The 114,396-nt window shown below is 67.1% G+C and carries 96 protein-coding genes and 1 pseudogene (1 of these 97 running past the window's edge); 43 read left to right on the plus strand and 54 right to left on the minus strand.

The genetic code is table 11. The features are described from left to right. The 8 genes in view from AC5P57_RS18830 to AC5P57_RS18865 are tightly spaced (at most 21 nt apart) and all read left to right on the plus strand, a layout consistent with a single transcriptional unit that may run on beyond the window. Positions 1–318, plus strand: the 3' portion of a protein-coding gene (locus AC5P57_RS18830) for a TldD/PmbA family protein (RefSeq protein ID WP_099552766.1). The gene continues 1,317 nt to the left of window position 1, outside the view; only the last 318 of its 1,635 coding nucleotides appear in the window; the start codon falls outside the window, past its left edge; the stop codon is at positions 316–318. Positions 319–339: 21 nt separating this feature from the next. Next, on the plus strand, positions 340–1,674 hold the full coding sequence (locus AC5P57_RS18835; protein WP_099552767.1) for a TldD/PmbA family protein: 1,335 nt from the start codon (positions 340–342) through the stop codon (positions 1,672–1,674). Further along, on the plus strand, positions 1,674–2,381 hold the full coding sequence (locus AC5P57_RS18840) for a DUF4159 domain-containing protein (RefSeq protein WP_262235873.1): 708 nt from the start codon (positions 1,674–1,676) through the stop codon (positions 2,379–2,381). Before AC5P57_RS18835 ends, AC5P57_RS18840 begins: the two co-directional genes overlap by 1 nt. Positions 2,382–2,397: 16 nt before the next feature. Further along, on the plus strand, positions 2,398–3,381 hold the full coding sequence (locus AC5P57_RS18845; protein ID WP_262235874.1) for an AAA family ATPase: 984 nt from the start codon (positions 2,398–2,400) through the stop codon (positions 3,379–3,381). A gap of 7 nt (positions 3,382–3,388) precedes the next feature. Further along, on the plus strand, positions 3,389–4,285 hold the full coding sequence (locus AC5P57_RS18850; protein WP_262235875.1) for a DUF58 domain-containing protein: 897 nt from the start codon (positions 3,389–3,391) through the stop codon (positions 4,283–4,285). After that, the gene (locus AC5P57_RS18855; RefSeq protein ID WP_099552771.1) at positions 4,282–5,403 is read left to right on the plus strand and encodes a BatA domain-containing protein; all 1,122 of its coding nucleotides are present in this window, start codon (positions 4,282–4,284) and stop codon (positions 5,401–5,403) included. Before AC5P57_RS18850 ends, AC5P57_RS18855 begins: the two co-directional genes overlap by 4 nt. Next, positions 5,400–7,574: a DUF4175 domain-containing protein gene (locus AC5P57_RS18860; RefSeq protein ID WP_262235876.1), complete on the plus strand. Its 2,175-nt coding sequence runs from the start codon at positions 5,400–5,402 to the stop codon at positions 7,572–7,574. The genes AC5P57_RS18855 and AC5P57_RS18860 overlap by 4 nt, the downstream gene beginning before the upstream one ends. Then, positions 7,571–9,379 (plus strand): amino acid adenylation domain-containing protein, encoded by a 1,809-nt coding sequence (locus tag AC5P57_RS18865; RefSeq protein ID WP_262235878.1) that lies wholly within the window; start codon positions 7,571–7,573, stop codon positions 9,377–9,379. The genes AC5P57_RS18860 and AC5P57_RS18865 overlap by 4 nt, the downstream gene beginning before the upstream one ends. 111 nt (positions 9,380–9,490) lie before the next feature. Here AC5P57_RS18865 and AC5P57_RS18870 read toward each other — a convergent pair whose 3' ends face one another. Together AC5P57_RS18870 and AC5P57_RS18875 are read right to left on the minus strand one after the other, a co-directional pair. Continuing rightward, complete coding sequence (locus tag AC5P57_RS18870) at positions 9,491–10,165, minus strand: hypothetical protein (RefSeq protein WP_142807974.1); 675 nt, start codon at positions 10,163–10,165, stop codon at positions 9,491–9,493. 40 nt (positions 10,166–10,205) lie between these two features. Next, positions 10,206–10,724 (minus strand): hypothetical protein, encoded by a 519-nt coding sequence (locus AC5P57_RS18875; protein ID WP_099552775.1) that lies wholly within the window; start codon positions 10,722–10,724, stop codon positions 10,206–10,208. Positions 10,725–10,944: 220 nt separating this feature from the next. Between AC5P57_RS18875 and AC5P57_RS18880 the strand changes: the two genes are divergently transcribed. The 3 genes from AC5P57_RS18880 to AC5P57_RS18890 all read left to right on the plus strand — a co-directional run bounded on the left by AC5P57_RS18880 (position 10,945) and on the right by AC5P57_RS18890 (position 14,828). Then, a complete protein-coding gene (locus tag AC5P57_RS18880; protein ID WP_262235880.1) occupies positions 10,945–13,434 on the plus strand; it encodes a DEAD/DEAH box helicase in 2,490 nt (829 codons plus the stop codon). After that, positions 13,431–14,447, plus strand: coding sequence for a ribonuclease H-like domain-containing protein (locus AC5P57_RS18885; RefSeq protein ID WP_099552777.1), 1,017 nt, complete (start codon positions 13,431–13,433; stop codon positions 14,445–14,447). The genes AC5P57_RS18880 and AC5P57_RS18885 overlap by 4 nt, the downstream gene beginning before the upstream one ends. A gap of 66 nt (positions 14,448–14,513) precedes the next feature. Beyond that, a complete protein-coding gene (locus tag AC5P57_RS18890; protein WP_099552778.1) occupies positions 14,514–14,828 on the plus strand; it encodes an I78 family peptidase inhibitor in 315 nt (104 codons plus the stop codon). Positions 14,829–14,895: 67 nt separating this feature from the next. On the opposite strand, the gene AC5P57_RS18895 is transcribed toward AC5P57_RS18890, so the two are convergent. From AC5P57_RS18895 to AC5P57_RS18915, 5 genes are all read right to left on the minus strand, one after another. Then, positions 14,896–16,884: a M56 family metallopeptidase gene (locus AC5P57_RS18895; protein WP_262235881.1), complete on the minus strand. Its 1,989-nt coding sequence runs from the start codon at positions 16,882–16,884 to the stop codon at positions 14,896–14,898. 3 nt (positions 16,885–16,887) lie between these two features. Next, a complete protein-coding gene (locus AC5P57_RS18900) occupies positions 16,888–17,274 on the minus strand; it encodes a BlaI/MecI/CopY family transcriptional regulator (RefSeq protein ID WP_099552780.1) in 387 nt (128 codons plus the stop codon). A 108-nt stretch (positions 17,275–17,382) separates the two neighbouring features. Next, complete coding sequence (locus tag AC5P57_RS18905; RefSeq protein ID WP_099552803.1) at positions 17,383–19,638, minus strand: TonB-dependent receptor; 2,256 nt, start codon at positions 19,636–19,638, stop codon at positions 17,383–17,385. Positions 19,639–19,655: 17 nt separating this feature from the next. Further along, a complete protein-coding gene (locus AC5P57_RS18910) occupies positions 19,656–20,876 on the minus strand; it encodes an MFS transporter (RefSeq protein ID WP_262235883.1) in 1,221 nt (406 codons plus the stop codon). Continuing rightward, positions 20,866–21,258 carry a hypothetical protein gene (locus AC5P57_RS18915; RefSeq protein WP_262235884.1) on the minus strand — a complete coding sequence of 131 codons (393 nt, stop codon included), beginning with the start codon at positions 21,256–21,258 and terminating at the stop codon, positions 20,866–20,868. The genes AC5P57_RS18910 and AC5P57_RS18915 overlap by 11 nt, the downstream gene beginning before the upstream one ends. A gap of 130 nt (positions 21,259–21,388) precedes the next feature. Here AC5P57_RS18915 and AC5P57_RS18920 point away from each other — a divergent pair, with 130 nt between their 5' ends. Further along, positions 21,389–22,336: a helix-turn-helix transcriptional regulator gene (locus AC5P57_RS18920; RefSeq protein WP_262235886.1), complete on the plus strand. Its 948-nt coding sequence runs from the start codon at positions 21,389–21,391 to the stop codon at positions 22,334–22,336. Between the two features lie 141 nt (positions 22,337–22,477). Beyond that, positions 22,478–23,629, plus strand: a complete 1,152-nt coding sequence (locus tag AC5P57_RS18925) for a serine hydrolase domain-containing protein (protein ID WP_099552805.1) — start codon at positions 22,478–22,480, stop codon at positions 23,627–23,629. Here the strand turns inward: AC5P57_RS18925 and AC5P57_RS18930 are convergent. The 3 genes from AC5P57_RS18930 to AC5P57_RS18940 all read right to left on the minus strand — a co-directional run bounded on the left by AC5P57_RS18930 (position 23,564) and on the right by AC5P57_RS18940 (position 27,013). Then, the gene (locus AC5P57_RS18930; RefSeq protein WP_239503810.1) at positions 23,564–24,346 is read right to left on the minus strand and encodes a hypothetical protein; all 783 of its coding nucleotides are present in this window, start codon (positions 24,344–24,346) and stop codon (positions 23,564–23,566) included. The two genes, AC5P57_RS18925 and AC5P57_RS18930, sit on opposite strands and share 66 nt — an antisense overlap. Positions 24,347–24,367: 21 nt before the next feature. After that, the gene (locus AC5P57_RS18935; protein WP_262235887.1) at positions 24,368–25,783 is read right to left on the minus strand and encodes an XVIPCD domain-containing protein; all 1,416 of its coding nucleotides are present in this window, start codon (positions 25,781–25,783) and stop codon (positions 24,368–24,370) included. 123 nt (positions 25,784–25,906) lie between these two features. Beyond that, positions 25,907–27,013: an SDR family oxidoreductase gene (locus AC5P57_RS18940; RefSeq protein WP_262235889.1), complete on the minus strand. Its 1,107-nt coding sequence runs from the start codon at positions 27,011–27,013 to the stop codon at positions 25,907–25,909. Positions 27,014–27,229: 216 nt separating this feature from the next. Between AC5P57_RS18940 and AC5P57_RS18945 the strand changes: the two genes are divergently transcribed. Next, positions 27,230–27,538 (plus strand): putative periplasmic lipoprotein, encoded by a 309-nt coding sequence (locus AC5P57_RS18945; RefSeq protein ID WP_099552786.1) that lies wholly within the window; start codon positions 27,230–27,232, stop codon positions 27,536–27,538. On the opposite strand, the gene AC5P57_RS18950 is transcribed toward AC5P57_RS18945, so the two are convergent. Then, positions 27,516–28,571 (minus strand): DNA topoisomerase IB, encoded by a 1,056-nt coding sequence (locus tag AC5P57_RS18950; RefSeq protein ID WP_099552787.1) that lies wholly within the window; start codon positions 28,569–28,571, stop codon positions 27,516–27,518. The two genes, AC5P57_RS18945 and AC5P57_RS18950, sit on opposite strands and share 23 nt — an antisense overlap. A 112-nt stretch (positions 28,572–28,683) precedes the next feature. On the opposite strand from AC5P57_RS18950, the gene AC5P57_RS18955 reads away from it, so the two are divergent. The 3 genes from AC5P57_RS18955 to AC5P57_RS18965 all read left to right on the plus strand — a co-directional run bounded on the left by AC5P57_RS18955 (position 28,684) and on the right by AC5P57_RS18965 (position 35,234). Beyond that, positions 28,684–29,073 (plus strand): I78 family peptidase inhibitor, encoded by a 390-nt coding sequence (locus AC5P57_RS18955; protein ID WP_099552806.1) that lies wholly within the window; start codon positions 28,684–28,686, stop codon positions 29,071–29,073. Between the two features lie 175 nt (positions 29,074–29,248). After that, a complete protein-coding gene (gene gltB / locus AC5P57_RS18960; protein ID WP_262235892.1) occupies positions 29,249–33,703 on the plus strand; it encodes a glutamate synthase large subunit in 4,455 nt (1,484 codons plus the stop codon). Between the two features lie 85 nt (positions 33,704–33,788). Beyond that, a complete protein-coding gene (locus tag AC5P57_RS18965; RefSeq protein ID WP_262235893.1) occupies positions 33,789–35,234 on the plus strand; it encodes an FAD-dependent oxidoreductase in 1,446 nt (481 codons plus the stop codon). On the opposite strand, the gene AC5P57_RS18970 is transcribed toward AC5P57_RS18965, so the two are convergent. Then, the gene (locus tag AC5P57_RS18970) at positions 35,220–37,628 is read right to left on the minus strand and encodes an ATP-binding protein (RefSeq protein ID WP_262235948.1); all 2,409 of its coding nucleotides are present in this window, start codon (positions 37,626–37,628) and stop codon (positions 35,220–35,222) included. The genes AC5P57_RS18965 and AC5P57_RS18970 overlap by 15 nt on opposite strands. A 168-nt stretch (positions 37,629–37,796) precedes the next feature. On the opposite strand from AC5P57_RS18970, the gene AC5P57_RS18975 reads away from it, so the two are divergent. Next, positions 37,797–38,666: a methylglyoxal synthase gene (locus tag AC5P57_RS18975; RefSeq protein WP_099552790.1), complete on the plus strand. Its 870-nt coding sequence runs from the start codon at positions 37,797–37,799 to the stop codon at positions 38,664–38,666. Positions 38,667–38,939: 273 nt separating this feature from the next. Here AC5P57_RS18975 and AC5P57_RS18980 read toward each other — a convergent pair whose 3' ends face one another. Genes AC5P57_RS18980 through ttcA form a run of 3 tightly spaced genes read right to left on the minus strand, consistent with a single transcriptional unit; the run spans position 38,940 to position 41,641 of the window. After that, complete coding sequence (locus AC5P57_RS18980) at positions 38,940–39,719, minus strand: M48 family metallopeptidase (protein ID WP_099552791.1); 780 nt, start codon at positions 39,717–39,719, stop codon at positions 38,940–38,942. A 59-nt stretch (positions 39,720–39,778) separates the two neighbouring features. Further along, a complete protein-coding gene (locus tag AC5P57_RS18985; RefSeq protein WP_005411825.1) occupies positions 39,779–40,684 on the minus strand; it encodes a recombination-associated protein RdgC in 906 nt (301 codons plus the stop codon). A 36-nt stretch (positions 40,685–40,720) separates the two neighbouring features. Further along, positions 40,721–41,641: a tRNA 2-thiocytidine(32) synthetase TtcA gene (ttcA, locus tag AC5P57_RS18990; protein ID WP_185959204.1), complete on the minus strand. Its 921-nt coding sequence runs from the start codon at positions 41,639–41,641 to the stop codon at positions 40,721–40,723. A gap of 91 nt (positions 41,642–41,732) precedes the next feature. Here ttcA and AC5P57_RS18995 point away from each other — a divergent pair, with 91 nt between their 5' ends. After that, positions 41,733–41,936: a YdcH family protein gene (locus AC5P57_RS18995; protein ID WP_049430910.1), complete on the plus strand. Its 204-nt coding sequence runs from the start codon at positions 41,733–41,735 to the stop codon at positions 41,934–41,936. Between the two features lie 88 nt (positions 41,937–42,024). Here the strand turns inward: AC5P57_RS18995 and plsB are convergent, their stop codons facing one another. The 4 genes from plsB to AC5P57_RS19015 all read right to left on the minus strand — a co-directional run bounded on the left by plsB (position 42,025) and on the right by AC5P57_RS19015 (position 47,685). Continuing rightward, the gene (plsB, locus tag AC5P57_RS19000; RefSeq protein ID WP_099552793.1) at positions 42,025–44,661 is read right to left on the minus strand and encodes a glycerol-3-phosphate 1-O-acyltransferase PlsB; all 2,637 of its coding nucleotides are present in this window, start codon (positions 44,659–44,661) and stop codon (positions 42,025–42,027) included. Next, positions 44,661–45,614 carry a hypothetical protein gene (locus AC5P57_RS19005; RefSeq protein WP_495219754.1) on the minus strand — a complete coding sequence of 318 codons (954 nt, stop codon included), beginning with the start codon at positions 45,612–45,614 and terminating at the stop codon, positions 44,661–44,663. Before AC5P57_RS19005 ends, plsB begins: the two co-directional genes overlap by 1 nt. A 425-nt stretch (positions 45,615–46,039) precedes the next feature. Further along, entirely contained in the window at positions 46,040–46,765 is a 726-nt protein-coding gene (gene pyrF, locus AC5P57_RS19010) for an orotidine-5'-phosphate decarboxylase (protein ID WP_262235897.1), read from the minus strand. Beyond that, positions 46,762–47,685, minus strand: a complete 924-nt coding sequence (locus AC5P57_RS19015) for a 5'-nucleotidase, lipoprotein e(P4) family (protein WP_071228640.1) — start codon at positions 47,683–47,685, stop codon at positions 46,762–46,764. The genes pyrF and AC5P57_RS19015 overlap by 4 nt, the downstream gene beginning before the upstream one ends. 101 nt (positions 47,686–47,786) lie before the next feature. On the opposite strand from AC5P57_RS19015, the gene AC5P57_RS19020 reads away from it, so the two are divergent. Beyond that, positions 47,787–48,440: a YceH family protein gene (locus AC5P57_RS19020; RefSeq protein ID WP_262235898.1), complete on the plus strand. Its 654-nt coding sequence runs from the start codon at positions 47,787–47,789 to the stop codon at positions 48,438–48,440. Between the two features lie 88 nt (positions 48,441–48,528). On the opposite strand, the gene AC5P57_RS19025 is transcribed toward AC5P57_RS19020, so the two are convergent. After that, the gene (locus AC5P57_RS19025) at positions 48,529–49,053 is read right to left on the minus strand and encodes a GNAT family N-acetyltransferase (RefSeq protein WP_262235899.1); all 525 of its coding nucleotides are present in this window, start codon (positions 49,051–49,053) and stop codon (positions 48,529–48,531) included. Positions 49,054–49,321: 268 nt separating this feature from the next. Further along, on the minus strand, positions 49,322–51,298 hold the full coding sequence (locus AC5P57_RS19030) for a UvrD-helicase domain-containing protein (protein WP_099552798.1): 1,977 nt from the start codon (positions 51,296–51,298) through the stop codon (positions 49,322–49,324). A gap of 99 nt (positions 51,299–51,397) precedes the next feature. Here AC5P57_RS19030 and AC5P57_RS19035 point away from each other — a divergent pair, with 99 nt between their 5' ends. The 3 genes from AC5P57_RS19035 to AC5P57_RS19045 are packed head-to-tail and all read left to right on the plus strand — an operon-like array spanning position 51,398 to position 53,524. Then, positions 51,398–52,126: an SEL1-like repeat protein gene (locus AC5P57_RS19035; protein WP_099552799.1), complete on the plus strand. Its 729-nt coding sequence runs from the start codon at positions 51,398–51,400 to the stop codon at positions 52,124–52,126. A gap of 39 nt (positions 52,127–52,165) precedes the next feature. Further along, positions 52,166–52,894 carry an SEL1-like repeat protein gene (locus tag AC5P57_RS19040; RefSeq protein WP_099552800.1) on the plus strand — a complete coding sequence of 243 codons (729 nt, stop codon included), beginning with the start codon at positions 52,166–52,168 and terminating at the stop codon, positions 52,892–52,894. A 9-nt stretch (positions 52,895–52,903) separates the two neighbouring features. Further along, on the plus strand, positions 52,904–53,524 hold the full coding sequence (locus AC5P57_RS19045; protein ID WP_099552801.1) for a thymidine kinase: 621 nt from the start codon (positions 52,904–52,906) through the stop codon (positions 53,522–53,524). 534 nt (positions 53,525–54,058) lie between these two features. Here the strand turns inward: AC5P57_RS19045 and AC5P57_RS19050 are convergent. From AC5P57_RS19050 to AC5P57_RS19065, 4 genes are all read right to left on the minus strand, one after another. Beyond that, positions 54,059–55,663, minus strand: a complete 1,605-nt coding sequence (locus AC5P57_RS19050) for an OpgD/OpgG family glucan biosynthesis protein (RefSeq protein WP_099552620.1) — start codon at positions 55,661–55,663, stop codon at positions 54,059–54,061. Between the two features lie 105 nt (positions 55,664–55,768). Then, positions 55,769–56,581 (minus strand): bifunctional DNA-formamidopyrimidine glycosylase/DNA-(apurinic or apyrimidinic site) lyase, encoded by an 813-nt coding sequence (gene mutM / locus AC5P57_RS19055; RefSeq protein WP_262235902.1) that lies wholly within the window; start codon positions 56,579–56,581, stop codon positions 55,769–55,771. 42 nt (positions 56,582–56,623) lie between these two features. Then, positions 56,624–56,956, minus strand: coding sequence for an EF-hand domain-containing protein (locus tag AC5P57_RS19060; RefSeq protein WP_262235903.1), 333 nt, complete (start codon positions 56,954–56,956; stop codon positions 56,624–56,626). Beyond that, positions 56,953–58,155, minus strand: a complete 1,203-nt coding sequence (locus tag AC5P57_RS19065) for a DesA family fatty acid desaturase (protein WP_262235904.1) — start codon at positions 58,153–58,155, stop codon at positions 56,953–56,955. Before AC5P57_RS19065 ends, AC5P57_RS19060 begins: the two co-directional genes overlap by 4 nt. Before the next feature lie 151 nt (positions 58,156–58,306). Here AC5P57_RS19065 and AC5P57_RS19070 point away from each other — a divergent pair, with 151 nt between their 5' ends. Continuing rightward, complete coding sequence (locus tag AC5P57_RS19070; protein ID WP_099552624.1) at positions 58,307–59,128, plus strand: ABC transporter ATP-binding protein; 822 nt, start codon at positions 58,307–58,309, stop codon at positions 59,126–59,128. 128 nt (positions 59,129–59,256) lie between these two features. On the opposite strand, the gene AC5P57_RS19075 is transcribed toward AC5P57_RS19070, so the two are convergent. Both AC5P57_RS19075 and AC5P57_RS19080 read right to left on the minus strand, forming a co-directional pair. Then, entirely contained in the window at positions 59,257–60,459 is a 1,203-nt protein-coding gene (locus tag AC5P57_RS19075) for a DUF4785 family protein (RefSeq protein ID WP_262235906.1), read from the minus strand. 11 nt (positions 60,460–60,470) lie between these two features. Then, on the minus strand, positions 60,471–61,349 hold the full coding sequence (locus AC5P57_RS19080; RefSeq protein ID WP_262235907.1) for a lipase family protein: 879 nt from the start codon (positions 61,347–61,349) through the stop codon (positions 60,471–60,473). Positions 61,350–61,610: 261 nt separating this feature from the next. Between AC5P57_RS19080 and AC5P57_RS19085 the strand changes: the two genes are divergently transcribed. Continuing rightward, entirely contained in the window at positions 61,611–62,450 is an 840-nt protein-coding gene (locus AC5P57_RS19085; RefSeq protein ID WP_262235908.1) for an acid phosphatase, read from the plus strand. Positions 62,451–62,562: 112 nt separating this feature from the next. On the opposite strand, the gene AC5P57_RS19090 is transcribed toward AC5P57_RS19085, so the two are convergent. After that, complete coding sequence (locus tag AC5P57_RS19090; protein ID WP_099552628.1) at positions 62,563–64,833, minus strand: TonB-dependent receptor; 2,271 nt, start codon at positions 64,831–64,833, stop codon at positions 62,563–62,565. Positions 64,834–64,991: 158 nt separating this feature from the next. On the opposite strand from AC5P57_RS19090, the gene AC5P57_RS19095 reads away from it, so the two are divergent. Together AC5P57_RS19095 and AC5P57_RS19100 are read left to right on the plus strand one after the other, a co-directional pair. Continuing rightward, positions 64,992–66,005 (plus strand): TIGR00266 family protein, encoded by a 1,014-nt coding sequence (locus AC5P57_RS19095; protein ID WP_262235909.1) that lies wholly within the window; start codon positions 64,992–64,994, stop codon positions 66,003–66,005. Between the two features lie 179 nt (positions 66,006–66,184). Beyond that, on the plus strand, positions 66,185–67,177 hold the full coding sequence (locus tag AC5P57_RS19100) for a patatin-like phospholipase family protein (RefSeq protein WP_099604037.1): 993 nt from the start codon (positions 66,185–66,187) through the stop codon (positions 67,175–67,177). Positions 67,178–67,223: 46 nt separating this feature from the next. Here AC5P57_RS19100 and AC5P57_RS19105 read toward each other — a convergent pair whose 3' ends face one another. Then, on the minus strand, positions 67,224–67,967 hold the full coding sequence (locus tag AC5P57_RS19105) for a hypothetical protein (protein ID WP_099554107.1): 744 nt from the start codon (positions 67,965–67,967) through the stop codon (positions 67,224–67,226). 147 nt (positions 67,968–68,114) lie between these two features. Further along, a complete protein-coding gene (locus AC5P57_RS19110) occupies positions 68,115–68,600 on the minus strand; it encodes an Lrp/AsnC family transcriptional regulator (protein WP_046985032.1) in 486 nt (161 codons plus the stop codon). A gap of 125 nt (positions 68,601–68,725) precedes the next feature. Here AC5P57_RS19110 and phhA point away from each other — a divergent pair, with 125 nt between their 5' ends. Continuing rightward, positions 68,726–69,619: a phenylalanine 4-monooxygenase gene (gene phhA, locus AC5P57_RS19115; protein WP_180851860.1), complete on the plus strand. Its 894-nt coding sequence runs from the start codon at positions 68,726–68,728 to the stop codon at positions 69,617–69,619. A gap of 103 nt (positions 69,620–69,722) precedes the next feature. Here phhA and AC5P57_RS19120 read toward each other — a convergent pair whose 3' ends face one another. Continuing rightward, positions 69,723–70,778 carry a LacI family DNA-binding transcriptional regulator gene (locus tag AC5P57_RS19120; protein WP_099554112.1) on the minus strand — a complete coding sequence of 352 codons (1,056 nt, stop codon included), beginning with the start codon at positions 70,776–70,778 and terminating at the stop codon, positions 69,723–69,725. A 238-nt stretch (positions 70,779–71,016) separates the two neighbouring features. Here AC5P57_RS19120 and AC5P57_RS19125 point away from each other — a divergent pair, with 238 nt between their 5' ends. From AC5P57_RS19125 to AC5P57_RS19140, 4 genes are all read left to right on the plus strand, one after another. After that, positions 71,017–71,607, plus strand: a complete 591-nt coding sequence (locus AC5P57_RS19125) for a cysteine dioxygenase family protein (RefSeq protein WP_495219755.1) — start codon at positions 71,017–71,019, stop codon at positions 71,605–71,607. A 113-nt stretch (positions 71,608–71,720) separates the two neighbouring features. Further along, the gene (eda, locus tag AC5P57_RS19130) at positions 71,721–72,359 is read left to right on the plus strand and encodes a bifunctional 4-hydroxy-2-oxoglutarate aldolase/2-dehydro-3-deoxy-phosphogluconate aldolase (protein WP_262235911.1); all 639 of its coding nucleotides are present in this window, start codon (positions 71,721–71,723) and stop codon (positions 72,357–72,359) included. 96 nt (positions 72,360–72,455) lie between these two features. Continuing rightward, entirely contained in the window at positions 72,456–73,484 is a 1,029-nt protein-coding gene (gene adhP / locus AC5P57_RS19135) for an alcohol dehydrogenase AdhP (protein ID WP_099554118.1), read from the plus strand. 127 nt (positions 73,485–73,611) lie between these two features. Beyond that, entirely contained in the window at positions 73,612–74,004 is a 393-nt protein-coding gene (locus AC5P57_RS19140; RefSeq protein WP_262235913.1) for a hypothetical protein, read from the plus strand. A 71-nt stretch (positions 74,005–74,075) separates the two neighbouring features. Here the strand turns inward: AC5P57_RS19140 and ligD are convergent, their stop codons facing one another. The 3 genes from ligD to AC5P57_RS19155 form a co-directional block, all read right to left on the minus strand. After that, complete coding sequence (gene ligD / locus AC5P57_RS19145) at positions 74,076–76,562, minus strand: DNA ligase D (protein WP_262235914.1); 2,487 nt, start codon at positions 76,560–76,562, stop codon at positions 74,076–74,078. Between the two features lie 3 nt (positions 76,563–76,565). After that, the gene (ku, locus tag AC5P57_RS19150) at positions 76,566–77,486 is read right to left on the minus strand and encodes a non-homologous end joining protein Ku (protein WP_262235915.1); all 921 of its coding nucleotides are present in this window, start codon (positions 77,484–77,486) and stop codon (positions 76,566–76,568) included. A 164-nt stretch (positions 77,487–77,650) separates the two neighbouring features. After that, the gene (locus tag AC5P57_RS19155) at positions 77,651–78,049 is read right to left on the minus strand and encodes a hypothetical protein (protein ID WP_004132921.1); all 399 of its coding nucleotides are present in this window, start codon (positions 78,047–78,049) and stop codon (positions 77,651–77,653) included. A gap of 145 nt (positions 78,050–78,194) precedes the next feature. Between AC5P57_RS19155 and AC5P57_RS19160 the strand changes: the two genes are divergently transcribed. Further along, positions 78,195–78,539, plus strand: a complete 345-nt coding sequence (locus AC5P57_RS19160; RefSeq protein WP_099554126.1) for a hypothetical protein — start codon at positions 78,195–78,197, stop codon at positions 78,537–78,539. 42 nt (positions 78,540–78,581) lie between these two features. On the opposite strand, the gene AC5P57_RS19165 is transcribed toward AC5P57_RS19160, so the two are convergent. After that, the gene (locus AC5P57_RS19165) at positions 78,582–80,672 is read right to left on the minus strand and encodes a TonB-dependent receptor family protein (RefSeq protein ID WP_099554128.1); all 2,091 of its coding nucleotides are present in this window, start codon (positions 80,670–80,672) and stop codon (positions 78,582–78,584) included. A gap of 171 nt (positions 80,673–80,843) precedes the next feature. Here AC5P57_RS19165 and AC5P57_RS19170 point away from each other — a divergent pair, with 171 nt between their 5' ends. The 3 genes from AC5P57_RS19170 (at position 80,844) to AC5P57_RS19180 (ending at position 84,224) form a co-directional block, all read left to right on the plus strand. Beyond that, positions 80,844–82,046 (plus strand): amino acid aminotransferase, encoded by a 1,203-nt coding sequence (locus AC5P57_RS19170; protein ID WP_099554130.1) that lies wholly within the window; start codon positions 80,844–80,846, stop codon positions 82,044–82,046. A gap of 345 nt (positions 82,047–82,391) precedes the next feature. Next, on the plus strand, positions 82,392–83,408 hold the full coding sequence (locus AC5P57_RS19175) for a class 1 fructose-bisphosphatase (protein WP_014035428.1): 1,017 nt from the start codon (positions 82,392–82,394) through the stop codon (positions 83,406–83,408). A 108-nt stretch (positions 83,409–83,516) separates the two neighbouring features. Continuing rightward, a complete protein-coding gene (locus AC5P57_RS19180; RefSeq protein WP_099554132.1) occupies positions 83,517–84,224 on the plus strand; it encodes a 2OG-Fe(II) oxygenase in 708 nt (235 codons plus the stop codon). A 57-nt stretch (positions 84,225–84,281) separates the two neighbouring features. On the opposite strand, the gene AC5P57_RS19185 is transcribed toward AC5P57_RS19180, so the two are convergent. The 15 genes and pseudogenes from AC5P57_RS19185 to dnaA all read right to left on the minus strand — a co-directional run bounded on the left by AC5P57_RS19185 (position 84,282) and on the right by dnaA (position 101,152). Next, positions 84,282–85,373 carry a PA0069 family radical SAM protein gene (locus AC5P57_RS19185; protein WP_099603970.1) on the minus strand — a complete coding sequence of 364 codons (1,092 nt, stop codon included), beginning with the start codon at positions 85,371–85,373 and terminating at the stop codon, positions 84,282–84,284. 50 nt (positions 85,374–85,423) lie between these two features. Continuing rightward, positions 85,424–86,161, minus strand: a pseudogene (locus AC5P57_RS19190) (pyridoxine 5'-phosphate synthase); the annotation flags it as partial. A gap of 9 nt (positions 86,162–86,170) precedes the next feature. Next, positions 86,171–86,440 (minus strand): hypothetical protein, encoded by a 270-nt coding sequence (locus tag AC5P57_RS19195; protein WP_099554138.1) that lies wholly within the window; start codon positions 86,438–86,440, stop codon positions 86,171–86,173. Between the two features lie 40 nt (positions 86,441–86,480). Further along, positions 86,481–87,941 carry a cardiolipin synthase gene (gene cls, locus AC5P57_RS19200; protein WP_099554202.1) on the minus strand — a complete coding sequence of 487 codons (1,461 nt, stop codon included), beginning with the start codon at positions 87,939–87,941 and terminating at the stop codon, positions 86,481–86,483. A 158-nt stretch (positions 87,942–88,099) separates the two neighbouring features. Then, entirely contained in the window at positions 88,100–88,513 is a 414-nt protein-coding gene (locus AC5P57_RS19205) for an ExbD/TolR family protein (RefSeq protein ID WP_004132666.1), read from the minus strand. 3 nt (positions 88,514–88,516) lie between these two features. Continuing rightward, a complete protein-coding gene (locus AC5P57_RS19210; protein ID WP_012509603.1) occupies positions 88,517–88,942 on the minus strand; it encodes an ExbD/TolR family protein in 426 nt (141 codons plus the stop codon). A 57-nt stretch (positions 88,943–88,999) separates the two neighbouring features. After that, a complete protein-coding gene (gene exbB / locus AC5P57_RS19215; RefSeq protein ID WP_004132614.1) occupies positions 89,000–89,761 on the minus strand; it encodes a TonB-system energizer ExbB in 762 nt (253 codons plus the stop codon). Positions 89,762–89,855: 94 nt separating this feature from the next. Beyond that, complete coding sequence (locus AC5P57_RS19220; protein WP_495219759.1) at positions 89,856–90,530, minus strand: energy transducer TonB; 675 nt, start codon at positions 90,528–90,530, stop codon at positions 89,856–89,858. Positions 90,531–90,673: 143 nt separating this feature from the next. Then, the gene (locus AC5P57_RS19225) at positions 90,674–91,861 is read right to left on the minus strand and encodes a tetratricopeptide repeat protein (protein WP_099554142.1); all 1,188 of its coding nucleotides are present in this window, start codon (positions 91,859–91,861) and stop codon (positions 90,674–90,676) included. Positions 91,862–91,993: 132 nt separating this feature from the next. Next, positions 91,994–92,800, minus strand: coding sequence for a M48 family metallopeptidase (locus AC5P57_RS19230; protein WP_010487422.1), 807 nt, complete (start codon positions 92,798–92,800; stop codon positions 91,994–91,996). 71 nt (positions 92,801–92,871) lie between these two features. Continuing rightward, positions 92,872–93,717: a CPBP family intramembrane glutamic endopeptidase gene (locus AC5P57_RS19235; protein WP_262235918.1), complete on the minus strand. Its 846-nt coding sequence runs from the start codon at positions 93,715–93,717 to the stop codon at positions 92,872–92,874. A 67-nt stretch (positions 93,718–93,784) separates the two neighbouring features. After that, the gene (gene gyrB / locus AC5P57_RS19240; RefSeq protein WP_262235919.1) at positions 93,785–96,244 is read right to left on the minus strand and encodes a DNA topoisomerase (ATP-hydrolyzing) subunit B; all 2,460 of its coding nucleotides are present in this window, start codon (positions 96,242–96,244) and stop codon (positions 93,785–93,787) included. Between the two features lie 112 nt (positions 96,245–96,356). Beyond that, positions 96,357–97,451 (minus strand): DNA replication/repair protein RecF, encoded by a 1,095-nt coding sequence (gene recF / locus AC5P57_RS19245; RefSeq protein WP_262235920.1) that lies wholly within the window; start codon positions 97,449–97,451, stop codon positions 96,357–96,359. A 993-nt stretch (positions 97,452–98,444) separates the two neighbouring features. After that, complete coding sequence (gene dnaN, locus AC5P57_RS19250; protein WP_005411731.1) at positions 98,445–99,545, minus strand: DNA polymerase III subunit beta; 1,101 nt, start codon at positions 99,543–99,545, stop codon at positions 98,445–98,447. Between the two features lie 275 nt (positions 99,546–99,820). Beyond that, a complete protein-coding gene (gene dnaA / locus AC5P57_RS19255; RefSeq protein WP_005411730.1) occupies positions 99,821–101,152 on the minus strand; it encodes a chromosomal replication initiator protein DnaA in 1,332 nt (443 codons plus the stop codon). Positions 101,153–101,407: 255 nt separating this feature from the next. Between dnaA and rpmH the strand changes: the two genes are divergently transcribed. The 6 genes from rpmH (at position 101,408) to AC5P57_RS19285 (ending at position 109,293) form a co-directional block, all read left to right on the plus strand. After that, a complete protein-coding gene (rpmH, locus tag AC5P57_RS19260) occupies positions 101,408–101,548 on the plus strand; it encodes a 50S ribosomal protein L34 (RefSeq protein WP_005411729.1) in 141 nt (46 codons plus the stop codon). 5 nt (positions 101,549–101,553) lie between these two features. After that, on the plus strand, positions 101,554–102,048 hold the full coding sequence (gene rnpA, locus AC5P57_RS19265) for a ribonuclease P protein component (RefSeq protein ID WP_012481687.1): 495 nt from the start codon (positions 101,554–101,556) through the stop codon (positions 102,046–102,048). Then, positions 102,048–103,763 carry a membrane protein insertase YidC gene (gene yidC, locus AC5P57_RS19270; RefSeq protein WP_099554150.1) on the plus strand — a complete coding sequence of 572 codons (1,716 nt, stop codon included), beginning with the start codon at positions 102,048–102,050 and terminating at the stop codon, positions 103,761–103,763. The genes rnpA and yidC overlap by 1 nt, the downstream gene beginning before the upstream one ends. A gap of 95 nt (positions 103,764–103,858) precedes the next feature. Beyond that, a complete protein-coding gene (locus tag AC5P57_RS19275) occupies positions 103,859–106,531 on the plus strand; it encodes a polysaccharide deacetylase family protein (RefSeq protein ID WP_099554152.1) in 2,673 nt (890 codons plus the stop codon). A gap of 3 nt (positions 106,532–106,534) precedes the next feature. Then, positions 106,535–107,884: a tRNA uridine-5-carboxymethylaminomethyl(34) synthesis GTPase MnmE gene (gene mnmE / locus AC5P57_RS19280; protein WP_142808021.1), complete on the plus strand. Its 1,350-nt coding sequence runs from the start codon at positions 106,535–106,537 to the stop codon at positions 107,882–107,884. Between the two features lie 293 nt (positions 107,885–108,177). Then, positions 108,178–109,293: a glycerophosphodiester phosphodiesterase gene (locus AC5P57_RS19285; protein ID WP_099554156.1), complete on the plus strand. Its 1,116-nt coding sequence runs from the start codon at positions 108,178–108,180 to the stop codon at positions 109,291–109,293. Between the two features lie 157 nt (positions 109,294–109,450). Here the strand turns inward: AC5P57_RS19285 and AC5P57_RS19290 are convergent, their stop codons facing one another. Together AC5P57_RS19290 and AC5P57_RS19295 are read right to left on the minus strand one after the other, a co-directional pair. Next, positions 109,451–110,221: a rhomboid family intramembrane serine protease gene (locus tag AC5P57_RS19290; protein ID WP_099554158.1), complete on the minus strand. Its 771-nt coding sequence runs from the start codon at positions 110,219–110,221 to the stop codon at positions 109,451–109,453. Positions 110,222–110,326: 105 nt separating this feature from the next. Continuing rightward, positions 110,327–111,289, minus strand: a complete 963-nt coding sequence (locus tag AC5P57_RS19295) for a TerC family protein (protein ID WP_010487446.1) — start codon at positions 111,287–111,289, stop codon at positions 110,327–110,329. Positions 111,290–111,638: 349 nt separating this feature from the next. Here AC5P57_RS19295 and AC5P57_RS19300 point away from each other — a divergent pair, with 349 nt between their 5' ends. Continuing rightward, on the plus strand, positions 111,639–112,808 hold the full coding sequence (locus AC5P57_RS19300) for a class I SAM-dependent rRNA methyltransferase (RefSeq protein WP_010487449.1): 1,170 nt from the start codon (positions 111,639–111,641) through the stop codon (positions 112,806–112,808). Positions 112,809–112,848: 40 nt separating this feature from the next. Here the strand turns inward: AC5P57_RS19300 and AC5P57_RS19305 are convergent, their stop codons facing one another. Together AC5P57_RS19305 and AC5P57_RS19310 are read right to left on the minus strand one after the other, a co-directional pair. Continuing rightward, entirely contained in the window at positions 112,849–113,727 is an 879-nt protein-coding gene (locus AC5P57_RS19305; RefSeq protein ID WP_262235923.1) for a hypothetical protein, read from the minus strand. Further along, entirely contained in the window at positions 113,724–114,332 is a 609-nt protein-coding gene (locus tag AC5P57_RS19310; protein ID WP_495219756.1) for a protein klaA, read from the minus strand. Before AC5P57_RS19310 ends, AC5P57_RS19305 begins: the two co-directional genes overlap by 4 nt. Between the last annotated feature and the right edge of the window lie 64 nt (positions 114,333–114,396).

Raw genomic sequence — 114,396 nt, forward strand, 5'->3', positions numbered from 1 at the left:
AACGGCATCTACATCATCGGTGATGGTTCGTTCTCGATCGACCAGCAGCGCTACAACGCGCAGTTCGGCGGCCAGCTGTTCTACGAGATCAAGAACGGCCAGATCACCCGCATGCTGGAAGACGTGGCCTACCAGATCCGCACGCCGGAGTTCTGGAACGCCTGCACCGCCGTGGCCGACGAGCGCGACTACCGCCTGGGCGGTTCGTTCTTCGACGGCAAGGGCCAGCCGGGGCAGGTCTCGGCGGTCTCGCACGGCTCGTCCACCGCGCGCTTCAACGGCATCAACGTCATCAACACCGCACGCAGCCTCGGCTGATCGGTCAGGAGCCCTTACACCATGAGTATCTTCACCGAAGCCCAGGCCAAGGCCATCCTCGACAAGGTCATCGCCCTGTCCAAGGCCGATGAGTGCACCGCCGTGCTGGCTGGCGCGATCAGCGGCAACATCCGTTTCGCGCTGAACAATGTCTCCACCAGCGGCATCGTCGACAACACCGAACTGGCGGTCACCGTCGCCTTCGGCAAGCGCGTGGGCACCGCCTCGATCAACGAGTTCGACGATGCCGCGCTGGAGCGCGTGGTACGCCGCGCCGAAGACCTGGCCCGCCTGGCCCCGGAGAACCCGGAGTTCATGCCGGCCATCGGCAAGCAGAGCTACCGCGCCAGCCCGACCTTCAGCGAATCCACCGCCGCGATCGATCCGGCCTTCCGTGCCAAGGTCGCCGCCGATTCGATCGCCCCGTGCCGTGGCCACGGCCTGATCGCCGCCGGCTTCCTCGAGGACGGCCAGGGCTTCCAGGCCACCGCCAACAGCAACGGCAACTTCGCCTACCAGCGCACCACCAACTTCGATTACACCTGCACCGTGCGCACTGAAGATGGCCGTGGTTCGGGCTGGGTCGGCCGCAACCTGAAGGACGCGGCGGACTTCAAGGCGGACCAGGACATCCGCATCGCCATGCGCAAGGCCACTGAATCGGCCGAAGCCAAGGCGCTGGAGCCGGGCAAGTACACGGTGATCCTGGAGCCGGCTGCGGCGGCGGGCCTGATCAGCTTCATGATGAACTTCTTCAGCGCACGCTCGGCCGATGAAGGCCGCAGCTTCCTGTCCAAGAAGGGCGGCGGCAACAAGCTGGGCGAGCAGGTCTACGACCCGCGCGTGACCATGATCGCCGACCCGTGGCATCCGGATGCACCGGTGCTGCCGTGGGACAACGAGGGCCTGCCGCGCGAGCGCATCGCCATCATCGAGAACGGCAAGATCGCCAACCTGGACTACTCGCGCTTCTGGGCACAGAAGCAGGGCAAGACCGCCAAGGCCTCGCCGGGCAACCTGCTGATGAGCGGTGGCGACAAGAGCACCGCCGAGCTGGTGCGCGGCACCCAGAAGGGCATCCTGGTCACCCGCACCTGGTATATCCGCATGGTCGATCCGCAGACCGTGCTGCTGACCGGCCTGACCCGCGACGGCACCTTCTACATCGAGAACGGCCAGATCAAGCATCCGGTGAAGAACTTCCGCTTCAACGAGTCGCCGGTGATCATGCTCAACAACATCGAAGAACTGGGCAAGCCGGTGCGCGTGGCCGGTGATGAATCCAGCTACGTGATGATGATCCCGCCGATGAAGCTGCGCGATTTCACCTTCACCTCGCTGTCCGACGCTGTCTGATGGATCGCCGGGCCTGCCTGCGCTGGTTGGCCGCTGCCGCTTCGGCGGCGGCACTGCCGGCCTGGGCGCAGGCAAGCCCGCGCAGTTCGCGTTACGACTTCTGGTTCACCCGCCTGCAGTACGACTCCGGTGACTGGGACGTGGACGCGCGCATGCCGTCCAACCTGATCACCTCGCTGATCGACTACACCTCGCTGCGCGTGGATCCGCAGGAGCACGTGGTGGCGCTGGCCGACCCGCGCATGCTGGAGGCGCCTTTCTGCTACCTGGCCGGGCATACGCTGGTGGAGTTCAACGCCGCCGAACGGCAGAACTTCGTGCGCTACGTGCGCAATGGCGGCTTCGTCTTCGTCGACGACTGCAACCATGACATCGACGGCCTGTTCGCCACCTCGTTCGAGGCGCAGATGGGCCGCCTGTTCGGCCCGAAGGCATTGCAGAAGCTGCCCAACAGCCACGCGCTGTACCGCAGCTTCTTCCGCTTCCCGGATGGCCCGCCCGCCACCAGCTTCGAACTCAACGGCTGGGGCGACGACCTGGTGCACGACTACCTGAAGGGCATCGAGGTCGGTGGCCGCCTGGGCCTGCTCTACAGCAACAAGGACTATGGCTGCGAGTGGGACTACGACTGGCGCAACAAGCGTTTCCTGGCCGAAGACAACACCCGCTTCGGCGTCAACATCGTGATGTACGCGTTGAACAATTGATAGGACCTGCACGCCCATGACCGCCCCCGACCTCGATTCCCTGCTGCCGCGCCTGCACGATCTGCGCGCTGCGCTCGCACGCGCCGTGGTGGGCCAGAACACCGTGGTCGAACAGCTGCTGATCGGCCTGCTGGCCGGCGGCCACTGCCTGCTGGAAGGGGCGCCGGGCCTCGGCAAGACCCTGCTGGTGCGCTCACTCGGCCAGGCGCTGGAGCTGCAGTTCCGGCGCGTGCAGTTCACCCCGGACCTGATGCCCAGCGACATCCTCGGCACCGAGCTGCTGGAGGAAGACCACGGCACCGGCCATCGCCATTTCCGTTTCCAGCAAGGCCCGATCTTCACCAACCTGCTGCTGGCCGACGAACTCAACCGTACCCCGCCCAAGACCCAGGCCGCACTGCTGGAAGCCATGCAGGAGCGCACGGTCAGCTACGCCGGCATCACCTATGCGCTGCCCGCGCCGTTCTTCGTGCTGGCCACGCAGAACCCGATCGAGCAGGCCGGCACCTACCCGCTGCCGGAAGCACAGCTGGACCGCTTCCTGCTGCACGTTCTGGTGGATTACCCGAGCGAAGACGAAGAGCGGCAGATCCTGGAACAGACCACCGGCGGTGCCACCGACGCGGTGCCGAAGGTGATGGATGCCGAGTCCGTGATCGCTCTGCAGGCCGCGGTGCGCCAGGTGCATGTCAGCCCGGATGTACTGGCTTGGATCACCCGCCTGGTGCGTGCCAGCCGGCCCGGTGATGGCGCACCCGCAGCGATCAACCAGTGGGTGAAGTGGGGTGCCGGCCCGCGTGCGGGTCAGTCGCTGGTGCTCGCCTCGAAAGCACGTGCGCTGCTGCAGGGCCGCTTCGCCGCCACCCGCGAGGATGTGCAGGCACTGGCCGCGCCGGTGATGCGCCATCGCCTGCTGCTGTCGTTCGCCGCCGAGGCCGAGCAGAAGCGTGCCGACGACGTGGTCGCCGCCCTGCTGCAGGCCGTGCCGTTCCCGGGTTGATCCACGCGTGAACGCCGGTACCCCGCTGACCTTGCCACCGGAACTGCGTGCGCGCCTGCGCCTGCTGCGGTTGCGGCCGCGCCTGGCCAGCGGTGCCAGTGGCATCGGCCAGCACGCCAGCCGCAGCCGCGGTGCCGGTCTCGAATTCGCCCAGTACCGTGCCTACGAGCCCGGGGACGAACTGCGCCAGATCGACTGGAAGCTGTACGCCCGCTCGGACCGCTTCTTCGTGCGCGAGTCCGAACGCGAAAGCCCGATCACGGTCTGGCTGCTGCTCGACGCCACCGCTTCGGCCAACCAGGCGGATCGCGCGGCACCGCCGCGCACACGTCTGGACCATATGCGCGGCGTGGCCGCCTGCGTGGTTGAGCTGGCCCTGCAGCAGGGTGACCGTTTCGGCCTGCTGGCGATCAATGGCGATGGCCTGCAGCTGGTCCCCGCGGCGAACGGCGCACGCCAGCGTGATCGCGTGCATCTGCAACTGCATTCCTTGCAGGCGCGCGGCGCCTGGCCTGCGGCCGATCGCCTTCGGCCGCTGTGGGAGCGCGTGCGCCCGGGCGACCTGTTGCTGGCGATCGGCGACGGCTTCGACGATGCCGGCATCGTGCTGCTGGAACAACTGGCCAGCGCACACCGCGAAGTGGCACTGCTGCAGATCCTGACCGCCGACGAGCGCGACTTCCCGTTCGACGCCGGCCATCGCTTCCGCGACCCGGAAACCGGCGAGGAACTGTTGGGCGACGGCGCGGCGATCCGCGCCGACTACCTGCAGCGCTTCGCTGATGCACGCAGCGCATTGCATGCGCGCCTGCAGGCCAGCGGCATCGCCAGTGCCACCGGCTGGCTCGACCAGCCTCTGGACCAGGCGCTGCAGGCGCTGTTCGGCCGTGGGGGCGGTGCATGACCCTGCTGTTCCCGCTCGGCCTCGCCGCGCTCGCCGCAGGGCTGCTGCCGCTGCTGATCCACCTCGCCCGCCGCCATCCGTATACGCCACTGGATTTCGCCGCGCTGCGCTGGCTGCGTGCACAGATCCGGCCGCGCCAACGCATCCGCTTCGATGACTGGCCGTTGCTGCTGGTGCGCCTGTTGCTGCTGGCTGCATTGGCCTTGCTGTTGGCACGACCTGCGCTGACCGGCCCCGCTCCCGCCCCCGATGCGTGGACGGTGGTGGCCCCTGGGCTGGACGCCGCTGCACTGCGTGGTTCCGCTGCGGACCGCACCTGGCACTGGCTGGCACCCGGCTTCCCCGCCATCGACCAAGCACCGCCTGCGTCCAGCGCGTCCCTGCCCAGCCTGCTGCGCGAACTGGACGCGCAGCTGCCCGCGGGCACCGCGTTGGCCGTGCACGTTCCCGATCCCCTGCCCGGCCTGGATGGCGCCCGCCTGCAGCTGTCGCGCGAGGTGCGATGGCACACGCAGCCGATGCCGGTCACCCCGCCGCAGATTGCAGCGGCACTGCCGCGGCTACGCGTACACGGCGAGGCATCCGCCACTGCTCAGCACTGGTTGAACGCACTGCAGCGCGCGTGGGGCGTGCAGGCACTGCCCTCGCCCTTGGCGGGGGATGCCCTGCCCGAACGCGGCGAGATCGGCGTGTGGAGCCGCAGCGATGCACTGCCAGCAAACTGGCAGGCGTGGTTGCGCGACGGCGGTCGTATCGTAACCGCCGGCAAGCCTGCTGCCAGCGCCCGCATCCTGCTGCGCGACGCCGAGGGCGCACCGCTGCTGTGGCAGCAACGCATCGGCCACGGCTCTCTGCTGGCGCTGCCGGGCGACTGGAATGCCGCCAGCAACGCTGCGCTGCGCGATCCGCGCCTGCCACGTGCCCTGCTGCTGGCGTTGCAGCCGCCCACGGCCCCGCGCCTGGGCGACGCACGTGACCACGCACCGCGCCGGGCCGTATTGCCTGCTGCAACACCGCCGCTGCGTGAGCCGACACCTTGGCTGTTGCTGGCCATCGTGCTGCTGTTCGCGCTGGAACGCTGGATGGCCAGCAGTGCCCAGCGCAGGGTGGGCGCATGAACACCCTGCAGCACGCCTGGCAACGCGCACGCCGTCGCCGTGCGCTCATCACCCTGCTGCTGGGCCTGCCATGGGCACTGGCTGCGGCGGTGCTGGCCCTGCGTCTGGCAGGCTTCGATATCGCCTGCGTCGTCGGTACGGTCAGCCTGCTCGTGTGTGCGGCCTTCGCCACCGCGCATGCCCGCCAGCTGGACCGGCAATGGCTGCAGCGCCAGCTCGATGGCAGCGGTGCCAGCGAGGACAGTGCCGACCTGCTGTTCGCCGATGCCGCCACGCTCAATCCGCTGCAGCAGCGCCAGCGTGCGCATGTGCTGGCCACGCTGGAACGCGCGATGCCGGAGCTGCGTCCGCGCTGGCCGCGCGGGGCATTGGCGCTGTGCTGGATCGCAGGCCTGGCCATTGTTGTGCTGACACTCGGCTGGCCGCGTTCGAACCCCGGTTCCGCGCCTGCCCACACGTCGGCACCTGGCAGCACGGCTGCCGCAGGCCCGCTGCGCCTGCAGTCCACCCGCCTGCGCATCGACGCGCCGGCCTATACCGGCCAGGCCACGCTTACCCGGAATGCACTGGACGCCAAGGTCGCCGCCGACAGCCGGCTGTCCTGGTCCCTGCGCTTCGACCGCGCCCCGGACAAGGCATGGCTGCAGTTCCACGATGGTCGCCGGTTGCCACTGAGCGAGCACGAAGGACAGTGGCAGGCGCAGGATGTGGCACGCACGCCAGTGCTGTACCGCGTGGTGAGCGAACCGGCACTGGCAGAGACCCGCCTGCATCGGCTGGATGTGGTGGCCGACCGTGCACCCAGCGTGCGCGTACTGGAGCCCACGGCCAGCCTGGTGCTGGGCACGCCGGGGCAACGGCAGTGGGCGCTGCGCTTCGAGGCCAGCGACGATTACGGTGTCGCGGCGCAGGCAACGCTGTCGATCACCACCACCCAGGGCAGCGGTGAGAACATCACCTTCGTGAAGCGCAGCGTCACGCTTGCCGGCAGCGGCGAAGCCACCGCGCGGCGCTTCGCCCACACCCTTGATCTGGCTGCGCTGGGCGCGCAGCCCGGCAACGATGTGATCGCCCAGCTGGAGGTACGCGACAACCATGCACCCACGCCGCAGACCGGGCGCAGCAGCAGCGTGATCCTGCGCCTGCCCAGCGCCGAAGTCGCGCTCGGTGCAGAGCTGGAAGGCCGAATCAGGAAAACCCTGCCTGCGTACTTCCGCAGCCAGCGGCAGATCATCATCGATGCCGAAGCGCTGATCCGCCAGCGACGCAGCCTGGCCGCCGAGGACTTCGTGAAGCGCAGCGATGCGATCGGTGTCGACCAGCGCATCCTGCGCCTGCGCTACGGCCAGTTCCTGGGCGAGGAAAGCGAAGGTGCGCCGAAGCCGCCGCCGACCAGCGACCTGCCCACCAGCGATACGCCGGCCGCAGACGATCACGACAGCGATCACGATCACGATCACGACCATGGCGCCGATGGTGGGGCGCACGACGCGCATGGCCATGATCACGGCGGCAAGGCGGACAACCGCGATACGCCGCCGGTATTCGGCAGCGACACCGACGTGCTCTCCGAATACGGACACACCCATGACCACGCCGAAGCGGCCACCCTGCTCGATCCGCAGACCCGCGCCACGTTGAAGGCCGCGCTGGACCAGATGTGGTCGGCCGAAGGCGAGCTGCGCCAGGGCCGTCCGGAACAGGCATTGCCCTTCGCCTACAAGGCGTTGGGCTTCATCAAGCAGGTACAGCAGGCCGAACGCATCTATCTGGCCCGGGTTGGGCCGGAGCTGCCGCCGATCGATGAAGGCCGTCGCCTCGGCGGTGATCGCGCCGGGCTGGCCAGTCGTGAACTGCCGTTGGCTGCGCGCACTCCGCCAGATCCGGCCATCGTTGAAGCCTGGCAACGCCTCGGTGATGACAACGGCGCACCGGATCTCGATGCGCTCGCGGCCTGGCAGCAACGCAACGCGGCCTACCTGCCCGATGCACTGGATCTGGCCGCGGCCATCGAGCAGCTGCGCATCGAGCCCGACTGCGGCGACTGTCGTCAGCGCCTGCGCGCGCAGCTGTGGCGGGCGCTGCAGCGTCCACTGCCGCAGGCGATGCGGCGCAGTGCGGCCGATGCGATGGGCCAGCGCTACCTCGATGCGCTGGAGGCGCAGCCATGAACGCCTCCAGCCTGAACCTGTGGATTGCGCTGGCACTCGCTGTGGTCGTGGTCATCGCCAGCGTGCGCCAGTTGCGTGGAAGCACCGCGCACCCGGGCCGCCGGTGGAGCGTGATCGCACTGCAGATCGTCGTCGCCACGCTGCTGTATTTCTGCCTGGTGCCACCCACCCGCCAGCAACCCGCAGGCGGGCTGGTCGTGCTCGGAATCGATGCCGGCAAGGCCGGCGCACTTCCGGCCAGCGAAGGCCCGCTGTTGCTGTTGCCGGAAGCTGCCGATGTGCCCGGCGCACAGCGCGTTCCCGACCTGGCCACCGCGCTGCGCCAACACCCGGCCTCCACGCTCACGCTCGTTGGCGCCGGACTGGTCGCACGCGATCGCGACGCGGCGTTGCCGGGCGACGTGCGTTGGCAGGCAGCACCCGCACCGCGCGGCTGGGTCGCGCTGCAGCCACCGGCCGACGTCGCTCCCGGCGGACGCTTCGAGGTACAGGCGCAGGCGCGTGGCGCGGCAAAGGCGAAGGCCGAGCTGCTGGACCCGGCCGACAGCGTGGTCGATCGCATGGACGTTGCCGACGACGGTCGCGTCCAGCTCACCGGCATCGCCCGTGCCGAAGGCCGCAGCGTGTTCCGGCTGCGCCTGCTCGACACCGAAGGCCATGTGGTGGATACCGTACCGGTGCCGCAGCAGACCTTGCCGGCAACGCCCTTGCGCCTGTTGGTGCGTGCCAGCGCACCCGGCCCGGAACTGAAGTACCTGCGCCGCTGGGCCGCCGATGCCGGCCTCCGCATGCAGGTGCAGGCCGATACCGGGGCCGGGCTCAGCGTGGGCGATGGCGTGGTCTCGATCGATGCTGCAACGCTGGCGCGCAGCGACCTGCTGCTGCTGGACGAACGCAGCGTGGCGGCCCTGAGTGCAGGCCAGCTGGCCGTCGTGCGCCATGCGCTGCGCGAGGGTCTGGGTGTACTGGTACGAAGTGCCGGGGCACCTTCGGCCAGTGCGCGCCAGCGCCTGCTCGATCTTGGCCTGCCAGTGCAGGGCGATGGCAGCAGCCACACCCTCGCACTTCCCGGTGATGGCGAAAGCGCGATCCTCGCCGCACGGCGTGGCCCGCTTGCCGCCGGCACACTGCCAACCGGCTACGGCGAAGAAGCCGACCGCAGCTCGCACAGCGCTGCGCTGCCTTCGCTGGAAGCACTGGCGTTGCAGGCACCGGGCAGCAACGCACTGCTGCACGATCGGGGCGGCAAGGCCGTCGGCGGCTGGCGCGCGGCCGGCAAGGGGCGCGTCGGCCTGCTGCCACTCACCGACAGCTGGCGCTGGGTGCTGGCCGGTCGCGATGATCGCCACGGCGAACTGTGGAGCAGTGTGGTGGCCACCCTGGCACGCGCACAGGGCAGCGGTGATGCACTGTGGTCACCGCAGCCGATCAGCTGGGCAGGCGAACGGCAGATGCTGTGCGGCGTGCAGGCGCCGCTGCAGGTCTTCAACAAGCGCGGCGACGATATACCCCTGATCATCGATGGCGCGACGTCGGCACTGCGCTGCGCCGGCTGGTGGCCCCGTGAGGCAGGCTGGCAGCGCCTGCAGCATGGCGACAGCGTTGTCTGGCGCTATGTGTTCGACCCGAAGGATGCACCGACGCTGCATCGGCAGGTGATGATCGATGCGACCACGCAGGCGTTGGCTGCCAGCACGCCGCCGGATGCGTCAGTGACGCAACCCGTGGCGGGCTCACGCTGGCCGTGGTGGTTGGCGTTCGTGTTGTGCGCATCGCTGCTGTGGTGGCTGGAACGGCGGCGGTAACTTCGGGGTCGGATCCCTTTCGCCCGCAAAAGGGCTCTGGCCCCGCCGATGGGTCCGCGAACCGCATCCACGCATGGCGTGGATCTACTGACCGGTTGCCTTTCGACGGGGTCAGCGCGTGCCCGCGCGCAGGTACACGCCATTGAAGCGCACGTTCATGCCTCCGCACTCGCTGTTGTCGGCCACGATCAGCACCTCACCCAGCGAATGCACGCGCACCTTGCAGGTGTCCTCGACGAACTCGACATCGGCACCACGCGGCGCGGCGCGCGCTTCCACCTGGCCCATGTTCGGCCCGTAGGGACGCTGCTCCGGCGTGGGGTTGGCAGAGGGCCAGTAGGCGTCACCCTCCACATGCAGTTGCCCGCCCTGCACGGTGATGCGCAGGCCGTTGTCGCCGTCCTTCCAGTCGCCCGCCCAGTCCTGCAGCGTTGGCACGGCCACCGGCAACGGCTGCAGCTTGCTGCGGTCGACCCAACCGGCGCTGCCACCCACCTTGTTCGGGAAGAACGCGCAGCGGTAGCGGCCAAGGTCGCGACCGGTCACCACGGTATCGCCGTTGACCACATAGCTGCGCTGGCGGCAGGCCGGTTCGCCCTTGGCCGGGCAACCGTCCATGTCGCCGAGCAGATACAGGCGCTGTGCATCGACCACCCGCGCCAGCGCGAACTGGCTCTGTTCGGAGGGGAACGCGCCATTGCGGCACGCGCCATCACCGGCGATGCCGGCAGCGAAGGCGGACGCAGGCAGCAATGCAGCCAGCAGGCAGAACGAACGCAGGAACATGGCAGCGCTACCGGTTGAGGAACCGGCAGGATATACCGGCCTACTTCACCGGCGGCGCGCCGCAGCCTTCCTGCTCCTGGCAGAACTGCAACGCGCGCCGCTGCTGCTCGGCGCTCAGCTCCGGCGGTGGCCGTGCAATGGCGGACTGGATCTGGTCGGGGCCGCCGGTGAGCTTGTTCAGACCCCGGCCCGCCGCCAGCACGCCCTTGACCACGCCCATCATGATGTAGCCGCCGCCCATGCTGACCTGCTCCGGCGATGGCGGTTCGCTCCAGTCGCGGCTGAAGCGGTTGTCGCCGAACTTCACCGGATTCTTGAAGCGGTACAGATCCAGCGGCTCGTCTTCCGGCTTGAGCGCACGCACTTCGCCGAGGGTGGTGACGTTGTCCTGCGGCAAGGCGGTGGAAATCGGCGCGGTGGCTGCTGTCGGGGCATCAGCAGGGGGAACGGGTGCAGGATCGGGCACCGCCACCGGCGCGGCCTGCTGTGCCTGTGCGATGCCCGCCAGCAGCATGCTGGCCAGGAGTGCTCCCTGCGTTCCACGTCGTGCCACAGCCATCCACCCTGTTGGTTGCGTCCAGCGCCCAAGGATACGGATGCCGGCTTCAGATTTCGTTGCCGCACCGGCGGCTGTTCAGCCCAGGGAGATGCGACGATGCGGCGATGCCATGGGACACGGGCACTGAACGGTTCACGCCCTCCGTGTGCGGTGTCTCACATCCTGAGACGTGAGTGTGGTGCCATGTGACTCCTCGCAATCCGTCCCGGCTCCATCTTCCATGGCTTACGAACTCGCCAAGCGCACCGCCGATGCCGAGCAGAAGCTCGCCACCCGCGATGGCCTGCCCGCCCGCGACGGCGCCCTGCTCAGTGCACGCCTGCAGCGCCGCTACCAGGACCGCATCACCGGCAGCTTCGCCATTCCCGGCCGCGAGGGCCGCTACGCCGCCATTCCCGACACGGTGCCACCGGCACTGGCCGCAGCACTGAAGGCGCGTGGCATCGAGCAGCTCTACAGCCACCAGGCCGAAGCGTGGGAGGCCAGCCAGCGCGGCGAGCACGTGGCCATCGTCACCCCCACCGCCAGCGGCAAGTCGCTGTGCTACACCCTGCCGGTGGTCAGCGCCGCGATGCAGGACAAGGCCAAGGCGCTGTACCTGTTCCCGACCAAGGCGCTGGCCCAGGACCAGGTGGCCGAGCTGCTGGAACTCAACCGTGCCGGCGACCTGGGCGTAAAGGCCTTCACCTTCGATGGCGACACCCCCGGCGATGCGCGGCAGGCGATCCGCCTGCACGGCGACATCGTGGTGTCCAACCCGGACATGCTGCACCAGGCCATCCTGCCGCATCACACCAAGTGGGCGCAGTTCTTCGAGAACCTGCGCTACATCGTCATCGACGAGGTACACACCTACCGCGGCGTGTTCGGCAGCCACGTCACCAACGTGCTGCGCCGGCTCAAGCGCATCTGCGCGTTCTACGGCGTGCAACCGCAGTTCATCCTGTGCTCGGCCACCATCGGCAATCCGCAGGCGCATGCCGAGGCGTTGATCGAGGCACCGGTCACCGCCATCACCGAATCCGGCGCGCCCAGCGGGCCGAAACAAGTGCTGCTGTGGAACCCGCCGGTGATCAACCCGGACCTGGGTCTGCGCGCCTCGGCACGCTCGCAGAGCAACCGCATCGCGCGCATCGCGATCAAGTCCGGGCTGAAGACACTTGTGTTCGCGCAGACACGCTTGATGGTGGAAGTGCTGACCAAGTACCTGAAGGACATCTTCGACCACGACCCGCGCAAGCCGCCCCGCATCCGCGCCTACCGCGGTGGCTACCTGCCCACCGAACGCCGCGAGACCGAACGTGCGATGCGCGCCGGCAACATCGACGGCATCGTCAGCACCTCGGCGCTGGAGCTGGGCGTGGATATCGGCAGCCTCGACGTGGTCATCCTCAATGGCTACCCCGGCAGCGTCGCTGCCACCTGGCAGCGCTTCGGCCGCGCCGGTCGCCGCCAGCAGCCCGCGCTGGGGGTGATGGTGGCCAGCTCGCAGCCGCTGGACCAGTACGTGGTACGCCATCCGGATTTCTTCGCCGAGGCCTCGCCCGAACACGCGCGCATCGCGCCGGAGCAGCCGCTGATTCTGTTCGACCACATCCGCTGCGCGGCCTTCGAGCTGCCGTTCCGGGTCGGCGATGGCTTCGGCCCGATCGATCCGGAAGTGTTTTTGGAAGCGCTGGCCGAAACCGAAGTCATCCACCGCGAGGGCGAGCGCTGGGAATGGATCGCCGACAGCTACCCGGCCAACGCGGTCAGCCTGCGTGCGGTGGCCGATGGCAACTTCGTGGTGGTCGACCGCAGCGATGGCCGCCAGCAGATCATCGCCGAGGTCGACTATTCCGCGGCCGCGCTCACGTTGTACGAAGGCGCGATCCACATGGTGCAGTCCACGCCCTACCAGGTGGAAACGCTGGACTGGGAAGGCCGCAAGGCCTACGTCACGCGCACCCACGTGGATTACTACACCGACAGCATCGACTTTACCAAGCTCAAGGTGCTGGACCGCTTCGATGGCGGCGTGGCCGGGCGTGGCGATTCGCACCATGGCGAAGTGCACGTGGTACGCCGCGTGGCGGGCTACAAGAAGATCCGCTACTACACGCACGAGAACATCGGCTACGGCCCGGTGAACCTGCCCGACCAGGAACTGCACACCACTGCGGTGTGGTGGCAGCTGCCGCAGGCGCTGCTGCTTCGCGCGTTCGCCAGCAAGCAGGATGCGCTGGATGGATTCCTCGGCGCGGCGTACGCGCTGCACATCGTCGCCACCGTGGCGGTGATGGCCGATGCACGCGACCTGCAGAAGTCGGTGGGCAACGGCGATGGCTCCTGGTTCGCGATCGCCGACCAGAGCGGCCGTGGCCAGCTGCGCGGCAGCGAGGGCGATCCCGGTGTGGTGGAGCTGCTGCAGGAGTTCGTGCCCACCGTGTACCTGTACGACAACTTCCCCGGTGGCGTCGGCCTCAGCGAGCCGCTGTGGCAACGCCAGGCCGAGCTGGTGCAGCGCGCGCGCGAACTGGTGCAGCGCTGCGACTGCAAGGCCGGCTGCCCGGCCTGCGTGGGCCCCGTACTGGCCGCTCAGGAAGAAGATGAGACTTCGCCGCGTGCGCTGGCGCTGCGCGTGCTCGACCTGTTCGATGCCGACGCCTGCCAGCATGTGCCCGACGTGGTGGTGACCACGCGCGATCCGATGGAGCTGCTGGCCCTGTGAGCCTGAGCCTGGACAAGCTGCGCCTGCTGCGCAGGCAGGCCGGCGACCCGAAGGCGAGTACACCGGCCGCGCCGGACGTGCCTCCTGCACCTCCGGCACCCGTGGCCGCCAACGATGCGCGGCAACCACCGGCCGAGCGTTCGGTGTTCGCCTGGGTCGAACAGGAAATCCGCCACAAGCCGACCGGCGCTGCGGCCTCCACACCGGCGACGCTGCGGCGGCCGGAAGTAGGCAGCCTGCATCGCCTGCTCGGCCTGCGTTCGCGCGGTGGAGCCGCGCCGGCACGCGCCAGTGCACAGGATCGCCAGCTGCCCGGTGAGGAAATCGAGCCGGGCCTGTTCCTGATCGAATCGCTGCAGCCGCAACCGATCCCCACCGCCCCGCTGTCGCTGGCCTTCGCCAAGCGCGAGGACCAGCACGTGGCCGCACGCGATCTGCTGTTCTTCGATACCGAGACCACCGGCCTGGCCGGCGGCACCGGCACCCGTGCCTTCATGATCGGCGCGGCCGACTGGCACGTGTGTCCGCAACGTGGTGAAGGCCTGCGCATCCGCCAGCTGCTGATGTCGACGATGGCCGCCGAGGACGCGATGCTGGCCACCTTCGCCCGCTGGCTGCAGCCCTCCACCGTGTTCTGCAGTTACAACGGCCGCAGCTACGATGCGCCGCTGCTGAAGGCCCGCTACCGGCTGGCACGCCAGCGTTGCCCGATCAGCGCACTGGATCACGTCGACCTGCTCTATCCGACCCGCCGCCGCTATCGCGGCACGTGGGAGAACTGCAAGCTGTCCACCATCGAACGCCAGCTGCTGCGCGTGGTGCGCGAGGACGATCTGCCCGGTTCTGAAGCACCGGGCGCTTGGCTGCGCTTCCTGCGCGGGGGCGATGCGGTGAACCTGCGCCGGGTGGCCGACCACAACCACCAGGATGTGGTAACCCTGGCCCTGCTGCTGCAGCGGTTGGTGCACGAGGAACAGCGCGAGCGCGAGACGCTGGCGCTGGTCGGGCAGTAGGCGTTGACGCGGCCTGACGGTGGCAGCGGCGACACTGCCGCCACCATCCACGCCTGGAGCCCGACGATGCGCCTCAATCCCCTGGTCCTGCTCGCCATCCTGCCACTGGCTGCCTGCAGCCATGCCGGCAGCAGTACCGCGCATGAGACCACGCCGCCACCGGCGGCCGATGGCCCGCATGAGTGCCAGCCCGACAAGCTTGAAGCATTCACCGGCAAGACCGCCGACGAAGCCACGGTGAAGCAGCTGGTCAGCGCCAGCGGCGCACGCGGTGCACGGGTGGTCAAGCCCGGCATGGCGGTGACCATGGACTTCCGCCAGGATCGCGTGACCGTGCAGGTGGATGCGCAGAACCGTATCGAGCGCGCCAGCTGCGGTTGATCGCCCCAGGGTAGTGCCGGCCGCTGGCCGGCACCCCACATTGCCGGCCCGCGGCCGGCACTACCGATCAGAGGCGCTCGGCCTTGCCACTGGCCAGTGCGCGCGCGATCACCTGCTGTGCCTGCTGCGATGCCTGCGCATGCACACGCGCCTGGCGCTCGCCCAACGCGGCCTGCTGGCTGCCCAGTGCCGCCTGACGGCTGGCCAGTTCAGACTGCTGGCTGGCCAGGCGCTGCATGTCACGGGTGCGGCCGGATTGCGCGGCCTCGCTGCGGGCTTCCTGCATCGCACGACGTGCCTCGGCGGCAGCCTCGCGTGCAGCCTCTCGCGCAACGGCCACATCGTGGGTCGCACCGCGCGCCGCCTTCGCTGCTTCTGCGGCGGCCTCACGGTTGATGTCGTGGGCGGCCATCGCATTGCGTGCTGCCTCGGCGGCGGCAAGTGCGATGCGGCGCGCCTCTTCACCCTGCAGACGCCCCATCTCACCCATCTGCTTGCCGAGGTCGCTCTGCTGGCGGCCCAGCGCACTCTGCTGGCGGCCCAGTTCGCTCTGCTGGCGACCGAGGTCCGCCGCACCGGCATAGGCGCGCTGCAGCGACTGGATCAACATCGGGTCGCGCACCACGTAACGCTTGTCACCCTGACGGAACCACAGTGCGGGGCCCTTGCCGAGCTGCCTGCGGGCCACCGTCACGTCGTCCATGCCTCCGTTGGCGAAGGTCGAGTCACCATCGACCAGCACGAAGGCCTCCCGGGGCGACTTGCCCAGATCGAGGCGACCGTAGGTCGTGATGGAGGTCGTGGTGGTCGTGCCGTCATGGTCCTCATCCATGCCAGCGGCATCGTCGACGTAGGCCACGTCGGCATCGTCAGGACCGGACGGTTCTTCCATATCGGCTGGTTCGGCGGGCGGTGCGGGAGCCACCGGCACGGCCGGAACGCGCGCGGCCGAGGGCGGTGCGGGCGGTGCTTCCGGGGCCTTCGGCGGCGGCGGCACCACGGCCTTCGGGGCGGCCGGTGGTGCGGGCGGAGCCGGCGGCACTGGCGCTGCGACCAGTCGCATCGGCGCCACGCCCACCACCACCACCACAGCGGTCAGCGCCATCGCCAGGATGCGCGGGCAGGACCGGTGCGACTGCAGCGAGAGCAGGCGACGCTTGAGACTGGTGGTGCTCGGTGCGGCGCTGGCCACGCCCAGATGCGGCTGCGGGGCCACGCCCAGCTGCAGCAACAGGCGGCCATAGGCCTGGCGGCTGGCGCCGTGCTGGCCGACCACCGCCGCATCCACGGCTTCCTCGCGGGCCTGGGCGTATTCGCGCACCGACAGGCGCAACAGCGGGTGGAAGAAGAACAGGTGCTGGGCCAGTGCGGGCAGCAGGCCCCATTGCAGGTCACGCCGCTGCAGGTGCTGCAGTTCGTGGGTCAGTGCCAGGTCCAGCGCGTCACCCTGCAGGGCATTGTCGCCGGCCGGCAGCAGCAGCACCGGGCGGAACGGCCCGACCAGCTGCGGCGAGTCCACCTGCGTGCTCATCCAAAGCCGCGGTGCAGGGCGCACGCCGTGCGCATCGGAGGCCAGCTGCAGGGCCTGCACCAGCGCCTCGTCCTCGCAGGGATAGGCGGCGGCCAGCAGCGCGCGGCAACGGCGCCACTCACCGAAGGTTCGCACAGCCATCAGCAGCACGCCGGACGCCCACAGCGCGGCCAGTGCAACGGCCCACCACGCCACCGACGGCACGTCCGCTGCAGGCATCGGCATCGTCGCCAGCAGCTGCGCCGAGGCCTCCGGCGCCAGCGGATAGACCAGATCGGCGGCAACGTCGGTGGCGGTCATCGCCACGGCCTGGGGGGCCGGCAGCCAGGCCAACTGCAACGGCTGGCTCCAGAACAGGCCGAGCACGGCCTGCAGCGACACCAGCCACCACAGGCGGCAGCGGGTAGCCGCCGACAGCGACGGCAGCGCGCGGCACAGGCCGTATACCAGGGCCACCAGCAGCACGGTCTGCAGGCTGGTCCAGCCCAGCCGTTCCAACATCGGGATCAGCATCGTGGTGTCCATGGCTCAGCCCTCGTGGCGACGCGATTGGAGTTGGGCGACCAGCGCTTCCAGCTCGGCCAGCTCGTTGTCGCTGACCTGCTGGCGCTGCGACAGGTAGGCCACGAACGGCGACACCGAGCCCTGCAGGGTGTTGTCGACGAACTGGGCCACGGCACCCTGCAGCACGCTCTGCGGGCCACGGGTGGCCTGGTAGCGGTAGACGCCGTCCTGCTGCTGGCGCTGAAGATACCCCTTCGCCCGCAGCCGCTCCATCATCGTCAGCACGGTGGAACGGGCCAGGCCACGGGCCTCCCCGTAGCCATTGGCGACTTCGCCGACGCTGGCCGGCGCATGTTCATCGATGTACTGCAGCAGGGCCAGCTCCTGGTCCCCGATCGTCTTGCCACGCATGACACCACTCCCTTGACTACACGTGTCGCCACTGTCTGCGTGACGACAACTGTAGTCAACCCCCCGGAAGTCATGGGCCGACGAACGGTAGGGCGGTGGTCGCCTCCCTCAGTACTCCACCCGGTACCCGATCGAGAAGGTCCGCCCCGCCGCCGGCAGGCTGGACATCTTTCCGTAGGTCGCCTCGGCCTGCTGGCCATAGACCGTGCGGTAGTCACGATCGGCCAGGTTGTAGACGCCCACGCTGAAACGACCTCCGGCCAGCGGTACTTCGCCGATCAGGTCGAACACCGCATAGCCGTGGATCTTCGCGGCCGGGGTTGCGCGGATGCTCGGGCTGATCGCAGCAGCCGGTGCATCACGCCAGGCGCGATCGGTCCCACCGACGACCTGCCCCTGCAGTCGCAGCAGGCTGTCGTTGGCGAAGCGCCACTGCCCGTGCACACCCGCCTTCAAGGGTGAAACGCGGAACGCATTGAGCTCACGCCAGCGTCCGGCAGCGTCGCGGTACTGGCCACGGGTGCTGGCAAGGCTGGCGCCCAGCTCCAGCGGTGCGGTCGGCGTGTAACGCAGGTTGGCCTCCACGCCCCACACCCGCTCGTCGGTGTCGGCCACCGACACGCTGTAGTCGCGGTTGAACTGCACGGTCTTGTCCGAGCGGTTGTAGAACGCGGTCACTGCGCTCTGCAGCAATGCATCACTGCGGCGCCAGCCCAGCTCGTAGCTGTCGACCTTGATCGGGCCAATATTGCGGCTGTCGATGACGAAGCTTGCCGGTACATCGCGCAGCATGCGCTGGGTGTCGGGCAGGCTGAAGCCCTGCGAGACGTTGGCGAACAGCTGTTGCGATGCATCCAGCCGGTACACCACGCCGGCATTGAACAGGGTCTGCGAGTGGCGCACGCGGCCACCCTGCAGCAAGCGCGGCTGGTACCCGGCAACGGCATCGGCGGTGATCGCTTCGGTGTAGGGAAGCGAGTCTTCTACGCGGTTGCGCAGGATCTGGTGGCGCACGCCGGCCTGCACGCTGAAGCGCTCACCCAGCGAATGATCGGCCTGCAGGAACAGGCCGGTGGTATCCACGCGCACGTCCGGCCCCATCGCGTACTGCGCGGTGGGCTGGTAGTCGAGACCATTGCTGGCGATGAAGCGGTTGATGTCATACATCTGCCCGCGCTGGCGATCCTGCTCGCGTTCATGGTCCACGCCATACGACAGCTGCAGGCTGCGGCCACCGACCTGGAAATCCTTGTGCAGCGCGCTGCGCAGGCCCCAGACATCAATGTCGGTGTTGGACTGCATCGCCACATAGGCGAAGCCACCACGCAGCGCCGGGTGCACCAGGGTCGACACCGACGGGAACCAGCGCCCCTGCTCGTTGCGGTAATAGGCTTCCACGCTCAGTTCCTGCCCACCCGGCAGGTCGCGGTTGCGATACTGCACATTCACTCCCTGGTGCCGGGTCCGCGGCTGCGCCTCCAGCTGCAGGCCGGGCAGCGCCTGGTGGCTGGGCGTGAATGCAGGGTTGAACAGCGCGGCCAGGCGCGGGCCATAGTCAGGGCCGTGATCACTGTCCTGCTGATCGTCGAACCAGCGTACGCCGACGCTCAACCGCTGGCTGTCCGTCGGGGTCCAGTCCAAGCGCGCATTGAGTTCGCGGGTCTCGGTGTCCTGCCGATCGGTCTGCGCGATCTCCGGGCCGATGCGACGGCCATGCGCATCCAGCGATGCGCCCTGCCGGCCATAGGCGAAGCCGAACGCGCCACTGAACTGATCGCCGCGCACGGTCATGGTCTGCGCGGCGTTCCAGGCCAGCGTGTCACTGGACAGATGCGAGGGACTGCGCAGGCCGAACTGGCTGGCCAGCTGCACCGGCTGCTCGCCGGGCTGCAGGGTGATGATGTTGATGATGCCGCCACTGGCACCGGCGCCATACAGCGCGGTGGCGCCGGAGATCACCTCGATGCGCTCGATCATGGTCGGCGAGATGCTGTTGAGCTGGCGCGACCCATCGCGTGCGCCGGTCAACGGCACGCCATCGATCATCACCTGCACGCTGCGGCCACGCATGGTCATGCCGTAGTTGCTGGTGGTACCGCTGGCCGGCGCCAGCGACGGCACCAGCTGGCCGAGGATGTCGGCGGTGCTGCGCCCGGCGGTGATCTGCTGGGCAATCTGTTCGTGCTCGATGGCATACACGGTACCGGCGATCTCAGCCACGCTGCGTGCACCTCGCACGGCGGTGACACTCACCGCATCCAGTTGCCGGGTGCCGGACGTAGCAGACGCATTCTGCGCCGCCAGCTGGCCACTGATGGCCATCGCCAGCACAGCCAGCGGAAGGGTTGCTGCGGTATGCCGCATGGTGTCCTCGTTGCGTATCAGGGGGAGTTCGTGGGTGCTGCGAAGCGGCGCATCAGCGGCCGGCACAACAGCAGTCCAAGCGCCGAAACCGTGGCCAGCGCGATGTAGTAGGTGGGGTAGCCCATGCCCTTGGCGAGGAAGCCGGACAATGCGCCGCCGATGAAATTGACCAGCAGCTCGAAGCACACCAGCAGGGTGAAGTCGGTGCCGGCCTGCGCACGCGAGCTGACCCGCATGAACAAGGCATACAGGCTGGTCATCGCCACATAGCGCAGCGCCAGAAGAGCGATCACCAGCGCGCCCAGGCCAAGCCGCGAGGTCGCAAGCGCGCCGCTGTACAGCATCAATGCCAGCAGCACGTACAGCGCCGTGCGCCACCAGCCGGCATGCATCAACAGCTGCTCGGCCCGGTGCTGCTTTAGCAGCCAGGCGGCGCCCACGGCTGCCAGCATGCCGGTGCCGGCACCGCCCACCGAGATCAGCAACCCGATCTCGGTCAGGCTGAACTGCTGGTCGACCAGCAGCGGGTTGATCATCGCCATGGCCGGCGCTTCCACCAACCGGTAAAGCACGATCAGCAGCAGCGCCCAGCGCAGTTCGCGACGGCGCAGCGCGCGCAGGATGCTCGGCCGCGGCGCGTCGGGCCTGGCCGGCGTTTCATTGATCTGCTGCACTGCCAGCAGGGTCAGTGCGCTCATCGCGGCCAGGCTCAGCAGGGCCACGGTCCAGCCGCGGGTTTCATACAGCCACAGCACGCCGGCGCCACCAATCATGCTGCCCAGGGCCACGCCCACGCTCTGCGCCATGCTGCCCAACCGGTGCTCGGCCGGCGCCAGCGCCTCCACGGTGTAACCGTCGATGGCGATGTCCTGGGTGGCGGCAATGCTCGAGATCCACATGCCGACCAGCACGAACACGACCAGGCCATGATCCAGGCCAGTGAACGCCAGCACCAGGATGCCGGCCAGCAGCAACAGTTGCGTCAGCCACAGCCAGCTGCGGCGGCGGCCGAGGGCGGGCAGGTGCCAACGGTCCACCAGCGGTGCCCACAGGAACTTCAGCGCCCACGGCAGGTACAGCAGCGACAGCATGCCGATCCAGCGCAGGTCCACGCCCTGGCTGCGCAGGATGGCGGGCACCGCCACGTTGTAGAAATACAGGGGCAGCGCATGCGCCATGTACAGCGCGACAATCACCCCCAGGCCGAATGGCGAAGCGGCGGCGCGCTCAGTGCGCATCGGCCTGCTCCAGGTGCTCGCCAATCCAGCGCATGCCCGCGCCGGCATCGGTGGTGACGAAGTAAGGCACGGCCCAGGCCGCGTGCAGCGCCGGGGTGTCCAGCCGCTGCCGCTCGGCGGCATCGCTGGCGATGCGTACCAGGCCCCGGCAGTACTGCCGGAAGGCGGCCTTGTACTGCTTGTACCAGACCGCCTGCAGGGCACGGTAATCGTCGCAGAAGGTGGCACCGGGCGCGGTGCTGGCAATGAAGTAGAAGGGACGGTGGGCCTCGATCAGCGCCTGCACGCGGTCCAGCCAGTACCGGATCTGGTCCGCATCCACCGCGCCATGGAAGACGGCACGCAGCACCGCCGCCTCGTTGATCACCAGACCCATTGCCATCGACCTTCTTGCTGAACAGGGGAAAGGGGCAGTGGCCCAGCCCCGCAAATGAGAATAATTTGCAATACGATTGCAAGTTTAGGCGCGACGAAAGAAAATTTAGGCACGACAGCATTCGTGGGTGCCTTGCATGCAGGTCTATTCCTGCGCCGAACTGATGAGCGCCGCCCACGCGCTGGGCGGCCGGGTCGACTTTGAATCGGGCCTTCCCGATGCGCTGCCGGTGCTGGCCGGCTGGCAGAAGGTGCAGTCGATGGACAGCGGCCTGGTGCTCTATCTCAGCCGCAGCCAGGACATGGTCGGCGGCCGCAGCCAGAACTGCCTGCCTGCGGGGCTCACCGCCAGTTTCCTGCTGCAGGGACAGGCCGAAGTGGTCATCGCCAACCAGCGCCTGCAGATGGACAGCCGCCGGGCCGGGAGCCCGGCGATGCTGGTCCACCTTCGCGAGGAGGAAGCGTTCCAGCGCCACTGGCAGGCGGGTCGTGAGGAAACCAAGGTCAGCCTGCACCTCAGCCGGGACTGGCTGTCGCGCCAGCTCGATGGCATTGCCTCGGCCGGTCTCAGCCGCCTGCGGCTGAGCCACGCGCGCAACCAGGCGTGGCAGCCGCCTGCGCCGCTGCTGCGGCGAGCTGCTGCGTTGTTCGGGACGGAAGCGGCGGAGCCGCCTCTGCTGGCCAGCCTGCAGCGCGAGAGTTTTGCGCTGGAGGTCGCAGCCAGCGTTGTCCGTTCCGTGGTCGCCGAGCGCGACGCACCTGGCCCCAGCACGCATCTGCGGCGTTGCGTGGACCAGTTGCAGCAGTGGCTGCAGAGCGGCGAGGCCGATGGCCTGACCATCAACCAGATGGCGCGCAGGCTGGGGACCAACGCCGTCGACCTGCAAAGCACCTTCCAGCAGCTGCACGGCAGCAGCATCGCGGCCTGGCTGCGTGCACTGCGCCTGCAACGGGCACACGATGCGCTGCTGCAGCGGCGGATATCGGTGGACGTGGCGGCCAGCCTTGCCGGGTACGCCCATACCAGCAGCTTCAGTGCCGCGTTCAAGCGGCAGTTCGGACGGTCGCCCTCCCGCATCCGCTAGCCGCGTGCACGCCCTGCGTGCCAGCCCTGAACCTGACCGCGCGACGCAGGTTCCGCTTAAACCTTTTCCGCGCCCACTGCATCCGATCCTCGACGCCCGCCGGAATTCCGCATGTTCCGCCCAACGCTTCGAGTCGTGCTCATGCTCATCAGCGCCCTGCCGTTCGCCGCCCTGTCCTTGCCCGCCCCGCCCTTGCCGGCCGTGTCCGCCAGCCAGGACCAGGCCAACGACCAGACCCGCCGCCTGATCCGGCAGATCATGCGCGATGAGCGCATTCCCGGGCTGCAGATCGCAGTGGTCAAGGACGGCCAGATCGTGTTGTCCGAAGCCTACGGGCTGGCCAACGTAGAAAACGGCGTGCTCGCCTCGCGTGACACCCGCTTCCCGCTCAACTCCGCCACCAAGGCTTTTACCGGGGTGGCCATCGCACAACTGGCAGAACAGGGGCGATTGGATCTGGACGCGCCGGCCTCGCGCTACCTGGATGATCTTCCTGCTGCATGGAAGGACGTGGGCCTGCGCCAGCTGCTGGCCCACACCTCCGGCCTTCCGGACATCCTCGATGCGAAGGGACTGCTGGGTGGTGGTTCCGAAGCGCAGGCATGGACGGAGGTAACTGCGCGACCAGTCGAAGCCGCACCCGGGCAGCGCTTTGCCTACAACCAGACCAACTACGTGCTGCTGGCGCGGATCATCGCGCGGCAATCAGGCATGCCCTACGAGCGGTTCCTCGCCACCGCCCAGTTCAGCAGTGCACGCATGGCGCGCACCACCTTCGGTGACAGCTACGACCTGATTCCGGATGCCGCGACGATGTACAGCCTGGCGCCGCGCGCGACCGATGCGGCCGACACGCCACCACGTCTGTCGCACTGGTTCTACGACATACCGCCCTCACTGTGGGCCGGCGGCGGCATCCTCACCACCGCCGACGACACCGCACGCTGGCTGGTCGCGTTGACCGAAGGCCGCCTGCTGGGTGACGCCGCACGTGCACGCATGTGGTCGGCCGAGCGCCTGGCCGACGGCCGCGCTGGTCCGTGGGCGGGCGGCTGGCCAGTGCTGCAGGCAGCGCCCGACCTGCAGGTGGCCGGCATCGGCGGCGCGCGCTCGGCGTTCGTGGTCTATCCCGGGCGCGGCGTGGCGGTGGTGGTGCTGACCAACCTGGTCGGCGCCAATCCGCAGCGCTTCATTCCACGTATCGCCGACTTCCATGCCAGTGCTGCCTCAGCGGCCGATGACAAAGCGGTCGCCCGTGCATGGCAGCAACGGTCCATCGTTGCACGGCCATAGCGCTGCAGGGAGGGTCTGCGTCACCTCGAAATGATCCTGGTTCCAGCGCAGGAATCCGGCGTGCACGGCGTTGCCATGGTCGAAGGTGCGTGCATCCTCGCCCAGCGGCTGTTCTGGATCAGCTTCGAGCACCCAGCGCAGCACCGGCACCTTGTCCAGCTGCCCGGTGAAAGCAAACAGTTCACCCGCGCCCTTGTCCTGGTAGGCCGCCAATGCCGTGGCATCCGGCAGGCTGGCCTGCGCCAGCAGTGCGTCGGTGACGTCCTGCAGCGGTCCGGTTCCCTCAGCGATATAGGCACGCATGCCGGTGGTGATGGCCGGGCAGCCCTTCAACTGCACCAGATAGCCGGTTTTCCCGCCACCGCCGGAGAACGAGCGCAACCAGTAGCGGAAGCGCGGTCCACTCTGGTCGGTCACCATGACGTCGGCCCCGCCCTGCTGCCCTGGAATCGAAACCACCAGCGCGTCGTGCGCGCCGGCGACGTCGCACTTCAACTGCTGCAGTACTCGAAGGGCGGGCTCGGGCAGCGCGCCGTGACGGCCTCCGGCATGCGCGCTGCCGGATGCTTCCGGCAACCCGGGCAGGCCACGATCGGGCGAAGAAGGTTGCGCGGTTGGCGCCGCTGCGGGCGTGGCAACTGGGGCTGCAGCGGTGCGCTCCCCCGCGGGCGCACAGGCGCTGCAGGCCAGCAGCAACACCAACGGCAGACCGGACATCAATGGTAAACGGACCATCGATCAGCGCCCTCCCATTGCCGGCGCTTCCTGCTGCTGTGCAGCCGCAGGCGCCGGTGCCCCCTGTTCGCGCGCTTGCTGCTGCAGCTGGCGCAGGCTGGTTTCCACCGCAGTCTCGCGCACCTCGGCCGCATTGACACCTGCGCGCACTGCCGCGGGATCGCCCGGACTGCCCTGCACCAGGAAAAGTGTCTCGCCCGCAGCGCGGCCACCACTGGGATTGCTGGCCACGATCTGGTCGACCCGGGTGATGCCTGCGGCCTTCGCTTCGCGCAGCATCACCAGACTGTATTCATCGGCGTGCTCGGCGTAGCGTCCGCCCAAGGCCTGCAGGTGCGTGCTGATCTGCTGCTGCAGGGCATGGTCGCGATGCTGCGGCTGCCGGGGATCGTCATTGGCCGCGAGCGGCGCGTCCTGTCCCAGCTCGCGCGACTGGCCCGGCGCAACCGAGGTCAGGACATACTGCCAACGGTTCTGCCCAGAGGTGCCGCGTACCGTCGCCACGAAGTCGTCGTACTCGCCGCCGCCGATGGTCTGGCAGCCCGCCGAATCGGTGTTGGACCGGCTGCCACGATGGATCTTGAAGGTGTCGTTGAGGTCCTGCACGCCCTGGGTATCGCGGGCATCGAACCAGCCATCACCATTGCTGTCGCGCTCCACCCGGCCAGCGCCGGCGGTGATGGCCGCCTGCGAAGGGCGCAACGCGAACTCATCGGGATGGCCGTTGCGCGGATGGGTGGTCGCGCGCATCTCGGTGGTGCCTTCGCCCAACCGTCCAAGATCCTTGACCCGGTCGCCGTTGACGTCCTCGCCCTCGGTCTTGGTGCGCGGTGCCACGTTGCCGAAGCCGGGGCTGCGTGGCGTGGTCTTGGCGTGACCGTCGTACTGGGCCGTCGGCTCTGTCGTGGCCTGGTTGAACTCGCGTACATGGCCGTGGCCCTGCGCATCCTTCCACAGCACCACGATGCGGTCGTCGTAGACACCACGCCCGCGCGCCTCGATGGTGCGGTTCTCATCACGCAACCCCAGCACCACGCGATCCTGGGTGGCCATCGCATCGTTCGCCGCAGCGTTGCCGCGCTGGGCCACGATGCTGCCATACACGTCGTACTGCTGGGCCTGGCTCAGGCCCGCGGTCTCTGCTGCATCGGGCATGCGCGGAGGGCGCGTCGCCTCACCCAGGCGCTCCAGCATCGGGTTGACCGTGGCCGCATCCGCAGCGGATACGCCACCGCTCCGTCGCAGCGCCTCAAGCTCGGTGGCACCCCGTGCCGCGATGTAGCGATCCAGCGATTCCTGCACCACCGCACTCTGGCCGTTGTGAAGGGCCTCCAGGCGCGCGGCCGCGCCACGGGCGTCGTTCTGCCGCAACAGGGCGACGACTTCATCGGCCGCTGCGTTGATATCCATCTCCGGCATGATCTTTCCTTGAACGTGATCGGTGTGGGCGTCCAGCCTACCCCACCACACCGGCGCAGCCCTTGACACACGCCACACACCTGCGCGAAGCCCCATTCAGCAGATCCCACGCAACAGGGTTGTTCAGCCTCGCGGCCCACCCATCACCGGCAGGATCACCCCGCTGATGTAGCTGGCACAGACCGGCGAGGCCAGGAATACGTAGGCCGGCGACAGTTCTTCGGGTTGTGCGGGCCGGCCCATGTCACTGTCCTTGCCGAATTCAGCGACGTCCTGCGCCGCCTTGTCGGCGGGGTTCAACGGCGTCCACACCGGCCCAGGCGCCACGCAGTTGACGCGGATTCCGCGCGGCAGCAGCTGGCTGGCCAGCGACTTGGTGAACGCATGGATCGCGCCCTTGGTGGCCGAGTAATCGATCAGCGCCTTGCTGCCGAAGATTCCCGTTTCCGAACCGGTGTTGATGATGCTGGCGCCCTCGCCAAGATGCGGCAGCACCGCGCGCGCCATCTGGATGTAACCACCGATGTTGGTCTGCAGTGTTTCCTGCAGGTGCGCGTCTTCAAGGTCTTCCAGCCGCTCGCAATGCAGCTGGAACGCGGCGTTGTTGACCAGGATGTCGATGCCGCCGAACGCCTTGGCTACCTGCTTGACCGCCTTGTTGCAGAAGCGCGGATCACGCACATCACCGGCGATCACCACGCAGCGGCCGCCTTCGCGCTCCACGTGCTGGCGGGTGATGTCCGCGTCCTCGGCCTCGTCCAGGTGCAGTACCGCCACATCCGCGCCTTCGCGTGCGAACAGCACCGCCACCGCACGGCCGATGCCGGAATCGCCGCCAGTGATGATCGCGCGCATGCCCTGCAGCTTGCCGCTGCCGGTGTAATCGGGTGCGAGGAAACGCGGCGCCAGCTCCAGTTCGTGTTCATGCCCGGGCTTGGCCAGCTGCTGCGCTGGCATCGCCTCCGGCTGACGGCGTGCGCCTGCCTGGGTCGCAGTCTTCCTTGTGGCCTTCTTTGCCGCGCGCACATCCTTGGCCTTTTCCTGGTCCTGCAGGCGCCGCTGCCGGGCGGCGACGCGCGCTGCCCGTGGATCGCTGGCGGCCGCCTGGCGCGTTGCGGTCTTCACCACCCGTGGGCGAGCGGGGTCGGCAGCGGTCTTCGTCGCAGTGCTGCCTTTGCGCACCTTGGGCGAGGCTTTGCGGCGGACGGGGGTTTTCCTGGTGGTGGCCATGCAGGTCTCCTCGGAGTGGAAGGGGGTTGCCGGCCAGCGGCCGGCACTACCGGGCGCATGCGCCGCAGTACCGGGGGCGGCATCCGCCGCGCCTGCAGTGTCTCTGCCTATGCTGTTGGTGGCAGTGAGCGCATCGTGTCCACGATGTGCACGGTATTCATTCCGCCACCACGTGCGGCGTCGCACGCTGCACGCAACCACACAAGGAACGCCTCCATGAAACATGCCATCGCCACCGCCGCCGTCTGCTTTGCCCTCGCCGCCTGCAGCAGCACGCCGATGGCCCAGGTGCAGCCGATCGACGGCGTGATTTCCGGCCAGTGCCACAGCGACATGGTGCGCGGCGCACTCGGCCTGGCCGCTTCGGACGCCACCGTGGCGCGGGCACGCGTGGACAGCGACAGCCTGCACGTGCGGGTGCTGCGCCACGACGGCCCGCGGGTGCCACCGGCCCACGAAGGCGGCGACCGCCTGACCATCGAGAAGGGCCGCACCAACAACATCACCGCGATCTACTGCGGCTGAGCCTGCGCGCCCTGCGCAGCACGCGCAGGGTGGCCTGTTCCCACTGGCGCGGCCCGCGCAGGCCGGCCAGCTTGGCCAGTTCGCCGCGCTCCCAGCCGGCGAACACGCACGGGTCGATGTAGGCCTTGCGGCATACCGCAGGCGTGTTGCCCAGCAGCGCTGCCACCTCGCACACCACCGCACGCTGTGCCTGCGCCAGCGCGCGCTGGCTGGCCGGTTCCGGCAGCTCGGTGGCGGCAAACGCCTGCACCGCCGCCACGGTGCCGCCCCAGGTGCGGAAATCCTTGGCGGTGAAGTCCTCGCCCATCACCTCGCGCAGGTAGTCGTTCACCGCCCCCGAATCCACCGGCTGCGGTGCGCCGTCGTCATCGCGGTACTGGAACAGCGCCTGCCCCGGCAGCTGCTGCAGGCGGCGTACCAGCAGCCCCAGCCTGCGATCGCCCACGGTCACTTCCTGCAGCTGCCCGGACTTGCCGCGGAAGCGCATGCGCACCCGGCCGCCGCGCAGCAGTTCCAGATGGCGGTTGCGCAGTGTGGTCAGACCGAACGAACGGTTCTGCTGCGCATAGGTTTCATTGCCGACCCGCACCAGCGTGTCGGCCAGCAGCGCGACCACCATGGCCAGCACCTTCTCTTTCGGGAAGCCGGGCCGCTTGAGATCGCGCGACAACCGCCGCCGCAGTGCAGGCAGGGCCTCACCAAAGGCAATGATGCGGTCGAACTTGCCGGCGTCGCGCTCCTTGGCCCAGTCGGCGTGGTAGCGGTACTGCTTGCGTCCGCGCGCATCGCGGCCGGTCGCCTGCAGGTGGCCATTGGCATGGGCGCAGATCCACACCGCGGTGTAGGCCGGCGGAATCGCCAGCGCACGGATGCGTTGCAGAGTGGTGGCATCGCGCAGCGCGTGGCCATCGGCATCGCGGTAGCTGAAGCCCTTTCCAGCGCGGCGGCGGCTGATGCCGGGCTGGGTGTCATCGACATAGCGCAGGCCCGCAGCGCGCGCGGCCTGTTGTTCCGGAGTGGCGGGTGTTGGCATGTCCGCCAGTGTCACCGGTGCGGCGCAGCGATCCTGTCGATAACACAAGACAAACACGTGAGGGTCGGTTCGCCGCTATGCTCGGGCTTTCACAACCCCTTCCGGAGTCATGATGTCGTTTCCGATTCGCGCCCGTTCGCTCTCCGTCCTGTTGCTGCCGGCCGTGCTGGCCCTGACCGCCTGCCAGGCACCGGCGCTGGATGAACAGGATTCGGCCACGGCCCATGCCCAGCAGGCCGCCGAGGCCGCCAAGGCACCGGCCGACGACGCCGGCAAGGCCACCGAGGCACCGCCGGTCGGCACCTGCGATGCCAGCCAGGTGCAGAGCCTGGTCGGCCAGGCGTACACCGATGCCCTTGGCAAGCAGGCCCAGGAAGATGCCGGCGCCAGCCAGGTGCGCGTGCTCAAGCCCAATGATGTGGCCACGATGGAGTTCCTCGGCGACCGCCTGAACATCGAAGTGGACGACAAGGGCGCAGTCAGCGGCGCGCGCTGCGGCTGAGTCCGGCCCCGCGCCGGCACTGGGTTGCCGGCGCGTTCTGTTGCACCTGCAACCGTGTATTGCGGCGCTGCAGCAACCTGTGATCTAGTCGAGGCATCCGGTGGCCTCACGATGCGCTCCAGGGATTGGGCGGGCTTGAGTGTCCCCGTTCAATTCATCCCGCATCGAGGTAGAGATGGCCCCCCGCAACCGCCAAGGGCTTTACGACCCGCGCTCCGAGCGCGATGCCTGTGGATTTGGCATGGTCGCCCAGCTCGACGATCAACCATCACGCCTGTTGGTTGATACCGCCATCGCCGCGCTTTCGCGCATGACCCACCGTGGTGGCGTCGCCGCCGATGGCCTGACCGGTGATGGCTGCGGCCTGCTGCTGCGCCGCCCCGATGCGTTCCTGAAACTGCTGGCCAGCGAAGCCGACATCGCGGTCTCCGCGCGCTTCGCCGCCGGCCTGGTGTTCCTGCCGCACGGGGCCGACGCGGCGCAGGCCTGCCGCGCACAACTGCAGGCGCAGGTGGAAGCGGTGGGCTGCAAGGTTGCCGGCTGGCGCGAGGTACCGACCGACGACAGCGTCTGCGGCCAGCTGGCGCGCGATACCCTGCCGCGTATCGAACAGGTATTCGTCGATGCAGGCGTCGGCCAGGATGATGCCGGCTTCGCGCTGGCGCTGTTCCTGGCCCGTCGCCGCAGCGAACAGCAGCTGCGCGACCACGCCGACTTCTACGTCACCACCCTCACCCCGGATGCGATCAGCTACAAGGGCATGGTGCTGCCGGACAAGCTCAGCCGCTTCTTCCCGGACCTGCAACGCCGCGAACTGGCCTCCAGCGCCATCGTGTTCCATCAGCGCTTCTCCACCAACACGCTGCCGCGCTGGCCGCTGGCGCACCCGTTCCGCATGCTCGCCCACAACGGCGAGATCAACACCATCGAAGGCAACCGTCGCTGGGCGCAGGCGCGCAGCAAGGTGTGGAAGACGCCGCGCTTCGATATCGGTGAATTCGACCCGGTCATCTCCATGCACGGTTCGGATTCGCAGAGCCTGGACAACATGCTGGAGCTGATGGTCGCCGGTGGCATGGAGCTGATCCAGGCGCTGCGCATCCTGGTGCCGCCGGCTACGCAATCACTGGAATTCAAGGACCCGGACCTGGCGGCGTTCTACGAGTTCCACGGCCTGAACAGCGAGCCGTGGGATGGCCCGGCCGGCATCGTCGCCTGCGACAGCCGTTATGCGGTGTGTACGCTGGACCGCAACGGCCTGCGCCCGGCGCGCTGGATGCTGACCGCCGACCGCCACTTCCTGGTCGCCTCCGAAGCGGGCGTGTGGGAAGTGCCGACCGAGCGTGTGGTGCGCAAGGGCAAGCTGGGCCCGGGCGAGATGGTGGCCATCGACCTCAAGCGTGGCGACCTGCTCGACTCCGACGCGGTGGACCGCATCAACCGTGGCCGCGCACCGTACAAGCAGTGGCTGCAGCAGGGCGTGACCTACCTGCAGACCGAACTGATCGACCCGTCGCTGGTGGAAGAACCCTTCGACGAGGGCACCCTGCGCAGCTACCACAAGCTGTACCAGCTCAGCAGCGAGGAAGTGGAGCAGGTGCTGCGGCCGCTGGCCGAGACCGAGCAGGAAGCCACCGGCTCGATGGGCGATGACACGCCGATGGCGGTGCTGAGCCAGCGCAGCCGCCCGCTGTACGACTATTTCCGCCAGGCGTTCGCGCAGGTCACCAACCCGCCCATCGACCCACTGCGCGAAGACTGCGCGATGTCCCTGTCCACCCAGCTCGGCAGGGAGACCAACATCTTCCATGCCGGCCCGGAGACGGTGAACCACGTCATCCTCAATTCGCCGGTGCTCAGCCAGCGCAAGCTGCGCCAGCTGCTGAAGATGGACCAGTACGTGCAGGCCAACCGCCTGCTCGACCTGTCCTACAGTGAGGACGAGGGCCTGCGTGCCGGCATCGAGCGCATCTGTGCCGAGGCCGAACAGGCCGCGCGCGAGGGCATGGTGATGCTGCTGCTGTCCGACCGCTACCCGGTGGCCGGGCGGCCGATGGTGCATGCCCTGCTGGCCACCAGCGCCATCCACCACCACCTCTCCCACCTGGGCCTGCGCTGCGACGTCAACCTGATCGTCGAGACCGGCACCGCGCGCGATCCGCACCACATGGCCTGCCTGCTCGGCTTCGGCGCCACTGCGGTGTACCCGTACCTGGCCTACCAGACCCTGTTCGACCTGGGCCGCCGTGGCATCCTCAAGCTCAGCAAGGGTGGCGAGCAGTCGCAGATCGGCCGCCGCTACCGCAAGGGCGTCTACAAGGGCCTGTCGAAGATCATCTCGAAGATGGGCATCTGTACCGTGGCCAGCTACCGCGGTGCGCAGCTGTTCGAGATCATCGGCCTGGAACCGGAAGTGGTCGATCTGTGCTTCCCGGATACCGCCTCGCGCATCGGTGGCGCCGGCTTCGCGCGTCTGGATGCCGACGCACGCGAACTGTGCGCGCAGGCGTGGGACGCGCAGCAGGACGTGGACGTGGGCGGCCTGCTGAAGTACGTGCACGGCGGCGAGTACCACATGTACAACCCGGACGTGGTGACCACCCTGCAGCGCGCCGCGCGCAGCGCTGACCCGCGTGCGTGGCAGCAGTACTGCGATGCGGTGCATGCACGGCCGCCGTCGGCACTGCGCGACCTGCTCGAACTGGTGCCGGCGGCCACGCCGGTACCGCTGGACGAGGTGGCCCCGGCCAGCGAACTGTTCCCGCGCTTCGATACCGCCGCCATCAGCCTCGGCGCACTGTCGCCGGAGGCGCATGAAGCGCTGGCCATCGCCATGAACCGCCTCGGCGGCCGCAGCAATTCCGGCGAAGGTGGCGAAGACCCGGCACGCTATGGCACCGCAAAGCGCAGCAAGATCAAGCAGGTGGCCTCGGGCCGCTTCGGCGTCACCGCCGAATATCTGGTCAATGCCGAGGTGCTGCAGATCAAGGTCGCGCAGGGCGCCAAGCCCGGCGAGGGCGGCCAGCTGCCCGGGCACAAGGTCAACGAACTGATCGCACGCCTGCGCTACGCGCGCCCGGGCATCGGCCTGATCTCGCCGCCCCCGCACCACGACATCTATTCGATCGAAGACCTGGCGCAGCTGATCTACGACCTCAAGCAGGTCAACCCGACCGCACTGGTGTCGGTGAAGCTGGTCAGCCATGCCGGCGTGGGCACGATTGCCGCCGGCGTGGTCAAGGCCGGTGCGGACCTGATCACCATTTCCGGCCATGACGGCGGTACCGGCGCCTCGCCGGTCAGCTCGATCCGCTATGCCGGCGTGCCGTGGGAACTGGGCGTGGCAGAAGCGCACCAGGCACTGCTGGCCAACGACCTGCGCGGGCGCACCCTGCTGCAGACCGATGGCGGCCTGAAGACCGGCCTGGACGTGGTCAAGGCGGCGCTGCTGGGCGCGGACAGCTTCGGCTTCGGCACCGCGCCGATGATCGTGCTGGGCTGCAAGTACCTGCGCATCTGCCACCTCAACAACTGCGCCACCGGCGTGGCCACCCAGGACGAGCGCCTGCGCGAGAACCACTTCACCGGCCAGCCCGAGCGCGTGGAGAACTTCTTCCGCCTGCTGGCCGAGGAAGTGCGTGGCTGGCTGTCCTACCTGGGCGCACGTTCGCTGGAAGAAATTGTCGGCCGCACCGACCTGCTGCGGCAGATCGAAGCCGCGCCGCGCGACGGCGTGCGCGTGGACCTGTCGCGCCTGCTGGCCGACAGCCGCTACGAGGGCAGCCACTGCGCGGCGCAGCGCCTGTACGAATCGCCGGACAGCCTGGCCACGCAGATGGACGGCCTGCTGGCCGCAGCCATCGAGCACAAGCAGGGCGGCGAACACCGCTTCCTGATCCACAACACCGACCGCAGCATCGGCACCCGCCTGGCCGGTGCTGTGGCGCGTGCGCACGGCAACCAGGGCATGGCCGAGGCGCCGCTGGAACTGCGCTTCCGCGGCAGCGCCGGGCAGAGCTTTGGTGCCTTCAACGTCGGCGGCCTGCACCTGGAAGTGGAAGGCGAAGCCAATGACTACGTCGGCAAGGGCATGGCCGGCGGCCGCCTGGTGGTGCGTCCGCCGCGTGGCGCGCGCTTCGAGGCCCGCAGCACCGCCATCATCGGCAACACCTGCCTGTACGGCGCCACCGGGGGCGAGCTGTTTGCCGCCGGCCGCGCGGGCGAGCGCTTCGCGGTGCGCAATTCCGGCGCGCTGGCGGTGGTGGAAGGTGCCGGCGATCACTGCTGCGAGTACATGACCGACGGCGTGGTGCTGGTGCTGGGCAAGGTCGGCCTGAACTTCGGCGCCGGCTTCACCGGTGGCCTGGCCTACGTGCTGGACGTCGACCGCGACTTCGTCGACCGCTACAACCACGAGCTGATCGACATCCACCGCGTATCGGCCGAGGGGTTCGAGAACTACCGCCAGCACCTGCACCGCCTGATCGGCCGCCATCGCGAGCTGACCGGCAGCATCTGGGCGCAACAGATTCTCGACGAGTTCCGCGACTACATCGGCAAGTTCTGGCTGGTCAAACCGAAGGCCGCCAGCATCGAGTCGCTGACCGAAACCCTGCGACGCGCTGCGTAACGGTAGTGCCGGCCGCTGGCCGGCATCCCAGGATCACGTAGTGCCGGCCGCTGGCCGGCAACCGCAAAACACCACAGAGCCCGCCATGAGCCGCAAGCACGCTTTCCAGTTCCTCGACCTGCCCCGCACCATGCCGCAGCGCATTCCGGTCGAACTGCGCACCTCCGGCGACTGGGGTGAGCTGTACGGAAAATTCGGCAAGGAAGACGCGCAGTACCAGGCCGGCCGCTGCCTGGACTGCGGCAACCCCTACTGCAGCTGGAAGTGCCCGGTGCACAACGCCATTCCGCAGTGGCTGCAGCTGGTGCAGGAGAACCGCATCCACGAGGCGGCCACGCTGTGCCACAGCACCAACCCGCTGCCGGAAGTGTGCGGCCGGGTCTGCCCGCAGGACCGGCTGTGCGAAGGCAGCTGCACGCTGGAGGAATTCGGCGCGGTCACCATCGGCGCGGTCGAGAAGTACATCGTTGACACCGCACTGGCCACAGGCTGGCGCCCGGACCTGGGCGCGGTGCAGCCGACCGGCCACAGCGTGGCGGTGATCGGTGCCGGCCCGGCCGGCCTGGCCTGTGCCGACCGCCTGGCGCGCGCCGGCATTGCCGCGGTGGTCTACGACCGCTACGAGCAGATCGGCGGCCTGCTGCAGTTCGGCATTCCCAGCTTCAAGCTGGACAAGGACGTGATCCACCGCCGCCGCGAAGTGCTTGAGGGCATGGGTGTGCAGTTCCGCCTCGGTGTGGAGATCGGCCGCGACCTCAGCGTGCAGCAGCTGCTGGATGCCCATGATGCGGTGTTCGTCGGCACCGGCGCCTACCGCTACACCGATGGCGGCCTCGACGGCCAGGACCTGAAGGGCGTGCTGCCTGCGCTGCCGTTCCTGGTGCAGAACAGCCGCATCGTCGGTGGTGATGATCCGAAGGGCCGGCCGATTGCCGGCTGGGAGGACACCATCGCCCTGCCCGACCTCAACGGCAAGCGCGTGGTCGTGCTCGGCGGTGGCGATACCGGCATGGACTGCGTGCGCAGCGCCGTGCGCCTGGGTGCGGCCAAGGTGACCTGCGCCTACCGCCGCGACGAGGCCAACATGCCCGGCAGCGCGCGCGAAGTCGCCAATGCGCGCGAGGAAGGTGTGCGCTTCCTGTTCAACCGCCAGCCGCTGTCGATCGAAGCCGGTGCCGATGACGAAGTGATCGGTGTGACCGTGGTCGAGACCCGCCTGGGCGAGCCGGATGCCAACGGCCGCCAGAATGCGGTGCCGATCGACGGCAGTGAATCGCTGCTGGAGGCGGACGTGGTGATCATCGCCTTCGGCTTCTCTCCGACCGTGCCGGCCTGGCTGGCCGATCACGGCGTTGAAGGCCAGTCCAACGGCCGCATCGTGGCTGGAGGCAAGGACCGCCTGCCGTTCCAGACCGCGCACCCACGTCTGTTTGCCGGTGGCGACGCAGTGCGTGGCGCCGACCTGGTGGTGACTGCCGTGGCCGAAGGCCGCGACGCCGCCGCCAGCATCATCCGCCTACTGGCGCATTGATTCCGGCACCAGCAGCACGGCCAGCAAGCCACGCAGTTCCTGCGCCTCTACCGGCTTGGCCAGGAAATGATCGATGCCCGCTTCGCGGCAGGCCTCGCGGGTGCGGTCCAGCACGCTGGCCGTGAGCGCGATGATCGGGACCTGCGCGCGAACCGCACAGGCGTCGGCACGGATGGCCCGTGCCAAGGCGAAGCCATCCATGTGCGGCATGTGGCAGTCGGTGATGACCAGATCGAACGCCCGCGCCTGCCAGGCCTCGAAGGCCTGGCGACCATCGGCGCAGGCGTGCACCTGCAGGCCCAGATCGTGCAGCCGCTGCTCCAGCAGATGCAGGTTGGTGGGATGATCTTCAGCCACCAGCACCCGGGCCGGCGACAGTGGCCGCGCCGCCTCTGCCGGAAGCGGAAACGCCTCCGCAGTCAACTCACAGGCGTCCAGATCCAGTTCCAGCCACACGGTGGTGCCCTTGCCTGGCGTGCTGCGCAGGCAAAGTTCTGCTTCCATCGATGCGGCCAGTTCACGGCAGATCGCCAGGCCCAGGCCGCTGCCGCCGAAACGGCGCGTTGTCGATGCCTCGGCCTGCGTGTAGGCAGCGAACACCGCCTGTTGCCGTTCCGGACTGATGCCCACACCGCTGTCACTTACCTGCAGGCGAAGGCGTTGGCCGCCATCGCGCTGCTGCAGTACCTGCACCTGCAGGTCCACGCCGCCATGCTCGGTGAACTTGAGCGCGTTGCCGGCAAGGTTGAACAGGATCTGGCGCAGGCGCAGGCCATCGGCCAGCGATCCGGCCTGCAGTTCCGGATCAAGTTCGATGCGAAGATGCAGGCGCCGGCTGGCCGCCACCGGCATCAGCAACTGCTGCACCGCACGCACCAGTGCCGCCACGCTCGTGGGCCGCAGCTGCAGCGGCAGTGCCTGCAGCCGTTGGCTGTGCAGCACATCGTCCAGGATCTGTCGCAGCATCTGGGCAGCATCACCTACGGTCACCAGCACCTGTCGCTGGCGATGATCCAGATCGCTGCCCGCCAACCGCTCGAGCATGCCCAGCAGGGTGCTCATCGGCGTACGGATCTCGTGGCTCATGGTTGCCAGGAAATGGGTCTTGGCCAGCGCTGCCTGCTCGGCCGCATGGCGCGCCTCGGCCAACGCATGGGTGCGCGACTGCACTTCGCTTACGTCGACCCAGTAGCCACTCCACTCGACGTCGCTGCTGTCCAGGGACAGCGGCCGTCCATGCGAGTGGACCCAACGCCAGCCCTGTAGCGAGCGCGTGCGGAAGATGACGTCGATCGCGCCCCGCGACAGGGCAGCGGCGTCGACGGTGTCCATCAGCCGCGAGCGATCATCGGGATGAACCGCTGCCAGCAGGCGCTGTTGATCGATCAGGGCGGTTTCCACGCTGATTCCGAACAACGCCTGCACATCGCCTGCGATCTGGGGAAAGCTGTAACGGCCGGTGGCGGAGCGGCGCGCCTGATACACCACCGCTGGCAGGTTCGAGGTCACCTCCTGCAGGCGTTGCGCGGCCACGCGGCGACGCTCGCTCTCGCGATGCACGCGCCAGTAGCCGAAGGCGTACACCAGTACGAGTGCCAGCAGGGTCAGCGAGGCCGGCACCAGCCAGCGCAAGGGGGACGCCGACGACGGGTGTCGCGGCTGGTCTGGCAGCCATGCCATGCGGATCGTCGCGCGTTCGTTCGCGGACAGCTGCGATACGGCCTGCTCGAACAGCGGGATGACGTCGGCGCAGGCCGGCACCGTGGCCAGCACCGGCGCGTCGTCGATTCCGGCTGGCGCGGCGATCACCAGTGGCTCGCCCTGATAGTGGCGGAACGCGGCCTCGACCTCGCCAAGATTGGCGACCACGGCATCGACCAGACCCGTGCCCAGCAGTGACAAGGCGTCGTCGATGGGGGCGGGGGGCAGCAACTGCACGCCAGGTGCCTGTTCGGTCAGCACCGCCATCAGCGACAGCGGGTCGGGACTGGCCACGGTGCGTCCGCGCAGCGCTTCCAGGCCCAGCACCGGCGATGCATCCCGGCGCCGGACGATGACCTGTGGAAGCTGCACGTAGGGAGCACTGGCCACCCAGCCCGCTGGCAACTGCGAGCGCGGCCAGCCCAGCAGCGCCTGGATGCCGGGCGGCACCGTTCCTTCGGCGATGTCAGCGGCCGGCAATGGCCGCATCTGCAGTGGCCGCTGCGTGCCCAGCAGCTTCAGGTACTCCGCGCTGAGCCCGACCGGCTGGCCCTGCTCGCTGGAGGACAGCGGCGCGCGGTCGGCGGGCCAGGCAATGCGCAGCGGCGTCCTGCAACCTGCAGCGGCGGCCAGGGCAGGCAACAGCAGGCTGGCCACGACCGCAGTGGCGGCACGCAGGCCAGCGACGTTCACCATGGGCATCCTTTTCTCGCGGGCGGAGATGAACGGCCGCGCAGCGGTACCGCTGCCTCTCACGCTAACGACACGTGGGCGAGGCGCAATGAAGAAAGTTGTAAAACCACCAAGCAAGGGGAATGCCGACATACACTGCCGCTTTCACCCGTATCTGCGGAGCATTCAATGCGCATCGGCCTGGCTGCCAACCGTCTCCATCACCTCGACGCGCGCGCCGCCCTGTTCCGCTGGCTGCGCGTCAGCGAACCCGGCCTGCGCGAGCTGGGCGTGTCGCTGCACGCGGTCGGCCGCACCCATGACGCGATCGAGCGACAGGGATTCCTGACCGGATACGCAGGCCTGCACCGCTATCCCTACGGTCGTGAGGGTGGCCTGATGAAGCTGGTCGCCGAGGTGGTTGGGATGGGGCCGGAACGGACGCTGGATGGCGCGATCTACCTGATCGACCCGGTCGATCCGTCCTCCGTGTTTCCGGAAGCCACGGCGCTGAAGCGGCAGTGCGTGATCCACGGCAAGCCGTTCATTTCCACCGTGGCCACCGCGCGCGACTGGGTGGAGGTGGAGCGCATCCACGCCGGCCTGGCCGCCGATGCCGGGGCTGACGACCTGCATGCGTTCGAGGGGCAGACGCTGGCGCTGATCGCCCACGACGCGATGAAGCCGGCGATGCTGGCCTTCGCCGACGAGCACTTCGAGGTGCTGGCCCGGTTCGGTGAGCGGGTGGCAACCGGGACTACCGGCCAGCGCTTGAACGAGCTGGCCTGGAGCCGTGGCTGGCCCAGCGATACACCCTGGGTGACGCGCTACCAGAGCGGCCCGATGGGCGGCGACGCGCAGATTGCAGACCGGGTGCTGGAAGGACGCTGCCAGCGCGCGATCTTCTTCGAGGATCCGCACGTGGCGCGCCAGCACGAGGCGGATATCCAGCTGCTGGAGCGGGCGGTGACGACGGTGACCGACCAGGCGGTGTGCATTACGGCACCGCGGGTGGCGGCGCGGTGGGCGACGGCGGCGGCGATGCGGGCGGCGGTTTGATGGTGTCGGCCAACGGCTGAGCCCCTCGTGGTGGGTGGTATCCGAAGGCAAAGCCGTGCTTGGCCGGGCGGGGTGGATTGCGCAGGGGTCGCTGCAAGTACGTCCTTGTAAGCTCGGTCGCCGCATCCATGCGGCTCACGCCCCTGCGCAACCCACCCCGCCCGGCCACGGACAGATTCCGGTGTGCCCACCACGGAAGAAAGAAAAAAGAGCAGGAGCGGGTCGCGCGCTGCGCGTGCTTCTGTAGAGCCGAGCGTGGGCTCGGCTCTACCGTTACAGAAGCTGGCGGAGCATCGCCTTCAGTCGGCGCCCTTCCAGCTGGAAGTAATCGCGCTGCTCGCGCCAGGCGGGGAAACGTTGTTCCACTTCGTGCCAGAACGCGGGCGAGTGGTTGGGCTGGATCAGGTGGCAGAGTTCATGCACCAGCACGTACTCGAACGCTTCGGATCGGCCGAGCACCAGGGCCAGGTCCAGTGCCATGCTGCCGTCGGGGGCCAGTGAGCCCCATTGCGAGGACATCACCTTCAGTCGCAGGCGGCTGGGTGCGCGTGGCAGGGAAGGCAGGTACTTCGGCAACCAGCGGCCGACGTCGGCGCGGGTCTGGGCTTCGTAGAACTCGCGCAGCAGGCGGCGCAGGGTGGCATCGCCGCCTCGGGTCGGCCACTGCACGCAGGCGCCGTGTTCGTCGATCTCCAGCCGCGCGTAGCGGCCTTCCTGCCAGCGCAGCGGCAACAGTTCGCCGCGTAGTGGCAGCACACCGTCTTCGCCGGGCTGCAGCGGTGCCGGCAGGCCCTGCCCCTGGTACTGGCGCAGCTGCAGCGCCAGCCAGTCGCGGTGCTGTTCCAGGAAGCGTTCGCCCATCACCAGGCTTGCCCGCGGTGGCAGGGTCAGGCGTGCGCCGCGTTCGTCCACGCTCAGCTTGATGCGGCGCGCACGTGGATCACGCACGCGCAGCACCTCGATCTCGGCATCCTCCAGGCGCAGGCGAACGGTGTCGCGCTGTACGGTGGCGGGCGGGGTCGGGCTGATCAGGCGGCGCAGCAGACGGCTCATGCGCCCAGCATAGCGCCGCTTCGGGCCGCCGGATGACCGGCGGCCGTCGGGCTGCCTGTTCAGTCAGCCTTGCTGAGCTTGAAGGCTTCTTCCAGCAACAGGAACAGGCGGCGGATCTCGGCGCTCTGCAGGGCGAAGCGGGCGTCGAACTCGGCGCGGCGGCCGTCTTCGTCGGCGTGCTCCAGCTGGTCCAGGGCGCCGTCGAGGAACTTCAACTTGCGCACGATCAGGTCGTCGCCGATGACGAAGGACAGGTTGTCCTCGAAGATCAGCGCCAGCTTGGTCACCTGCTTGCCGGCGTCGAGGTGCTTGTCGATCTCGTCGCAGCGCAGTTCCTGGTGCTGGCACTTGACCACCGCGCCGCCTTCCACCGGGTCCTTCATCTCGCACTCTTCGCCCAGGCTCAGTCCGGTCGGCAGCGGCTCGCCGGCGATCCAGCCGGTCAGGATCGAACGCGGTGCGACTTCGGCGTTCAGTGGCATCGCCGGGAAGCTGCCGAGCAGGCCACGGATGTCGGACATGAAGTACTCGCCGGTCTTGCGGCTGGAGGTATCCACCGCGACGTAGCCGTGCTGCAGGTCGATGAAGGCGTCGTTGCGCGAGGACTTCACGAAGGCGCGCGGCAGCAGTTCATGCAGCAGGTCATCCTTCATGCGCTTGCGCTCGCGGCCACCCGGCCGACGGCCTTCCTTCTCCTCGATCTCCTCCAGCTTGCGCTCGAGCAGGTCGTTGACCACGGCCGCCGGCAGGATCTTGTCCTCGCCGCCCACGGTCAGCCACAGGTGTTCGGCGATGCGGTGGGAGAGCAGTTCCTTCTCCTCACGGCCGAACGGCGAGATGAAGCCGCGCGAATTCATTTCCAGCGCGCCGACCGGCTTCAGCAGGGCGTGCGGCAGCAGGGTGTCGACTTCGGAAAAATCGGTGGTGGTCGGGAAACGGAAGAACGTCAGGTTGCGAAAGAACATGGAATTCCGGATGGCAAAGAGGAAGGGCGACCGACCTTAAACGGTGGGCGTCTCGGGATCTGCGTCGGCGTCGGCCGGTGAACCGGCCAGCCAGGCATGGGCGTCGGGCAGCGGCGCGTCGTCGCGACGGCCCAGCGCCATGAAGTCGAACAGGGTGGTGTCGGCCAGCTGCGAGGGCCGGACTTCGCCCATGGCGCGCGCGATCTGCTCGATGCGGCCCGGGTGGTCCTTTTCCCACTGCTTCAGCATCAGGCCGACCTGGCGGCGCTGCAGGTTCTCCTGGCTGCCGCACAGGTTGCAGGGAATGATCGGGAACTGGCGCGCCTGCGCATAGTCGACGATGTCGCTCTCGCGTACGTAGGCCAGCGGCCGGATCACCACGTGCCTGCCGTCGTCGCTGCGCAGCTTCGGCGGCATGCCCGACAGCTTGGCATGGTGGAACAGGTTCATGAAGAACGTGGCCACCATGTCGTCGCGGTGGTGACCCAGCGCGATCTTGGTGAAACCGTGGGTTTCGGCGTAGTTGTACAGCGCGCCACGACGCAGCCGCGAGCACAGCGAACACATGGTCTTTCCTTCCGGAATGACCCGGCTGACCACCGAATAGGTGTCCTGCTCGATGATGTGGTACGGCACGCCCAGCCCGGCCAGGTACTCCGGCAGCACGTGCTCGGGGAAGTCCGGCTGCTTCTGGTCCAGGTTCACCGCCACCAGCTCGAACGGCACCGGCGCCTTCTTCTGCAGCTGCAACAGCACGTCCAGCAGGGTGTAGCTGTCCTTGCCGCCGGACAGGCAGACCATGACCTTGTCGCCGGCCTCGATCATGCCGAAGTCGGCGATCGCCTCGCCAACCTGGCGACGCAGGCGCTTGGCCAGCTTGTGCTGCTCGCGCTCGGCCACGCGCGGATCGCGGGCGGCGCGCGGCTGGGGATCGGGAAGGGAAATCACGGCACTCATGGGGTCCATTCTAACGGCTCGGAGCCGCCCCGGCCGGGGGTCGGAATTCCCCTCTCCCGGCAGTCATCATCGCTGTGTATGCTCGGAGGCTGTGGACACCTACAGCCCCGCCGAGATCGTCGAACGCCTCGCCGCCCTGCGCGCCGAGCATCGCCTGCTGGATGAACAGATCACCCGCATGGCCGCCAATGGCGAGGACGAGCTGGAATCCAAACGCCTGAAGCGGCGCAAGCTGCAGTTGAAGGACTGCATCGCCAAGCTGGAAAGCCTGCAGATTCCCGACGAGCCGGCCTAAAGACAGTCCTGGTGGGTGCCAACCTTGGTTGGCACGGCTGGAAGGTGTGGTCCAAGGTCCACACCCTCCGCACGGCCCGGCGCTACCTTCAATCCTGCGGCGCAGGCTCGTCCGGGCGTGCCGCTTCCGGGCTGACCCGTTCGATGGTGTGGCGCAGCTCGCGGCCGAGAATGAACTTGGCGTCCTTGGCCCAGGCATCCAGGCGCTCGTCGAACAGCAGCTTGCTGTTCTCGTCCGGCCACACCAGGCGCAGCTCGCGCAGCTTCTGGATGAAGCCGCGGAACAGGGTGCGGTCGAAGAACTCCGGCGCGGCCGGTGCATAGAGCAGGCTCAAGCGCTGCGCCGCCTGCTGGCACAGGCTTTCCAGCTCGGCCGCACCCAGCACGCCCGGGCCGTTCTTCACCAGCACCGAGATGGCGATGTAATAGCGCTCGAACGCCTGCTGCAGCGAGTGGCCGATCGCACGCAGGCGGAACACCTCGTCGGTCTGCCCGGTGTTGCGCGCCAGGATGCCGCCGTCGTCATCGTTGACGTTCTGCAGCAGGCCCTCGCGCACGAACACGTTGATGGTCTGGTCGATGCGCTGCGCGAACTCGTCCTCGCTCCACGGCAGGAACAGCTCGGCCTGCAGGAACGGGTACACCGTGCGGCCCAGCTGGACCAGGCCGGTGCGGCTCATGCGGCGGTTGTTCTGGAAACAGCAGGCCACCCACGACGAGGCGGTGAACAGGTGCAGCACGTTGTTGCGGAAGTAGCTCAGCAGCACCGCGGTATCGCCGCTGACGCTGAGCACATCGCCCAGCGGGTGCTTGACGCGGGTGAGGACGTTGATTTCCTCGGCGTGGGCGATGATCCGCTCCGGCGAGTGCGGGGTCACCGTCACCCGATCCGAATACGGCATCTCGACCAGCAGGGTCTTGCACAACTCGATCTGCGCGATCAGGTCGGCCTCGCCCATCGCGTGCTTCGGCGTGGACAGCAGGGCCAGCGCCAGCAGGTTGATCGGGTTGACGTCGGCAGCACCGTTGATGCGCACCTGGATACGCTCGGCCAGCGTATCCACCGTGGTCGACAGCCAGGCCGGCTTCTCGTCCTCGGACACCGCCTCGCCCTTCCACTCCGGCGCCTTCTCGGCCAGCACGTCGTTCAGCGCGATCGGCTCGCCGAAGTTCACCACCACCTGGCCATAGTTCTGCTTGAGCACCTTGGGGATGCCCCACAGCAGCGACCAGATCGATTCCTTTTCCTTCGGCCGGCCGGACAGTTCGTCCAGGTAGCTGCCGCCCTCCATCAGCTTCTCGTAGCCGATGTAGATGGGCTGGAACAGCACCGGCTTGCGCGGCTGGCGCAGGAACGCACGCAGCGTCATCGAAATCATACCGCCCTTGGGCTGCAGCAGGCGGCCGGTGCGCGAACGGCCACCTTCGACGAAGTACTCCAGCGAGTAGCCACCGGCAACCAGCTGCGCGACGTATTCACTGAGCACCGCCGAGTACAGCGCGTTGCCACGGATCGAGCGGCGGATGAAGAACGCACCGCCCTTGCGCAGCAGGGTGCCGACCACCGGCAGGTTCAGGTTGATGCCGGCCACGATGTGCGGCGGCACGATGCCACGGTCGTACAGCAGGTAGGACAGCAGCAGGTAGTCCATGTGGCTGCGGTGGCTGGGCACGTAGACCACTTCGTGGCCCGGCGCGGCAGCCTTGAACTTGTCCAGGTGGTGCACCAGCACGCCCGCATAGATGCGGTTCCACACGTGGCTGAGCATGAAGCTGGCCGAGCGCACCACCGGGCTGGAGTAGTCCGCGGCGATTTCCCAGGCGTAGGCGTGTGCCTTCTTCCAGGCATCGGCCGGCTTCGAGTTGTCGCGCTTGGCCTGCGCGGCGATCGCTTCGCGCACCGGTTCGGCGGCCAGCACCTGGTCCACCAGCAGGCGCCGGGTCGACAGGTCAGGGCCGATCACCGATTCACGGATGCGGCGGAAATGGGTACGCAGCACGCGCTGCAGCTTGCGCACCGTGCGTTCCGGCTCCAGGCCTTCGTCGACGGTGTTGCGCAGCGAAATCGGCGGCGCGAAGCGGACGATGGTGCTGCGACCATTCAGCAGCACCGCCAGCAGGCGGCGGAAGCGGCCGACCAGCGCCCAGTTTTCCGAGAACAGCACCGCGAACCAGCCGCTCTGCTTGTCCGGCGCGCGGCCGACGAAGATCGACACCGGCACCAGGTGCACGTCCAGGTCATCGCGCACGCGATGGGCCTGCAGCACCTTGGCCAGCGAATCGGAGTGGGTCTTGGCACCACGCTGCTCGGGGATCAGCGAATTGCTGGAGCTGCGGCGCGACAGTGCCAGGTAAGCGCGCTTGCGCCCGGTCGGGTCACCGGCCAGCGGCACCAGCGGCGACGGCAGGCCTGCCTGGCGGCAGGCCTTGTCCAGGATCAGCGCGTTGGACAGGCCGTAGTCTTCCAGCACGTACATGACCGGGCGGCCATCGTTGTACTGGCCCGGGTCTTCCGGCTCGATCTTCAGCGACAGCCACGGCTCGACCAGGCGGCCCAGCAACCGCGCCCACAGCGGGCGGCGGCCAGCCGGACGCGCGTGCGCGGGCGGCGGTACCGGGTTCGGGCCGGTACCGGTCGAGGGGGACGCCGGCACCGTATCGGCGGGCGTCGACTGGGATTCTTCGCCGGGGAACGGCAGCGGGTTCTGTTTCGACATCGGCGCCATTATGGCTTAGGCGGTGGCGTTGCCGCTTCCCCACCCTCGGCGGGGGCTTCAGCCGGTACGGGGGCCGCCGCCGCGCGGGCCGCGTCGGCCTTGCGCAGCAGGGCGTCGGTGTCGGCCAGGGTGCGGGTCAGGTACCAGTGGCCCTCGCGCCGGCTCAGCGGCAGCTGCAGGCTCATCTCGCGACCGGCGAGGTCATAGCGCAGGCGTACCAGCGCGTTGTCACCTTCCACCGACAGCAGTTCGCCGCGCAGGCTGCGCAACGCGTCGTCCACGCCCAGCCCGTAGCTGCCCAGCACCGCCTTGAGGGTGTGGATGAACGGCGCCAGCTGCTGCAGGCTGCCTTCCATGCCTGCGGCCTGCAGGCCGGCTTCGTCGTCGAAGCCGACCTTGTTGGCGGCGCCGACCAGCGCGGCGATGGTGCTGCGTGCGCGGGCCCGGTCACTGATCGGGGCACCCTGCGCCCAGCTGGCCAGGGTTTCGACCAGGGCGATGTAGTGCGCCTGCTGGCCCGGTGTATAGCCTTTCTGGTGGCGCAGGTACTGCACACCGAAGTTGCCCATCGATTGTGCAGCCTGGCGAACGGCGCCGGCCTGTCCGGCCAGCTGGCGATCGAAGCTGCGCTGCAGTTCGGCGCTGGCATTGGGCTTGCGCAGTGCGGCCAGCATCGGCAGCAGCTGGTCGCCCAGTGGCAGTTCGGTCAGCGGCCACTGGCTGTGGCCTTCGGTCCAGGCCTGTTGCAGGCGCTGGTACTGGCTGGGCGGCACAGACAGCTTTGCGTAGCCGACCAGATCGTCCTCGGCCAGGCGCAGCGCCATCGCCTGCACCGCCGCGACCGGCTCGGCCGCCGGCTTGGTCGGGTCCTGGGCCGATTCACGACACGCCGCCACGGCCAGCAGCAGCATGGCTGCCAGCCCCCATCCACGCGCAGACCTTCCTCGCGCTGCCACGCTCATGCACTCGGACTCCCCGGACCGGTCCGCATCTTGCGGCCTGTGACGTGACAGCGGCAAGCCGGGACGTCACGGTTTCCGCCATTGCTGGCCCAAGTGGTTGAAAGGCATAAAAAAAGAGCCGGGATCACGGGGATCTCAGGCTCTTCAAGCCGGCACGAGGCCGGAGGACAGTGTTGTGGCACATGTCCGGTCCGAGGACCGGATGGCGGCGATCCTACGCTGCCCTTCAAGTTAAGGCAACACTTCACGTAGTGTTATATAAATGATTGTTTTTATTGATTTTCATGGCACCGGGGGTGATGTCCATGACATCTACGGCGGGTTTTGTGGCGATTCGGGCACAACCGCTCCCCGGGGCGGATGCAGAAACGCCATCCCGCACGGGTCGGGATGGCGTTCGAGCCTGCAGCCTGCGCAGCGGAATCTCAGCGCGCAGCCAGCGCCGACGCGATTTCCTGCTGGATGGCCCGGGCCGCTGCCTGCGGATCGGCGGCCAGGCGGATCGGACGGCCGACCACGATGGCATCGGCGCCATCGGCAAAGGCCTGGGCTACGCCAACGGTACGCTTCTGGTCATCGCCGACCGGGCCGCCGGGGCGGATGCCCGGGCAGACGATCGAGAACCCTGCGCCGGTGGCGACGCGGATCGGGCCAGCTTCCTGCCCCGAGGCGATCACGCCATCGATGCCGGCGGCCTGGGCAGCCAGCGCGCGCTCGACCACCACGTCCACCGGTTCGCGGTCGATGCCCATCTGCGCCAGGTCCGGGCGGCCCATCGAGGTCAGCACGGTCACTGCCAGCAGGCGCATGTCGCCGCTGTTGGCGGCCGCGCAGGCCTCCATCATGGCCGGGTGCCAGCCATGGATGGTGGCGTAGCTGACCGGCCACTGCGACAGGCGCTTGATCACGGCCGCGGCGGTGGCCGGGATGTCGAAGAACTTCAGGTCGACGAACACGCGCTTGTCGCGGCGGGCCAGCTCGTCCAGCACCTGGAAGTACTCGCCCGACGCCAGCAGTTCCATGCCGATCTTGTAGAACGCCACGCTGTCGCCGAGACGATCGACCCACTCCAGCGCCTGCACGCGATCAGGCACGTCCAGCGCGAAGATCAGGCGTTCGTCATCGCGCAGCGGCAGCGGCGCGCGGCTCACGGTGCGTAGTCCAGGGCAGCGCGCTTGGCGTCGTGACGAGCCTGGCGCGACTGGCTGTAGTCATTATTGAACTGCGCCGGCTCGAAGCCGCCGTAGGTCGGGTTCGGCAGCATCCACCAGCGCTCGCCGAACCAGTCGTGGTACTGCTGCAGCAGCGCGTCACGGCCTTCGTTGGTGTTGGCGGTCACTTCCACGAAGTCGCCCAGCTGGTCGCCGAACTGCATCAGCACGCGGTACTTCTGCCCGGCCAGGCGACGGCGGCAGTTCTTCTCGCTGCCGGCCTGCTCGCAGCCTTCCACCACGGTGCCCAGACCCAGGAACACGCTGTCATCGGCCACCGGCAGGCCCTGCTCGCGCAGGTTGGCCAGGGTCGCGTCCTTCAGGTGCACGGCGCGGTTGGAGATGTACAGCAGCGTCACGCCCTTGGCGTTGGCGGCCTTGGCGAAATCAACCACGCCCGGAATGGCCTTGGCCTTCTTTTCGGCCACCCACTGGTCCCAGGTCAGCTCGTCGTATTCCTTGCCGTCGCGCACCAGGCGCGCCTGGTAGGGCGAGTTGTCCAGCACGGTCTCATCCACGTCCAGCACCACGGCCGGCTTCAGGCCCTTGGCCTCGTTGCCGCGTTCTTCCGGCACCAGCGCATCCCAGTGGGCTTCCTTCAGCGCGGCATCCAGGTGGTCGGCGGCGGCACGGTAGGTCTGCTCGGTGATCGCCTTGTACTCCTGTGCGCGCTGCATCCACAGCACTGCATTGAGGTTGTCGTTGGCAGTGGCATCGAGCGCGCCATCGGCCTTGGCAGCGGCGGCCGGGGCCTCCGGTGCAGCGGCTTCGGCAGCAGGCGCATCCACGCGCTTGCAGGCGGACAGGCCCAGCGCCGCAGTGGCGAGCAGGGTCAGGGACAAGGAAACAGGACGACGCATGGATTCACCGGCAATCAGATATACCGGCGCATTTTACCGGCAAAGCCGGCCCCGGGACGGCTATGCTTGGCGGTCGACCCGTTGCCCTTCCGGAGGCCGCCATGACCGATTCCACCCAGACCCCCGACGTCCCCCTGCTCGACGCCGTGCAGGCCCGCCTGCTGGGCTGCCTGGTGGAAAAGGAGGCAACCACCCCGGACACCTACCCGCTGACGGTCAATGCCGCCCAATCGGCCGCCAACCAGAAGACCGCGCGCGAGCCGGTGATGAACGTCGATGCCGGCAGCGTGCAGCACGCGCTGCGCCAGCTGGAGGCGTTGGGACTGGCCCGCCAGCACTTCTCCTCGCGCGCGGACCGCTACGAGCACCGCCTGCAGGCCGCGCTGGACCTGACCCGGCAGCAGACCGTGCTGCTGGCGCTGTTGCTGCTGCGTGGGCCGCAGACCCTGGGTGAGCTGATCACGCGCAGCGAGCGCCTGCACCGCTTCGCCGACGCCGACGAAGCCCGCCACGCCATCGATCGCCTGCAGCAGCGCGCGCTGCTGGTGGTGCTGCCGCGCGCCAACGGCCAGCGCGAAGACCGCTACATGCACCTGCTGTGCGGGGAAGTGGATGGCGCGGCGCTGGCGGCGAGGTACGCCAACAGCGGCGGTGGCAGCAGCGATGCGGCCGACCCGGGCCTGGCCGAACGCGTGGCCCAGCTGGAAGCCGCGGTGGCCGAACTGCAGGCGCAGCTGGCCGAACTGCGCGGCTGAAGTCCACATCCGGTAGTGCCGGCCGCTGGCCGGCAACCCGGTGATGCCTGGATGCCGGCCAGCGGCCGGCACCTACCAACATCAGGGGTCAGACCTGCGCCGCACCCGGCGTGGCATACAACCGGCTCGGGCTGTCCACGCCCGGCAGCTGGATCACCCCGCGCTCCTGCATGCCCAGGCCCAGCAGGATCTTGCCGGACACCACGTTGTCCAGATCCGTGATGCCATACAGATCCTGCAGGCCCAGCCCAGCGCGCGCATGCGCGAACACCGCCCGCGCCGCCTCACCGGCATAGCCCTGCCCTGCGAATTCCGACAGCACTGCATAACCGATATCCGGCCCCGGCAGGCCATCGCGCCGCACCAGCCCGGCATTGCCCAGCCAGGCACCATCGGACAACCGCTCGATGGCATACATGCCGAACCCGTTCAGCGCATAGCTGTGCAGCACGCGCAGCGCGATGTACTCCCGCGCCTGTTCCTCGCTGCGCACGTTGCGGTCACCGATGAAACGCACGAAGCCCGGATCATTCAACAGCGCCAGCATCGGCACCGCGTCGCGGTCAGGTTCAATCGCACGCAGGCGCAGGCGTTCACTCTCGATCGGTTGCACAGGCAGACCTCCAGCCGAAACCCCGATTCTGCCTCAACCCCCCGGCTGCTGCTGTTGCTTTTGATTTTCTTTGCATTGCCGTGGAAGGAAGCGCCCGGCATCTGTCAGGGGCCGGTCGGGGTGGGTTCGCGGGGGTATCCGCGCCATGGATGGCGCGGCTAAGCCCCCAGGGACGGGTTCACGGCGTCCCCCGCGAACCCACCCCGATCGGCCACACTGCGGAACCAACGCGTGCTCCACCACGGAGGGGCGGCGCCGTTGGAGCGCCCTAGTCGAACAGCGCCTCGATCGCCGCCAACCCCGCACTCGCCCGTTCCTTCTTGCGCGCCGCATCGGCCACCGGATCAGCACCGTCGCGCTGGATCTCCTCGGCCGGAATCTCCTCGAAGAACCGGCTCGGTTTCAGCCGCACATGCTCACCGAACTTGCGCGTCAGCTTGCTGTAACTCATCCACAGCTGGATCTTGGCACGGGTGATACCCACGTACAGCAGGCGCCGCTCTTCCTGCAGGTTGCCCTCGTCCAGGCTGACCTGGTGCGGCAGCACGCCGTCCTCGCAGCCCACGATGAACACGTACGGGAACTCCAGGCCCTTGGAGGCGTGCATGGTCATCATGCGCACCTGGTTGCCACCCTCGTCCTTGTCGCTGCGCGACAGCAGCGCCAGCTGGCCGGCCAGGTCAGCGGCAGTGGCACCGCGCGGGCCGCCCTCGAACCACTGCGCCAGTTCCTCGATGTTGTTGGCGCGGCGCTGGTAGCTGGCCTCTTCCTTGGCCTGCTGGCGCAGCTCGCTGAGCAGGCCGGACTCCTTGGCCACCTTGCGGATCATGTCACCGGAAGTGACCTGCCGGGTCTGCGCGCGCAGGTCGCGCAGGATATCGGTGAAGCGCGCCAGGCTGTTGGCCGCACGCGGCGGCAACTGCTGCAGGGCGCCGATCGCCTCGGCGGCCTGCGCCATCGGCATGTCCTTTTCCTGCGCCAGCTCGGCCAGCTTGGCCAGCGTGCCGGCACCGACATCGCGCTTGGGCGACTGCACCGCGCGCATGAACGCGGTGTCGTCATCCGGGTTCACCAGCAGGCGCAGCCAGGCCAGCGTGTCCTTCACTTCCTGGCGTTCCAGGAACATGGTGCCGCCGGTCAGGTGGTAGGGGATGCGCAGCAGCTGCATTGCCTTTTCAAGCGGCCGTGACTGGAAGTTGCCGCGGAACAGGATGCAGAAGTCACTCCACGGCACGTTGCGCGACTGGGCCACGAAGGCGATCTCGGCCGCGACCTTTTCCGCTTCGTGTTCGCTGTTGCGGCATTCCCATACGCGGATGCGTTCGCCGTCGGCCTGGTCGCTCCACAGCTTCTTCAGGTGCTCATGCGGGTTGTTGGCGATCAGCGCGTTGGCCGCGCGCAGCACGCGGTTGGAGCAGCGGTAATTCTGCTCCAGCTTGATGATCTCCAGCGTCGGGTAGTCGCGCCCCATCTGCTGCAGGTTTTCCGGGTTGGCGCCGCGCCAGGCGTAGATCGACTGGTCATCGTCGCCCACGCAGGTGAAGTTGCCCTTGTCACCGGCCAGCTGCTTGAGCAGGCGGTACTGCGCGTCGTTGGTGTCCTGGCATTCGTCCACCAGCAGGTAGCCGATGCGCTCGCGCCAGGCCAGGGCGATCTCCGGGTTCTCTTCCAGGATCTGCACCGGCAGACGGATCAGGTCGTCGAAGTCGACCGCATTGAACGCGGTCAACCGCAGCTGGTAACGCTCGTAGACGCTGGCCGCTTCCTTCTCGCGGTTGCTGCGCGCGGCCGCCATCGCCTGTTCGGGCGACAGGCCGGCGTTCTTGGCGCGCGACACCAGGTTCTTCATGTCCTCGATGTCATCGGGCTTGGCCCCGTACATCAGGTCCTTGATCTGCGCGGCGGCATCATCGGCATCGAAGATCGAGAAGCCCCGCTTCAGGCCCACGGCGGCATGTTCGATCTGCAGGAACTTCAGGCCCAGCGCATGGAAGGTGCAGATCGTCACCTCGTCGGCGTCCTGCTCGCGCAGGCGCTTGGCCACACGCTCGCGCATTTCCTTGGCCGACTTGTTGGTGAAGGTGATCGCGGCGATGCGGCGTGCCGGATAGCGGCCGCTGCCGATCAGATGGGCGATCTTCTCCACGATCACGCGCGTCTTGCCGCTGCCCGCGCCGGCGAGCACCAGCAAAGGACCTTCGATGTGCAGGACGGCGGCGGCTTGGGGGGGATTGAGACCGTGCATGGGAACGGGATTGTAGCGGGGCCGCAGCGGGCGGACCTGACTTGCATGCACACCGTTCCTAAGCTATTGATTCGCCACCGGAGCACTGGAGCCAGGTGCATGCGTCCGACCGCCTCTGCCGCCCTGCTGGGCACCCTGCTGTTGCTGCTGGCGCCGTTGGCCGCCCGCAGCGCGGACTGCGCGCCCGATCCTGGCGCATCGTTGCGGTCGGCGCTGATGACTCCGGGCTTCCTGCAGGCTCATCCTGACCTGCACTGGCGCGAGCTGGGCCTGCAGTCGTGGCGCCAGGGCCGGCCCGATCATGCGCTGGTGCGCTTCAAGCGGGCGGCCGCGCACGCAGACAAGCTGTCGCAGTCGCTGGTCGCGCGCATGTACCAGGAGGGCACGGGTACTGCCCCTGATCCCGTGCTGGCCTACATCTGGATGGACCTGGCCGCCGAACGCGGCTACCGCGACCTGCTGCTGGAGCGCGAGCGCTACTGGAACCGCCTGGATGCCGCGCAGCGGCAACGGGTGCTCAGCGAAGGGCCGGCGCTGTATGCGGCCTACGGCGATGCCGCGGCCAAGCCGCGCATGGAGGCAGCCATGCGCGTGGACCGCAGCCGCATGACCGGCAGCCGTACCGGCTGGGTCAGCTCGATGCTGCAGGTGGAACTGTCCGACGGCCCGGAAGCCGGCTGGCCCACCCGTGGCGATGACTACTATCGCGATGCCTACTGGGACCCTGCGGCGTACTGGTGCATGCAGGACCGCATCTGGGAACAGGAATTCCGCGGCCGCAGCGTCGAGGTCGGCCCGCTCAGTCCCGTTGAAGGCGCGGGGCGCTGACGTTCGTATTTCCATAGCCATTGCCAGGAGGGCGATCATATGAAAGCGAAGCACGCTCCACTCTGCCTGCTGCTGGGCCTGTCGATGGCCGCTGCCGTGACCGCCAGGGAATGTCCGGTGGAGGCCCCGCGGCAGATCCCGCCAACCGTCCTGACCGGAGGCTTCTTCGATGCCCATCCGGACCTGTTCTGGCGCAGCATGGCCCAGCAGGCCGAACGGGACAAACAGCCCGCCAGGGCGCTGGACTACTACAAGCGTTCGGCGCGCTACGCCGACAAGTTTTCCCAGGCCATGGTGGCGCGGCTGTACCAGGAGGGCCTCGGTACCCGGGCCGATCCGGTGATGGCCTACATCTGGATGGACCTGGCCGCCGAGCGCATGTACCACGACTTCCTGGTGCTGCGGGAGCATTATTGGGCACGCCTGGACGCACTCCAGCAGGCGCAGGCGGTCGAGCGCGGCCAGCAGGTCTATGCCGACTACGGCGACCGCGTAGCCAAGCCTCGCATGGAACGCGCCCTCAGGGACGGTCGCCAGCAGATCACCGGCAGCCGCCTCGGGTACGTAAGCTCCGGACTGATCGTCGTCCCCCGCCGCGGCAACGAGCAGGGCATCGCGACCCCGGGCAGCATCGTCTACGACAACGACTACTGGCGCGCCGCCGACTACTGGTGCCTGCAGGACAACTACTGGCGCCCCGCGCGGACCCCCAGCGTCGAGATAGGACGGCCGGACACGGTCCGCGACGACAAGGCGGTGGGCGACTAGAATTGGCCGATGGCCAAGCTCTATTTCTACTATTCGGCGATGAACGCCGGCAAGACCACGACCCTGCTGCAGAGCGCGCACAACTACCGCGAACGCGGCATGCGGGTGGCGATCCTGACCCCGCGCCTGGATGATCGTGCCGGCGCTGGCGTGGTGGCCTCGCGGATCGGCCTGCGTGCCGACGGCATGGCCTTCGACCGTGACACCGACCTGCAGCATTGGGTCGAACAGGACCTGGCCACCAATGGCCCGATGGGCTGCGTGCTGGTGGATGAAGCACAGTTCCTCACCCGCGCCCAGGTCTGGCAACTCAGCGAGGTGGTCGACCAGCTGCGCATTCCGGTGCTGTGCTACGGCCTGCGCACCGATTTCCGCGGCGAGCTGTTCGAGGGCAGCCAGTACCTGCTGGCCTGGGCCGACGAGATGCAGGAGATCAAGACCATCTGCCACAGCGGCAAGAAGGCAACGATGACGGTACGCGTGGACGAACATGGCCACGCGGTAAAGGATGGCCCGCAGGTGGAGATCGGTGGCAACGACCGCTACGTGTCGGTCAGCCGCGCGGAGTTCAAGAAGATCACCCGCGGTGAAGGACGGATCGACCCGGCGCAGGCGCCCCTGCCGCTGTAAGGGGTGTTCTTTTGCAGGGCTGCGCCCTGCACCTGCAGGGGCAACAGCAACGGCAACAGCAACAGCAACAGCTGGCATTCCGTGGGATGGCGGGGCACTGTGGGTGTGCGGGGACGGCGCAAGTACGTCCATGTAGCCTTGGTCGCCGCATCCATGCGGCTCACACCCCGCAAACCCACAGTGCCCCGCCTTCGACAGTTGGCCGGCGGCCAGTAGATCCACGCCATGCGTGGATGAAATCGTCAGATATCGAATCAAGTTCCGGGGTCAGATCCGTTTTCCTTCGGAAAACGGATCTGACCCCATGAGCAATTCCAACAGATCGCGACGATCTGTCGAAGGCGGGGTGGGTCCGGTGGCGGGAGTGTCCGCGGCATGGATGCCGCGGCCAAGCCCCCATGGACGGGTTTACGGCGTCTCCCGCCACCGGACCCACCCCGCCCACCCTCAGGAAACCAGCTTCTGCTTCGGCTGTTGCTGTTGCTTTGGCCTCGGCAGGTGCAGGGCTGCAAGCCCTGCAAACCCGCACCCCTCTTAGTAAAGCGTGCGCTCCGGCGCACCGGCCGGCGGTGGGGTGTACTGGTACAGCCAGGTTTCGGTGAGGGTCTTGCCACCACTGCGCAGGAACAGGCGGATGTCGATCTGCTCGGTACTGCCTTCCGGCGGCACCAGGTCGAACATCGCGCGGTAGCCGTTGATCTCGCGCAGCGGGCGCGCCGACACGATCTCGACCCGGCCACGGCTGGCTTCCACCACCGCCTCGACCTCGCCCTTGTCGATCAGCCTGGCCAGCTCGCCGCCTTCGAAGTCCACCGCGAAGCGCCAGCTGAAGTACTCGCGCTTCTTGCCGACCACGCCGCCCAGGCCGGTACGGCTGGCCACGCAGTGCGCCAGCGGCGGGCGCGCCGGCGGTTCGGCGCCCCAGTACAGGCGGTAGCCGACCAGCAGCTCCTGGCCCGGCTGCGGCTTGTCCTTCGGGTTCCAGAAGGCGACGATGTTGTCGAAAGTCTCGTCCACGGTGGGAATCTCCACCAGCTGCACCGAACCTTCGCCCCACTCACCCTTGGGCTCTACCCACAGGCACGGGCGCTTCTCGTAGAACACGCCATCGTCCTGGTAATGATCGAAGTTGCGGTCACGCTGCAGCAGGCCGAAACCACGCGGGTTGCGGTCCACGAACATGTTGAAACGCAGGTTGCGCGGGTTCAGCAGCGGCCGCCAGATCCATTCACCCGCACCGGTCCACAGCGACAGGCCGTCGGTATCGTGGATCTCCGGGCGCCAGTCCCATGCCATGCGGCGATCGTTCTCGCCCACCTGGTACATGCTGGTGCACGGGGCGATGCCCAACCGCTCGATCGCCTTGCGCGGGTACAGCGCGCTGTCGATGTCCATCAGCAGCACGTCGCCATTGGTGATCGCGAAGCGATAGGCGCCGGCCACGCTGGGCGAATCCAGCAGGCCGTAGACCACGATCGTTTCCGAATCGGCCGACGGCTGTTCCAGGTAATAGGCGATGAAGTCCGGGAATTCTTCCGGCTTGCCCATGCCGGTGTCGATCGCCAGGCCGCGCGCGGACTGGCCGTACTGGCCTTCCTTGCCGACGGCGCGGAAGTAGCTGGCGCCAAGGAACGCGGCGAAGTCGCGGTCGGTGTCCTTGCGGGTGTTGAGGCGGAACCCGGCGAAGCCCAGATCGGCCGGCAGCTCGCCGTCCTTGATGCCGCTCTTGCCGTAGTTGAATGCGGCACCGTCGTAGGCCAGCTCCTGCGCCTTGCCGTCGACCACGTCGAACATGCGTACCGGCGAGTGGAAGTACAGGCCCAGGTGGAAGAACTTGGCCTGGAACTTGCCCGGCTGGTCGGCCCACAGGGCGTGGTCCTGGCGGTAGCCGATCGACTGGTACTGGTCCCAGTCCAGCCCTTCCAGGCGGCCCGGCAGCACGCGCTTGTGGCTCTTGTAGGGCGCCTGTGCCAGCGCGCGCGCCTGGCCCTTCAGGGTGGCGAAGTCGAACGGCTGCGGCTGGCCGAGGCGGCGCAGGCCCATCTGGCCACTCTTGCTGGCCGCGCACGCGGGCAGGGACGGCAGGCCGAATGCAGCCAGGGCGAGGGAGGCATTGCGGATGAAGTCGCGTCGTTGCATGCAGGCGCGTCAGGCACAGAAGGAAGGTCGGCCATCATAGGCAGACAAACGTTAACGGGCAGCGGAGACGTGCCCTGCCCGTTCAGCTGCCGCTGGCCGCCCGGCTCAGCGCTGGCAGTGGCTGCACCAGACGCTGGCACGCTGGCCGATGGTGGCGTGCTTCAGCGCGCGGCCACAGTTCGGGCACGGCAGGCCATCGCGGCCGTACACCAGCAGTTCCTGCTCGAAGTAGCCCGGCGCGCCATCGGGGCTGATGAAGTCGCGCAGGGTGGTGCCACCCCGGGTGATGGCGTAGCCGAGGATCTCCTTCACCGCATCAGCCAGCCGCTGGTAGCGCTCGCGCGAGATCTTCCCGGCCTCGCGCAGCGGGCTGATGCCGGCCTTGAACAGGCTCTCGGCAGCGTAGATGTTGCCCACGCCCACCACCACCGCCTGGTCCATCAGGAAGGTCTTCACCGGCGCGCTGCGGCCACGGCTGCGGGCGAACAGGTAATCGCCGTCGAAGGCATCGTCCAGCGGCTCCGGGCCCAGCCCCTGCAGCAGCGGATGGATCTCGCCGGCCGGCTGCCACAGCAGGCTGCCGAAGCGGCGCGGGTCGTTGAAGCGCAGCAGGCGGCCGTTGTCCAGGCTGATGTCGACGTGGTCGTGGGTACGCACCGGCGTATCACCGGGCAGCACGCGCAGGCTGCCGGACATGCCCAGGTGCAGCACCGCGCTGCCGATGACGGTATCCAGCAGCAGGTACTTGGCGCGCCGGCGGATCTCCTCGATGCGCTGCCCCGGCAGCAGCTCGGCCACTTCCGGTGGAATCGGCCAGCGCAGATCGGCCCGGCGCAGGATCACGCCATGCACGCGGCGGCCCTGCAGGTGCGGCGCCAGGCCGCGGCGGGTGGTTTCGACTTCGGGCAGTTCAGGCATGGGGTGATTCTACGCCGGGCCATGCCCGGCGATGGTGCAGCGTCAGCGCGGCGGTGCCGCCAGTTCACGCGCATCCAGAAAGCCATCACCGTTGGCGTCCTGTGTGTGGAAGCGCTGCACGATCACCTGCCGCTGCTGCTCGCGGCTGATCGCCTTGCCCTTGCCGCCGGGCAGCTCGTGGGCGCTCAGCACACCGTCACCATTGCGGTCCATGCGGTCGAAGGCGTACAGCATCCACTGCACGTACTCGGCCTCGCTCACCCGGCCGTCGCCATCGCTGTCCATCCGCTGCAGGTAGCTGGCGGTGTCGGTGACCTGGGCCAGCGCCGCACCCGGCAGCAGCACCGCCAGCAGAAGCCCGTACCCTGCCCTCACGCGCCCACCAGGCTGTAACCCTTCAACCGTGCGGCGTAGGCCTGCAAGGCGGCGATACCGCTCTCCTCCGCCTCGCGGCACCAGGCCTGCAGCTGGTGCAGGCGCTCGGCCGCGTCGTGGCCGCGCGCTTCCAGCAACGCGGCCAAACGCCCGCGGTACTCGACCAGGGTACGGATGCGTGGCCGCTGTGCCACCCATTCGCTGAGCTGGGCGCGGCTGTCCGGCTTCAACCAGCGGCCATCATTGACCAGGCCACGGCGCAGACGGCGCGGCAGCAGACGGCGCAGCTTGGCCCCCGCATGGGCGGCTTCCTCGCGGAGGGTCGGCATGAACACATTGCGCTGGTAGTCGGTCATCGCCTGGAAGCGGTGCGAGAGCAGCGCCTTCAGGGTTTCGGCATCGGGCACGGCGATGTTCGGGCGTACGTCCATGGCCGGTGCAACGCGCAGCACCTTGGCCAGGCGCAGCGCCTGCAGCAGACGGATCGCACTCCAGCCGATGTCGAACTCCCAGCGCCGCATCGCGAAGCGCGCCGAACTGGGGAAGGCATGATGGTTGTTGTGCAGCTCCTCACCACCGATCCAGACCCCCCACGGTGTGAGGTTGGTGGAGGTATCGGCCGACTCGTAGTTGCGGTAGCCCCACCAGTGGCCGAGGCCGTTGACTACACCGGCCGCCCAGAACGGGATCCACGCCATCTGGATCGCCCACAGGGCGACGCCAGGCAGGCCAAACAACACGGTATTGATCGCGAACAGCAGCACCGGCCCCAACGTGGCATGCGGGGTATACAGGTGGCGCTCGATCGCATCATCCGGGGTGCCACGCCCGTACTGCTCGATGTCCGCGCGCATGCCGCGCGCTTCGCGGTACAGCTCCACGCCATGCCAGAACACCGTGCCGATGCCAAGGGTGACCGGGCTGTGCGGATCGTCCTCGGTTTCCACCTTGGCGTGGTGCTTGCGATGGATGGCCACCCACTCACGGGTGATCATCGAGGTGGTCAGCCAGAGCCAGAACCGGAACACGTGGGCCAGCGCCGGGTGGAAGTCGACCCCGCGATGGGCCTGGCTGCGGTGCAGGTACAGGGTCACCGAGAAGATGGTGATCTGGGTGAAGACCAGCAGCACTGCCAACATGGCCCACCAGCCCAGGCCCAGCACACCACCGGTCAACAGGGACATCAGGGCATCGGGCATGGCGGCTCTCCGTATCGACGCGGGGATGGCAGACATCATGGGCGCTTGCGTTGCAAACTGCATCCCTGCGGCGGTGATTGCCACCGTCATCCGTGGCACCGTTCACAGTTGGGGACCTGAGTTGTCGAGCCTTGATCCACGCGCCAGCACCATGACCGCCGCCCCGCCCGTCGCGGAGCTGCCCCCCTTGATCGAACTGGACCGCGCCACCGTGGTGCGCGGCCAGGTGAAGGTGCTGCACGGGCTCAGCCTGCGCATCGCGCAGGGCCAGCATACCGCCCTGCTCGGCCCCAACGGCTGTGGCAAATCGACCTTCATCAAGCTGATCACCCGCGAGCTGTATCCGCTGGCGCAGGTCGACGGCTCGGTGGCCGTGAAGGTGCTGGGCCAGAACCGCTGGCAGGTGGACCGGCTGCGCTCGCAGCTGGGCATCGTCACCGGCGACCTCAGCAGCAACCTGGCCGACATGCCGGGGCTGACCGTGGAGCAGGCCGTGCTGTCCGGCTTCTTTGCCAGCTACGTGGTGCCGGCCTTCCGCGAGGTGACCGCCGACATGCGTGCACGCGTCGGCGAGACGCTGGCGATGACCGGCGCGCTGTCGCTGCGTGAACGCGCCTACGCCGAGTTGTCGGCCGGCGAGACCCGCCGGGTGCTGATCGCCCGCGCGCTGGTCAACCGGCCGCAGGCGCTGCTGTTGGACGAGCCCTCCACCGGTCTGGACCTGGTCGCCCGCGAACAGCTGGTGGCGACCATGCGGGTGCTGGCCCAGCAGGGCATCACCCTGGTGCTGGTAACCCACCACATCGAAGAGATCATTCCCGAGATCGAGCGGGTGGTGCTGCTGCGCGATGGCCGGATACTGGCCGACGGCACCCGCGCCGAGCTGCTGCGCAACGAACCGCTGTCGGCGGTGTTCGGCGGCGCGATCACCGTGTGTGAGCAGGAAGGCCGGCTGACCGCGTACGCGGGATAATCGACATGCCACTGTAGAGCCGAGCCTATGCTCGGCTGCTCCTGGCCGCGGGGAACGGCAGCCGAGCATAGGCTCGGCTCTACAGAAAACGGTGCAGCGGGCCGGAACGCGGCCCGCCGCACGCAACCTCAGAACTTCAACGCCAGCGCACGCGATTCGATCGGTGCCATCCGGCTCTGGTCCTGCAGCTGCAGGTCGCGCAGTTCGTACGGTGCACCGAAGCCCGCCGGCAACGCGGCCTGGTCGAACGGCAGCACCAGCTGGCCGGCACCAGGACCATCGAACCACGCGGCCGCATGCGCCTGCGCGACCGGCTGCAGCTTGCCATCGCGGCCGGTGGCATACAGCGTGCCGCGTGCTTCGTAGCGGCCAGCGGCGGCCACCTGCAGCGGCAACGCCACCTGGCGGCTGGCCGGGTCCGGTGCCGCCTGGCCGGTGAAGCGCGCGGTCGGCCGCGCCACCGCAAACGCCACCTTGCCATCGCGCAGCACACCATCGGCCTGGGCGAACACCTGCAGCTCCCACAGCCCCTGCACGTTGCCGACATCAGCCGGAATCCGCACCTGCGCACGCAGGGCGCCATCGGTGGTGCGCAGCAGGCGCTGCGGCCAGCTGCGGCCGTCCGGTGCAACCAGCAACGCTTCACCGCCCAGACTGCTGCGACGGGAGGCCAGCGTTGCGGGAGTGGCGCCGTCTTCCAGCAGGCGCGCCTGCAGCTGCAGGTTGCCACCGGCCAGCACCTGCGCCTGGTTGGCCTGCACCTCCAGCCGCAGCGGACTGTTCGGCTCCAGCACCTGCACCACGTAGCGGCCCTGTGCCCGCGCGCTCTGCAGCGTGTACGCACCGGCCGCGCTGGTTGCGCCGGTACGCAGCATGCTGCTGCCATCCCTCACCGGCATGCCGGCGTCCTGCAGCGCGCGCGCATCGACACTGCGGGCGACACTGCTGCGGCCGGCCGGGTCGCGTACCTGCAGCGAGTTGGCCGGCACTGCACGCGCGCCTTCGGCCGGGCTCAGCTGGATCACCGCATCGGCGGCCGTCAGCGGCAGGTCCAGACCACGCTGCAGCTGCGCGCCATCGACCTGCTGCCAGTAGCTGCGGCTGACCGAGGCATACGGCGTCGCGGCCTGCAGCGGTTGCGCCGGGTCCAACGCCCAGGCGAAGGACAGCGGTGCATGTTCGCTGTCATCGGCCGGCAACGGCGCAGCGACCAGTGCAGCGGGTACCTGATCGCCGGCACGTGCGGCATTCAACGGCTGCGCCGCCTGCGCGGCGGAAAGGGACAGCACCGCCAGCACCGCGCTGGCCAGCAAGGTGGAATGGATCGTCATGGTCGTCTCCCTCACTGGGTCAGGTCGTTACGCAGGATCGTGCCAAGGCCGAAGCACTCGCGGCGGCTCTGGTTGTGGCTGAGCGGCTCGGCATCCTTGGTGCGCTGCTTGTCGGTGAACCAGGTGGTGCCGGCGGCCTTCTGGCTGCTGCACTCCAGGAAGCCATCCGAGCAGGACGACAGCCAGTTCTGGGTGAACTCCAGGCCGACATTGGCGGCATAGCCACCGCAGTAGCTGTTGCTGTCCCACACCGCCGATTCCACGTCACTGCCCACCACCGCGCGGAACGGTTTGGGCAATGCCGGGCGGCCTGCGGTGCCGTACAGGTTCTGCGCGTTGTAGGTGGCCATGCTCGCCACCTGCTGCTGCCGCACGGCATCGTTCTTGTAGCCCAGCAGCCAGCCCAGCGAGGTTTCAAAGGTGTTGCCGTTGAGCACCGCATCGGCCAGCGGTGTGCCCGCCGAAGACGGTGCCAGCGCGGTGACCTTGCGCACCGTGCGGATGATCTTCGGATAGCGGCTGTCGTAGGTCGGGTTGGACAGGATCCAGCGCACCACGTTGCCGCCATTGGAATGAGTGATCACCACCAGCTGGGTGATGCCTCGGCTGTCGATGAAGCTGGTCAGCTGGTTGGCCAGGCAGCCGGCGGCTTCCGGCTTCCACATGTACTGGGTGAAGTCACAGTTGATGACCACGTAGTTGCTGCTGTTCGGCAGGCCCTGGCGCACGGTGTCGATGATGGCCGGCTGCCAGTAGTCCTGGGTGGCGTTGGTCTGTGCGCCGGTGCCATGCACGAAGGCCACGCCGACCACGTCGACGGCCTGCGCTTGGGCGGTTGCCAGCCCGAGGAGCAGGGCCAGGACGGTACTTCCTGTTGCGGTGCTGCGCATCGCTTCTCTCCCTCTGTCTGCGGATCCCCCCGACCCGGCTGGAACTGGACGGCGCTGGCGCCTGCCGTAGTACCGATGCTCGCGGTGCAGCGGCGTGAAAGTCCGTGCGCTGCGCCCGGATTCAGGAGACTGACGCCACTCCATGACGCTTTTCATATTGTTCTGATGACCATGCCGGGTCTGGCCGTATGACCGATGGCCACTGCGGTGTCGTATACGGACTGCGATCATGGCGCGGTGTTTTTTCTCCGGAGCCCGTCCATGTCGTTGATTTCCCGCCCTGCCCGCCCGCTGCTCGGCCTCGCCATTGCCGTGGGCCTGGCCGGTTGCGCCGCCACCGCCGCCAAGCCGACCGCTGTCGAAGCCAACATCACCACCAAGGCGGTGGGCTATCTGGACAAGGATGCGGTCCCGGCCAGCCTCGACCTGGTACCAGCACCGCCGGTGGCCGGTTCGGCCGCCATGGCCCTGGACGAACAGGTCAGCCGTGAAGCGCGTGCACTGCGTGGAAGCCCGCGCTTCGCCCAGGCCGGCGTCGATGCGGAGCTCGGCTTCCCGGAAGGCGCCAACCACTTCTCCTGCGCCGCCGACATCGACGTCGACGCAGTGAAGACGCCGGCGCTGTACCGCCTGCTGGAGCGCAGCCGGATCGACGCCAGCGCCGCCACCAAGGCGGCCAAGAACCACTACCAGCGCCCGCGTCCGTTCATGGTCAACGGTGAGCCGACCTGCGCGCCGAAGGACGAGGACGGCCTGCGCAAGAACGGCTCCTACCCGTCCGGCCACACCTCGATCGGCTGGGCCTGGGCCCTGATCCTGTCGGAGATCGCGCCGGACCGCGCCGATGCCATCCAGGCCCGCGGCCGCAACTACGGCGAGAGCCGCCTGGTCTGCAACGTGCACTGGCAGAGCGACATCCTGGAAGGCCGCTTCATGGGCGCCGCCGCCGTGGCCCGCCTGCACGACAATGCCGCGTTCAACAAGGACCTGCTGGCCGCGCGCAAGGAGATCGCCGCTGCTCGCAAGGCCGGCCTGCATTCCAGCCGCGACTGCGCCACCGAGAATGCGGTGCTGAAGGTGCGCCCGCAGAGCGCGTTGTAAGCGCCTGCCGGATCGATCATTGCCGGCCAGCGGCCGGCACTACCGGTGGCTGTGAAACAGAAGGGCCGGCATTGCGCCGGCCCTTCTTCATTGCATCAACGCAGCGACCGCATCAGAACTTCGCGGTGAACTCCACGCCCCAGGTACGCGGCTCGTTGAGGAAGCCGGTCAGGTTGTTGAAGTCGATCGCACCGACCACGCGGGTCTGGTTAGTCAGGTTGCGGCCGAACACGGCCACGTCGTACTGGCCGTAATCCCAGTTGTAGCCCAGGCGCAGGCCGCCTTCCAGCGAACTACGGCCGCGGAATTCCGGCGACTCGTAGATGAAGAAGTTCACCGCACTGCGGTAGGCCCAGTCGGTGTAGGCGTACAGCTCGCTGCCATCGCTGAGCGGGAAGCCCACGCGCAGGGTCGCGTTGTGGATCCACTTCGGTGCCTGCGGCAGCGGGTTGCCGTTGACCAGCGCATAGGTCTGGCCGTTGATCACCGTGGTCGGGTCGGTGATGGTGCAGCCACCGCCGCAGATCGCCACCGCCAGGTTCTTGTCCTTGATCTCGGTGTCGTTGTAGCTGCTGCCGAAGGTCAGCAGCACGTTGTCGGCCAGGTAGGCCTCCAGGTCCAGCTCCACGCCCTGGCCGATGGTCTTGTCGGCATTGAGCAGGGTGGCGGTGTTGTTGGTGCCGCCCACGGCGATCAGCTGCTGGCCGTCGACGTTGTAGCGGAACACGCTCAGGCCCAGGCGCGCGCGGCGCTCGAACAGGTCGGCCTTGATGCCGGCTTCATACGAGATGACCTTCTCCGAATCGGCCTGCGACAGGCCCGGTGCGAAGGCCAGTCGACCCTGGATCGACGGTGCGCGGAAGCCCTTGGCCACACGGGCGTAGGCGTTGATGTCATCGGTCAGCTTGTACACGCCGCTGACATCCCAGCTGACGTCGTTGACGTCGGTGTTGGCCAGGTACGGGCCGCTGACCGGGGTGCCGAACGGAACGGCCTGCAGCACGCTGGCGCTGAAGTCCTTCTTGTCCTGGGTGTAGCGCACGCCGGCACGCAGCTTGAAGCGGTCGGTGACATCGAAGTCGCCCGAAGCAAACACCGCCCACGCCTTGTTGCGCTGGTTCTGCACCACGTGGCCGGTCTGCGGATTGCCCGGGGTCAGCGAGTCGTAGTTGAAGTTGTTGATGGTCACGTCTTCATCGAAGTAGAAGACGCCGGCCTGCCAGTCGAAGCGGCCCCATTCGTTGGACTCGATGCGCACTTCCTGCGTCCACTGGCGGTGGTGCGGCAGGCCGTCGGCCGACTCCGACGAGAACGGAATCAGGCCCGGACCGTAGTTGCCGGCACCAAGGAAGGCCGCACCGTAGCCGCCGTCGATGTCACCGCGGTTGAGCGATTCGGCGGTCTCGTAGCCGGTGATCGAGTGCAGGGTCACCGAGCCGAGGTTCCACTGCAGGCGCGCGCTGCCACCCCAGGTTTCCAGGTCGGAGAAGTTGACGCCGTCGTTGGCCACCTTGTCGCGGTCGAAGTTCTCGACCAGCGAATTGCCGCCCTTCTGGATGATGTTGGCGCGGAACAGGCGCGCGGTGCCGTTGAGCTTGCGCTTGTGCAGGTTGAACAGCGCTTCGAAGTCGTCGCCTTCGTACAGGAACTGCACGCGGCCGGCGGCTTCGTCATAGCCTTCGAAGCCACTGTTGGGGGCGCCGGCGCGGGTGTTGTCGACCCAGTCATCGCGGCGCTGGTAGATCGCCGAGACACGTGCCGACCAGCGGTCGGTCAGCGGGCCGCCGTAGGCGCCCTGCACGTTCCAGCTGTTGTAGCTGCCGTAGCCCACGCGCACGTAGCCGTCGGCATCCTGCGACGGACGCGCCGAATCGAACTTGACCACGCCGGCCGGGGTGTTGCGGCCGAACAGCGTGCCCTGCGGGCCACGCAGCACTTCCACGTTGGCCAGGTCGAACAGCGGGAAGCCCTTCAGCAGCGGGCTTTCCTGTACCACGTCGTCATACACCAGCGACACCGGCTGAGAGGCATTGAGGTCGAAATCGGTGTTGCCCAGGCCACGGATGTAGAAGCGCGGGAAGGCACGTCCGTAGGACGACTCGATGTTGAGGCTGGGCACGCGCGCGGCCAGGAAGCGGATGTCATCGCCGGCCGAGCCGAGCACATCCAGCTTCTCGCCCTGGATCGCGCTCAGTGCGACCGGTACGTCCTTGGCGTTCTCGACGCGGCGCTGCGCGGTCACCTGCAGGGCATCGAGGGCAACCGGATCCTTGGCAGCGGGGGTTTCCTGGGCGGCTGCTACCAGCGGCAGCAGGGCGGAAAGAGCGGCAACGAGGGGGCGCGCGACCGGAAGGCGGCCACGGGAAGTACGGGTCGGGGACATGGCGGTAGGCTGTGTTTGGAGGGGTGGTAAAACGGCGCTACCAGATAATTGTTGCAATACAGCACCTACGCCGCAAATGCCCGCCGTTCATGGCCCCGTCGCCGGCGCCCCCGGGCGCTCGCTAGACTCGGGGTTTCCACCGCGACGGACCCGCCGCCATGACCCAGTGGTACTTCCATGCCTCCGCCCAGGCCGAGCGCATCGGCCCGCTTGATGACGAGGCCGCGCGCCGCTACGCGCAGGCCAATCCACGCGCCCTGGCCTGGTGCCAGGGCATGAGCGGGTGGACGCCGATCGCCGAGGTGACCGAGCTGCAGTCCGCGGTGCCGGGCATGCCGAACACCCCGCCGCCGGTCCCCGCCGCCGCCAGCGGCCGCGCCGACGACATCGAGTTCCGCATCGTCGGCCATGAAATGCAGTTCGTGGAGATCGAGCTCGACCCCGGCGAGAGCGCCATCGCCGAGGCCGGCGCACTGATGTTCAAGGACGCCACGGTGCAGATGGACACGGTGTTCGGCGCCGCCAACGGCGAGCAGAGCGGGTTCATGGGCAAGGTGATGGCCGCCGGCAAGCGCGTGCTGACCGGGGAGAGCCTGTTCGCTACCGTCTACACGCAGAGCGGCCACGGCAAGGGCAAGGTCGCCTTCGCCGCGCCCTACCCCGGCACCGTGCTGGCGATGAAACTGGACCAGCATGGCGGGCGCCTGATCTGCCAGAAGGACAGCTTCCTGGCCGGTGCCCGCGGCGTGCAGATCGGCGTGCAGTTCCAGCGCAAGATCATGACCGGCCTGTTCGGCGGCGAGGGCTTCATCATGCAGAAGCTGGAAGGCGACGGCTGGGTGTTCATCCACGCCGGCGGCTGCGTGGTCGAGCGCGAGCTGGCTGCCGGTGAACGCCTGGACGTGGATACCGGCTGCGTGGTGGCGTATCACCCCACGGTGGACATGGACGTGCGCCGGGTCGCCGGCATCAAGAGCATGCTGTTCGGTGGCGAGGGCGTGTTCCTGGCCACGCTGACCGGGCCAGGCAAGGTCTGGTTGCAGTCGCTGCCGTTCTCGCGCCTGGCTGGCCGCATGTGGATGGCCGCACCGCAGGGCGGTGGCCAGAGCCGCGGCGAAGGTTCGGTGCTGGGGGGTCTTGGCCGGATGCTGGACGGTGACAACCGGTTCTGACCCATTCGTTTGGTAGGTGCCGACCTTGCTCGGCACTGGAATCTGCGTGTGCCGACCAAGGTCGGCACCTACCGGGGTCGTTTTTTGCTGAATAGGCAACTCCCCCACCCTGCCCGCCCCGCCACGGCTTCGGTATGCTGGCGCCCTTTCCTGAATCCGGCGCCGCGAGCGCACTGCCGATGAGCCTGTTCCGCCCCCGCATGCTGCTGTCCGTCGCCCTGATCGGCCTGCTGGCCGGCTGCGGTGGCGACCCGGTCCGCCCCACGCCGCCACCGGCTCCCACCGTGGTGCCGCAGGCCAAGCCGGTGAAGATCGGTATCGCGCTCGGTGGTGGCGCAGCCAAGGGCTTCGCCCACATCGGCGTGATCAAGATGCTGGAAGCCAACGGCTTCGAGCCGGTGGTGGTGTCCGGCACCAGCGCCGGCAGCGTGGTCGGGGCCCTGTATGCCAGCGGCATGGACGCGTTCCAGATGCAGAGCAAGGCGGTGGCGCTGGACGAAGCCAGCATCCGCGACGTGCGCCTGTTTTCCGGTGGCCTGGTGCAGGGCCAGAAGCTGCAGGACTACGTCAACGAACAGGTCGCCAACCGCCCGGCCGAGCGCCTGAAGAAGCCGTTCGCCGCCGTCGCCACGCAGCTGGAAACCGGCGAGCGCGCGATCTTCGTACGCGGCAACGTCGGCCAGGCGGTGCGCGCGTCGAGCAGCATTCCCGGTGTATTCGAGCCGGTGAAGATCGGCGGCCGCAACTACATCGATGGCGGTGTCGTCAGCCCGGTGCCGGTGGATGCCGCGCGCCAGCTCGGCGCCGACTTCGTGATCGCCGTGGACATTTCCAGCAAGGCCAGCGGCAAGGCGCCGACCGACATGCTGGGCATCGTCAACCAGTCCATCTCGATCATGGGCCAGCGCCTGGGAGAGCAGGAACTGGCGCGCGCCGACATCGTGATCCGCCCGAAGGTACTGGACATCGGCGCTGCCGATTTCAGCCAGCGCGGCACGGCAATCCTGGAAGGTGAAAAGGCCGCGATGGCAGCGATGCCGCAGATCCGCGCGAAGATCCAGCAGCTGCAGCGCGCGCGTGCCGCGGCAGCCGCACCGGCGCCGGTGGCTGCGCCGAAGTGCGAGGAAGCATCGCGCCTGGGCAGGCTGATGGGCCGCAAGGAGAAGTGCTGAGGGCAACCCGCTCCATGCGGGTCACCCCCAGGGGCCTCACGACGGGTCAGGCGCCGATCTGGGCCAGTGCGTCGTTGGCTGCGGCCGTCACCGAGCTGCCGTAGCCATGGATGTACGAGCCGTTGCAGACCAGCGTGGCGTGCAGAATGACGCCATTGATTTCGGCCTTCTCGAAGTTGCAGCTCTGGCCTGCCGCTGTGGAATAACGCATCAGTCGCATGGCGATGACGTTGGCGTCATCGATGCTGGCACCGAGCCCACTGATGGACCAGCTCTTCAGGGTCTGCGTGTTGCCGCAGTCGTAGCGGAAACGGAACCCCCAGGATTCCGGATAGTACGAACCCTGCAGGGGCGCTGAGCAATGGGTACCCGTGGCCGCCATTTCCGTCGCGATGGCCAGCGAGTTGCGCGCCGCGGTGGTGGGTGAGTTGCCCACGCCGGCAATCGGCCAGCCATTGCAGACGAACTGGGCGAAAACACCCTTGCCGTAGGCACCACTGACGATGCTGCTGGCATCCGCGCTGCAGCTCACGCCAGCCTGCAGCACCGCCATGAAGCCGTTGAGGTTCTCCACCGCTTCATTGACCGAGACGCCGATTCCATAGACATAGCTACCATTGCACTGGCGCTTGGCCAGCGTCGACGAGTTGCTGGTCATGCCGACGAATTCAGTGGTACCGCAACTCAGCGCCAGAGGTTGGGCGTTGGCGATCTGGGGGGAAGCGCCCGCAGCGGCCGGCATCAGGCCAGCGACAAGCAGGGCAATGACTGGAGCAAGGCAGACTTTCATGTCGATCTCTCCGGACAGGGTTGTCCAGTGAGTCTAGGAAGGCTGATTGCGTCACTCTGTCAGAGGTTCATCCGTCTCACCGTAGGAAAATGCCTTGCGTCGCCCAGGATGCAAAGCAAGTCACGCTCTCCCACATCCGCCGGATGATCACGGCTCCAGCTGCGAAAGCGGCAGTGCCTGGAAACCCTTCACCGTGCGCAGCACGAAGCTGGAATTGGCATCGGCCACGCCACCGGCGTTGAGCAGCCGGTCCAGCAGGAAGCGCGAGAAGTGCTCCAGGTCGCGTACGTAGACGTGCAGCAGGTAGTCCATGTCGCCGGTCAGCGCATGGCAGGCCACCACCTCGTCCCACGCTTGCACGCTGTCCACGAAGTGGCCGATGGCGGCCTGGTCGTGCTTTTCCAGCTGCACCCGCACGAAAGCCTGCAGGCCCAGCCGCAGCTGCCGTGGTTCCAGCCGCGCGCCATAGCCGACGATCACGCCCTCGCTTTCCAGCCGCTGCAACCGCCGCAGGCAGGCCGAGGGTGAGAGGTTCACCCGCGTCGCCAGCTCGGCGTTGGTGGCGCGCCCATCACGCTGGATTTCAGCAAGCAGGCGTATATCCGTGCGATCGAACTGGACTTCTCCGGCCATTGTTGCCCCGCAACATGGTGAGTACGCAAGGATATTGCGCCAACAAGGCCAATCGACGCAACTTTTGCAACCCTGTTGCGCGCCCCCTGCCCTAGCATCGTGGGTATCCCATCCAGGAGTGCCCCATGGACCTCGCCCAGCCCCGCCGCGTCGAACACCAGCAGACCGACAAGGGCTACGTGCCGGTGTATACCACCGCGCTCGTCGAGCAGCCGTGGGACACCTATACCGCCGACGACCACGCCACCTGGAGCACGCTGTACCAGCGCCAGCGCGAGCTGCTGGTCGGCCGCGCCTGCCAGGAGTTCCTGGATGCACAGGACGAGATGGGCATGAGCGCTCACATGATTCCGCGCTTCGACCAGCTCAACGAAGTACTGGGCGCGGCCACCGGCTGGACCCTGGTCGGCGTCGAAGGCCTGCTGCCGGAACTGGATTTCTTCGACCACCTGGCCAACCGCCGTTTTCCGGTGACCTGGTGGATCCGTCGCCCGGACCAGATCGACTACATCGCCGAACCGGACCTGTTCCACGATCTGTTCGGCCACGTGCCACTGCTGATGAACCCGGTGTTCGCCGATTACATGGAGGCGTACGGGCGCGGCGGCGTCAAAGCGCACGCGATCGGCCCGGATGCGCTGCAGAACCTGACCCGCCTGTACTGGTACACGGTGGAGTTCGGCCTGATCGATACGCCCGAAGGCCTGCGCATCTACGGTGCCGGCATCGTGTCGTCGAAGGGCGAATCGCTGTACTCGCTGGAATCGGCCGCGCCCAACCGCATCGGCTTCGACCTGCAGCGCATCATGCGTACGAAGTACCGCATCGATACCTTCCAGAAGACCTACTTCGTCATCGACAGCTTCGAGCAGCTGATGCAGGCGACGTCGCCGGACTTCACCCCGATCTACGCGGCACTGGCCGACCAGGCGCACCTGCCTGCCGGTGACGTGCAGAGCGATGACCGCGTGTTCCAGAAGGGCACGGGGGAAGGCTGGGCCGACGGCGGCGACGTGTAGGCACAACGCGCACCGCTTCGCAGTGAAAACGGCGCATCTGGGTGCGCCGTTTTCGTTGTTGCCTGCCTGCGCCGTTGCAGCGGTGCAGGCAAGGGCAGGGCGCTCAGGCGTCCACGGCCCGGCAGGAACCGCGCACCATCAGCTGCGGATGCACGCTGGCCGCAGTCGGGGCCTCAGGCACCCCGGTCTGCACCAGCATCGCCGCAGCCATGCGGCCAATGTCGGACACATGGCGGCGCACCGAGGTCAGCGGCGGCCACAACCGCGAGGCCAGCGGGCTGTCGTCATAGCTGACGATCGACAGCTGCTGTGGCACGGCAATGCCCGCACGCAGCGCAACCTGGTAGACACCGGCCGCCATCTCGTCGTTGCCGGCGAAGATCGCGCTGGGCCGTTGTCCGCCCATCAGCAGGCGCTCTGCGGCATGCACGCCGGACTCGAAGGTATCGCCCGCTTCCAGCACGCGCTCGCCCGGCAAGGTCAGCCCCACCTGGGCCAACCGGTCAAGGAAGCCATGGGTACGCTCACGCGCCGCGCGCCGGTCTCCCGGCCCGGCGATCACTGCGATGTCACGATGGCCGAGCGAGAGCAGGTAACCCGCTGCTGCTGCCGCGCCATCGCGATCGTGGGTGACCACCGCCTGTACTTCATCCTCCGACGCATGTGCATTGATGCGCACGTAGCGGCAGTCGATGTCGTCCAGCATCTGCGCGAGTGCAACCGATTCGGATGCACGCGGGCCGAGGATCACCCCATGCAGCTTCTGCTGCTGCACGAAGCGGCGCACGCCCTGCGCGCACTCCGGGTCCTGGCTGTCGCAGGGATGCACCACCAGCTCATAACCGGTGCCGCGCAGCGCTTCCAGCGCGCCATGCTGCAGGTCGACGATGCATTGGGCGCCCGGGTCGTCATACACCAGGCCGATCAGGAAGGAGCGGCGGAACGCGAGCCCGCGCGCCAGGGGGTCGGGCACGTAACCGACCTCGCGCATCAACGCCTCGACCTTGTCGCGGGTGTCCTTGCGCACCAGCGGCGAGTTGTTGATGATTCTTGAAACCGTTTTCTTGGAAACTCCCGACAGTCGTGCGATGTCGTTGATCGTGGCAGCCCTGCCCTTCGATGCCGGCAACGCGGCATCGCTAATAATTCGCACTGACATGTATAGAACCAGGTAAGTCGGAGAAGTCTAGCCTTGCGCCCGTCGGGCGCGAAGTTGCGGAATGTCGCAGCTGGAGCGGAACACGTCGTGTTCGACACGTTCTACCGCGTGAGGTTCCATTGTGATCGCTCTACAGCATTTGCATCTGAACCGTTTTTCACGCGTGCTTGCCATGAATGCGGGTGCGACGCGCGCGAACACCAACATTCCCTTAACCAGGCTCCGCTACAGTCGGGGCATGGACCTGCAGACCTCTCCGTTTCCGGCGTTCCGTGGCCGTGACCGGTTGATCGCCGCAGTCGACGCGGCGATGACCTCCGGTGATGCCGAGCGCATCACCGCCGACCTGCAGCTGGCGCTGCAGGAAACCATCGCGGACAGCCGCATCGAGTTGCCCGAATGCGTGCACCGTCCGGTCAGTGATCATTACGCGCGACGCCCGCTGTACCACAGCCGCGAACACGGCTACAGCGTGATTGCCATGAGCTGGGGCCCAGGGCAGGGCACGCCGCTGCACGACCACGATGCCATGTGGTGTGTGGAGGGCGTGTGGTCGGGCGAACTGGAGATCACCCGCTATGAACTGCTGGAGTGCGCCGGCGAGCGCTGGCGCTTCCGCCGCCATGCCGTGCTGCGCGGCGGCTGCGGCAGTGCCGGCAGCCTGATTCCACCTCACGAGTACCACACCCTGCGCAATGCCAGCGATGAAGCCCTGGCCATTTCGGTGCATGTGTACGAAGCGCCGATGGAACGTTCGGCGGTGTTCGATCCGCTTGGGGGTGACTGGTACCAGCGCCGTATCCAGGCACTGCAGGCCGACGCGGTCTGAACCCGTCGCAGGGCAGGGTACCAGCGCCTTCGCAGCGCGCATGGCATCATGCGCCGCTGCGCTGCCGGACCCGGCGGCGATCCGCAATGCCCCGTCGGGCAAGGAGCAAGACCATGTCCAGCGCTGATCCGCGCCTGCGTGCGCTGTTGAAGCTGGCACCGGTGATTCCGGTGTACACCCCCGAAGACGTGAATGAAGCCGTCGAGGTAGCCCAGGCGCTGTTCCGCGGCGGCCTGCCGGTGATCGAGGTGACCCTGCGCACGCCGCAGGCGCTGGACGCCATCAAGGCGATGGTCGAGGCCGTGCCGGATGCAGTGATCGGCGCCGGTACCGTGCTCAATGCCGCACAGATGCAGGCAGCGAAGCAGGCCGGTGCGCGTTTCGCGGTGTCCCCCGGTGCCACGCCGGCGCTGTATGCCGCCGCTCGCGATGCCGACCTGCCGTACCTGCCCGGTGCCGCCACCGCCTCGGACCTGATCCTGGGCCTGGAGCACGGCCACGACACCTTCAAGTTCTTCCCGGCGGTGCAGGCCGGTGGCGCTGCGTTGCTGGCGGCCTGGCACGGCCCGTTCGCCGATGTGCGGTTCTGCCCGACCGGTGGCATCAGCGCGCAGACCGCGCCGCAGTTCCTGCACCTGTCCAACGTGCTGTGCGTGGGCGGCTCGTGGCTGACCACGCCGGCGCTGCTGCAGACCCGTGACTGGGACGCCATCGAACGCCTGGCCCGCGAGGCGTCGGTGCTGGCCAGCTGAACCTGCCGCACGAATCCTCGAGGGTTTGATCGTGATCAAAGCGCCGGCCTCGAGCCGGCGTCATTCTGTGGGCAAGCGCACTACGGAGATCCGAACATGAATTCGACCATGAAGGCTGCCGTCGTGCGTGAGTTCGGCAAGCCACTGGTGATCGAGGAAGTCCAGGTACCGCGCCCGGGGGCGGGCGAAGTACTGGTCAGGATCGAGGCCTGTGGCGTCTGCCACACCGACCTGCACGCCGCCGAGGGCGACTGGCCGGTGAAACCGAACCCGCCGTTCATCCCCGGTCACGAGGGCGTGGGGCACATCGTGGCCGTGGGAGGCGGGGTAGGGCACGTCAAGGAAGGCGACAGGGTCGGCATCCCCTGGTTGTACTCGGCCTGTGGCCATTGCGAACACTGCCTGGGTGGCTGGGAAACACTGTGCGAGACACAGCGCAACACCGGCTACTCGGTCAACGGCGGCTTCGCCGAGTACGCACTGGCCGATGCCAACTATGTCGGCCTGCTTCCGAAGGAAGTGGGCTTCGTCGAGATCGCGCCGGTGCTGTGCGCCGGCGTGACCGTCTACAAGGGCCTGAAGGTGACCGACACCAAGCCCGGGGACTGGGTGGTGATTTCCGGCATCGGCGGCCTGGGCCACATGGCCGTGCAGTACGCCCGCGCGATGGGCCTGAACGTGGCCGCGGTGGACGTGGACGACAACAAACTGGCATTGGCCCGGCAGCTCGGTGCACAAGTCACCGTCAACGCGCGCACCACCGATCCGGCCGCCTTCCTGAAAAGGGAGATCGGCGGCGCGCATGGCGCCCTGGTCACGGCGGTGTCGCCGAAGGCGTTCGAGCAGGCCCTGGGCATGGTGCGTCGTGGCGGCACTGTTTCGCTCAACGGCCTGCCGCCCGGCAACTTCCCGCTGGACATCTTCGGCATGGTGCTCAACGGCATCACCGTGCGCGGCTCGATCGTCGGCACCCGGCTGGACCTGCAGGAATCGCTGCAGTTCGCCGCCGAAGGCAAGGTCGCGGCCACGGTCAGTACCGATCGCCTGGAGAACATCAACGATGTGTTCGCGCGCATGCACGCGGGCACCATCGAAGGCCGCGTGGTGCTCGACTTCGCCGCCTGACCGCCTGTGCATGGCCGCCGCTGCTCCGTACCCCTCTCCCACGGGCACGGCGGCCGTGCCGACCCATCGGTAGTGCCGGCCGCTGGCCGGCAACCTCAGGCACTTCGCGCCGCCGTACAATGCGCGCATGCCCGGCCTGCTCAAGACCCTGTTCCTGTCCATCGTCGCCCTGATCGGCGGCGTGCTGTCGCTTGCGCTGGTCAGCAGCGTCGCCGGCTGGCTGCCGCCGTTGCTGGGCCTGTCGCCGGACAACAACAGCGTGCAGCTGGGGTGGGACCTGGCCTTCAGCGTACTCGGTGGGGTCGCCGGCATTTCCTTCGCCACCTACTACGCGCCCTGCTGGCCGCGTTCGCATGGTTTTTCCATCTGGTCGCTGATCGCGCTGGGCTGCGGCTATGCGATGTGGACCACAGGCGCGGATTTTCCCCTGTGGTTCGTCGTTTCGCTGCTGGCGTCACTGCCGCTGCAGCTGCTGGCCGGCTGGTGGTTCGGTCGCCGCGCCTCGCGCGATCCGCGCTGAGCGCACACAGGTAGTGCCGGCCGCTGGCCGGCAACCTCGGCCATCCTGCAGTTGCCGGCCAGCGGCCGGCACTACCGCTTCGGCGACGGCAGCGTCTGCTTCAGCCGCGTGATGCCCTGCCATGGATCACCCTTCAGCCGCTTCGCGCGCGCCAGTGCCTTGGCCATCGGAAACGCGTCGGCCGCGCTCACCCAGGCCAGTTCTTCCCAGCGCAGCGGCACCGCCACGCCGGCAGCATCGCGCGCGCGCAACGACCACGAACAGACGCTGGTAGCACCGCGTGTGTTGCGCAGCCAGTCGATGAAGATGACGCCACTGCGCTTGGCCTTGCTCATCGTTGCCACGTAGCGATCAGGCTGCTCCAGCGCCATTGCCTGCGCGAACGCCTCGCAGAACGCCTTCGCCTCGTCCCAGCCAGCCTTGGGCTGCAGCGGCACCACCACATGCACGCCCTTGCCACCGGACAGGCGTACGAAGCTCTGCAGGCCAATCTGCTGCAGGCGGTCACGCACGTCGCGCGCTCCCGCTTTCACCTGTGCCCAGCTGACGCCTTCTCCGGGGTCGAGATCGAACACCAGTCGATCCGGATGCTCCGGGTCAGCCACCGTCGCCCCCCACGGATGCAGCTCCAGAGTGTTCATCTGCACCAGCTGCAGCAGGCCCCGCGCATCGTCGATATGGACGTAGTCCTCGCGGCCGCTCTTCTGCTGCAGGGGCACCGCATGCACCGCATCCCCCAGGCCGGGGCCATGGTGCTTCTGGAAGAAGCAGGCCTTGCCCACGCCATCGGGGCAGCGCAGCAGTGACAGTGGCCGTCCGGCGATTTCGGGCAGTATCCAGCGCGCCATGCGCTGGTAGTAATCGGCCACGTCGCCCTTGCTCAGTTCCTGCTTTGGAAACACCACCCGCTCCGGATGCGTGATCTGGACCTCACCTCCGGTTTCGGCATCTGCGGTGCTCATTCCCAGGTCCTCCTTCTGCTTGTCGCTGCGCAACCGCCTGAAACTGGCCTGGCGCAGCAGGCCTTCCTTGCCCCAGCCACGGAACGCCACCTCCGCCACCGCCAGCGGTTCTACCCAGCGCACGCTGGCAGCGCGGAACGGCACATGCGCCGGAAGCTGCAGCACCGGCATCTTTACTGCCAGTGGCTGCAATGCCTTGAGCAGCGCGCGCAGGTTCTCGTCATCGAAGCCGGTACCGACTCGCCCTACGTAGCGCAATCTACCCTTGTCCGGCGTTGCCAGCAGCAACGAACCGAAGCCCACCCGTGAACCCTTCGGCGCCGTGTAGCCGACAATCACGAACTCGTCGGTGTCTTCATGCTTCACCTTCACCCAGCTGCGCGCGCGGGTGTTCACATACGGCGCATCCACCTGCTTGCTGACGATGCCTTCGAATCCCGCCTCGCCACTGGCATCGAATACCTGAGGGCCATGGTCGATCACGTGTTCGCTGAACGCCAGGATGCCGGGCGCCGGCCCGATCAGGTCCTTCAGCAGCGCCTTGCGCTCCACCAGCGGTGCACGACTGATGTCCACGCCGGCCACACCCGGAAGATCGAAAACGATGTAGCGCAGCGGTTGTTTCGAGCTACCGTCGATCACGCGCTGCAGCGCTGCGAAGTCACTGCGGCCCTCCTTGTCCAGCACCACCAGCTCGCCGTCCAGACGCGCATCACGCACCGGCAGCGCCTGCACGGCCTGCACCACTTCGGGAAAATCATCGGTCCAATCCAGACCATTGCGGGAGCGCAGCTTGACTTCGCCATCGTGCAGGTCAGCCAGCAGGCGATAGCCATCCCACTTGATCTCGTGAAGCCAGCGGTCGCCGTCCGGCGCGCTTTCGCGATGATCGGTCAACTGCGGCTTGAAGGCGGGTGGGTAAGGCGTGTCACGTGCGCCGTGCAGTTTCAGCGCGCGTGCATGCCAGCGTGCATCGGCCTTGCGTGTGACCGTGCGTGCGGCGGGCGCGGCGCGCGCCGCCTTCTCTGCGGAACGCTTCTTCGCTGCAGGCGCCCGTGGCGGTATGGGTGCCGTCAGCAGATCATCCGCCTCGGCGTCGCGCGCTTCGCTGTCATCACGCTTGATCAGCAGCCACTGCACCTGGCGTCCTTTCATCGCCGTCCGCACCAGCTTCCAGCCACCGGCCAGGCGTTGCCCGTGCAGAACGAAGTCGATCTTTCCGGACGCCAACGCCTGTAGTGGATCACCTTCACAGGCCCAGGTGCCGTGATCGAAGACATCGACATGGCCAGCACCATAGTGGCCTTCCGGAATATCTCCTTCGAAGCCGGCGTAGGACAGTGGATGGTCTTCCACTTCCACGGCCAGTCGCTTCTCACCAACCCGCAGCGAAGGCCCCTTCGGCACGGCCCAGCTCTTCAGCACGCCGTCCATTTCAAGGCGGAAGTCGTAGTGGCGCGAACTGGCATGGTGCAGCTGGATGACGAAGATCGGCCGCCGCCTGGGATCAGCGCGTGCAAGCGTATCGTCGGGCTCCGGCGTCTGCCCGGCGCCACCGCCAAGTCTGCGCTTGCGCCGGTACTGGTGCAACGACATGGTTCAACCTGCCTTGCGTCGCTGTGCGGTCTTCTTTGCAGCCTTCTTTGTTGTCTTCTTTACGGCCTTCTTCACTGGCGACTTGGCGGCTGCTTTGCGCGCCGTGGCCTTCTTCGCCGGCGTGCGCTTGTTCGCATCCAGGCTCTTCTGCAGCAGCGCCATGAAATCAACCACATTGGTACTGGCATCCTCACGCGGTGAAGGCTCATCTTCCACCCGCGTGGTACCGCCCTTGGACTTGATGCGCTTGTTCAGCACGTGCTGCAGGCGCTCGCGGAATTCATCGTGATAGTGCGACGGATCCCACTCACCGGACATTGACTCGATCAACTGCTCGGCCATCGCCGTTTCCTTGCCGGTGATACGGTAGTCGCTCAACTTGCCGGCGGGCAGCTTGTAGTCCTCGGGATCCACCAGTTCCTGCGGATAGCGCAGGATGATCAGCACCAGCGCATCCTGCTGCGGCATCACCGCGCATAGATACTCGCGCGTGCGCACTACTACCCTCGCAATGCCCACCTTACCGGTGCTGCGCAACGTCTCGCGGAGCAGTACATAGCCCTTTTCAGCCTTCTTGCCGGGCACCAGCAGATACGGTTTCTCGTAATAGCGCGGGTCGATCTGCGACGCATCCACGAACGATTCCACTTCCACCGCTTCGTGGCTTTCCGGTGCCGCAGACCGGATATCACCTTCCTCCAGCACGACATAGCTGCCCTTGTCATACTCGTAGGCTTTGACGATGTCCTTCCAGGGCACTTCCTCGCCGGTATCGGCATTGACCCGCTCGAAGCGGATCGGTTTGCGATCGCGGGAGTCGAGCATGCGGAACTGGAGATCGACTTTGCGCTCGCCGGACATCAGCGACACCGGCACATTGAGCAGTCCGAACGACAGCGTGCCAGTCCAGATCGGGCGGGCCATGAGCACACCTTTGATGGGGCAGGGTGCCCAGCGTGGGCCGAAGCGCGTAAACCATCCGTGTGCGTGCCGTGCACGTGGGTTCTACGGAAAACGGCAGTGCCGACCGCTGGCCGGCTGAGGCTCGCGGCCTGAAGTTTCCTGGGGTTGCCGGCCAGCGGCCGGCACTACTGCAGCAACGGCCTCACCGCTGCCGCCGGAATATGGTCCAGCGCGCGCCAGGCGTCTTCCACCACCGGCCGCGCCTGCGACCAGCTCAGTCGAGAGTGGCCGCGCATCTGTTCCCAATGCTCCGCCAGTTCCTCGCAGGTATCGGCGGCATCACCGCGTGGCCAATCGGCAGCATGGGTGGTCAACGCGAAGGCATACACCGGGCAAAGGTCACGCCAGTTGCGATGGCTCTGCCCGCGGCGTTCCTCGTAGTCGCTGAGCATGTACTGCAGGTAGTCCTGCGCCACCGCCTGGGGGTCTTCGTGGCGACGCGTACGGCGCTGCGCGGTGCGCTGGCCGAGCGGATCGAGCAGGGCGTTGAACACGGACGGTGCGGGTCGTTCAAGACGGGGCATGGCCGGCTCCTGCAGCGGGGGCGGGTGGGCAGGAATACGCGCGGTGCCGTTACCGGGGGGTGAGCGAGATGTTCATGACGCCAGGTTCGCAGCGGCTTTACCTGCGTGGGGGTGTAGTGGACGCCCCAGCCGAGGTAGCCAGACCATGAGCCGAGAGACCTCCCGAGACCCCTTGCGGGAAAACCACCCGCCCATTCCCGGTGAGCAACGCGGCAAGCGCGATGCCGACAACGCCGACTACCGCGGTACCGGTGCGCCGTTCTTCGATGCCGAGCACGCCGGAGAGCATCTGCCGGTGAAGCACGAGGCTGAACAGGCGGCCCAGGATCGCAAGGACGGTGGCGACCGCCATCGCGGCGGTCAGGAAAGCCCGCTCAAGCGCCGCGAACGCAAGCAGCGCGCCAGCGACAACCAGGACGAGGCACTGGAGGAAACCTTCCCGGCCAGCGACCCGACCTCGCCGTTCGTGCCGGCCAAGGCCCCCGATTGACGGTAGCGCCGGGCCATGCCCGGCGAGCGCAGCGGTCCCGCGCTAACGCCACGACCACTGCACACCCACGCTGGCCCGCCGCCCCGGCCCGGGCTCGTAGAAGCGGCCATTGCCATCGTTGACGATCACCGAGCCGATGTAGGCCTGGTCCAACACGTTCTCCAGCCGCGCGAAGGCGTGCAGCTCGCCACCCGGCAAGGTCCAGCGGCGCCCGCCTTCCAGATGCAGCAGGGCGAACCCGGGTGCGCGCGCCGTAGCCACGTCATTGACCACGGTATCGCTGCTGGCCGTGGCCTCCAGTGCCCATTGCCAGTCAGCCGGTGTCCATTGCAGGCGGGCGAAGGCCTGCTGGCGTGGCACACCGGGCAGGCGGCTGCCCGCCGCGACCACGTTGTTCGAGGTCAGGTACGGCGAGCGCACCTGCGCCTGCAGCCAGGTCCACGCCAGCTGCAGTTCCAGCTGTTCGGCCAGCGGTTGTCGGTACTGCAGTTCCACGCCCTGGCGGCGGGTGCGGCCAATGTTGCGATAGGTGCTGCGCCCACCGATGTTGCTGGCAACTGCCAGCTCATCGTCAGTATCTGCGCGGAACAGGCTGATATCGAGCTGGGTTCCATCCTGTGCGTGCCATTTGCTGCCCACTTCCAGGCTGCGGCTGTGCGCCGCCGCCAGATCCAGCGCCAATCCCGCCTGACCGTCGGCGCGATAGCCCAGTTCGTTGAAGGTGGGGGTCTCGAAACCACGTCCCACCGCCGCGTGCAGCCGCCACTGCGGGCTGGCCTCGAAGCTGATCCCGGCCGCCGGCGTGGTGGCCTGGTAGCGCCGGCGGCCGCTGTCATCCGGGTTGCGCCCGGTGATGTAGCGGTCGTCCGAGTCGAAGCGCACGGTGCTGTGGCGCAGGCCGGCCAGCAGCGACCAGCGCGGGCTCCATTGCCACCAGGCCTGGGCGAACTGGTCCACGTTCTGCACGACGTCGATCTGGTCACGACGCAGCCGCCCACGCACGCCCAGGGCGGTGCCGATGAAGTTCTCGTAGCCGGTGCGATGCTGGCGCTGGCGATCGGCGCTGAGCCCGGCCACCAGATCCAGGGGGCGGCCAGCAAGGTCACCATGCCACCCCCAGCGCGCGTCCAGTCCGCCGTAGCCGCCCTCCAGATCGATCACCCCGCCGGCATGCAGCGGATTGGCCTGCGCAGTCGGCGGAATCGGCAGGTACTGGCGCACCGCGCGCTGTCCGGCATAGCCCATCAACTGCCAGCGCTGCGCTCCCGTTTCACGGGTCCAGCGCAGGCCGGCCTGCTGCTGGCGCACCGATTTGCGGGTGTTGTACTGGTGCGCCACCGCCGTGGCCTGGCGCGGATCAGCCGCCACCTGGGCACGGGTCAGGCCCAGCGGATCCTGCGCATCTGGTGCTTCCAGTGCGTTGAGCAGCAGCTCCAGCCGCCCACCGCCCAGCTCTCCACCGATGCGTGCGTTGAGCGATTCACGGCGCGCGCGGCTGTGGTCCCGCCAGCCATCGGTGCGGAAGTGATTGGCGGCGATGTTGTAGTCCAGCACTTGGCCGGCACCCTTCAGCTGCGCACCGACACTGAGTGTGCTGTCGGCGCCGGCATTCACGCGCAACCGCCACGGGTCGCCGGCCTGGCCCTGCGCGCTCCAGACCTGCAGCACGCCGCCGGAGGAATTGCCGTACAGCGCCGAGAACGGCCCGCGCAGCACCTCGATGCGTTCGGCGCCCAACAGGCTGGCATGCGACAGCTGGCCCTGGCCATCGGGCATGGTCGCGGGCACCCCATCGATCAACACCCGCACCCCGCGCACCCCGAAGGTCGAGCGCGCGCCGAAGCCACGGATCGACAGCTGCGTGTCCTGGGCGAAGTTCTGCCGGTCGCGCGCCAGCAGCCCTGGTACCCCGGCCAGCGCCTCGGACAGCTGCGCGCCGGTGCCAGCGCGGCTGGCATCGATCCAGACCGTATCCTGGCTGGCCGGCAGCGCGAACGGGTCGATACCCGGCACCCGTGCGGCCTGTACCTGCACCGCAGGCAGGGCGGTGGGCGCAGGCTCGGCCACCGCCGCCCAGGGCGACAGCAGCAGGGCGGACAGCGGCAGGCAACGGCGTCGTGCGGCGGGATTCATGATTCAGGTTGATGGATCGGGCGGCAACGCACGCCATGGTACGGGGCCGCGGATGACGATGGCGGCGGCCAGCCCCGGCAGGCTTTGTTACGATGGGCTGTTTCCGGCTGAAAAGCCGCAGACCGCGTGGCGCAATTCCTCCCCCTTTCCGTCTACCGAACGAGTACCGCCGTGTCCTTCTTTGCAAACGTGGAACTGGTCCCAGGCGACCCGATCCTGGGCCTGACCGAGGCGTACAACGCCGACAGCCGCCCGACCAAGGTCAACCTGGGTGTGGGCATCTACTACGACGAGAGCGGCCGCATTCCGCTGCTGCGCGCCGTCAAGCAGATCGAGCAGCAGCTCGCCGCTGAAGCCAAACCGCGCGGCTACCTGCCGATCGATGGCCTGCCGGCGTACACGCAGGCCACGCGTGAGCTGGTGTTCGGCAAGGATTCGCCGCTGCTGGCCGCCGGCCGCGTCACCACCGCACAGACCGTCGGTGGCAGCGGTGCGCTGCGCGTCGGCGCCGACGTGCTGAAGAAGCTGCTGCCGCACGCCACCGTTGCGCTGAGCAATCCGAGCTGGGAAAACCACCGCGCCGTGTTCAGCGCGGCCGGCTTCGAGGTGGTGGAGTACACCTACTTCGACCCGACCACCCACGGTGTCAACTTCGACGGCCTGCTGGCCGACCTGGGCAAGCTGGAAGCCGGCACCGTGGTGCTGCTGCATGCCTGCTGTCACAACCCCACCGGTGCCGACCTTACCGTCACCCAGTGGAAGCAGGTCGCCCAGCTGCTGAAGGACAAGCAGCTGTTCCCCTTCATCGACATGGCCTACCAGGGCTTCGACAAGGGCATCGAGCAGGACGGCGCAGCGGTGCGCATCATCGCCGAAGCCGGCATTGACAGCTTCATCGTGGCCAACTCTTACTCCAAGTCGTTCTCGCTGTATGGCGAGCGCGTGGGTGCGCTGTCGATGGTGGCGCCGACCGCCGCTGACGCCAAGGCCGTGCAGTCGCAGGTCAAGCGTGTGATCCGCACCATCTACTCCAGCCCGTCCACCCACGGTGCTGCGCTGGTTGCCGGCGTGCTGACCAACCCGGAACTGCGCGCGATGTGGGAGCAGGAGCTGACCGAGATGCGCGAGCGCATCCACGCACTGCGCCAGGGCCTGGTCGAGAAGCTGGCCGCTGCAGGTGCACCGCAGTTCGGCTTCATCAATGAACAGGCCGGCATGTTCTCCTACTCCGGCCTGAGCCGTGAGCAGGTCGAACGCCTGCGCGACGAGTTCGGCATCTACGCCGTCGGCACCGGCCGCATCTGCGTGGCCGCGCTGAACCAGAACAACCTGGAATACGTCGCCAAGGCCGTGGCCACCGTCGCCAAGGGCTGAAGCAACACTGCACTGGTTTGAAGACAAAGGCGCCGAAAGGCGCCTTTGTTTTTGCTTCTGCTTTGCCTGTGCCTTTGCCACACCCTCCGCGCTCGCGGCGAACCCTGAAGCGCAGGGCGAGGTACACCGTGGCCAGGACACGCCGTAAACCCATCCATGGGGGCTCGGTCGGCGCATCCATGCGCCTTACTGTCCTGGCCACGGTGTACCTCGCCCTGTGCCTCCATGAAGGTAGGCGCCACGAGCGCAACGCATCTGGAAACGATTACGCCTCCCCGCGCTCACGCACGCGCTGGCCGGACCGGCGACAATAGGCGTTTTCCCGCTGCCGAGACCTGCCCGCTCATGTCCCGTACTTCGTTGACCCGCTTCCTGATCCAGGAACAGCACGCCGGCCGCATCAATGCCGACCTGCGCCAGCTGATCGCGGTCGTCGCCCGCGCCTGCACCAGCATCTCCATCGCCGTCAGCAAGGGCGCCCTCGGTGGCGTGCTGGGCGATGCCGGTACCGGCAACGTGCAGGGCGAAGCGCAGAAAAAGCTGGACGTGATCAGCAACGAGATCCTGCTTGAAGCCAATGCCTGGGGCGGCCACCTCGCCGCCTGCGCCTCGGAGGAAATGGACCACAGCCAGCCGGTGCCGGACATCTACCCGCGCGGTGATTTCCTGCTGCTGTTCGATCCCCTCGATGGCAGCTCCAACATCGACGTCAACGTCTCCGTCGGCACCATCTTCTCGGTGCTGCGCTGCCCGACCAACGTGGAACTGCCGGGCGATGACGCGTTCCTGCAGCCGGGCAGCAAGCAGATTGCCGCCGGTTACTGCATCTACGGGCCCAGCACCCAGCTGGTGCTGACCGTCGGCCACGGTACCCACGCTTTCACCCTGGACCGCGAGAAGGGCGAGTTCGTGCTGACCACCGAGAACATGCAGATTCCGGCGGCCACCCAGGAGTTCGCCATCAACATGTCCAACCAGCGCCACTGGGAAGCCCCGATGCAGGCCTACGTGGGCGATCTGCTGGCCGGCAAGGAAGGCGCGCGCGGGAAGAACTTCAACATGCGCTGGATCGCCAGCATGGTCGCCGACGTGCATCGCATCCTGACCCGCGGCGGCATCTTCATCTACCCGTGGGACAAGAAGGACCCGTCCAAGGCCGGCAAGCTGCGCCTGATGTACGAAGCCAACCCGATGGGCCTGCTGGTGGAACAGGCCGGCGGCGCCGCCTGGACCGGCCGCGAGCGCATCCTCGACATCCAGCCCGACCAGCTGCACCAGCGCGTGCCGGTGTTCCTCGGCTCGCGCGAGGAAGTGGCTGAGGCCGTGCGCTACCACCACGCGCACGACGACGCACAGGGCTGACGGCCGGTCCTCCGACAACGGCCATGGCAGATCGATGACATGACCGTGGGGTGACACCGAGGGCGGCAAACGGCACCATCAAGCTGTTGCCGCCTAAGGAATGCACGCATGCACGAGCAGGGCCCGGTCGATTTCATCGAAGTCATCCACAACGCGGTCCCCAGCGAGGTCTGCACGGCGATCGTCGAGCGCATGCGCGCTGCACAGGGCCTGCGGCCAGGCGCGGTAGGCAGTGGCGTGTTCCCGGAACTCAAGCACAGCAAGGATCTGCGCATCAGCGGCCTGGACGGCTGGCAGGATGTGGACCATCAGCTGCAGCATGCGGTGTTCAATGGCCTGCTGACTTATCTACGCCGTTATCCACAGGCGTTGATTGCACCACTGATGTTGCAGATCCAGGACAGCAACGGCCAACCGCGACGCCTGTCTGCCGAGGACTTCCCCGACATGCCGCCACAACAACTGGCGGATCTTGCGCGGACCTGCCTGCGTCCCGGCGCCATCAACCTGCAGTGGTATGCGGCAGGCGAGGGCGGCTATCCGTACTGGCACTGTGAGCTGTACCCCAAGGATGCGCAGGCCGAGACCCTGCATCGGCACGTGCTGTGGACGCTGTACCTCAACGACGAGTTCGAAGAGGGGGAAACCGAGTTCCTGTTCCAGGGGCGGAAGATCGCACCACGCACCGGCAGTCTGCTGATTGCGCCGACGGCGTTTACCCACACCCATCGTGGCAACCGGCCGCAGGGCGGCGACAAGTTCATCGCGACCAGCTGGATCTTGTTCCAGAGTGCGCAGAAGTTGTTCGGGGGGTGACCCCGAGCCTGCTCGACAGCCTCGGATGCAGCGTCGAGCCATGCTCGACTGGTCGACTCAGAACAGGCTTCCCTGCGGCGAATCCTTCTTCGGCGGCAACGGCTTCAGGAACCGGCTGCAATCCAGCTTCGGCCAATGGCTGTTCTGTGCATTGAACCCGAGACGCTTTCGCGCCAGCTTGAAGCGGTTGTTCAACAGCTCCGCATACACGCCCTGGCCACGCATGCGCGTGCCGAACTGGCTGTCGTAGTCCTTGCCGCCGCGCAGCTGCTGGATGGTGCTCATCACGTGTGCAGCGCGATCGGGATGATGGGTATCCAGCCAATCGCGGAACAGCGGTGCCACTTCCAGCGGCAGGCGCAGCAGCACATAACCGGCGGTGCTCGCACCTGCGTCGTGTGCGGCCTCCAGCACGGCTTCCAGTTCGCTGTCGTTGATCCACGGGATCACCGGTGCCACCATCACACCCACCGGAATGCCGGCGTCATGCAGGCGCTTCATCGCGCGCAGCCGTGCATGCGGTGCCGACGCGCGCGGTTCCAGCTTCGCGGAGAGGTGCGGGTCCAGCGAGGTCACCGAGAAATGCACGCTGACCAGATTTTCCGCCGCCAACGGTGCAAGCAGATCGATATCGCGCTCGACCAGCGCGTTCTTGGTGATCAACGAAAACGGATGCTTGGTTTCCAGCATCACTTCGATCAGCTGGCGGGTGAGTTTGAACTTGCGCTCGATCGGCTGGTACGCGTCGGTGTTGATGCCCAGCGCGATCGGCTGCGGCACGTAACCCGGCTTCGACAGCTCCTTGCGCAGCAGCTGCGGCGCATTGGTCTTGGCGAACAGCTTGGTCTCGAAATCCAGGCCCGGCGACAGGTTCAGATAGGCGTGCGAGGGGCGTGCGAAGCAGTAGGAGCAGCCATGCTCACAACCGCGGTACGGATTCACCGACTGGCTGAAGCCGACGTCCGGCGAAGTGTTGCGGGTGATGATGCTGCGCGCGGTCTCGGCGCGTACTTCGGTACGCAGGCGCGGGGCGAGGAACTCCTCGCTCTCGTCGACCGCCCAGCCATCGTCCACCGCCTCGCTGACGGTGCTTTCAAAGCGCCCGGCAAGGTGGGACGTGGAACCTCGGCCCTTGATCGCAATACCCATTGCGGCAGGTTACGCCGCAGCCGTCTCAATGGCTGCGACAACTGTTCCGGTAGCGCCAGGTAGCCCCGCACCGTGGCGTCCAGCCCCTCGTACAGCGCCTCACCGATCAGCGCGTGGCCGATCGACACCTCCAGCACGTCCGGCACGTTGGCCAGAAAATCGCGCAGGTTGTCCTGCGACAGATCGTGGCCGGCGTTCACGCCCAGGCCAACGGCCTGTGCACGGCGTGCGGCAGTGGCGAACAGCGCCAGCATCGCGTCAGCATCACCAGCCGCATGCGCCTCCGCATAGGGCCCGGTATACAGCTCGATGCGGTCCGCACCCACTTCGGCCGCCTGCTCCAGCAGCGGGTTGCCGGCGTCGACAAACAGGCTGACCCGGCAGCCCATCGCTTTCAGTTCGGCAATCAGCGGGCGCAGTCGCGCGGCATCCCGCTCGAAATCGAAACCATGATCGGAGGTGATCTGGCCGTCGCTGTCAGGCACCAGGGTGGCCTGCGCCGGGCGGGTCTGCGCGCACAGCGGCAACAGGCCGGGGTAACCCTCGCGCGGCGGCGCGAACGGGTTGCCTTCGATGTTGAACTCCACGCCACGGGCACGGGTCAGCGTGGACAGGGCCAGCACGTCCTCGGCGGTGATGTGGCGGCGGTCCGGTCGCGGGTGCACGGTGATGCCATGTGCGCCGGCATCCAGGCAGGCCTGGGCGGCACGCACCACGTCCGGTTCGGCACCGCCGCGCGAATTGCGCAGGACGGCGATCTTGTTGACGTTGACGCTGAGCTGGGTCATGGAACGGAACTACTTGGAAAGAGGGGACGGATCGTGGTCGTTGCGGTCGTCATTGCGCCGGGCCTGGGCCTGCTCGCGCAGGCGGCGCAGTTCCTCGGCGTCGACCAGGGTGGCGGGGTCGCGCTGAAGGTCGCCGAAGCGGGCGACGTAGCGGCCGCGCACCCAGGCCAGCAGGAAGGCGAGGGCGGCCAGCAGGCACAGGGTCATCAATGCGGCGCTGGGCGTCTTCAGGGCGAAGGCAAAGCAGCCCAGCGCCAGCAGCAGGTAAAACCAGTACATAGTCGGGCTCCCCGGATGATCGCCGCAGTGTAGCGCTGCGTCAGAGCAGCGGCGAGGCCAGCCGGGCGAAGGCCTCGGGCAGGCGGTGCAGCCACAGCGAGCGGCCGGCCTGGTCGTGCACCCGCGTGGAACGGTCGAATTCGCCCTGCAGCAGTTCGGCCAGCGCAGACACCCGGTCACGGTCGCTGATCATCATCGACAGCTCGAAGTTCAGCCGGAAGCTGCGGTGGTCGAAGTTGGCACTGCCAACGATGCAGACGTCGTCATCGGCGATGAAGGCCTTGGTATGCAGCATGCGCGGGCCGTACTCGTAGATCTTCACCCCGGCATGCAGCAGCTCGTCGAAGTAGGAGCGGGCGGCCTGGGTGACGAACCAGGAATCGCTCATCTTCGGCACCAGCAGGCGGACGTCCAGCCCACCCAGCGCGGCCGAAGTCAGGGCCATCCGCGCCGCTTCGCCGGGCACGAAGTAGGGCGTCACCAGCCACACCCGCTCGTGTGCTTCCTGGATCGCCGCCACGTGCAGGCGGTGGATGGTTTCCCAGCCCGAGTCCGGGCCGGAAACCAGCACCTGGGCGTTGATCGGGCCATCCGCGCGCAGTGGCATGTCGGCCGGCCAGAGGCGGGCAATGTCGAAGCGCGAATGATCCTGGCCGCTGGCATAGAGCCAGTCCTCGGCGAACACCAGCTGCAGGCTGCGCACCACGTGGCCGCGGATGCGCATGTGCAGGTCGCGGTAGGCGTCCGGCCTGCGGCTCTCGTCTTCGTCGTCGGTGATGTTGATGCCACCGGTGAACGCCAGGCGGCCATCGACGATCACCAGCTTGCGGTGGGTGCGCAGGTTCAACCAGGGGCGCTTGAAGGGCTTCAGCAGCTGCCGCGGATGGAACCAGACCGCCTCGCCGCCGGCATCGACCAGAGGCTGCAGGAAGCGGCGGGGCAGAGCGGAAGAACCCACTGCATCGAGCAGCAGGCGCACCTGCACGCCGGCCCGCGCGCGCTCGACCAGGGCGTCGCGCAGAGCGGTTCCGGCGTGGTCGGGATTGAAGATGTAGTACTCCAGATGCACGTGGTCGCGCGCCTGCGCGACGGCTTCCAGCAAGGCCGCGTAGGTCGCGGCGCCGTCCACCAGCCAGGTCACTTCGGTGGCGCTGCTCGGCGCCAGTCCTGTCGTGGCCTGGGCGATCTTGGCCAGCTCGGTGCAGTCGGCATCCGGTGGGCAGACATCACTGTAATGCTCCATGCCCGAACGCGCGCGGCCACGACGCAGGCGCTGCCGCTTCACCTTCTGCGGGCCCAGCAGGTAGTAGATGAAGAGACCCAGGTAGGGCAGCAGCGCCAGTGACAGGATCCAGCTCAGCGTGGCGACCGGCTCGCGCTTCTGCAGCATGATCCAGCCCGCCAGCGCGAACAGGTACAGCAGATAGGCCACCGCCAGGATCGTGCCGAGGTGGGCGATGCCATCAAGCCAGTGACGCAGGGAGTCGAAGAGGGCGAGCATCCACCGATCATAGCGGCGCACGCAACTTGATGGGGTCAGATCCCTTTCCTGCGGAAAAGGGATCTGACCCCATCGAGGCACCACAGGCACAAAAAAGACGCCCCTGTTTCCAGGGGCGTCTGCAGTCGCGTCATGACTGTTGTGTTGCGGTGTAGCGATTACTGCTGCACAAAACCGATCTTTTTCATCTGAGCATTCTTCGCGGCGGCCAGAACCTTGGCCATCACGTCGTACTCGGAATCCGGGCTGGCGTCGATGCGCAGTTCCGGCTGGTTGGTCGGGTCACGCTGGACCTCCTGCTCCATCCGCTGCTGCAGCTCGCTCGCATTGATCGGGCTGTTGTTCCACGAGACCTGGTTGCTGGCGTCGATCTTCAGTTCGATCGGCGGCGGCGGTTCGACCAGCTGCGGCGGTGGGTTGAGCACGCGCTGCGGCAGGTCCACGGCGATCGGGTACGTCATGATCGGCGCGGTCACGATGAAGATGATCAGCAGAACCAGCATCACGTCCACGAGGGGCGTGACGTTGATGTCTGCCATGGGGCCCTTGCCACCACCACTACTGAATGCCATGGCTTACTGCCCCTTCTCTTTGGTCGCGACGAAGCCCACGTCCAGCATGCCCTGTTCCTGCGCGATCTTGGTCATCTCGTTGATGACCCGCATCTTGGTGGTGCGGTCACCACGCAGGTTCAGCGGCGGCTGCGGGGTCTGCTGGGCGGCGGTCGCCAAGCGCGACTCGAGAGTCTGCTTGTTGATTTCTTCGTCGTTCCAGTAGATCGAGCCATCTTCCTTGACTGCCAGGGTGATGGGACCCTTTCGGTCGTTGGTGTCGTCCGGCTTCTGGACCAGGTTGGCCTCCGGCAGATCCACCTTGACCTTGTGGGACATCAGGGGCGCCGTGATGATGAAGATGATCAGCAGCACCAGCATCACGTCCACGAGGGGCGTAACGTTGATGTCGGCCATGGGGCCGCCGCTGTTACCACTACTGAAAGCCATAACGGGCTCCGTCTAGATCGTGTTGACTACGTTCTCGCTGGGTACAGCGCGTCGCAATTAGCGGACGCGCGAACCGGTGGCGAAGAAGTCGTGCAGGTCGTGCGCGAAGGTATCGAACTTGCTGATGGTCGCGCTGTTGATCTTGCTGAAGAAGTTGAAGGCGAACACGGCCGGGATCGCGACGAACAGACCGATCGCGGTCATGATCAGCGCTTCACCCACCGGGCCTGCAACGGCGTCGATCGAAGCGGAGCCGGTGGCACCGATCTTGATCAGCGCGCCGTAGATGCCCCACACGGTACCCAGCAGACCGACGAACGGAGCGGTCGCGCCGACGGTGGCCAGCAGGGTCATGCCCGACTGCAGCTTGTTGCTTTCGCGGGTCACGGCCTGACGCAGAGCGCGGTCGACGAACTCCGAACGGCTCAGGTTCTCACCCACGCCGCCGGTGGCGCCGCCTTCAGCGCGCTGGTGGTGGGCAGCAGCCTGGGCAGCATCCAGGGCGATCTTGGAGAACGGCTCGGAAGCCGGCTGTTCTTCCATCGCACGGATGGCGTCCTGCGCGTTCGGGGTGTCCCAGAACAGGCTGACGACGCGATCAGCGGCGCTCTTCAGGCGGGTGGCGCGGAAGATGTTGATGACGGTCCAGTACCAGGACATGGCCGACATGACGACCAGGGTCAGCAGCACGACCCAGGAAACCGCGAAATCACCCGGCTTGGTGGTCATTTCGTGGATCAGGTGCTCGAAGCCCATCTGCGACAGGGCGTTGGACGGATTGCCCCCGGCAGCAGCGGCGATGAAAATTTCCTGCAGCATGACGCTTACCTTTGTTGTGTGTGGTGATAAAGGGTGTAGCTAAGCTAAACAATCGAACCGGGAGCGGGGGTGGCCAGTCGGCCACCCGGGCGCATCAGTTCAGCGCAAAGTTGACCGGGACGCGAACGCGACCTGCCGCCTTCTTACCGCCAGATTCAGCGGCGTTGAAGCGCCACTTGCGAGCCGCTTCCATCGCGGCACGGTCCAGGTCGCGGTTACGGCTGGACTTTTCCACCGTGACATTGGTGACGTTGCCGCTGGCATCGACATCAATGATCAGGATCACTTCGCCCTGGATACCAGCGCGGAAGGCTGCCGGCGGGTAGCGCGGCGGATTCATGGCCTTCGACGAGATGTCCACGCTGGCCTCGATCGAGGTCGCAGGTGCCGGCGGCGCGGGGGGCGACGGCGGGGTGACGATATCGCTCGGGCGCGGCTCCGGCACGTCCACGACCGGCGCCTGCGGCGGCGGCGGGACCGGCGACGGCTTCGGCGGCGACAGATTCTTCACCGGCGGCGGCGGAGTATCGGTCGGCGGCGGCGGCGGCGGCGGCGGCGGCGGGGGCGGCGGCGGCGGCGCATCGACGATGGTCACCATGACGTTGCGCTCCTTCTCAGCCACGGCCTTGGGAGCCACGGCGGGAATGAGGAGCATCATGAAGGCGGCCAGATGCAGGGCAATTACAAACGCGATGCCGACGATGCGAGGCCAGCTCAGCCCCTTGTCATCGGGTTGTTCGTACCGGTGAACGACTAGTTGTTCCGTCATGCGCCAAGAGCTCAATAGTGGGGCCGGGATGCCGGGGGCGGAATCCCTGATCAGCGGTGCATGACACCGCAGGAACCTCCAAGCTTATACCAATCCTGAGCGCCTGCGCATCAACTGAGCAGGCATTCAGGCGTTATTCCTACTTACTTCAGGTTGATGATTTTCTTGGCATCAGCCTGGTTCTTCACACCCTTCGCCAGCGCCTGCTGGGCGGCCTGCTTGGCCTCCGGGATGCGACCTTCGGCATGCAGGACGCGTGCCAGGTTCAGGTAGGTCTCACCGTCCTTGGACAGCGGGGCAGCCTTCTGCCACGCCTCGATCGCCTGCGGCACCTGGTCGGAGTAGTAGTAGGACTGGGCCAGCGCCAGGTAAACCTGGTAGTCCGGCTTCAGGATGCCCTTCTGCAACCCTTCGTTGATGACCGCGATGACGTCCTTTTCCTTTTTGTCGGTGTTGGCATAGATGGAGTACAGCTGCTTGTACTCGCGCTCTTCGGTGAGCTGGCCGCTGCTGCGCAGCTTGTCCATCACCGCGGCCGCCTTGTCCATCTGGTCGGCCTGCATGTACATGCTGGCCAGATTCAGCTGGGCTTTCTTGTCGTTCGGGTTCTTGGCGGCCAGCGCCTCGGCTTCCTTGACCGCTTCACCGGACTGGCCAGCTTCGGACAGGGCCGCCATCAGCAGCTGGTTCCAGTTGTCCTTCGGTTCGGCGGAACCGGCGATGGCCTGCTTCAGCACCGGGATCGCTTCCTGGTAGCGCTCCAGCTGGTACAGCGCCTGGCCCTTGGCGATCAGTTCTTCCGGCTTGGTCGACTTGCTCTCGGCAAAGTACTTGTCGAGGGTTGCCAGGCCTTCGGCGGTCTTGTCTTCCTGCAGTTCCAGCTGGCCCAGCATCAGCATCGACTGGAAGTGGCCGTTGTTGTCCAGCCCGTTGAACTGCAGGACCTGCTTCAGATAGGCGATCGCCGCCGGGGCGTCGTCGGTCTGGTAGGCCGCCTGCGAGGCCAGCTGCGCGGCCAGCGACTTGTCGTACTCGTTCGCGGCGCTGTCAGCCAGGATGGCGTCGGCCTGGGTGCGGGTCTCCGGGAACTTTTCCTTGTTGTAGCTGTCGATCATTTTCTGCAGCTTGCTGCCCATCTTGGCCGAGGCCTTGACCGTCGGCTCCTGGCGGGTCGCGTTCGGGTACAGCGCCTCGGCCTTGGCCTGCTTGCCGCCGCGGTTGCCGCGCTCGGAGGAACGCGAGGACTGCGCGAAGGCATCGGTGACCACGGCGCCGGTCAGGGCGGTCGCGACGAGGACGGAAAGCACAGCTTTGTGGTTACGGAAAATCATCGTTCACCTCGATCGAACCGCCGGTTAGCGGCAAAGTCGGACTGTCAGAAAAATCTGAGCCGCCAAACGTATCAGAAACAGATGGCGTGAGAAATCGTTTTATGTGCTGCAATACAGCATAGAACTGCGCACTCATCCGCACTTTGGCCGTAGCCCGGCCGCCTGCGCCTGCTGATAGACCGGCGTCAGGGCCGGGGCATCGCGTCGCAGTTCCTGGATCCGGTTGGCCGGATCAGGGTGGGTGGACAGCCATTGCGGGCTGCGGCCGCCGCTGGCGGCCATCATGTTCTGCCACAGGTCGACTGCCTGCGCCGGATTGAAGCCGGCCTGGGCCATCAGCCGTTGGCCGATCACGTCAGCCTCGCTTTCCTGGGTGCGCGAGCCGGGCAGCAGGAAGGCGGTCTGCGCGCCCATGCCGCCGAGCTGGTTGACGGTGCTGGCAGCGCCTTCGCCGTAGGCCGCACCGGCCAGCGCACCGAGCACGGCCAAGCCGGTCTGCGCGCCCATCTGGCGGGTGATGCGCTCTTCATGGTGGCGGGCGATGACATGGCCGATTTCATGGCCGATCACGGCAGCCAGCTGGTCCTGGTTCTTGGCGACGGTGAAGATGCCGGTGTTCACACCGACCTTGCCGCCGGGCAGGGCGAATGCGTTGGGCTCCTTGTCGACGAACACCGCCGTCTCCCACCGTACGCCACGGTATTGAGGCGGCAACTGCGCGACCAGGGCATTGACCACGCACTGCACGTAACCGTTCTGGCGGCCGTCGGTGCTGATCTTTTCCTTCTGCTTTGTTTCGGCGAACGCCTGTGCGCCGAGCTGGTCCAGCTGTGCCTGCGAGACGCCGCCCACCATCTGCCGGCGGCCGGTAGGGGAGGTGGTGGTCGCGCAGGCGCTGACCAGGGTGGTGATGACAAGGGCCAGCAGCAGTTGTTTCATGGAAGCTCCCCCGTGTTCATATGCGCAGTGTGTAGCGTAGCGGCTTAATCTTTCGTCAAGCGGACGCGGCGTTACGTTGACCCCAGGAACACCATCGCGGCAAGGGCAACCGCATTGTTCAACGCATGCGCGGTGATCGCCGCCCACAACGTGCCGGTACGCTGGTAGAGCCAGCAGAACGCAGCCCCCATGCCACCATAGACCAGCCACAGCTGTGCGATTTCGGCCGGGCCATTGGCGCTGGTGCCGGGGATCTCATGGATCAGGGCGAATGCGAGGCTGCTCAGCACCACGCCCAACCACGGGCGCCCCGCCTTCCACAGGCGGCCAAACAGCACGCGGCGGAACAGCAGTTCTTCGTAGGCTGGCGCCAGTACCACCGCGAACAGCACCAGGAACAACGGGAAACGTGCGATCGCGCTCTGCATCAGCGCCAGATTGGTGGGGACCGGCTCGATGCCGAACTGCTTGGCCAGGAAGGCAATGCCGTTGCTGCCGAGCACGATCAGGGTCGCCACCAGCAGGGTCCAGCCCCAGGTGGAGGGGCGGCGCAGCGCCTGGCGCGACGCCTGACGTTCGGCGGCGTTGGCTGGCCGTCGCCAGAAGTACAGCAGCAACGCGGCACCACCGGTGGCAAACAGCGCCATGAGAATCTGCGCAAGCGCGCCGGGCTGGCCCAGTGTCGCCGCGACCGAACCGGCGTCGGGCGTTCCACCGCTGGCCTGCGCATTGGCGTAGCCAACCACCACGCCACGGTAAAGGCCCCACAGCAGGCCGCTGATCAGGCTCAGGCCAAACAGGGTGACAGCGGCGATGCCCAGGTCGATGAAAAACCCCGCCAGCGGTGAAACGACACGCGGCGCGGCCGAGGCCGGCGGAATCGGGGGCGGGGCGGAAACCGGGGCGGATGCGGACATCAGGTACCTGCGTTCAAGGATCGAAGGCCGGCGCGCCTCCCCGCGCACCGGCCATCACCGGATTGTGTCAGATATCCAGGTTGGCGACCTTCAGTGCGTTGTCCTCGATGAAATCGCGACGCGGTTCGACGACATCGCCCATCAGGGTGCTGAAGATCTGGTCGGCTGCGACAGCGTCTTCGATGCGCACCTGCAGCAGTCGGCGGGTTTCCGGGTTCACGGTGGTGTCCCACAACTGCTCCGGATTCATTTCACCCAGACCCTTGAATCGCTGGATCTGGCGGCCGCGCTTGGCCTCTTCGAGCAACCAGTTCTGCGCCTTGGCAAAGCTGTCCACTTCGATCGACTTGGCGCCGCGGGAGATGGTCGCACCTTCGCGGACCAGGCCATGCAGCAGCTTGGACGCCTGGTGGATCGCGCGCAGTTCGCCGCTTTCGAACGCCGACATCGGCAGCACCTGGATGTGCTGTTCGCCCATGTGGCGACGGGTCACCAGCACGGCGGCCGGGCGCTCATCGTTGGCTTCCTGCAACTCCAGGCTGAAGCGCGGGCTGCCCAGGCTGCCCTGGTTGAGGCGCTTGGCCAATGCATCCAGGCCTTCACCTTCACCGGCATTGCGCAGGCTCTCCAGATCCATCGGCACGAAATCGACCAGCGCTTCGAGCAGGTTGCGGTCATAGCGGTGCGCGTTGCGCTCGATGGAATCGAGGGCAGCAGCGTAGGCCAGCAGCAGCTTCTCCAGCGCCAGGCCTTCGATGCCCGGCTCGCCGGTGGCCGGCACCAGCGCAGCGTTCTCCACTGCGCTGCTCGCCAGGTAGCTGTCCAGCGCCGGGTCGTCCTTCAGGTACAACTCCTGCTTGCCCTGCTTGATCTTGTACAGCGGCGGCAGGCCGATGTAGACGTAACCGCGCTCGATCAGCTCCGGCATCTGACGGTAGAAGAACGTCAGCAGCAGGGTGCGGATGTGGGCGCCGTCGACGTCGGCGTCGGTCATGATGATGATCTTGTGGTAACGCAGCTTGTCCGGGTTGTACTCGTCACGGCCGATGCCGGTGCCCAGCGCGGTGATCAGCGTACCGACCTGGTCGGAGGACAGCATGCGGTCGAAGCGTGCGCGTTCCACGTTGAGGATCTTGCCGCGCAGCGGCAGCACCGCCTGGTTCTTGCGGTTGCGGCCCTGCTTGGCCGAACCACCTGCCGAGTCACCCTCGACGATGAACAGTTCGGACAGCGCCGGATCCTTTTCCTGGCAGTCGGCCAGCTTGCCCGGCAGGCCGGCGATATCCAGCGCACCCTTGCGGCGGGTCAGGTCGCGGGCCTTGCGCGCGGCTTCACGTGCACGCGCGGCGTCGACGATCTTGCCGGCGATCGCCTTGGCTTCGTTCGGGTTTTCCTGCAGGAACTCTTCCAGGCGCGCACCGAAGGCGTTTTCCACCGCCGGGCGCACGTCCGAGCTGACCAGCTTTTCCTTGGTCTGGCTGGAGAAGCTCGGGTCCGGCACCTTCACCGACAGCACGGCGATCATGCCTTCGCGCATGTCGTCGCCGGTCAGGTTGATCTTGGCCTGCTTGGCGATGCCGTTCTGCTCGATGTAGTTGTTGAGCACGCGGGTCAGCGCACCGCGGAAACCGGCCAGGTGGGTACCGCCGTCCTTCTGCGGGATGTTGTTGGTGAAGCAGTACATCGTCTCCTGGTAGGAGTCGGTCCACTGCAGCGCCACATCCACCACGATGCCATTGTGCTCGCCGGTAACCGAGATGACATTCGGGTGCAGCGGGGTCTTCAGCTGGGCCAGGTGCTCCACGAAGCTGCGGATGCCGCCTTCGTAGTGGAAGTCATCGCGGCGGCCGTCGCCACGCTCGTCAGCAAGGACGATCTTGACGCCGGAGTTCAGGAACGACAGTTCGCGCAGGCGGCGGGCCAGGATGTCGTAGTGGAATTCCACGTTGTCGTGGAAGGCAACGGTGGACGGCCAGAAGCGCACGGTGGTGCCGCGCTTGGTGGTGGTTTCCAGCGTGGCCAGTGCGGTCACGGCGGCGCCGTCGCTGAATTCCTGCTGGTAGTGGAAGCCGTTCTGGAACACGTCCACCAGCAGCTTCTGCGACAGCGCGTTGACCACGCTCACGCCGACGCCATGCAGGCCGCCCGAAACCTTGTAGCTGTTGTCGTCGAACTTGCCGCCTGCGTGCAGGACGGTCATGACGACTTCGGCCGCAGACACTTCGCGACCGAGCTTGGCACTCATCTGTTCGTGCTTGCCGGTCGGGATACCACGGCCGTTGTCGGACACCGAGACCGAACCGTCAGCGTGGATCGTCACCGCGACATGGTCGGCGTGGCCGGCCAGCGCTTCGTCGATCGAGTTGTCGACGACCTCGAACACCATGTGGTGCAGACCGGTGCCGTCATGCACATCACCGATGTACATACCGGGACGCTTGCGGACAGCCTCCAGGCCTTCCAGGGCGGTAATGCTGTTGGCGTCGTAATTGCCGTTGTTTGCCGGGGTGTTCTGTTCGTCGCTCATTGCGCTTGCCGTAGGCTCCGCAGGTCGGCCACCGCTTGGAGCGATGCGCCGAGAATGAAAGGATTCCAACCCGAATTATACCAGCCGGGGTCGAGCGGCCCTGGTGTGCCCACTATGGCACAGCCACGATCTGTGCATGTTCCACGTGGAACCGGGCGATCTGGGTCAATTCCTGCAGCGCCGCCGGAGTTTCGGTGGCGGTGATGAAGATTTGTGCTGGGCCATTGAGCAGGCGCTCCAGTACCCGCGCCTGGTGGGTGCGATCCAGCTCCGAAGCCAGATCATCCAGCGCGATCACCGGCCATTCGCCACGCTGTTCGGCATAGTCTTCGGCCTGCGCGAGCAGGCAGGCCAATGCCGTCAGCTTGGCCTGGCCCCGGGACAGCGCATCGCGACCTGGAATGCTCTGGAAATCCACACTCCAGTCCGCCCGGTGCGGGCCGACCGAGGTGTAGCCGGCCTGACGGTCGCGCTCGCGAGCCAGAAGCAGGGCATCGGCCAGCGGAAGTTCATGCCGCCGCCATCCAGGACTCAGTTCCAGTCCCTGGATGGCGAGTTGCGGTGCCAGGCTGGCGGCCAAGGCCACAGTGCGTTGCTGCAGACGCTCCAGGTAGTGCTGGCGGTGGCTGGTCAGTGGTTCTCCAGCCTCGGCCAGCTCGTGATCCCAGGTATCGAGCATCCGCGACGGCCCGCCCTGCTTGAGCAGGGCATTGCGCTGCTTCAGCGCCCGGGAGTAGCGGCGCCACAAGGACAGAAAGTCCGGTTCCACGTGGAACAAGCCCCAATCGAGGAAGCGGCGGCGAGGTTCCCCACCACCACTGACCAATGCATGGCTCCCAGGCTCGAACGTCACCACGGCCAGCGCTGCGCAGAGATTGCCCAGTTGCGCGACATCTTCGCCGTCCAATCGCCCCTTCCAGTCCTGGCCACTGTGGCGCAGGCCAGCCTTTCGGCGGTGGGGCGGGTGATCGGCACGCTGTTCGTCCCATTCCACGAAGATTTCCAACGCTTCCTGGCCCTGGCGCACCAATCCATCGCGCACCCGGCCACGGAAGCTGCGTCCATAGGCCATCAGATGCAGGGCTTCCAGCACGCTGGTCTTGCCGGCACCGTTGTCGCCGGTCAGCAGGTTCAATCCCGGCTGGGGCGACAGGTCCACCGCACTGAAGCGACGCAGTTGGTGCAGGGCGAGGCGGCGGATAAGCATGGGGCGCGAAAGACCATCCGCACGAGGCGGTACCGGGGCAGGGAATCCATCAGCTTACTGCATCGGTCAAGCAGGACGCGCTGCGCCAGCTGCAACGCGGAGCAGAGAGCTCTGCGCGCCAGGCAATCGCACGTTCCACGTGGCACCACGGCATCCGCTTGACCGCTTACAGGCCTGGACCTGGCCAGAATCCCTTCAATTCTGCTGAGGGCGGCAGGGCATCGACCCTCAGATTTCAACGATTTAAGGGCCTTTGTACAGCCATGAGTGCGCGCTTCGGCGGGGGGCGTTCGGATGACCCGGCGGATTCCTTCAAATCTGCGATCCAGTGTCCTGGAGGGTTCCACAGATTTCAAAGAATTCAGCCCCTTCGTTTCACGCTGTCCACAGCGGGTCTGTATGACTTATACACAAGGTATGGGCAATCTGTGGATAAAAAAGGCCTTTTCCCTGCCGCCTAAAACTATCCACAGGTTCCCCCCCAGCCTGAGGGGCCTCTATACAGGGGGTTTCAGCCGTATAAATTTGTTTTAAATCATGCAGATAGCTGGTTTTTCCACGAGATCTGGCCCTACCATCACCACCATGCTTTAGATTTATACCCAGATTTAGAAGCTAGGCTCGGCCCGTTCTGCCCCGAATCAGCCCTGTGGACAGACGCGTTTGCAGAAGCAGCGGAGATCGCAGCATCAGTGGTGCCTCGCTTCGCCAATCCAGTCAGATCTGGCCGAATACACCCACGTTGAGAATCCAGGTACTGGCGTTTCCGATCGAATGTGATGCGTCAGCGAGCATTGGCCGCAATCGCGCTGGTCCCAACACCCGCCGTGAATCGTACTGAAGGCAGAGCGCTAGAAGGGGACCAGCGATGAGGGGGACGTCCCTGCAAACGGATGCTGCTCAACACCCCGACCCAATGCTCCACGTGGAACAAAAAAAAACGCCCGGGAAGATCCCGGGCGTCGTTCGGTTCCACGTGGAACCGCGCTGCTGTCAGAGGCGCAGCGGCATGACCACGTGACGCGACTTCTCGCTGCTGGATTCACGCACCAGCGCGGAGGAGTTGGAGTCGCGCAGCTGGATGATGACTTCCTCGTCGCGCAGCGCAGACAGCGCATCCAGCAGGTAGTTCACATTGAAGCCAATGGCCAGATCGCTGACCGTGGTGTCGGCCTCGATCTCTTCCTGGGCTTCTTCCTGCTCCGGGTTATGCGCACTGATCTTCAGGTTGCCCGGCGAGACTTCCACGCGGATGCCGCGGTACTTCTCGTTGGACAGGATCGCGGCACGCTGCAGCGAGGCACGCAGGGCTTCGCGATCCACCTTCACTTCACGGTCGGCACCGATCGGAATCACTGCTTCGTAATCCGGGAAGCGACCGTCGATCAGCTTCGAGGTGAAGGTGACATCGTCGCGCTTCACGCGGACATGGCTGCGGCCGACTTCCAGCTCGATCTCGCGATCGCCGCTTTCCAGCAGGCGCTGCAGCTCGGTCACGCCCTTGCGCGGCACGATGATCTGGCGCTTGGAACCGCTGGGCTTGGCCAGGTCGGTTTCGCACAGGGCCAGGCGATGGCCGTCGGTGGCAACAGTGCGCAGGGCATCGCCGCGCAGATCGAACAGCAGGCCGTTGAGGTAGTAGCGCACGTCCTGCTGGGCCATCGCGAACGCGGTGCGTTCGATCAGTTCCTTCAGGGTCGCTTCGCCGATGGCCACGCGCTCAGTGGCTTCCACTTCGTCCACCGACGGGAAGTCGTTGGAAGGCAGGGTGGCCAGGGTGAAGCGGCTGCGGCCGGCCTGCACGGTGATCTTGTCACCGGTCTGCGAGACGGTGATCCGGCTGCCGTCGGGCAGGGCGCGGATGATCTCGAACAGCTTGCGGGCGGGAATGGTGGTTTCGCCGTCCTGGGCGTCTTCAACCGCGATCCGCGACACCATCTCCACTTCCAGGTCGGTACCGGTCAGCGACAGCTGGCCGTTCTGCACCTGGACCAGGAAATTGGCCAGAACCGGAAGGGTCTGGCGGCGTTCGACCACGTTGACGACCTGTGCCAACGGCTTGAGAAAGGCTTCGCGCTGCAGTGTGAAACGCATGTGGTTCCGTGCCCCTATGCTTTAAAAAATGTGGAATAAATCAAAAGCTTGGTGGTGCTGGTAGAGACAGAATCGCTGGAAAACAACGCTAAGTCTTTGTAAATAAAAGAATTTCAGACCTCGAAACCCTCTGTATTACCGACCCCCAGGGGGTGGGGAAAGTTGTGGATAAATTCAGCGCGATTTCAAACGCCATTTTTATCCACAACGTGTCCCGCGCTTGCTACCGGATTCTGCACCGTTTTGTGCGATGACGCCTCATCGGCATCCGTGCATCATTCGCTCAGCTTCCGGATCAGCTTGTCCCAGTCCTCGCGGAGCTTGCCGTCGGTTTCCATCAGGGTGCGGATCTGGCGGCAGGCATGCAGCACCGTGGTGTGATCGCGACCGGCAAAGGCGTCGCCGATCTCGGGCAGGCTGTGCTCGGTCAGTTCCTTGGTCAGGGCCATGGCGACCTGGCGGGGGCGGGCCAGCGAGCGGGTCCGACGCTTCGACAGCAGATCCTTGATCTGCAGGCCGTAGTAGTCGGCAACGGTTTTCTGGATGTTGGGAATGCTGATCGCCTGCTGCTGGGCGCGCAGCAGATCGCGCAGGGTTTCCTGGGCGAATTCGGTGGTGATCGCGCGGCCGGTGAAATTGGCGCGGGCGGTCAGCGTATTGAGCGCGCCCTCGAGGTCGCGCACGTTGGAGCGCATCTTCTTGGCGATCAGGAACGCAACATCATCGGGAATCTCGGCACCGCGCTCGCGCGCCTTGGCCAGCACGATCGCGGCGCGGGTCTCGAAGTCCGGCGGTTCGATCGCGACCGACAGGCCCCAGGCAAGCCGCGACTTCAGGCGCGCTTCCAGGCCCTCGACTTCGCGCGGATAGCGGTCACAGGTCAGGATGATCTGCTGCTTGCCATCGAACAACGCGTTGAAGGTGTGGAAGAACTCTTCCTGGGTGCGGTCCTTGCCGGCGAAGAACTGGATGTCATCGATCAACAGCGCGTCCACCTGCTGGAACTGGCGCTTGAACTGATCCATGGTCTTTTCCTGCAGGGCCCGGATCATCGCGCTGAAGAACTGTTCCGAACGCAGGTACAGCACCTTCGCGCCCGGATTGGCCTGGCGCATGGCGTTGCCGGCGGCGAACATCAGGTGGGTCTTGCCCAGGCCAGTGCCTCCGTACAGCAGCAGCGGGTTGTGCGCGCGGTCGCCCGGCTTCTGCGCCGCCTGGAACGCGGCGGCCAGGCCCAGCTGATTGCTGCGGCCTTCAACGAAGTTGGCGAACGTGTAGTGATTGTCCAGGTTGCCGGCAAACGGCACCTGCGGTTCGCTGGACACATGCGCCGATGGCGTGGAAACCGGCGCGTTCTGCGCCTCCACAGGGCGCGGGCGCGAGCCGATTTCAAGGAAAACGTCGCTGAAACCGGCGAAATGCGCCAGCAGTTCGCGGATCCGGGCCAGATACAGCTCGCGGACCTGGTCGACGATGAAGGCATTCGGTGCATACAGCACCAGGCTGTCCACGCGCAGATCGGCCTGCAGCGGCTTCAACCAGGTATGAACGTCTTCCGGCGGGAACTCCGCTTCGAGGCGCTCGAGACTACGGGACCAAGCATCCATCAGCAATAATCGTCCGGTGGCCGGGGCATGGACGCGACAAGGCGCCCAAACACAGGCCGGAAAGGGGGGAAATGGATGGCTCAGACTACCACCGAGCGCCCGCCTTCGGAATGCTTGTCCCCTACTTATTCACAAAAACATCCACAGCTATTGCACAGCCCAGTGAATTCGCGTAGCTGCCAGGGGTTGACTTGGGCCGGGGTACCTCTCTAGAATTTCCGGTTCTTTCCGTCCCATTCATACGAGAGGCCCCCAATGGCCACGAAGCGCACCTACCAGCCCAGCAACCTCAAGCGTAAGCGCGACCACGGCTTCCGTGCCCGTATGAAGACCGCTGACGGCCGCAAGATCCTGTCGCGTCGCCGCGCCAAGGGCCGCAAAGTCCTGAGCGCCTGATTGCCATGCCGCACAGCGCGGCAGACGCAATCCCTTCGACAGTGAATACTGCAGACCCGCGCAAGCGATTCCCTCGCTCTGCGCGGGTTCGCACGCGTGCCGAATATTCAACGGTCTTCAACGGCGCCCGCCGTGTGTCCGATCCGCTGATGACCCTGCACTGGCTGCCGGCTGACCGGCCGGCCAGGCTGGGTCTGGCGGTTTCCCGCAAGGTTGATCCGAACGCCGTCGGGCGTAACCGGATCAAGCGCGTCCTGCGCGACATCCTGCGTCAGACACGTACCGACATCCAGCCAGGCGACTTTGTCGTCGTGGCTCGTAGTGCTGCGCGTTCCGCCAGCAACGACGAGATCCGCCAGGCCTTCCTGCGCCTGCTGCGTCGCCTGCGTGCATTGCCCACGCCGGGCGTGGACGGCACAATGCCGCCGCCTGATGGCATCGCAACTCCCTCTTTGACCGAGCCGGCATCGCGTCCCGGCCCCGCCGAGCCTGTCCGCTGATGAACCAGACCCGCGTATTCCTCATTTTTGCCTGGCTGATGGTGGCCGTGCTGCTGTGGATGGAGTGGAGCCGTGAAAAGGCTGCTCCGACCCCGGCACCGACGACCACGTCGGCCCCGGCCGCCGCACAGAGTGTTCCGGGCGCGACCCCGGGCGCCATCCCCAGTGCCCAGGTGCCGGGCGCCCCGGGCCAGGCTGCCGTGCAGGCCCAGGCCAGCGCCACCCCGGCCAGCCAGCGCGTGACCGTCACCACCGACGTGCTGCGCCTGGTGCTCGACGGCGGCCGCGTGCTGGACGCCGAGCTGCTGCAGTTCCCGCAGACCAAGGACGAAGGCAGCCCGCCGGTCCGCCTGCTGACCGAAGACCCCGCGCACCCGTACAGCGCGATCAGCGGCTGGGCCAGCGAAGACAAGAACACCCCGGTGCCGGGTGCCGACGGCTTCAAGCTGGTCGGCGACACCAAGGACTTCGTGCTGGCCAAGGGCCAGAACGAGCTGCAGATCCCGTTCGTGTGGACCGCCGACAACGGCGTGACCATCAAGCGCACCCTGACCGTCTCGCGCAACGAGTACGCCGTGCGCTTCAAGGACGAAGTCAGCAACGCTGGCGCCGCCCCGTGGAACGGCTACGTCTACCGCACCCTGGACCGCACCCCGACCATCCTGTCGCGGAGCATGACCAACCCGGATTCGTTCAGTTTCAACGGTGCCACCTGGTACGACAACGACAAGAAGTACCAGCGCCGTGCGTTCAAGGACTACCTGGAAGACGGCACGCTGAACCAGAACATCACCGGCGGCTGGCTGGCGATGCTGCAGCACCACTTCTTCACCGCCTGGATCCCGCAGAAGGACCAGACCGCGCACTACGTGCTGTCGCAGGTGGCCGGTCGTGACCTGATCGAAGCGCGTGGCCCCGCCTTCACCGTGGCCCCGGGCCAGTCCACCAGCACCGAAGCCCGCCTGTGGGTCGGCCCGAAGCTGGTCAACCTGATCGCCAAGGAAGACGTGCCGGGCCTGGACCGCGTGGTCGACTACAGCCGCTTCTCGATGATGGCGGTGATCGGCCAGGGCCTGTTCTGGGTGCTGAACCAGGTGCACAAGCTGGTCGGCAACTGGGGCTGGGCGATTGTCGGCCTGGTGGTGCTGCTGAAGCTGGTGCTGTACCCGCTGTCGGCCGTGCAGTACAAGAGCGGCGCCAAGATGCGTCGCTTCCAGCCGCGCATCGCGCAGTTGAAGGAACGCTACGGCGATGACCGCCAGAAGTTCCAGACCGCGATGATGGAGCTGTACAAGAAGGAAAAGATCAATCCGATGGGCGGCTGCCTGCCGATCCTCATCCAGATGCCGATCTTCTTCGCCCTGTACTGGGTGCTGGTCGAGTCGGTCGAACTGCGCCAGGCGCCGTGGCTGGGCTGGATCCAGGACCTGACCGCACGCGACCCGTACTTCATCCTGCCGGTGATCAACGTGGCGGTGATGTGGTTCACCCAGAAGCTCACCCCGGCGCCGGGCATGGACCCGATGCAGCAGAAGATGATGCAGTTCATGCCGCTGGTGTTCGGCGTCATGATGGCCTTCATGCCGTCCGGCCTGGTCCTGTACTGGGTGGTCAACGGCGGCCTGGGCCTGCTGCAGCAGTGGTGGATGACCAAGCGCCATGGCGGCGAGCCGGTCCCGGCCACCACCGCCCCGGCTCCGGTCAAGAAGAAATAATCCCGACCGACCCGCAAAAGCCCGCCGCAAGGCGGGCTTTTCGCATGCGGCGTTAGAATTCCCCGGACACCGTTCCTCCCACTTCCGAGTCCGCCATGCCGCGTGCGTCGTCGTTCCGCCTGTTCCTGCCTTCGCTTCTGCTCACCCTGGTCGTTGCCGGCTGTGGTGACAAGGACGCGAAGGCACCGGCGACCACCGTCACCCAGCCCAGCGCGCAGGCGGCTGCTGCTGCCGATCCGGCCGCTGCACCGTTGCTGGCTGCGTTGCAGAAGCAGCTCGACGGCTACCGCCGGATCATCGTGCTGCTGGCCGACGAGGAACAGCAGTCGGCCGCCGACCGTGGTACCTCCACGCGCGTGGGCCAGCAGCTGTTCCACGATGGGCTGGAACAGCGCACGGCGATCGCCGCACAGTTCGATACGCTGCTGCGTGGTTCCAGCCCCCAGCGCTTCGCCACCCTCGGCACCGTGCTGGACTACATCGAGTCGGCGCCGGAACTGTTCGACGCCGACCGCCTGGCTTTCCGCGAAGTGCTGCGCGATCTGCATGAGCGCGTCGGCACCGACTCTTCGCTGCCGGCGGTGAAGCTGCACCAGCGCATCGGCGAGGACCTGGAAGCGCTCGATGAGATCGAACGCAACTACAACCAGGAACTGACCCGCATCTTCAGCCGCTTCGAACGCACCCGTGCCATCGAGCTCAAGCGCGAGAAGTGGGAGGACTACATCGCCCACCTGCACAAGGACTACAACCGCGAAGCGATCCTGCGCGACTACGGCGTGATCGAGCCGTACCCGATGTCGATGAAGGACAGTGACCGCGAGATCTTCGGCCGCGACCTGCCGGCCAAGACCGTGGTGCTGACCTTCGACGATGGCCCGCACAAGGCCTATACCGATGAAGTGGTGGCCATCCTCAAGCGCTACGACGTGCCGGGCGTGTTCTTCGAAGTGGGCCGCAACCTGGGCAAGGTGGAAGCCGATGGCAAGGTCAGTCTCGGCCCGATGGCGAAGATCAGTCGCAATCTGATGGAGGAGGGCTATGCGGTGGGCAACCACAGCCTGACCCACGCCCAGCTCTCGCGCACCACCGGTGATGCGCTGCGCCAGCAGGTGCTGGACACCGACACGCTGCTGAAGGATGTCGACAGCAAGCGTGCACCGCTGTTCCGCTTCCCCTATGGCGCGCGCAACGCCGAAGGCCTGCAGCTGCTCAACGAGGCCGGGCTGAAATCGATCATGTGGAACATCGACTCGATGGACTGGGCCGACCCGGTCCCGGAGTCGATCGTGCAGCGCGTGCTCGACCAGGTGAACAAGGAACAGCGCGGCATCATCCTGTTCCACGACATCCACGATCGTGCGGTGAAGGCGCTGCCGCAGATCCTCGACCGCCTGATTGCCGATGGCTACCAGTTCGCAGGCTGGAACGGCCGCGACTTCACCGTTGCCCGCGCGCGCAAGGGCGACACCGGTGCCGCCACCGTCACCACTGGCTACGAGAAGTCGTGGGCGATCGTGGTCGGCATCGACAACTACGCCAAGTGGCCGAAGCTGGAATACGCCAGCCATGACGCGCAGGCGGTGGCCGACACGCTGACCGGGCAGTTTGGTTTCCCGTCCTCGCAGGTGATCGTGCTGAAGAACGAGCAGGCCACCCGCAACAACATCCTGGCCGCCTTCCACGACCGCCTGGCCGATGACCGCACCGGAAAGAACGACCGCGTGTTCGTGTTCTTCGCCGGCCATGGTGCCACCCGCCAGCTCGCCTCCGGACGCGACCTTGGCTACATCATTCCGGTCGATTCGGACCCGAAGGAATTTGCCACCGACGCCATTGCGATGACCGACATCCAGAACATCGCCGAGAGCATGCAGGCCAAGCACGTGATGTTCGTGATGGATGCCTGCTACAGCGGCCTGGGCCTGACCCGTGGCGGCCCGGCGTCGTCGTCGTTCCTGCGCGAGAACGCACGCCGCAGCGCACGCCAGATGCTGACAGCCGGCGGCGCCGACCAGCAGGTCGCCGACGCCGGTCCCAATGGCCATTCGGTGTTTACGTGGGTGCTGCTGCAGGCGCTGGCCGGCAAGGGCGACCTCAACGGCGATGGCCTGATCACGGGTACCGAACTGGCCGCCTACGTGGCGCCCGCCGTCTCGGCCGTTTCGCACCAGACGCCGGCCTTCGGCAGCCTGCCCGGTTCGCAGGGCGGGGAGTTCGTGTTCCAGGTGCCGGACAGCCAGGAGTTCCTCAATGCCGATACGCGCCAGCTGACCGCCGATGCGATCGCACTGAACAACAAGGTCGAAGCCGCCAGCGAAGCCAAGGGCAGCCAGGCGCCGGTGACGGTGGCCGACCTGCAGGGTGGCAAGGCCAAGCTTGTGGTGCCCACTGCCGGCCCGGCGTCGGATCGCCAGCGCGCGCAGCAGGCCAATGACCGTGGCCTGCAGCTGTACCGCGAAAAGCAGTACGACGAGGCGGTGGCGCAGTTCACCGAGGCGCTGAAGCTGCGCCCGGACTTCGCCCAGGCTGCCAACAACCTCGGATTCGTCTACTACCGCCAGCAGCGTTACGCTGAAGCCGCACGCTGGCTGGAGAACACGCTGAAGATCGACCCCTCGCGTGCCGTGGCCTATCTCAACCTGGGCGACGCCTACTTCAACGCGGGCGACAGGGCCAAGGCGAAGCAGGCCTACACCACCTACCTGGCGCTGCAGCCGCAGGGCAGCGGTGCTGCACAGGCGCGCGCGCAGCTGGAGAAACTCTGAGCGATGGACGATACCTTTCGCACTGACACCATCGTCGCCATCGCCAGCGCACCCGGTGCCGGTGGCGTCGGCCTGCTGCGCCTGTCCGGCCCGCGCGCTGCGGCCATCGCCAACGCGCTGGGTGCGCCCGCGCTGCGCCCGCGCCATGCGCACTACGCACGCCTGCGCGATGCCGACGATGAGGTGATCGACGATGGCATCGTGCTGTGGTTCCCGGCGCCGAACAGCTTCACCGGCGAAGAGGTGGTGGAACTGCAGGGCCATGGCAGTCCGGTGCTGCTGCAGCAACTGGTTGCGCGCTGCATCGCGCTGGGCGCGCGCCAGGCACGGCCGGGCGAGTTCAGCGAACGCGCGTTCCTCAACGGCAAGCTCGACCTGGCCCAGGCCGAGGCCATCGCCGACCTGATCGCCGCCGGCGACAACCGCGCCGCACGCGCCGCTCGCCGTTCGCTGGATGGCGTGTTCTCACGGCGCATCGACGCCGTGGCCGAGCAGCTGGTGCTGCTTCGCATCCATGTGGAAGCGGCCATCGACTTTGCCGACGAACCGCTGGATACGCTCGGTGGTGCGCAGGTGCGCCTCGGGCTGGAACAGGCGCGCAGCGATCTGGCCCTGCTGCGCCGCGACGCCGAACGTGGCCGTCGCCTGCGCGATGGCCTGCACGCGGTGCTTATCGGTCCGCCCAATGCAGGCAAGAGCTCACTGCTGAACGCGCTGGCCGGCAGCGAACGCGCCATCGTCACCGATATCGCGGGCACCACCCGCGACACCCTGCGCGAGACCATCCGCCTGGATGGCCTGGAACTGACCCTGGTCGACACCGCGGGACTGCGCGACGGCGGCGACGCCATCGAACGTGAAGGCATGCGCCGCGCCCACGTGGAAATCGAGCGCACCGACCTCGCGCTGATCGTGCTGGACGCGTGCGATCCGGCGGCCGGTGAGGCTGCGCTGGGGCAGGCCGTGGCGGCGGTGCCGCACAAGGTCTACATCCACAACAAGTCGGACCTGCTGGATACGTTGCCCGCGCTGGATGACCCGGACCGTGTGTTCGTTTCGGCCGCCACCGGCGCCGGGCTGGACGACCTGCACGCGCGCCTGCGCAGCATCGCCTCGGCCGGGGCAGGGGAGCAGGTGGATGGCGAGTTCTCCGCGCGCACCCGCCACGTGGATGCGATCGAACGCGCACAGGAACACGCACAGCGCGCCGATGGCGAGCTTGCGCACGAACACCTGGAACTGGCCGCCGAAGAACTGCGGCTGGCACATGACGCGCTGGGCGAGATCACCGGCCAGATGAGTGCCGATGATCTGCTGGGCAGGATCTTCTCCAGCTTCTGCATCGGGAAGTAAGCCTTGGTAGTGCCGGCCGCTGGCCGGCATCCCAGCCAAACGAGCTGCTCGGGATCAGATCTCCGAAGGGGCTCTGACACCGTCATCGATCAACCGCGCGGCTCACGCTCGGGTAGGTGCCAACCCTCGCTCAGGTAGGTGCCAACCTTGGTTGGCACAGTGCGTCCGGGGCCATGGACGCCGGCTGGCAGAGCGCCGACCAAGGTCGGCGACTACCGAATCCATGGGGTCCCCCACCTGTCACATTCCCGCCGCATACTGACGCCCATCACATACCGCTTGGGGAAGTCGCAGTGAAGTCGTGGGGTTGTGCGTTGCTGTTGTCGCTGGCCGTGGCACCATCGGTGGCCATGAGTGCTGAATCCTCCACCCCGGCCGCACCCAAGGTGTCGGTCTACGGCCATCGCGGGGCAAGCGCACTGTTGCCCGAGCACACCCTGGCGGCCTATGCACAGGCCATCGCCGATGGCGCCGACTACATCGAACCGGACCTGGTGATGACCAGGGACGGGGTGATGGTGGCCCGCCACGAGAACGAGATCGGCGGTACCACCGACGTCGCCTCGCATCCGGAGTTCGCCAGCCGCCGCACCAGCAAGGTGATCGACGGTCAGAAGGTCGACGGCTGGTTCACCGAAGACTTCACCCTGGCAGAGCTGAAGACCCTGTACGCCCGTGAGCGCCTGCCGGAACTGCGCAGCACCGCCTACGACGGCCAGTTCCGTATCGCCAGCCTGGACGAGATCCTGGCCTTCCTGGTGCAGCAGGCCGGGCGCGCCAACCGTGGCATCGGCCTGGTCCCGGAGATCAAGCACCCGACCTACTTCCAGTCCATCGGCCTGCCGATGGAAGACAAGCTGCTGGCCGCACTGCGTGGCAATGCCTATACCAACGTTGGCCCGGTCACCATCCAGTCGTTCGAGACCGCCAATCTGCGCTACCTGCGCGGCAAGATTCCGCGCGGCAGCAACATCCGCCTGCTGCAGCTGCTGTGGAAGGGCGACACCCAGCCAGCCGACATCGCCAAAGCCGGTGGCAAGCTGACCTACGCGCAGATGATGACCCCGGCCAGCTTGAAGGACATCGCCAGCTACGCCGACAGCATCGGCCCGGAACTGCGTTCGATCATTCCGCTGGATGACAAGGGCGCGCTGGGCACGCCGACCACGCTGGTGCGCGATGCGCATGCGGCTGGCCTGATGGTGATTCCGTACACCTTCCGCCCGGAGAACCATTTCCAGGCCAGCAACCTGCGCAAGGGCGCCGACAACGCGCGCAATGCCGAGGGCTCGATTGCCGAGATGCGTGCCTATCTGGCCACCGGCATCGATGCGTTCTTCACCGATGACCCGGCGCTGGGCCGGCAGGCGGTGGATGGAATGGGCGCGGCGGGCAACGCGGCGGACTGACCGGCGTCAATGCGGCCGGGCATGGCCCGGCGCTACCCGGGGGGCCGGTGTGCTCTGGCAGGTGCCAACCTCGGTTGGCACACAACAACCGCGCCGACCAAGGTCGGCCACTACCGGGTCATGAGGTTGCCGGCCAGCGGGCGGCACTACCGTCACCTCAACTGCGCGGGTCGTCCGGGCGGCGGAACGGGATCACCACGTAGTCCTGGCCTTCGCGCGGCTGCCACAGCACCGGCACGCGCTGCGGAGATGGCGGCTCCAGCTCGTCGTCGGCCAGCGGCTCGACCTCGTCCTCTTCGTCTTCCCAGCTGTAGCGTTGGCGCGGCGGCAGCGGGTCGGCGTTGCGGAACAGCAGCGCGGCGATGATGCCGGCGAAGGCGCCGCCCATGTGTGACTGCCAGGACACGCCGTCGGCGTGCGGCAGGATGGTCATCAGCATGCCGCCGTAGAACAGCATGCCGATCAGGCCGGTGGCAATCGCTGCACGGTCGCGGCGCAGCAGGCCCAGGCTGGCCAGCAGGAACATCAGGCCATGGGTCACGCCGCTGGCGCCCAGGTGCACGCTGCCCGGATTGCCCAGCATCCACGCGCCGATGCCCGAGCCCAGCCACAGCAGGGGCAGGGCGCGCACGGTGGCTTTCGGGTAGACGCTGCCGGCCAGCGTGCCGAGGATCAGGATCGCGATGCTGTTGGCGACGATGTGCTCGACCGAGGCATGCAGCATCGGGCCGCCGATCAGGCCAAGCAGGCCCTTGGCTTCCAGCGGCGCGACCGCCCACGGTCGCCAGTCGAACGTGCCCTGCAGGGCGAACACGGCCACCAGGGCCAGCACGGCGGCCAGGCTGACATTGAACGCCCGCAGGATGCGCGAGCGGTCATTGCGGGGGGCCGGCACGTCGCCGGTGGGCAGGGGCGCGTTGTTGTCCATACCTCAGCAATGGCGGTGACTGGCACGAAACCAAGGCCACCGCTGCGGGAGAGTGGAATCGGCCGGTGGGACAATCCCACCGGCCGCGCCGTTCAACGGTCAGGCTCAGGCCTGGCCTTCGCCTTCCTTCGGCGGGTACTTCAGGCTCAGCACCACGGTGGCGGCGATGATCACTGCGACCACGCCCAGCGACACCGGGGTCGGGATCTTGAACAGGTCGATGATCATCATCTTGATGCCGATGAAGCCCAGCACCAGCGCCAGACCGTACGGCAGCAGGTGGAAGCGGTCGGCCATGCCGGCCAGCAGGAAGAACATCGCACGCAGGCCCAGCACCGCGAACACGTTGGAGGTGAGCACGATGAACGGGTCGGTGGTGATTGCGAAGATTGCCGGGATGCTGTCCACCGCGAAGATCACGTCGGTGACCGCGATCAGGATCAGCACCGCGAACAGCGGGGTGAACCAGCGCACGCCGTCGCGCTTCACGCTCAACGCGTTGCCGGCGTAATCCGGCAGCAGGCGCAGGTGCTTGCGCATCCAGCGCAGCGCCGGGTTGGTTTCCAGATCAGGCTCCTGGCCAGCGGCGAACCACATCTTCCAGCCGGTGAAGAGCAGGAAGGCGCCGAACACGTAGAGCAGCCAATGGAACTGGCTGATCAGCACGCTGCCAGCGAAGATCATGATCGTACGCAGCACGATCGCACCCAGGATGCCGATGATCAGCACCTTCTGGCGCTGTTCCTCGGGCACCGCGAAGTAGCTCATGATCATCAGGAAGACAAAGATGTTGTCGACCGCCAGCGCCTTCTCGACCAGGTAGCCGGTCAGGAACTCGAGGCCGACCTTGTTGGCCACCACCTGGCCCGCGGTCTCATTCAGGTAGTACCAGAGGCCCGCATTGAACAGCAGGGCCAGCGCGACCCAGCCGATGGACCACCACAGGGCCTCCTTGAAGGTGACCTTGTGCGGTCCACCATGGCGCATCAACACGAGGTCGACCAGCAGGGCGATGACCACCACCGCTGCGAAGCCGCCCCACAACCACACGTTACCGATCGTCTGCATTGGGAATGTCCGTTGGAAAGATGAATGCCAGGCCGGACGGCGAGGATCTGCAACGGAGGATCGGGAGGGGGATCCAGGGACAGAGCTTCGCCAGTACGGCGAAGGTCTCGCTCGCAGTTCCAGTCGGCTGGAACTGCCGTTGCACCGGAGCCTGCGGGCTCGAAATGACGGCGACAACGTCTGGGAGCTACTCCCCTTCTGGCGCCGATTCTGCCGTCTGGCCGGGCCGCCGTCAAATGGGCGGCGGCGGGGTCGGATCCCCGCAGGGGCTCCGACCCCTCGTCGTCGCCATACCGGGGTCAGAGCCCCTTCGGGGATCTGACCCCGGTGCCCGGTTTACAATAGGTGGATGAATACCCCCCTTCCGATTGTCCGCCTCAAGAATGCGTGGCGTTCCAGCCACCCGTGGATCTTCCAGAAACTGGTCGAGAAGCCGACCGTCCGGCCCAAGCCCGGTTCCATCGTCGACGTGGTCGGCATCGATGGCGAGTTCATTGGCCGCGGGTTCTACAACGGGCACTCGCGCATTGCCGTGCGCATCCTCGAAACCGACCAGAACGTACCGGTCGATGCCGGCTGGTTCTCGCGCAAGATCGCCCAGGCGGTGTCGCTGCGCCGTGAGGTGCTGAAGCTGGACGCGGTGTCCGACGCCTGGCGCGTGGTGCACAGCGAAGGCGACGGCCTGTCCGGGCTGGTGGTCGACCGCTACGGCGACCTGGTGGTGGTCGAGTTCTTCGCCGCCGGCATGTTCCGCCATCGCGAGTGGATCTATGACGCCCTGCGCGAGCAGTTCCCGGGTTGCCGCTTCCACAGCTTCGCCGACGAGCACGTGCAGAAGCAGGAAAGTTTCGACTTCCACGGCAACACCACCACCGAAGCGTCGGTGATCACCGAGTACGGCATCAAGTTCCGCGCCGACCCGGCCGGTGCGCACAAGACCGGCTTCTTCGCCGACCAGCGTGAGAACCGCGAGTGGCTGAGCCAGCAGGTGGAAGGCAAGAGCGTGCTGGACCTGTGCTGCAACACCGGCGGTTTCGCCGTGTATGCGGCTGCGCGTGGTGCTTCGGAAGTGGTCGGCATCGACATCGATGAAGACGTCATCCAGATCGCCAAGGGCAATTCGCGCCTGAACAATGTGCGTCCGAAGTTCGTCCAGTCCGACATCTTCCCGTGGCTGCGTGATGCCGCCAACCGCGGCGAGCAGTACGACGTGGTGATCCTGGATCCGGCGAAGATGACCCGCGACCGCGACCAGGTGATCACCGCGCTGAAGAAGTACCTGGACATGAACAAGCTGGCGCTGGGCGTGGTCAAGCCCGGTGGCCTGTTCGCCACCTTCTCCTGCACCGGCCTGGTGGCCGAGGACCAGTTCCTCGACATGCTGCGCCGCGCGGCCTATTTCTCCGGCCGCACGATCCAGATCCTGAAGGTGGCCGGCGCTGGTCCGGACCATCCGTTCATGGCCCACGTGCAGGAATCGCGTTACCTGAAGGCCGTGTTCTGCCGCGTGGTGGATTGATCCAAGGCTTCGGTGTTGCCGGTCGCTGGCCGGCAGCACCTCACGGTTGTGCGCTGGCCTGCGGGGGCGGTGGCTGAAGTTGCTGCAGCAGGCCGTTGATCACCCGGGCCCGGCCGCGCACGTGGTAGCCCAGGGTGGTCAGGCCGATGCCGGCGATGACAAGCAGCAGCAGTGACCAGGCGATCGCCATGCCGATGACGTGCAACACGTCCATGCGCAGCCAATGGGCATGCAGCCACGCCTGGCTGCGCGCCGAATAGGGAACCTTGGCTTTGGCTTCAAGGCGCGCACGGATGACATCGGGCACCGCGATACCGATGTCCTCGCCGCGGGCGATGGCCAGGCCGGTGTCGTTCAAGGGGGTGCTGGTCCTTGCAAGCGAGTGCTGCGCCTGCAGGTAACCCTGCCATTGCGGGCTCAGCGCGGTGAATCCGGGGCTGTCGATGAGCTTGCCAAGCTGCGTGCTGTCGAGCTTCGTGCCATCGCCGACGTCGGCCCGGCTGAAGTCGGGACTGACGATTCCGTTGCCAGCCATCAGGACGACCAGCATGGAGCCGCCGATCACGAACGAGAAGGTGAAGTGGCGTACACCGCGATTGAGCAGCACCCTGCGCAGGCCGAACCCCATCCAGACCAGCATGCCGCCAGCGAAGCACAGGCTGGCAGACAGCAGCAGGGCGATTGTGGACGGGTCATTGCCGTAGCCGGCCGGAACGTGCGCCGAGGGCGGGCTGCCGGTCAGGCCCTGCAGGAAGATCATGGACAACAGCGCAGCGGCCGGCAGCACCGCGAAACAGGCCAGGCCCACGGTGCGTGCGAACGAACCCCGGCGATACAGCGCGCGCAGGCCGGAAACCGCTTCGACCCGCTGCTGCAGCTCTGCTGGCACCTTCAGTGGATCGGGCCGGGACGTGATCATGCGGGTTCTCCGGAAGCACGAAGCAGCTGCTGCAGGGCCTGTTTCAGCTGGTCCTGGGCCTGTGCCGCACGCGCGACCATCTGCGGGCTGGCGTTGTCGCTGTTCTGCAGCGCCTGGATGGTCTGGCGCCAGATCGGCACAAGGATCTGCACGGTCTCGCAGTAGCGGTCGAGCAGTTCAATGGCGTGGTTGCGTGCCAGCTGCACCTGGATGCGGCTGATCGAGTGGCTGGCCAGCAGCGCGGTCAGATTGGCCACGCGCCGCTGCAGGCGTTCCACGGGGCGGTCCAGCACCAGCGGATCGTCCACGGCGCCATTGTCCGCTGGCAGTTCCTGCAGGAACTGCACCCCCGCATCGATGTAGATCTGCAGGCGTGCACCCTGCGCATCATGCTCATCGAGTTGCGCATTCAAGCGGTCGACGCTGCTGCGCACCGCTGCGGCCTGGTGCTCGACCTCGGACAGCACGTCGCCGTTGCCGCCCAGCGCGATGCGCCGGCGAAGCCGCCGCTCGATATCGGCGCCGGTGAACCGATCCCACCAGCTGGCACGTTCCAGCAGAGCATTGGGGTCGTGTTCGGCAAGGCGGCTGACCAGACCGGCCAATGCTCTGGCCAGCGCGTGGGCGCTGCCATCCTGCCAGGCAGGCTCCGCGCTGGCGTTGGCCAGT

It is taken from the genome of Stenotrophomonas sp. YJH_SMC_79, assembly GCF_059367995.1.

Coding starts and splice junctions, on each gene's coding strand:
- AC5P57_RS18925 (WP_099552805.1), top strand. CDS start 22,478: ATGCTCATCAGCGCCCTGCCGTTCGCCGCCCTGTCCTTGCCCGCCCCG.
- AC5P57_RS18875 (WP_099552775.1), bottom strand. CDS start 10,724: ATGGCTGTGGCACGACGTGGAACGCAGGGAGCACTCCTGGCCAGCATG.
- AC5P57_RS19220 (WP_495219759.1), bottom strand. CDS start 90,530: ATGACGGAACAACTAGTCGTTCACCGGTACGAACAACCCGATGACAAG.
- mnmE (WP_142808021.1), top strand. CDS start 106,535: ATGGACGATACCTTTCGCACTGACACCATCGTCGCCATCGCCAGCGCA.
- AC5P57_RS19295 (WP_010487446.1), bottom strand. CDS start 111,289: ATGCAGACGATCGGTAACGTGTGGTTGTGGGGCGGCTTCGCAGCGGTG.
- mutM (WP_262235902.1), bottom strand. CDS start 56,581: ATGCCTGAACTGCCCGAAGTCGAAACCACCCGCCGCGGCCTGGCGCCG.
- ku (WP_262235915.1), bottom strand. CDS start 77,486: ATGGCCCGCCCGATCTGGACTGGCACGCTGTCGTTCGGACTGCTCAAT.
- AC5P57_RS18900 (WP_099552780.1), bottom strand. CDS start 17,274: ATGCGTGGCAAGACGATCGGGGACCAGGAGCTGGCCCTGCTGCAGTAC.
- eda (WP_262235911.1), top strand. CDS start 71,721: ATGTCCAGCGCTGATCCGCGCCTGCGTGCGCTGTTGAAGCTGGCACCG.
- AC5P57_RS18840 (WP_262235873.1), top strand. CDS start 1,674: ATGGATCGCCGGGCCTGCCTGCGCTGGTTGGCCGCTGCCGCTTCGGCG.
- AC5P57_RS18835 (WP_099552767.1), top strand. CDS start 340: ATGAGTATCTTCACCGAAGCCCAGGCCAAGGCCATCCTCGACAAGGTC.
- recF (WP_262235920.1), bottom strand. CDS start 97,451: ATGCTTATCCGCCGCCTCGCCCTGCACCAACTGCGTCGCTTCAGTGCG.
- AC5P57_RS19275 (WP_099554152.1), top strand. CDS start 103,859: ATGCCGCGTGCGTCGTCGTTCCGCCTGTTCCTGCCTTCGCTTCTGCTC.
- AC5P57_RS19125 (WP_495219755.1), top strand. CDS start 71,017: ATGGACCTGCAGACCTCTCCGTTTCCGGCGTTCCGTGGCCGTGACCGG.
- AC5P57_RS19195 (WP_099554138.1), bottom strand. CDS start 86,440: ATGTACTGGTTTTACCTGCTGCTGGCGCTGGGCTGCTTTGCCTTCGCC.
- AC5P57_RS18940 (WP_262235889.1), bottom strand. CDS start 27,013: ATGGCCACCACCAGGAAAACCCCCGTCCGCCGCAAAGCCTCGCCCAAG.
- AC5P57_RS19140 (WP_262235913.1), top strand. CDS start 73,612: ATGCCCGGCCTGCTCAAGACCCTGTTCCTGTCCATCGTCGCCCTGATC.
- AC5P57_RS18880 (WP_262235880.1), top strand. CDS start 10,945: ATGGCTTACGAACTCGCCAAGCGCACCGCCGATGCCGAGCAGAAGCTC.
- AC5P57_RS18920 (WP_262235886.1), top strand. CDS start 21,389: ATGCAGGTCTATTCCTGCGCCGAACTGATGAGCGCCGCCCACGCGCTG.
- AC5P57_RS19015 (WP_071228640.1), bottom strand. CDS start 47,685: ATGCGTCGTCCTGTTTCCTTGTCCCTGACCCTGCTCGCCACTGCGGCG.
- AC5P57_RS18905 (WP_099552803.1), bottom strand. CDS start 19,638: ATGCGGCATACCGCAGCAACCCTTCCGCTGGCTGTGCTGGCGATGGCC.
- AC5P57_RS19075 (WP_262235906.1), bottom strand. CDS start 60,459: ATGACGATCCATTCCACCTTGCTGGCCAGCGCGGTGCTGGCGGTGCTG.
- AC5P57_RS18855 (WP_099552771.1), top strand. CDS start 4,282: ATGACCCTGCTGTTCCCGCTCGGCCTCGCCGCGCTCGCCGCAGGGCTG.
- AC5P57_RS19050 (WP_099552620.1), bottom strand. CDS start 55,663: ATGCAACGACGCGACTTCATCCGCAATGCCTCCCTCGCCCTGGCTGCA.
- AC5P57_RS19080 (WP_262235907.1), bottom strand. CDS start 61,349: ATGCGCAGCACCGCAACAGGAAGTACCGTCCTGGCCCTGCTCCTCGGG.
- AC5P57_RS19210 (WP_012509603.1), bottom strand. CDS start 88,942: ATGGCTTTCAGTAGTGGTAACAGCGGCGGCCCCATGGCCGACATCAAC.
- AC5P57_RS19070 (WP_099552624.1), top strand. CDS start 58,307: ATGACCGCCGCCCCGCCCGTCGCGGAGCTGCCCCCCTTGATCGAACTG.
- AC5P57_RS19105 (WP_099554107.1), bottom strand. CDS start 67,967: ATGAAAGTCTGCCTTGCTCCAGTCATTGCCCTGCTTGTCGCTGGCCTG.
- phhA (WP_180851860.1), top strand. CDS start 68,726: ATGGACCTCGCCCAGCCCCGCCGCGTCGAACACCAGCAGACCGACAAG.
- AC5P57_RS18935 (WP_262235887.1), bottom strand. CDS start 25,783: ATGCCGGAGATGGATATCAACGCAGCGGCCGATGAAGTCGTCGCCCTG.
- plsB (WP_099552793.1), bottom strand. CDS start 44,661: ATGGCGCCGATGTCGAAACAGAACCCGCTGCCGTTCCCCGGCGAAGAA.
- AC5P57_RS19165 (WP_099554128.1), bottom strand. CDS start 80,672: ATGAATCCCGCCGCACGACGCCGTTGCCTGCCGCTGTCCGCCCTGCTG.
- AC5P57_RS19100 (WP_099604037.1), top strand. CDS start 66,185: ATGAGCCTGTTCCGCCCCCGCATGCTGCTGTCCGTCGCCCTGATCGGC.
- AC5P57_RS18955 (WP_099552806.1), top strand. CDS start 28,684: ATGTCGTTTCCGATTCGCGCCCGTTCGCTCTCCGTCCTGTTGCTGCCG.
- AC5P57_RS19175 (WP_014035428.1), top strand. CDS start 82,392: ATGTCCCGTACTTCGTTGACCCGCTTCCTGATCCAGGAACAGCACGCC.
- rpmH (WP_005411729.1), top strand. CDS start 101,408: ATGGCCACGAAGCGCACCTACCAGCCCAGCAACCTCAAGCGTAAGCGC.
- AC5P57_RS19235 (WP_262235918.1), bottom strand. CDS start 93,717: ATGTCCGCATCCGCCCCGGTTTCCGCCCCGCCCCCGATTCCGCCGGCC.
- AC5P57_RS18975 (WP_099552790.1), top strand. CDS start 37,797: ATGCGCATCGGCCTGGCTGCCAACCGTCTCCATCACCTCGACGCGCGC.
- AC5P57_RS18980 (WP_099552791.1), bottom strand. CDS start 39,719: ATGAGCCGTCTGCTGCGCCGCCTGATCAGCCCGACCCCGCCCGCCACC.
- AC5P57_RS18915 (WP_262235884.1), bottom strand. CDS start 21,258: ATGGCAATGGGTCTGGTGATCAACGAGGCGGCGGTGCTGCGTGCCGTC.
- rnpA (WP_012481687.1), top strand. CDS start 101,554: ATGCCGCACAGCGCGGCAGACGCAATCCCTTCGACAGTGAATACTGCA.
- AC5P57_RS19030 (WP_099552798.1), bottom strand. CDS start 51,298: ATGCACGGTCTCAATCCCCCCCAAGCCGCCGCCGTCCTGCACATCGAA.
- AC5P57_RS19045 (WP_099552801.1), top strand. CDS start 52,904: ATGGCCAAGCTCTATTTCTACTATTCGGCGATGAACGCCGGCAAGACC.
- yidC (WP_099554150.1), top strand. CDS start 102,048: ATGAACCAGACCCGCGTATTCCTCATTTTTGCCTGGCTGATGGTGGCC.
- AC5P57_RS19110 (WP_046985032.1), bottom strand. CDS start 68,600: ATGGCCGGAGAAGTCCAGTTCGATCGCACGGATATACGCCTGCTTGCT.
- AC5P57_RS18860 (WP_262235876.1), top strand. CDS start 5,400: ATGAACACCCTGCAGCACGCCTGGCAACGCGCACGCCGTCGCCGTGCG.
- AC5P57_RS18865 (WP_262235878.1), top strand. CDS start 7,571: ATGAACGCCTCCAGCCTGAACCTGTGGATTGCGCTGGCACTCGCTGTG.
- AC5P57_RS19035 (WP_099552799.1), top strand. CDS start 51,398: ATGCGTCCGACCGCCTCTGCCGCCCTGCTGGGCACCCTGCTGTTGCTG.
- ligD (WP_262235914.1), bottom strand. CDS start 76,562: ATGTCGTTGCACCAGTACCGGCGCAAGCGCAGACTTGGCGGTGGCGCC.
- AC5P57_RS19005 (WP_495219754.1), bottom strand. CDS start 45,614: ATGAGCGTGGCAGCGCGAGGAAGGTCTGCGCGTGGATGGGGGCTGGCA.
- AC5P57_RS19090 (WP_099552628.1), bottom strand. CDS start 64,833: ATGTCCCCGACCCGTACTTCCCGTGGCCGCCTTCCGGTCGCGCGCCCC.
- AC5P57_RS18910 (WP_262235883.1), bottom strand. CDS start 20,876: ATGCGCACTGAGCGCGCCGCCGCTTCGCCATTCGGCCTGGGGGTGATT.
- AC5P57_RS18930 (WP_239503810.1), bottom strand. CDS start 24,346: ATGTCCGGTCTGCCGTTGGTGTTGCTGCTGGCCTGCAGCGCCTGTGCG.
- exbB (WP_004132614.1), bottom strand. CDS start 89,761: ATGCTGCAGGAAATTTTCATCGCCGCTGCTGCCGGGGGCAATCCGTCC.
- AC5P57_RS19040 (WP_099552800.1), top strand. CDS start 52,166: ATGAAAGCGAAGCACGCTCCACTCTGCCTGCTGCTGGGCCTGTCGATG.
- adhP (WP_099554118.1), top strand. CDS start 72,456: ATGAATTCGACCATGAAGGCTGCCGTCGTGCGTGAGTTCGGCAAGCCA.
- AC5P57_RS19160 (WP_099554126.1), top strand. CDS start 78,195: ATGAGCCGAGAGACCTCCCGAGACCCCTTGCGGGAAAACCACCCGCCC.
- AC5P57_RS19225 (WP_099554142.1), bottom strand. CDS start 91,861: ATGATTTTCCGTAACCACAAAGCTGTGCTTTCCGTCCTCGTCGCGACC.
- AC5P57_RS19020 (WP_262235898.1), top strand. CDS start 47,787: ATGACCGATTCCACCCAGACCCCCGACGTCCCCCTGCTCGACGCCGTG.
- gltB (WP_262235892.1), top strand. CDS start 29,249: ATGGCCCCCCGCAACCGCCAAGGGCTTTACGACCCGCGCTCCGAGCGC.
- dnaN (WP_005411731.1), bottom strand. CDS start 99,545: ATGCGTTTCACACTGCAGCGCGAAGCCTTTCTCAAGCCGTTGGCACAG.
- cls (WP_099554202.1), bottom strand. CDS start 87,941: ATGCTCGCCCTCTTCGACTCCCTGCGTCACTGGCTTGATGGCATCGCC.
- AC5P57_RS18895 (WP_262235881.1), bottom strand. CDS start 16,884: ATGGACACCACGATGCTGATCCCGATGTTGGAACGGCTGGGCTGGACC.
- AC5P57_RS18985 (WP_005411825.1), bottom strand. CDS start 40,684: ATGTTCTTTCGCAACCTGACGTTCTTCCGTTTCCCGACCACCACCGAT.
- AC5P57_RS18890 (WP_099552778.1), top strand. CDS start 14,514: ATGCGCCTCAATCCCCTGGTCCTGCTCGCCATCCTGCCACTGGCTGCC.
- AC5P57_RS19300 (WP_010487449.1), top strand. CDS start 111,639: ATGAATACCCCCCTTCCGATTGTCCGCCTCAAGAATGCGTGGCGTTCC.
- dnaA (WP_005411730.1), bottom strand. CDS start 101,152: ATGGATGCTTGGTCCCGTAGTCTCGAGCGCCTCGAAGCGGAGTTCCCG.
- AC5P57_RS19185 (WP_099603970.1), bottom strand. CDS start 85,373: ATGGGTATTGCGATCAAGGGCCGAGGTTCCACGTCCCACCTTGCCGGG.
- AC5P57_RS19085 (WP_262235908.1), top strand. CDS start 61,611: ATGTCGTTGATTTCCCGCCCTGCCCGCCCGCTGCTCGGCCTCGCCATT.
- AC5P57_RS19305 (WP_262235923.1), bottom strand. CDS start 113,727: ATGATCACGTCCCGGCCCGATCCACTGAAGGTGCCAGCAGAGCTGCAG.
- AC5P57_RS18950 (WP_099552787.1), bottom strand. CDS start 28,571: ATGCCAACACCCGCCACTCCGGAACAACAGGCCGCGCGCGCTGCGGGC.
- AC5P57_RS18965 (WP_262235893.1), top strand. CDS start 33,789: ATGAGCCGCAAGCACGCTTTCCAGTTCCTCGACCTGCCCCGCACCATG.
- AC5P57_RS19065 (WP_262235904.1), bottom strand. CDS start 58,155: ATGCCCGATGCCCTGATGTCCCTGTTGACCGGTGGTGTGCTGGGCCTG.
- AC5P57_RS19095 (WP_262235909.1), top strand. CDS start 64,992: ATGACCCAGTGGTACTTCCATGCCTCCGCCCAGGCCGAGCGCATCGGC.
- ttcA (WP_185959204.1), bottom strand. CDS start 41,641: ATGAGTGCCGTGATTTCCCTTCCCGATCCCCAGCCGCGCGCCGCCCGC.
- AC5P57_RS19180 (WP_099554132.1), top strand. CDS start 83,517: ATGCACGAGCAGGGCCCGGTCGATTTCATCGAAGTCATCCACAACGCG.
- AC5P57_RS19230 (WP_010487422.1), bottom strand. CDS start 92,800: ATGAAACAACTGCTGCTGGCCCTTGTCATCACCACCCTGGTCAGCGCC.
- AC5P57_RS18870 (WP_142807974.1), bottom strand. CDS start 10,165: ATGTTCCTGCGTTCGTTCTGCCTGCTGGCTGCATTGCTGCCTGCGTCC.
- AC5P57_RS19155 (WP_004132921.1), bottom strand. CDS start 78,049: ATGCCCCGTCTTGAACGACCCGCACCGTCCGTGTTCAACGCCCTGCTC.
- AC5P57_RS19290 (WP_099554158.1), bottom strand. CDS start 110,221: ATGGACAACAACGCGCCCCTGCCCACCGGCGACGTGCCGGCCCCCCGC.
- AC5P57_RS19120 (WP_099554112.1), bottom strand. CDS start 70,778: ATGTCAGTGCGAATTATTAGCGATGCCGCGTTGCCGGCATCGAAGGGC.
- AC5P57_RS18945 (WP_099552786.1), top strand. CDS start 27,230: ATGAAACATGCCATCGCCACCGCCGCCGTCTGCTTTGCCCTCGCCGCC.
- gyrB (WP_262235919.1), bottom strand. CDS start 96,244: ATGAGCGACGAACAGAACACCCCGGCAAACAACGGCAATTACGACGCC.
- AC5P57_RS19205 (WP_004132666.1), bottom strand. CDS start 88,513: ATGGCATTCAGTAGTGGTGGTGGCAAGGGCCCCATGGCAGACATCAAC.
- AC5P57_RS18845 (WP_262235874.1), top strand. CDS start 2,398: ATGACCGCCCCCGACCTCGATTCCCTGCTGCCGCGCCTGCACGATCTG.